The sequence below is a fragment of the Marivirga aurantiaca genome (assembly GCF_016679925.1).
Classification (GTDB): domain Bacteria; phylum Bacteroidota; class Bacteroidia; order Cytophagales; family Cyclobacteriaceae; genus Marivirga; species Marivirga aurantiaca.
Genome location: NZ_JAEQBW010000008.1, coordinates 115,344 through 197,028 on the forward strand (window position 1 = coordinate 115,344; position 81,685 = coordinate 197,028).

59 protein-coding genes (1 of these 59 running past the window's edge) are annotated in these 81,685 nt (G+C 37.1%); 27 read left to right on the forward strand and 32 right to left on the reverse strand.

Annotated elements, in window-relative coordinates:
• Both JKA74_RS15795 and JKA74_RS15800 read left to right on the forward strand, forming a co-directional pair.
• Positions 1-295, forward strand: the final stretch of a protein-coding gene (locus JKA74_RS15795; protein ID WP_201432189.1) for a PKD domain-containing protein. 5,342 nt of this gene lie to the left of the window's left edge; the window shows 295 of its 5,637 coding nt (coding positions 5,343-5,637); the start codon falls outside the window, past its left edge; the stop codon is at positions 293-295.
• Positions 295-1,698 carry a PorP/SprF family type IX secretion system membrane protein gene (locus JKA74_RS15800; RefSeq protein ID WP_201432190.1) on the forward strand — a complete coding sequence of 468 codons (1,404 nt, stop codon included), beginning with the start codon at positions 295-297 and terminating at the stop codon, positions 1,696-1,698. The genes JKA74_RS15795 and JKA74_RS15800 overlap by 1 nt, the downstream gene beginning before the upstream one ends.
• 27 nt (positions 1,699-1,725) lie before the next feature.
• On the opposite strand, the gene JKA74_RS15805 is transcribed toward JKA74_RS15800, so the two are convergent.
• Positions 1,726-2,490, reverse strand: a complete 765-nt coding sequence (locus JKA74_RS15805) for an FkbM family methyltransferase (RefSeq protein WP_201432191.1) — start codon at positions 2,488-2,490, stop codon at positions 1,726-1,728.
• A gap of 429 nt (positions 2,491-2,919) precedes the next feature.
• On the opposite strand from JKA74_RS15805, the gene JKA74_RS15810 reads away from it, so the two are divergent.
• From JKA74_RS15810 to JKA74_RS15820, 3 genes are all read left to right on the forward strand, one after another.
• Positions 2,920-4,041, forward strand: coding sequence for an acyltransferase family protein (locus tag JKA74_RS15810; RefSeq protein WP_201432192.1), 1,122 nt, complete (start codon positions 2,920-2,922; stop codon positions 4,039-4,041).
• Positions 4,042-4,327: 286 nt separating this feature from the next.
• Positions 4,328-13,732, forward strand: a complete 9,405-nt coding sequence (locus tag JKA74_RS15815; RefSeq protein ID WP_201432193.1) for a fibronectin type III domain-containing protein — start codon at positions 4,328-4,330, stop codon at positions 13,730-13,732.
• A 77-nt stretch (positions 13,733-13,809) separates the two neighbouring features.
• Positions 13,810-14,700, forward strand: coding sequence for a glycosyltransferase family A protein (locus tag JKA74_RS15820; RefSeq protein WP_201432194.1), 891 nt, complete (start codon positions 13,810-13,812; stop codon positions 14,698-14,700).
• An 8-nt stretch (positions 14,701-14,708) separates the two neighbouring features.
• Here the strand turns inward: JKA74_RS15820 and JKA74_RS15825 are convergent, their stop codons facing one another.
• The 5 genes from JKA74_RS15825 to JKA74_RS15845 form a co-directional block, all read right to left on the reverse strand.
• On the reverse strand, positions 14,709-15,629 hold the full coding sequence (locus JKA74_RS15825) for an ATP-grasp fold amidoligase family protein (RefSeq protein ID WP_201432195.1): 921 nt from the start codon (positions 15,627-15,629) through the stop codon (positions 14,709-14,711).
• Between the two features lie 85 nt (positions 15,630-15,714).
• Positions 15,715-16,311: an HAD-IB family hydrolase gene (locus JKA74_RS15830; RefSeq protein ID WP_201432196.1), complete on the reverse strand. Its 597-nt coding sequence runs from the start codon at positions 16,309-16,311 to the stop codon at positions 15,715-15,717.
• The gene (locus JKA74_RS15835; protein ID WP_201432197.1) at positions 16,308-17,063 is read right to left on the reverse strand and encodes an SDR family oxidoreductase; all 756 of its coding nucleotides are present in this window, start codon (positions 17,061-17,063) and stop codon (positions 16,308-16,310) included. The genes JKA74_RS15830 and JKA74_RS15835 overlap by 4 nt, the downstream gene beginning before the upstream one ends.
• Before the next feature lie 29 nt (positions 17,064-17,092).
• On the reverse strand, positions 17,093-18,433 hold the full coding sequence (locus tag JKA74_RS15840; protein WP_201432198.1) for an FAD-binding oxidoreductase: 1,341 nt from the start codon (positions 18,431-18,433) through the stop codon (positions 17,093-17,095).
• Complete coding sequence (locus JKA74_RS15845; RefSeq protein ID WP_201432199.1) at positions 18,433-19,326, reverse strand: decaprenyl-phosphate phosphoribosyltransferase; 894 nt, start codon at positions 19,324-19,326, stop codon at positions 18,433-18,435. The genes JKA74_RS15840 and JKA74_RS15845 overlap by 1 nt, the downstream gene beginning before the upstream one ends.
• Before the next feature lie 283 nt (positions 19,327-19,609).
• Between JKA74_RS15845 and JKA74_RS15850 the strand changes: the two genes are divergently transcribed.
• Positions 19,610-21,259 carry a hypothetical protein gene (locus tag JKA74_RS15850; protein ID WP_201432200.1) on the forward strand — a complete coding sequence of 550 codons (1,650 nt, stop codon included), beginning with the start codon at positions 19,610-19,612 and terminating at the stop codon, positions 21,257-21,259.
• A gap of 6 nt (positions 21,260-21,265) precedes the next feature.
• Here the strand turns inward: JKA74_RS15850 and JKA74_RS15855 are convergent, their stop codons facing one another.
• Positions 21,266-22,150, reverse strand: coding sequence for a glycosyltransferase family 2 protein (locus JKA74_RS15855; protein WP_201432201.1), 885 nt, complete (start codon positions 22,148-22,150; stop codon positions 21,266-21,268).
• 201 nt (positions 22,151-22,351) lie between these two features.
• Between JKA74_RS15855 and JKA74_RS15860 the strand changes: the two genes are divergently transcribed.
• Positions 22,352-23,248, forward strand: a complete 897-nt coding sequence (locus tag JKA74_RS15860; RefSeq protein ID WP_201432202.1) for a polysaccharide pyruvyl transferase family protein — start codon at positions 22,352-22,354, stop codon at positions 23,246-23,248.
• A gap of 69 nt (positions 23,249-23,317) precedes the next feature.
• Complete coding sequence (locus JKA74_RS15865; RefSeq protein WP_236587863.1) at positions 23,318-24,196, forward strand: NHL repeat-containing protein; 879 nt, start codon at positions 23,318-23,320, stop codon at positions 24,194-24,196.
• Between the two features lie 392 nt (positions 24,197-24,588).
• On the opposite strand, the gene JKA74_RS15870 is transcribed toward JKA74_RS15865, so the two are convergent.
• Together JKA74_RS15870 and JKA74_RS15875 are read right to left on the reverse strand one after the other, a co-directional pair.
• Positions 24,589-25,524, reverse strand: coding sequence for a sulfotransferase family protein (locus JKA74_RS15870; RefSeq protein WP_201432204.1), 936 nt, complete (start codon positions 25,522-25,524; stop codon positions 24,589-24,591).
• Positions 25,525-25,657: 133 nt separating this feature from the next.
• Entirely contained in the window at positions 25,658-26,413 is a 756-nt protein-coding gene (locus JKA74_RS15875) for a class I SAM-dependent methyltransferase (protein WP_201432205.1), read from the reverse strand.
• Positions 26,414-26,853: 440 nt separating this feature from the next.
• Between JKA74_RS15875 and JKA74_RS15880 the strand changes: the two genes are divergently transcribed.
• Positions 26,854-27,786, forward strand: coding sequence for a sulfotransferase family protein (locus tag JKA74_RS15880; RefSeq protein WP_201432206.1), 933 nt, complete (start codon positions 26,854-26,856; stop codon positions 27,784-27,786).
• 69 nt (positions 27,787-27,855) lie between these two features.
• On the forward strand, positions 27,856-29,322 hold the full coding sequence (locus tag JKA74_RS15885; RefSeq protein WP_201432207.1) for a right-handed parallel beta-helix repeat-containing protein: 1,467 nt from the start codon (positions 27,856-27,858) through the stop codon (positions 29,320-29,322).
• 1 nt (position 29,323) lies between these two features.
• Here JKA74_RS15885 and JKA74_RS15890 read toward each other — a convergent pair whose 3' ends face one another.
• The 5 genes from JKA74_RS15890 to JKA74_RS15910 form a co-directional block, all read right to left on the reverse strand.
• Positions 29,324-30,094: a glycosyltransferase gene (locus tag JKA74_RS15890; RefSeq protein WP_201432208.1), complete on the reverse strand. Its 771-nt coding sequence runs from the start codon at positions 30,092-30,094 to the stop codon at positions 29,324-29,326.
• 88 nt (positions 30,095-30,182) lie between these two features.
• On the reverse strand, positions 30,183-31,106 hold the full coding sequence (locus JKA74_RS15895; protein WP_201432209.1) for a glycosyltransferase family 2 protein: 924 nt from the start codon (positions 31,104-31,106) through the stop codon (positions 30,183-30,185).
• A gap of 82 nt (positions 31,107-31,188) precedes the next feature.
• Positions 31,189-32,385: a glycosyltransferase gene (locus JKA74_RS15900; RefSeq protein ID WP_201432210.1), complete on the reverse strand. Its 1,197-nt coding sequence runs from the start codon at positions 32,383-32,385 to the stop codon at positions 31,189-31,191.
• Positions 32,386-32,520: 135 nt separating this feature from the next.
• Positions 32,521-33,216 (reverse strand): TolC family protein, encoded by a 696-nt coding sequence (locus tag JKA74_RS15905; protein ID WP_201432211.1) that lies wholly within the window; start codon positions 33,214-33,216, stop codon positions 32,521-32,523.
• Positions 33,217-33,323: 107 nt separating this feature from the next.
• Positions 33,324-34,745, reverse strand: a complete 1,422-nt coding sequence (locus JKA74_RS15910) for an O-antigen ligase family protein (RefSeq protein WP_201432212.1) — start codon at positions 34,743-34,745, stop codon at positions 33,324-33,326.
• Positions 34,746-35,361: 616 nt separating this feature from the next.
• Here JKA74_RS15910 and JKA74_RS15915 point away from each other — a divergent pair.
• Positions 35,362-35,919: a hypothetical protein gene (locus JKA74_RS15915; RefSeq protein WP_201432213.1), complete on the forward strand. Its 558-nt coding sequence runs from the start codon at positions 35,362-35,364 to the stop codon at positions 35,917-35,919.
• Positions 35,920-36,332: 413 nt separating this feature from the next.
• Here the strand turns inward: JKA74_RS15915 and JKA74_RS15920 are convergent, their stop codons facing one another.
• The 5 genes from JKA74_RS15920 to JKA74_RS15940 all read right to left on the reverse strand — a co-directional run bounded on the left by JKA74_RS15920 (position 36,333) and on the right by JKA74_RS15940 (position 47,535).
• Positions 36,333-38,555, reverse strand: coding sequence for an exopolysaccharide transport family protein (locus JKA74_RS15920; protein WP_201432214.1), 2,223 nt, complete (start codon positions 38,553-38,555; stop codon positions 36,333-36,335).
• A 194-nt stretch (positions 38,556-38,749) separates the two neighbouring features.
• Entirely contained in the window at positions 38,750-39,829 is a 1,080-nt protein-coding gene (opgC, locus tag JKA74_RS15925; RefSeq protein WP_201432215.1) for an OpgC domain-containing protein, read from the reverse strand.
• Positions 39,830-40,092: 263 nt separating this feature from the next.
• Positions 40,093-41,397 carry a PD40 domain-containing protein gene (locus JKA74_RS15930; RefSeq protein WP_201432216.1) on the reverse strand — a complete coding sequence of 435 codons (1,305 nt, stop codon included), beginning with the start codon at positions 41,395-41,397 and terminating at the stop codon, positions 40,093-40,095.
• Positions 41,391-42,398: a PorP/SprF family type IX secretion system membrane protein gene (locus JKA74_RS15935; RefSeq protein ID WP_201432217.1), complete on the reverse strand. Its 1,008-nt coding sequence runs from the start codon at positions 42,396-42,398 to the stop codon at positions 41,391-41,393. The genes JKA74_RS15930 and JKA74_RS15935 overlap by 7 nt, the downstream gene beginning before the upstream one ends.
• Before the next feature lie 61 nt (positions 42,399-42,459).
• Positions 42,460-47,535, reverse strand: coding sequence for an MBG domain-containing protein (locus JKA74_RS15940; RefSeq protein ID WP_201432218.1), 5,076 nt, complete (start codon positions 47,533-47,535; stop codon positions 42,460-42,462).
• Positions 47,536-47,738: 203 nt separating this feature from the next.
• On the opposite strand from JKA74_RS15940, the gene JKA74_RS15945 reads away from it, so the two are divergent.
• Positions 47,739-48,923, forward strand: coding sequence for a glycosyltransferase family 2 protein (locus JKA74_RS15945; protein WP_201432219.1), 1,185 nt, complete (start codon positions 47,739-47,741; stop codon positions 48,921-48,923).
• Positions 48,924-48,956: 33 nt separating this feature from the next.
• On the opposite strand, the gene JKA74_RS15950 is transcribed toward JKA74_RS15945, so the two are convergent.
• The 8 genes from JKA74_RS15950 to JKA74_RS15985 form a co-directional block, all read right to left on the reverse strand.
• A complete protein-coding gene (locus JKA74_RS15950) occupies positions 48,957-51,218 on the reverse strand; it encodes a tetratricopeptide repeat protein (protein ID WP_201432220.1) in 2,262 nt (753 codons plus the stop codon).
• 194 nt (positions 51,219-51,412) lie between these two features.
• Positions 51,413-52,000: a dephospho-CoA kinase gene (gene coaE, locus JKA74_RS15955; RefSeq protein ID WP_201432221.1), complete on the reverse strand. Its 588-nt coding sequence runs from the start codon at positions 51,998-52,000 to the stop codon at positions 51,413-51,415.
• Positions 51,997-52,974 (reverse strand): YbbR-like domain-containing protein, encoded by a 978-nt coding sequence (locus JKA74_RS15960; protein WP_201432222.1) that lies wholly within the window; start codon positions 52,972-52,974, stop codon positions 51,997-51,999. The genes coaE and JKA74_RS15960 overlap by 4 nt, the downstream gene beginning before the upstream one ends.
• A gap of 15 nt (positions 52,975-52,989) precedes the next feature.
• Positions 52,990-53,310, reverse strand: a complete 321-nt coding sequence (gene yajC / locus JKA74_RS15965; protein ID WP_201432223.1) for a preprotein translocase subunit YajC — start codon at positions 53,308-53,310, stop codon at positions 52,990-52,992.
• A 10-nt stretch (positions 53,311-53,320) separates the two neighbouring features.
• Positions 53,321-53,899, reverse strand: a complete 579-nt coding sequence (locus tag JKA74_RS15970; protein ID WP_201432224.1) for a DUF1573 domain-containing protein — start codon at positions 53,897-53,899, stop codon at positions 53,321-53,323.
• Between the two features lie 48 nt (positions 53,900-53,947).
• Positions 53,948-54,253, reverse strand: a complete 306-nt coding sequence (locus JKA74_RS15975; protein ID WP_201432225.1) for a YtxH domain-containing protein — start codon at positions 54,251-54,253, stop codon at positions 53,948-53,950.
• A gap of 126 nt (positions 54,254-54,379) precedes the next feature.
• A complete protein-coding gene (gene nusB / locus JKA74_RS15980; protein WP_201432226.1) occupies positions 54,380-55,561 on the reverse strand; it encodes a transcription antitermination factor NusB in 1,182 nt (393 codons plus the stop codon).
• Between the two features lie 71 nt (positions 55,562-55,632).
• The gene (locus JKA74_RS15985) at positions 55,633-56,736 is read right to left on the reverse strand and encodes a Glu/Leu/Phe/Val family dehydrogenase (RefSeq protein ID WP_201432227.1); all 1,104 of its coding nucleotides are present in this window, start codon (positions 56,734-56,736) and stop codon (positions 55,633-55,635) included.
• Between the two features lie 624 nt (positions 56,737-57,360).
• Between JKA74_RS15985 and JKA74_RS15990 the strand changes: the two genes are divergently transcribed.
• Positions 57,361-59,145 (forward strand): ABC transporter ATP-binding protein, encoded by a 1,785-nt coding sequence (locus JKA74_RS15990; protein WP_201432228.1) that lies wholly within the window; start codon positions 57,361-57,363, stop codon positions 59,143-59,145.
• 117 nt (positions 59,146-59,262) lie between these two features.
• Here the strand turns inward: JKA74_RS15990 and JKA74_RS15995 are convergent, their stop codons facing one another.
• On the reverse strand, positions 59,263-60,327 hold the full coding sequence (locus JKA74_RS15995; protein WP_201432229.1) for a VOC family protein: 1,065 nt from the start codon (positions 60,325-60,327) through the stop codon (positions 59,263-59,265).
• Between the two features lie 296 nt (positions 60,328-60,623).
• Here JKA74_RS15995 and JKA74_RS16000 point away from each other — a divergent pair, with 296 nt between their 5' ends.
• The 10 genes from JKA74_RS16000 to JKA74_RS16040 all read left to right on the forward strand — a co-directional run bounded on the left by JKA74_RS16000 (position 60,624) and on the right by JKA74_RS16040 (position 72,483).
• Positions 60,624-61,043, forward strand: coding sequence for a transposase-like zinc-binding domain-containing protein (locus tag JKA74_RS16000; RefSeq protein WP_201432230.1), 420 nt, complete (start codon positions 60,624-60,626; stop codon positions 61,041-61,043).
• A gap of 110 nt (positions 61,044-61,153) precedes the next feature.
• On the forward strand, positions 61,154-62,512 hold the full coding sequence (locus tag JKA74_RS16005; RefSeq protein WP_201432231.1) for a porin: 1,359 nt from the start codon (positions 61,154-61,156) through the stop codon (positions 62,510-62,512).
• Between the two features lie 11 nt (positions 62,513-62,523).
• The gene (locus JKA74_RS16010) at positions 62,524-62,787 is read left to right on the forward strand and encodes a DUF4212 domain-containing protein (protein ID WP_201432232.1); all 264 of its coding nucleotides are present in this window, start codon (positions 62,524-62,526) and stop codon (positions 62,785-62,787) included.
• Between the two features lie 26 nt (positions 62,788-62,813).
• On the forward strand, positions 62,814-64,508 hold the full coding sequence (locus tag JKA74_RS16015) for a sodium:solute symporter family protein (RefSeq protein WP_201432233.1): 1,695 nt from the start codon (positions 62,814-62,816) through the stop codon (positions 64,506-64,508).
• Positions 64,509-64,788: 280 nt separating this feature from the next.
• Positions 64,789-67,572, forward strand: coding sequence for a sensor histidine kinase (locus tag JKA74_RS16020; RefSeq protein WP_201432234.1), 2,784 nt, complete (start codon positions 64,789-64,791; stop codon positions 67,570-67,572).
• Positions 67,550-67,909 (forward strand): response regulator transcription factor, encoded by a 360-nt coding sequence (locus tag JKA74_RS16025; RefSeq protein WP_201432235.1) that lies wholly within the window; start codon positions 67,550-67,552, stop codon positions 67,907-67,909. Before JKA74_RS16020 ends, JKA74_RS16025 begins: the two co-directional genes overlap by 23 nt.
• A gap of 16 nt (positions 67,910-67,925) precedes the next feature.
• On the forward strand, positions 67,926-69,824 hold the full coding sequence (acs, locus tag JKA74_RS16030; protein WP_201432236.1) for an acetate--CoA ligase: 1,899 nt from the start codon (positions 67,926-67,928) through the stop codon (positions 69,822-69,824).
• On the forward strand, positions 69,824-69,955 hold the full coding sequence (locus JKA74_RS20900) for a hypothetical protein (RefSeq protein ID WP_262895944.1): 132 nt from the start codon (positions 69,824-69,826) through the stop codon (positions 69,953-69,955). The genes acs and JKA74_RS20900 overlap by 1 nt, the downstream gene beginning before the upstream one ends.
• Complete coding sequence (locus JKA74_RS16035; RefSeq protein ID WP_201432237.1) at positions 69,948-71,858, forward strand: DUF294 nucleotidyltransferase-like domain-containing protein; 1,911 nt, start codon at positions 69,948-69,950, stop codon at positions 71,856-71,858. Before JKA74_RS20900 ends, JKA74_RS16035 begins: the two co-directional genes overlap by 8 nt.
• Before the next feature lie 4 nt (positions 71,859-71,862).
• Positions 71,863-72,483 carry a 3'-5' exonuclease gene (locus JKA74_RS16040; RefSeq protein WP_201432238.1) on the forward strand — a complete coding sequence of 207 codons (621 nt, stop codon included), beginning with the start codon at positions 71,863-71,865 and terminating at the stop codon, positions 72,481-72,483.
• 79 nt (positions 72,484-72,562) lie between these two features.
• Here JKA74_RS16040 and JKA74_RS16045 read toward each other — a convergent pair whose 3' ends face one another.
• Positions 72,563-73,693, reverse strand: a complete 1,131-nt coding sequence (locus JKA74_RS16045) for a PQQ-dependent sugar dehydrogenase (protein WP_201432239.1) — start codon at positions 73,691-73,693, stop codon at positions 72,563-72,565.
• Positions 73,694-74,133: 440 nt separating this feature from the next.
• On the opposite strand from JKA74_RS16045, the gene gcvT reads away from it, so the two are divergent.
• The 3 genes from gcvT to JKA74_RS16060 all read left to right on the forward strand — a co-directional run bounded on the left by gcvT (position 74,134) and on the right by JKA74_RS16060 (position 77,209).
• Positions 74,134-75,219 carry a glycine cleavage system aminomethyltransferase GcvT gene (gcvT, locus tag JKA74_RS16050; protein ID WP_201432240.1) on the forward strand — a complete coding sequence of 362 codons (1,086 nt, stop codon included), beginning with the start codon at positions 74,134-74,136 and terminating at the stop codon, positions 75,217-75,219.
• Between the two features lie 74 nt (positions 75,220-75,293).
• A complete protein-coding gene (locus tag JKA74_RS16055) occupies positions 75,294-76,025 on the forward strand; it encodes a 2-phosphosulfolactate phosphatase (RefSeq protein WP_201432241.1) in 732 nt (243 codons plus the stop codon).
• Positions 76,022-77,209, forward strand: a complete 1,188-nt coding sequence (locus tag JKA74_RS16060) for a class I SAM-dependent rRNA methyltransferase (RefSeq protein ID WP_201432242.1) — start codon at positions 76,022-76,024, stop codon at positions 77,207-77,209. Before JKA74_RS16055 ends, JKA74_RS16060 begins: the two co-directional genes overlap by 4 nt.
• Before the next feature lie 270 nt (positions 77,210-77,479).
• Here the strand turns inward: JKA74_RS16060 and JKA74_RS16065 are convergent, their stop codons facing one another.
• The 3 genes from JKA74_RS16065 to JKA74_RS16075 form a co-directional block, all read right to left on the reverse strand.
• A complete protein-coding gene (locus JKA74_RS16065; protein WP_201432243.1) occupies positions 77,480-77,932 on the reverse strand; it encodes an RrF2 family transcriptional regulator in 453 nt (150 codons plus the stop codon).
• 118 nt (positions 77,933-78,050) lie between these two features.
• Positions 78,051-78,482 carry a DUF5606 family protein gene (locus JKA74_RS16070; RefSeq protein WP_201432244.1) on the reverse strand — a complete coding sequence of 144 codons (432 nt, stop codon included), beginning with the start codon at positions 78,480-78,482 and terminating at the stop codon, positions 78,051-78,053.
• Positions 78,483-78,692: 210 nt separating this feature from the next.
• The gene (locus JKA74_RS16075) at positions 78,693-79,952 is read right to left on the reverse strand and encodes an aspartate kinase (RefSeq protein WP_201432245.1); all 1,260 of its coding nucleotides are present in this window, start codon (positions 79,950-79,952) and stop codon (positions 78,693-78,695) included.
• A 77-nt stretch (positions 79,953-80,029) separates the two neighbouring features.
• Here JKA74_RS16075 and fbp point away from each other — a divergent pair, with 77 nt between their 5' ends.
• On the forward strand, positions 80,030-81,013 hold the full coding sequence (fbp, locus tag JKA74_RS16080) for a class 1 fructose-bisphosphatase (protein ID WP_201432246.1): 984 nt from the start codon (positions 80,030-80,032) through the stop codon (positions 81,011-81,013).
• The last annotated feature ends 672 nt before the right edge of the window (positions 81,014-81,685 follow it).

An 81,685-nucleotide genomic window follows, 5' to 3' on the forward strand; every position in this document is an offset into this window, starting at 1 on the left:
AGTGGTTCCCTCATCGGGGGAATCTTCATTAACTGTTAGCATGACAAAACTTTTCACTCCAAATGGTGATGGTGTGAATGATCTGTGGGAATCAAATGCCCTCAATGAAATGGGGCCTTGTTCCATTCAAATATTCAACAGACTTGGTGTCAAAGTTTTTGCAAATAAGACATATGAAAATAATTGGAATGGAACGGATTCTAATGGGGTAGCCCTGGATGAAGGGGCGTATTTTTATATACTTTCATGTGATAATGGATTTCAGAGGAAAGGTGGAGTGAGAATTAAAAAATAATGCGCAAGATCAGTTTAATTTTAGGCTGTTTGACAGCCATTCTATACGGGGGTTTAAATAGGGTAGTAGCTCAGGATTTGCCTGTCTATAATCAATTTTATTTTAATCCTTTTCTGTACAATCCTGCTTTTCTGGGAATTAATGAAGGGACTGAAATTAATTCTGTGTATAGGCAACAATGGCTGGGCATTGAAGATGCACCTATAAATAGTTCCTTTACTTTACAGCATACAGGCAATTCAAACGTTAGCCTAGGTCTTACATTGCAATATGAAAGTGCGGTTTTATTACAAAAGAATGCATTTTTAATCACTTATGGCTATAAGTTGCCTTTAGGGCATGAGCATTCACTTAGCTTTGGTATTTCAGGAGGTATTGGCCGATATGGACTAGATCTTTCACAAATAGATACTTCTGACCCTGCTTTGCAAGGAGCAGGAAGCAACACTTATTATGCAGATGGGAATTTTGGTTTTTTATATGATAACAGGAGATGGCAGTTGAGCTTTGCTGTGAACAATATTTTTGATGCCAATCCATACTCTCAGGATAATCTGAGTAATCTTAAATTTTCTAACCTGAAAAGTCTGATGGGGTCAGTAAGCTATGAATTTCTATTCAATAACCCTTCAATTGTTTTTAAGCCATATTTACTTTATAGAACAGGAGGTAAGGATTTTCAGCAGGCTGAAGCAGCAGGTGTTTTTTATTATCAGGATAAAATATGGGCAGGAGGAGCCTATAGATATCAAAGTAATCCTGCATTATTTGTGGGATTTAATTTATTGGAAAATTTGAAACTAAGTTACAGTTATGAATTTCCTCCAGCTCAATTTGATGCTGTTCAGGCTGGTTCACACGAATTAATGTTTAGCTATCATATTGGAAGTAAAGTAAAGAGGCGCGAATTGGAAGAAAGAGTTGCAGAAAAACAGTTGGACAAGAAAGATGCAAAGAAATTTGCTAAGATAAGAGCAGCTCAAAAATTGGAGAAAGACCTAAAGAGGGAAATTGAATTTGAACAGAAGGGAGTAGTGGATTCAGTTGCTGAAGTTGATAAAGAGAGCGTAATTCCGAATGACACACTAATTGTTGGACTGGAAGAGAAAATGGTGGAAAAATCTAATGAACCGGATAGTTCTTTTAATGAAAACACTGTAGAGGTACTTTCTAAGGGGTATTATGTAGTAATAGCTGTATTTAATTACCAGCAGAATGCAGTACGGTTTCAAGCCAAAATGAAAAAGGAAGGCTTTCATTTTAAAATGGGTTTAAATCCGGCAAAACAATTTTTTTATGTTTATAAAATATCAACGGATGATCTGGAGGAAGCAAATAGAATAAAATTAACTTACTCAAAAATCAAACAGTTCTCGGATGTATGGATTTACAAGATGGAATAACCAAGGTGCTCACCCCGGCATAAATAATTAATTCTTTTCTGATAGCTCTTCGTAATGTTTTTTAGTCATGCAGTAGGTGTTAAGGTCGCCTGTTCCCGGTTCCAGCCCATTGGAATTAAAAGAATAGGCTGAGTAATCATATTGCTTCAGGAAATTATTTATTTTGTCTGTTAAGCTTTCAATAAGGAGGATAGGTTGATGTCTCTTAATGGTTTCCCTGGCTCCCATTAATACATTGAATTCAAATCCCTGTACATCTATTTTGATAAAATAAGGATTCAGGTGGTAGCCATCCAGCTTTTTCACTTTGCAAACCACCCTTTTTATACTAAGGTGTTTTTGCCTGAATTTCCATAATCTGGTTTGTAGCCAGCCTTCGGCATCATCATAATTGAAAGATGACAAACCATCAAACATCCACTTTCTATAAAATGGAACGAATAAAGTCAACTCTTCATTGGTTTTACCTAAGCCAATATTATGGACAGTAATCCGACCATTATTTTTGATGAAATAATTCTTTGATAATTTCTCGAAGATCAATGGATTAGGTTCGAAACCGATGATCTTATTCTCTAACCCTCTGTTCAATAACATGGATAAAATGGTAAGCCCCCGGTTAGCTCCAATGTCAACAAAAACCTGGTTTAAACCCGGTTTGAAGAATTTTATTGCTTTGAAGTCATTTTCAACAGGTTTTCTGCGGACCATTGTTTCCCATGATTTAACTGCAAACCTGTAATCTTGCAGGTATGGAAACAATGTTTGGATGGATCTGAATACTTCTCTCATGGTTGTAGTTTTTAGTGGTTGTTTTAGGTTGGTGGTGCTCTCATTGATATTATGTAAAGTTTAATTTCGAATTTTTATAATCTGCGGTTGTTGCTATGATCAACAACCTTGCCCTGTTTTTCCCTGTAACTGCCAGAGAGATTGTAGAAAATTGAGTATAAGTTGTAACAGTTCAACAGTCTAGGTCAATAATTTTTTGGATTTAACAGAAACAAACGAATAATTAACCGTTAAGAGTAAATATAAACAAAATATTATGAAATATACACTTACGCAAGATACTTTTGTAATAAAATAATAAGAGTTTAGTTTAGCTCTGATCTTGCCGGATTTTCTCGTTCTATTTTGGTTCGCTCTGAATGATATGAGCAGAAAAATAAATAAGGACTACCATTGTTTGTCACTTTGGTTTTTACGTGTTATTAAAATATGAAAGTATCCTATATCAAATCACTTGATGGCCTGAGAGGCATAGCAGTTCTATTAGTTATACTCTTCCATTTTTCTATGGTGCCTTTTGTTTCTTTTGGTTTTGAGGTAGGATGGGTTGGGGTGCAATTGTTTTTTGTGCTATCTGGTTTTTTAATCACGAGAATATTGATAGCGGAAAAGCGATCTTCATTTGGCTCATACATTAGGAAATTTTACTGGAGAAGGTCCCTGAGAATATTCCCTTTGTATTTTCTGTATGTAGGTGTATTGTATGCACTTTATTTAGTCATAAATGAGCCTGAAAACTTTCCGGCAGTTTCTCCATTTCTACTGACTTATACTTTTAATTATTATATTCTTTCACCTGAGTGGGAAGTGAGCCGCTTTTTTAGTCATTTATGGTCACTTTCGGTGGAAGAGCAATTTTACCTCATTTGGCCTTTTGTATTGTATTTTTTATCTGTGAGAAATTTTAAAAGGTTTACAATATTCCTGATTCTCCTGGTTCCGGTGCTGAGGTTGCTATTGGGTATATTGTTTTTGGAGAAATTTCAATCTGAGGAAATGAGTGGGATAGCAGTTTATTTCATGACCATTAGCCATTTCGATGCTTTTGCAATAGGGGGATTGGTTTCATTAATTGATGGGGAAACCCAGAGAAAATTCCTGAAATATTATTGGTATGTTGTGTCATTTGTTGTTTTGGCCGGGCTATTAAATCTCTATAATTATGTAGGGGAGATTAATATAAAAGACATCACTTCAATGGGATACCTTATCCATTCAATGGAAAATTACCAACATGTATGGTCATATTCATTGATCAACCTGTTGTGTGCTTTTATAATAATGAAACTGGCTCAAAAAGAGAGTAAATGGCTATGTTATGGACCTTTAGTTTATATTGGTAAGATCTCCTATGGAATGTATGTATTTCATATGTTGATAATAGGCATTTTTGCAAGTGTACTGGGCAAAGTGATTGTGAATGACTTCATTTCATTGCTCGTGATACTTATAGCTGTACTAGCCATTTCCTCTGCAAGCTATTATATGTTCGAAAGAAAATTTTTGTTACTAAAAAACTCCAGCGTCAGGAAGAAAAAATCATTTATTTAAACTGCTGTTCACCTACCCTCTTCCAATACTTCAACAGCTTGTCTCCTGAAAGATATATACAGCAAATATGTAAACAAAAGATACAAACTTTCGTATCAAAAAGCTATGAATAAAATGACAATTATGTAATTACATTACATAGTTTAATACCAGAGTATCTATAAGGGAAAGAAGAGTTGTAACAATCTGATCACGTTTATTATGATTGTTTTTTATAAAATATCACTTTTTAGAGGTTTTATTGTTTAGTTGTGTTCAGCGGGATAATCCATTTTTTTTGTTATTTATGATGAGATATTACATCTTTTTTTTGATCTTCTCCACACTCACTTATGTGGGTTTTGCTCAAGAGTTTGTCCCCTATCAACATGGTGATGTGTTGGGCTGGGATACCTCTCCCTACTTATCTTATAGCTACAGTTATAATAATAGTAACTCAAATAGAATTCCCTTTCGGATTATGTACCCGCCTTCCTATGATCAAAATGGAAGTGAGAAATATCCCCTCATTTTGTTTTTCCATGGTGCAGGAGAATCCGGTACCAATAATGAAATTCAGTTGGTTCATGGCGGTCAAAAAACAAGAGATAATATTAATAATGGGAATTTCCCCGGCATTGCACTCTATCCTCAACACAATGCCGGGAATACCTGGGGTTCGTGGATTGACAGGGTTAAGCTTTTAGTAGATAAATTAATTGAAGACTATAATGTAGATCCCAACAGGATTTATATACACGGATTGTCTTCCGGTGGAATTGCGGTATGGAATTTTGCTGACACTTACCCCGAGCTTGTTACCGCCATGCATCCTATGTCTGCTGTTCCGGGCTTTAGTGATGAAGTTCCGGGCACACATTTTATTCCTATATGGCTTGCACAAGGCGGAAAAGATAATAATCCTACTGCAAAAAACGGGAATGATACTGTAGACAAATTACGTGACCAATTTGGGGCCAGTATCCGGTATAGTTATTATCCTAATGGTGGACATGCCATATGGAATCAACAGTATAATAAATCAGATTTTTTTTCCTGGTTTCTGGAAAAAAATAAAACTGATATTATAGTAAAATATGGACAAAGTTCTTTTTGTGAAGGAGACGATATTGATATTATTGCAGGAGTTTCTCCCGGCTTTTCGGCCTATCAATGGGTAGAGGGAGATACAACAAGTACCAGCTATATAGATGCAGGAACAGAGCCTAACACTATTAATATCACTAGCCCGGGCACTTATTATGTGCGGTTCCAAAGAGGCACCACCTGGTCCAAATGGTCAAAGCCGCTGATAGTGGACAGAAATCTGGATGGAGCACCTCAACCCAATACTGAAATTGGCAATCAAAGCGTAAACCTGCCCACCTTATCGGGGCAGCAGTCCGTAGTAATTAGCGGGCCTGAAGACGCGGCTTTCTATCAGTGGTTTAGAAATTCCGCTGAAATTAGTGGAGCTACTTCTCCATCTTACTCAGCTTCCGGTAGTGGAAGTTATAGTGTAAGTGTAAGGCCGGAACAAGCGCCTGCTTATGAGCCTGATGGAGTGACACCTACTGAGTTCCGTCCTGATCCACAACCTTGTTTTAGTGAACTCTCGGAGCCTGTCATTGTCACCACTCAGAATGGATTAAATGTACCGGCAAAACCCACTAATTTTTCTGCCAATGTGCTCTCAGATAATAGTATTAAAATTAACTGGGATGATAATGCTGACAATGAATTGGCTTTTGAATTATATAGAAGTACCCAAAGCGGCACAGCCTACAGTTTGATCGAAAGAATTCCTGCTACTTCAGCTTCTAATCCTATAGCCTATATAGATGAGCCAGTGAGTGCCAACACTACCTATTATTATAGAATGAGAGCTGTCAATAATGACGGAGGATCTGCTTATACTCCTGAAGTGAGTACTTCAACTGCTGTAGATACTGAAGATCCTAATGCGCCAATTTTGTCCCTGGCAGGTTCCTCGAGTAATAGTATCAGTTTAAGCTGGACTGAGCCGGAAGATAATGTGGGAGTGACAGAATATGATGTGTATAGAAACAGTAATTTAATAGCCACTGTTTCAGAAACTGAATATATCAACTCAGGACTTCCCTCCAATCAAACATTTAGTTATACAATAAGAGCTAAAGATGCCAGCGGCAATATATCGGTGCCAAGTAATCAGATTACAGCAAGAACCATTAATACAGGACTATCCTATGCTTATTATCATCATAGTAATTTCACTTCTGTCAATCAAATTGAATCCAGTGGCACACTTATCAGAACAGGCAATGTGAATAATTTCGACATCTCTATCCGTGATCAGGACGACCGCTTTGCTTTTATTTTTCAGGGATATGTGCTGATTCCTGCAGATGGTAACTACACTTTCTATACAAGTTCTGATGATGGATCCCGCTTGTTTATCAACAATAATGAAATAGTTAACAATGATGGCACCCATGGTTGTCAGGAAAGAAATGGTACAGTTAATCTAACGGAAGGGTTTGCCCAAATTAGGGTTTTAATGTTTGAAAATGCCGGAGGGGAGTGTTTGCAGGTAAGGTGGAATGGCCCCGGGTTATCAAAACAATTAATTCCTGATGGAGTACTTTTTGAAAACGAATTTGTGCCTTCCAACATCCCGGCCATTCCTTCCGACCTTGAAGCGCTGGCAGTCTCCAATACCCAAGTTGATCTGAGCTGGACAGATAATAGTAATAATGAAAATAATTTTGAAATCTATAGGTCCCAAAACCAAAGCTCGGGCTACGAAATTGTACACCTTGCTGATGAAAATGCAGGAAGCTGGAGTGATACAGGATTAGAAGGAAACACTACCTATTATTACAAAATAAAAGCCATCAATTTTAACGGAGGGTCTGATTTCGCAGGTCCGGTATCCGTAACTACAGTCGCAAATCCTGCTCCACCGCAAGCACCTTCAGACCTTTCATTGTCTTTGGGAACCGGGAATAATGTGCAAATTAGTTGGGTAGATAATTCTTCGTCAGAACTGGGTTTTGAAATTTACAGATCTACTTCCAACCAGGAAGCTAGTTTTACATTAATACAGACTACTTCTCCTGATGTAGAAACTTATACAGATACCCAAACTACAGGGAATAGTACATATTATTACAGGATAAGAGCCAAAGGAGAAGGGGATTTTTCAGCTTTTACTGCTATTACCAGTATTTCAACGCCTAATAATGCTCCTGTGATCGAACCTGTGATTGACAGGTCGGTAAAATACGGCACCACTCTCATCTTGGATGTAACAGTCGATGACCCAGATGGAGATCCCATTAGCTTTACTTTTACCGATCCGCTACCGGAATTTTTTAGTTTTGCCAGTAACGGTTATGGTCAGGGTCAATTTACCATATCCCCAGAAATTGAGGATGAGGGCCAATATACAATTGAATTTACTGTGGATGATGGCTCGGGGCTTACAGATATGGAAAATTTTACTATTACAGTAAGTGATAATGATAATCCTGTAATAGGTGGAATAGCCAATTTGACAATTATGGAGGGTTTTTCGGATACACTAAATGTGAGTGTTTCAGATGAAACTCTTGGGACTTTAACCTTGCAGGCTTCCAATTTCCCTCCTTTTGTTATTTTCAATGATAATGGAAATGGAGAGGGTGATTTTATAATAAATCCTGATATTGGCCAGGCTGGGGTTTACAACAATATTAAGTTGTTAGCAGATGATGGAGAAGGTGGCTTTTCAGAAGCTACTTTTAACATAATTGTAGAAGAAGTAAACAGGAATTATTCTGTATTGATAAATTTTGGAGGAATTAGTGCATCATCTCCCTGGAATAATATTAATACCGGAGGAACATATAATTTGACTTCCAATGATGGTGTGTCCCAGGATGTTGTATTTCATGTGCCAGGCCAATGGTTTAATGGGACAGCTACCTCTGGTTTGGAATCCGATCTTTACATTGATGAAGTAACTCAGTCTTTCAAAACAAAACCAGGAGGAAACGCCAATGTGGTATTGCAAAACCTGAACCCCGGTCTTTCTTACGACTTAACTATGTTCGCAGGGGTTGCAACAGAAGATGCAAGCCTCTATGCGCAAACCAGGTTTACTATCAATAGTACTATTAAGGATTTAAATCCGGTCAATAATACCAGTGAAACAGTTACTTATTCCAATATTAAACCCAATAGCAATGGGCAGATTGATATAGGGATTACCAGAAATGGTAATGGTACTTCCTATATTCTTAATTCCATGGTGGTGGATGTCTATTTTGAAGATGGATTGCCTCCTTCTGCCCCTTCCAATTTATCTCTGACAGCCATTTCGAATTCAGAAGTGGAAATTGGCTGGCAGGATAACTCTAACAATGAGCAACGTTTTGAAATATACAGATCGGAAGTAGCTGAAACCGGACCTTTTGATTTGGCAGGTACGGCCTTATTGAACCAAACCAGCTTTACAGACCAAAACCTGCAAGGAAGCACCTTGTATTATTATAAAGTGAGAGCTGTTAATTCCACCGGAAATAGTGAAACACAGGTGGGTTTGGTTAATACTTTAAACAGTGCGCCTGAATTGGCAGCAATAGATAATGTAGTGATGAATGCAGGGGAGACATTATCAATAGCTGTTTCAGCTACTGATGAGGAGGGAAATCCTATTACATTAACCGGTATTAAATTACCGGACTTCGCACAATTGATTGACAATGGTGATGGTACAGGGGAAATACTTCTGGAGCCTTTATCCAATAATGTGGGTTTCTATGGAACCAATACTATTGAAGCCAAAGACAACTTTGGCTCCGGAAACACAGCACAATTCAATTTGCATATAACAGATCCGGTTTATGAAAACAATGTTTTTATCAATTTAGGAGCGGCTACCATTACATCCACTCCCTGGACTAACATCAACTCCAATCCGGCCAATCCCGGAACCTTTACCAACTTTAATGATGCACAGGGAAACCCTACTAACATTGGGCTGTCTGTTGATTCGGGATGGACCGCCCAGGCAAATGATGGCTTATCGAGTGGGGACAACAGTTTGGTTTTGGAAGATTTTGTGTTGCAAAGCTATTGGTATTCACAAAACCCAAATGCTTTTTTAACCTTAACAGGTTTAGAGGCTGGAAAATATTATAATATAGATCTTTTGGCATCCATTAATCAGTGGCTTGATTCCGAAGCTACTTATACAGTTGAAGGTGTTTCAGAAATATTTAGTGCCACTTTTAATGAAGATAATTTATTGACCTTTAGCGGAGTTCAGGCAAATGCTTCAGGAGAAATCAGTATTTCTTTGAATGCCATGACCAATACTGTGTCCATGTATTTAAATGCGATCATTATAAAACCTATTGATGAGCAGCTTCTGGAGGGTCCTATTGCACCTACCAAATTTAATGCAAGTGGAATTTCCAATTCGGCTATCAGGCTCAGCTGGCAGGATAATGCCTATAGTGAAACCGGATTTGAAATATATACTACAGACGAAATAGGAAAAGCTTTCACACTTCTCACTACTGTAGGGCCTGATGTAGAAACTTATACCCATACCGGTCTTCAACCCAATCAGGCAGTTATTTATAAAGTGAGGGCAATAGGAAGTGAAGCCAATTCTGCTTATACACAGGAGGTGACAGCTATTACAATTGACAAAAGAATTCTGGTGAACATCAATGTGAATGATCCTACTTACTTACAAGCTCCGGCACCCTGGAACAACACCAATACCTATCCTGCAACAGGGGAAGAATTTACAGGTTTAATAGATGAAAATAGTAATCCTGCGGACATCAGTATTGTGATAGAAGACATTGGAGATGGATATCCCAACAATACTGGAAATGTAACAGGAGATAATTCCGGGATTTATCCTGATGAGGTATTACAGGGGTATTATTATTTCAACCCTAATGCACAGCCGGGCAAATTCCGCATTAATAACTTAGATCCTGACTGGGAATATGACCTGACATTTTTTGGTAGTGAAAATGGAGCTTTTACTACAACTGAAACCCCAGGTATTTCTGATTTCACTGTAGGGAACAATACAGAGACTTTATATACTTATAAAAATACAGACAAAACTGTTAGTATTAATAACATCGCTCCGGATGAGCAAAATTCCATTTTATTCGAGGTAGATGCTTCCAATGAGAACAATGCACAATTTGGCTTTTTCAATGCAATGGTAATTAGTGTGCATCGGCCAGTAGATGTTGCCCTGGATGTTATTGCTCCAACTACCCCGCAAAACCTCTTTGCACAGAATATCACTGACAGTAGTTTAACATTGCTATGGGAAGCATCAACAGACAATATTGCCGTAAAGGAGTACGAGATCTTCCAAAATGGAGAAATAATTGACACTACTATTTCCACTTCATTGGATGTTACTGGTTTATCTCCTGATTTTAATTATGTTTTTACTGTGCGTGCTGTAGATCGAAACAACAACAAGTCAACATTTTCTGATGATCTGCCAGTTAAAACCGCACCACCATCTGAAGATATAATTCCCTATTATTCCCTCGCTTCCGGGGATTTAGTGGATATAACTTCATGGAACTCTTCGGTAGATGGTACAGGAAACAGTCCTTCAAATTTCGATGCAGATTACCAATTATTTGTATTGAACAGAGATGCCACACTTTCCCAGGCATGGACAATTAGCGGTACCGGCTCTAAGCTTGTAGTTGATGACAATAATGAATTAAGCCTTGATGCTATTTACACGGGTGTTATCGATGCCGGTCAAAACGTTGTGGTAAATGTGAATGTAAGTGAGCCACCGGTTCTGGGTGATTTGGATCCTACATCGCACATCATTTTTAATGCGGACAATAATATCATTCCTGCTGCCAGATATGGGGATCTCACCATGGAGAAACTAAACTCATCAAAGGAATTCCGTTTTGGAAATATTACTGTGGAGGGGGATTTAAATGTAGCTAATGGAGTTTCTATGAAAGGAAAGGATCCTAATGGTTCAGCTATAATAGCCAAAGGAAATGTCTCCTTCTATGGTATAGGAACCAATGTGCCTGAAGCGGAAATGCTCTCAATGGTCTTTGCAGCTGAAGGGGAACAAACGATTTCTAACATGGGTGGAAATGTAAATTTATTTTCAATGCATGTGAAGCAAGGGGCACAATTATTATTTGATGAACAGTCTGTCGAACTTAACATTTCTGTGGGCAACAATACAGGAGGAGGGTTAAAAATAGATGATGGAGCTACCCTGGATATTGGTCAGCACAGTTTAGTAGTTAATGGTCGGGGCACTATCAATTCAGAAAATCAAACAGGAAAAATTATTAGCAGCAAGGGGAAAATTGAAATTAATTCTACTTCTCATCTGGATTCTTACCTTTATTTTGAGAAAGGAAAGGATACACTTTCACGTCTCCATGCCAATTTGGCTAATTCCGGAAATATTTTGGTATTAGACACTGTTTATATATCCGAATTGTTGGAGATTACAGATGGTACTGTTACCTCTGATAACACCATTGTATTGGCTTCAACAATTGATGGTACTGCATTTATTCCTGAAATAAAGAACAGGGGCAAAATAGAAGGAGCTATTATCGCACAAAGGTATATGGCACCACCTACCAATAGGATATACCGGTATATGGGTAGCATGATTAGCAATGCCACAGTGGCTGACTGGCAAGAAGAAATTGAAATAACAGGTAATTTTTCCGGAGCATCTACCGGGCCTGGCCTTGGAAGCGACCCTTCTGTTTTCTATTATGATGAACCAAGCCCTGCCAAGTGGATTGCTTATCCCACTACAAACAATCAGGAAATAATGGAGGTTGGTAGAGGCTATGCAGTATACGTTAGGGACTTGAATAGTCCGATTACGCTTCAATTGACAGGAGAACCCATTCAGGGTGATTTTGCTTTCAACCTCACTGATGGAACGGGGGATCCGGAAGCCAACGATGGTGAGGGGGATGGATGGAATTTATTGGCCAATCCTTATCAGTCGCCCATTCAATGGGGAGAAGAGGGATGGCAGAGATCGAATGTAGGAAATACTGTTTCCATCTGGGATGCTGATTATCCGGGAGGAGGCAAATTCCTCTATTATGATGGAGTGGTTAACGATCCTGAGTTTGCCGGAGAAATTGCCAGTGGACAGGGTTTTTGGGTGCAGGCAAACAGCAGTAGTCCGGCATTGACTATTTCGGAATCAGCCAAAATTAATCAACTGAGCACCGAATTTTACAGGTTGCGGGAGCAAAATCCTGTGATGATGGTAGTAAAGCTTTCGAGGAATGGTTGGGAGGATAAAGCTTTTATCCGCTATAGTGAGAATGGATCAAAAACATACGATCCTGCTATACATGGAAGAAAACGACCTAACGAAGTTTTTAATTTATCCTCGGCAACTGAGGATGGTATTAGTTTGGCTATTAATCATTTGCCTCAGGAATTCTGTAAGGATAGCATTGCTTTAATAACTGAGGATTTAACAGAGGGGACCTATTCCTTGAGTTTTGATCAGTTAGAATCTTTCCGGGAGGGAGAAACATTTACTTTATTAGATGATTATTTAAATACCGCCACCGAGATTTTTCCTGAGACGACCTATACTTTTGAAGTAACAGGAGGGTCAGGAACCTTTGCTTCCAATCGTTTTTCCTTAATCATTGAAAAGCCTGAAATAGATAAATCCTTAATTGTTATCAATTCTGCTTCAGTATTATGTGAAACCGAGGATTTTCCATCAGTTTCAATTCAAGGTACTCAAACCGGAGCCGGTTACAAAGTGTTGGTCAATGGTACGGATCATGGAATTGAGGGAGTGGGAAATGGTGGTGATTTAACACTTCAGCTGAACGAAGGTAGTCTGGAGTATGGCCAGAATACTATCAGCCTTCAAGCTGCCTTTGGAAATTGTACCCCTGTCAATTTGAATGACTCACTCAGTATAGATTTTATCAAACTTCCTGAAGCGGAAGCTGTGGAACCATTGAGTGTATGTAATGGGGCTAGTGCAGTAATTACTGTTAATTCTACCGGGGAAGATCATTCTTTCAGGTGGTACGAAGAAGAGTCTGGAGGAGAGCCTTTTTACGAATCAGAGGAGCCAATATTTGAAACAGCTGTTTTGGAAGATTCTACCACTTATTATTACACCATAGTGAATGCCAATGGATGTGAGAGTGCTGAAAGAGTACCGGTGGTTATTGCTGTTGAGAATATGGACCAACCTGAAATTACTCAAGAGGGTGACGTGCTCGTGTCCAGTTACGCAACGGGCAATCAATGGTACAAAGATGATGAAATAATAGAAGGAGCGACAGATGATACACTTTCTTTACACGAAATGGGAGGATATAGTGTGAAGGTTGCCCAAGGCCCATGTGAGGAATTTTCTGATGTTTTCCAGTATACTGTCAATGCAACAGGCCCTGAACAGGAGGAGTTGGATGTGATCTTAGTTCCTAACCCGGCTTCTAACATTGTCAACCTTAAGTTTAACAAGGCACTTACGGAAAAAGTGGAATTTAACATTATCGACCTAACGGGAAGACCCGTATATAAAGGGTATATAGAAATGGGAACATCGGACAGATCTATTGAAATTGGTCAACTTTCGTCCGGGACTTACATGATTCAACTTATTTATAAGGAACAAGCCTTAATGAATCGATTGGTAGTGAAATAATTAAATTTCCGACTTAAAACTATTTTTAACACAGGGGGATTTCAGAGCTTTGCTCCTGTATATTATTTAACTTTTTTATGTCAAAAGCAACCTTATTTCTCAGTAAATTTATACCACATTCACTGGAAAGAAGAATCAGAACCTTTCGGGATATTTATTTCAGAAACTATAAAATAGAGCCGTTGCCTCAGGAAATATATAGCAGTGAACTGCACCAACACTCTATTTCCTTTTGTACCAATTGTATGAACAGGCTGTACCATTTACGACATACAATGGAAGAAAACATCAATGCGAATAGTGATTATGGCGCTGTGGAGTTTGTCCTGGTCAATTATAATTCCCGGGATGGGATGCACGAATGGGCACGGAAGCACCTAAGCAAGTATATTGATCAGGGTATACTTAATTATTATCACACTAAAGACCCTCAATATTTCCACATGTCAAAGGCCAAAAACCTGGCTCATAAATTAGCCGGGAATGAGATTGTATGTAACCTGGATGGAGATAATTATACCGGAAAAGATTTTGCTTTTTACATCAATTACTTATTTAATGAATATGGTTTGGATAATATATTTCATTTTAAAAAAGCTCCTTATTGGGGAACGGAGGGTAGAATAGTATTAAGCCGGAAGAATTTTGTAAGGCTTGGCGGCTATGATGAGTCCTTTCATCCGGCAGGTCATCAGGACCATGATCTGATATTCAGGGGCCAAAAATTAGGACTGGACTATAAAGTAATTGAGGTTGAGAATTTCTTAAGGTATTTAAGTAATAGCACCAAAGAAAAGTCAACCGGGCTTGCCAAAGGGAAAGTGAATTATTACGAATTGAGGGATCAAAATATAGAGAAATCCAATAAGAATCTATCTGATGGAAAGTTGGTGGCTAATATGGATAAAGGCTGGGGTAAATCAGTGGTGTATAAAAACTTTAGCCCCAAACCCATTATATTGGATTAATTCTTTGACTACTGCTCAATAGGTAAAGTTAATTTCTCACCTAACATCCTGTCACGTTCAAACGGATAAAACCTCCTGAAACCTGAGCCCGGATGAAAAGTAAGTTCTCCAAAATAAACATTGCCATTTACCTCATACAGATCCACCCGCACATAACAAAAATGTTTGGCCAGCTTCTGTGCTATTGACTTCATTAATTCTAAATTTTTAGGTGGGGCAATAGGGGTGCCTTTCTCTCGGTGTGTGATGAAATCCTGTACGTTCCAGTTTTTATCGTAGAGTAATTTTTTATGGGAGAAATGGCGGTTCTCATGTACTTCGAAAATTTCCACTTCGCCATGAAAGCAATGTATTTTAAAATCAAAAGGAATAAGGCCATTTTCATCTTGGAGTAATTGTTCCACTATAATTGCAGGAGGGATGTTTTTATACTGCCATTCTCTTAAACAGTAATAAAAATTTTCATTGAGCCATTTTCTCGCTTTCTTTCTTATCCCGGACCAGTCAGCAATGTTTTTGTCTTTGACAATATGATTTCTTCCGCTACTATGAGTGGCCTTAATGATGAACGATTTCTCCTGGAAATTTTCAGGCCTTAAATCTGAAGGATTGTTAGTATATAAAATAAGAGGAATAAGATGTTGTGCTCCAATTTCTTTAGCTATAAAATCCCTGACTGCATATTTGTCAGCACAAGTAGTATGTAAGGGGGTTCTGTCATGGATTTTTAGCCATTGAATTTTCTGATTGTAGGTTTCAGGCTTTTCCAAATCCAGCTTATACCCCAGCTCATATTTAAACCTGGATTTCAAGAATACTTCATCACTCAGGATTTTGTATCTATAGAAATCATAAACAGATTTTGGGAGTTGGAGCAATGCACCCCCAATCTTCGAGTTATTGTAAAATTTTTTTAGTACCTCACGCATGTGTAGTTAAACGGAAAATACTAATGTATAGATTGTGTTTTTAGGATAGAAATTCAGAATTTCAAGCAATTATTCTAGGCCGTTTTTATTTCTTAAACTTTCGATAGACCGGGTGAGATGATATTTCCAACATTTCCTTGTCTCCCTTCGAGTCTCCATACGCATAAATGGATTCATAATCTTCAACCTTTAGCAATTCCAGGATCCTTTTCACCTTTTCAGCACCGTTACAATTTTTGCCCGCTATCCTGCCGGTAAGTTTCCCAGCTTTTTTTTCCAGCTTTGTCGCCAGCGTTTCTAAACCATTGGCATCGCACCATGGACGGAGCCAGTCTTCTGCTGATGCGGATATCACAATTACCCGGTCTCCTTCTTTCTGATGTTTCTTTATTTGTGCCAGAGCATCCATGCGAACCAATTGTGGAAGTACATGAAAAGAAAAATCAATGGCTTGCTCTTTAAATATTTTCACTGGTTCACCTTTGAAGAAATAGGTCAATATTTTTTCTTTCACCAAAGCATTGGCTACTATTCCCATTTTCATTGCCACAAGCAAATGAGAATGGGAAAGAAAGCCTAGGATGGTTTTCTTCTTTCCAAAATAGAATTTAAGAAATTCAATCAGCGAATCTTTTTTGGTGATAGTGCCATCAAAATCAAATAGTGCCAGGTTTTTTTTCAAAGCTTTAGTTTTTTGAAAATTGCTTCAGGAATGTTCTTGATTATCAACATAATAAATCTCCAGACAAATAATATATAAATAGTATTCCTTTTTTTATCAATACCCTTTACGATTCCTTTTGCTATTTGGTGAGGATTTGCCGTTATGGCTTTGGGTAAGTCCAACCCATAAGTCATTTTGGTTGCTGCAAAGCCTGGTTTCACGGTCATCACATGTACTCCGCTTTTATAAAGCCTGTTTCTGAGTCCTCCCAGGTAAGTTGTTAATGCAGCTTTGGCACTTCCATATATATAATTGCTTTGCCTGCCGCGGTCACCGGCTACTGAAGAAACGCCCACAATAGTACCTTGTTTCCTTTTCTCCATATCCTCAGCTACTATGTTGAGTATGGATACCATTCCGGAATAATTGCTATCAATTATTTTATGGGATTCAGCCCAATCCTGTTGTGCCAGGTTTTGATCACCAAGATAACCGAAGAAGCTGATTACCCAATCCGGCCGATGGGATAGTCCTTTATAAAAATCCTGATGTGAGGCAAAATCCGTTGCGTCAAATTCAATCAGTTCCGGTTTAATCTCACGCCTGATGGTTAAATCCGCGGCAAAGGCTTCCAGTCTTTTAATATTCCTTGAAGCTAAAAAAAGTTGGTATCCTTTCCTGGCCAACAATTCTGCCAACGCCTTTGCCATATCAGAGGTAGCGCCTAATATCAATACATTTATTTGTTTGTGAATAATAGCTTCGGTCATTTCATTTTAAGATCATTTCTGTTCAAGACTTAGTCCAACAATCCCAGGCGTTTTGAAAGATAAGATTCAAATTGGGTTCCAGGATTGTATTTCTTAATTATACGCTGGAATTCCTCAGCATTTTGGTATGTCTTCAAATAAGTTTCTCTGTTCATTCTTGCATCTTTGGATAAATAAATTCTTCCACCATGGTCTATCACAATAACATCCAGCTCATTTAGAAATTCGAAAATTCCTTTTCGAATGGGAAAATCCAGTGCCAATGTTAAGCCTTCCATCGGAAATGAAATCAGACTTTTCTGCTTACCAAATAGTTTTAGTACAGCCAGGAATGAACCCCAGCCTTTTTCACTTATCTTGTTTAAAATTTTCTTTAATCCTTCAGAACCATCAGATATGGGTAAAACAAACTGGTATTGGATAAACCCGCTTTTCCCATACATTTTGTTCCAATGTAAAATACTATCTAAAGGAAAGAAGAAGGAGTCATAATCAATAATGGCATTTTGTTTAGTCCGATGCATGCCATAATACATGGAATTAAATAATTTTACTGATGACTGGTTAAGTACAAATGCAGGTAGGTTAAAGGGGACTGACAGCGATTTTCTACTATGTATTTGTAAAGGTCGTTTTTGCTGGGAGACTGTTAATTCTTCAATTTTTGTATGTTCACCTGCAAACATTACGCTTCTGCCTTGTTTGTGGCCTTGTTGGAGACAGTCTATCCAGGCCATGGTATAAGTGAAGTTTTTGTATTCCTCAAATAGTTCAATTACCTCATCAAGGTTTTTGGTCCGGATTTGTTTTTGTGATATATAGGCAGTTTTTATTTTTTTCAAACGGAACTTTACAGACAAAATGAGTCCGCTTAGCCCCATTCCACCCACAGTGGCAAAAAACAAATCAGTATTTTGGTGCTTGCTTACAGTAAAAATTTCCTGATCAGCAGTCATCAGTTTCAACTCCAGAATATGTTCAGAAAAGGAACCTTCCTTATGATGGTTTTTTCCGTGTACATCGGAAGCCACTGCACCTCCCAGCGTTATAAATTTTGTGCCCGGGGTAACAGGCAGAAACCAACCTCCTGGAATCAGAAAATCTATTAAATCCTTAAATAAAATACCTGATTCACATTCAATGATTCCATTTTCCTTATCAAAGAAAAGTATATGATGGTATTTTAGAGTGCTGATCACATTTTCCGATAAAGAAGCATCACCATAGCACCTGCCGTTCCCTCTGGCTATCATGGATTTAGCAGGTTCTAAAAGGAAGGGAAGTTCCTCAGAATAGTCAAAGCTAAATTCATTTGCAGGAACAACGGGGTAATTATTCCAATTGGCTATATTTTTCTTTGCAGGGATCATTAAAAATAGAGGATGTAAACAAAGCTAAGTGCCCACAAGATAATAGTAATGATGATGAAAAGATCTTTATAAAGTACTCTCGTGGGAGACCATCCTTTTCGTTCTACCAATAAAATTTGTAAGTACCTTAATATTCCTGCAATCACAAAGATGCTGGTCAAATATATGTTATCACTATGTGCGCCACCCATCACATCATCCGACATGGAATACATGATATAGCACACAATCATAATCCCTGCCAACATGGTAATGCCTGAATTGATATAAGGGATATTATATTTCCCCACATTTTTAGTGCTGATGATACCCGTTTTCGTTTCCATTAGCAAATCATCAAGTCTTTTAGCAAGTGCCAGAAATAATGCCAATAGGAAAATCATTAGAATCAGCCATTTGGATACGGTTACATCAGCGATAATTCCGCCCCCTATTGTGCGGAAAACAAAACCACTGGCAACAATCATAATATCGAGAATAGCCACATGCTTTAATCCCAGGGAATAAAAAACATTGAAAATAATATAAAAAGAGATGACCCATAAAAATTGAGCAGGCAGTAGAAGTGAAATACCAAATGAAGCAAGGATTAACAGGGCCATCATCAGATAAGCTGTTGTAACAGATATTTTGCCTGATGCAATAGGCCTGTGTTTTTTGGCCGGGTGCAATAGGTCATTTTCTAAATCACTGATATCATTAAAAATATAAATAGCACTGGCGGCACAGCAAAAGGCAACAAAACCAATTGATAAATGAACAAATATGTTAAGGTCGGTGAAAATACCGGCAAAAAAAGACGGAATAAAAATAAATAAGTTTTTTACCCATTGATGTGGCCTTATGAGCCGTATCCATGTAGGGAGCTTACTTTGTGTGATGGTTAAAAACATTCAATCCAGGCATTTAGAATTATCTTAGATTAAGCAAATGATAGTGAGCTGAATCCATGATTTAGGTTAATTTTTTGTATCTGTATAATAAGTGTTATGAGTATCAATTTGTAATGTGTTTTTATATAGAATAATAAAATTTTTCGGCCTGAACAGCCTTTTTCTCGTACTTTATGAAACGTATAGAAATCTTTTTTGAACCAACTTTTTTAAGAAAATAATTTAATTATTGTCTCCGAAAACAGTTTTTAATGAGTTTATTTTTACTTCAACCTTCATTTAAATGCTTACATCTTTAGAACTAAAAAACAAACACCTGAAGTGGCTCAGCTTTGGTGTTATCTTACTATTTTCTTTTTTACCTCTGTTATTAAAATTTCCCTACAGGGTAAATATATATGTTGCCTGGGAGGGAGCTTATAGAATGTACCTGGGACAAATCCCTTTTAAGGATTTTGGCATTCCATTAGGCTATGGATTTTGGCTTATCCCTTTCCTTTTTTTTAAGATTTTTGGGCCTGCTATGTTTACACTTATTAAAGCCCAGGCTTTCATTAACCTCTTCAGCTTACTCACTTTCAGGGGGATCCTAAGATTATTCAAATTGAAAGAGGCGACTGTTTTCTTTTCAGTGCTGGTAATGTGTCTTTCATTTACCCTTATTAATTTCTGGCCATGGTATAATCATACTGTTTTCTTTTTCGAAATTATTGCGGTGTATTTTGCACTTTATTATATCATCCGCAAAAAGCGGATTTATTTCCTGGTTCTGAGCACTCTTTTCATATGGCTTGCACTACTTACCAAACAGGATGGCGGGGCACTGACTTTCCTGGTGGTTTTCAGCCTTTTAATAATTGATTTTTTCTATATGAAACAGTGGAAGCCTTTATTGATTGCTATCGGATCTTTTATTGGATTCTATTTGGTGCTGATACTTCCTTTTTTACAGTATGAATTTGGGTATTGGTTTAACTATGGACAAAGCCCTCATTATTCCAGGGTGAGTAGTTATAACTTTATTAATGATATTTTCACCCAATCTAATTGGATAAAGGGATACTTTTTAGCAGTAGTACTTATCGTACTCTATAGGTATAACAGTAAAGGCTTTTCTCAGCTGTGGAAAGATAAAAGCTTTGTTCTTTTTACCCTATTTACTATTGGGATACTTATTCAAGCTGCTTTAATTCAGGTAACAAGTTTTAGTCCTCCTACTGTAAACCTTTATTTCCATAGTTTTGCATTTGCCTATATCTTATTTAATATTCAGGAGAGGATAAATTTTAATAGAGCGCTTGTTTTTGGAGTAGTACTCCTGTTTGTGTTATTCTGGAAATCAGATAACTACTGGAAATACTCTCAGCCATTGTTTACGAAAATTGCTCCTTCTTTATTTACACCTCCTCCACCGGATGTGGTTTCCAAGGGAAACTGGGCAGCAAAAAAGGATACCGTGGTTAAAAGAGAACCCGTGAGATGGGTAGAATCCGGGTTAAAGACTTTAAATAGGATTAAATTACCCAAAAATACTGTAGAGGGAATCAAGTCCATACAAGAGTTGGAGGTGGTTAAAACAAAAGAGGAAAACATAAAGGTGTTAAATATGTCCAATCTAACCTTTTTGGCAGCCGAACTTAATTATGAACCAGAAACTGGAAAGGATTTTCCTTTATGGTATCACCGTGGAGTGGCGTTGTTCGATAGGGAAGTGGATATGCTTTGTGAAAAGTTGAATAAAGCCGAATATGATCTTGTTTTATTTGAAGACATGCCTAATGTAGATAATTTTTTCCCATACGAAGTAATTGAATGTGCGCAGAATAAATATCAAAGAGTAGATAAATTCCTGTCACCTACCGGCTATATTTCAGATTCAGTGGAAGTGTATGTATTGAAAGGAGCACAGGATGACGGTAATATTAATAATTAAACTTGCTTAATAGATTTCCGGCTGTTCAGAAAAATTTTTATATAATTTAAATTTTTTCATGCCTCCGGGGTTGGCCTTTAGCTGTCCTTTGCTAATATTATCGTTGGAAATTTTCCGGTTGGTATTCTCTAGCTGATAGTAGCTCGTTTTGCCATCCGCACAATTTTCGGCTTTCTCTTTTTCCGTGTTGCTTAAGTACTTCAGGAAATTTTCAATCTGGATATTATGGTAAGCAAGTCCTGAAGCTTTTGCCCTGTTTATTAAGTCATGGTCTTCATGTCCAATGGGCAAAAGCGCTTCATCATAACCACCGATTTTTAAAAAATTCTCCTTTGTGAGAACAATCCGTCCTTCGGTGCCCCAAAATGGTTTCTTGGTAAACTGAAGAAGTATATCATCTGTATATTGATTGAATAAATAATTAATATAAAAGGCAAAATCCTTTCCGGTAAAGTTGTCCCCATCCAGGTTGCAAACTATTTTTCCCCGGGCCACCCTGTGCGATAGGTTTTTAGCGATTGAGGCATGGAACGATTCAGGCTCGTCAGTTCTATAATAATTTAATAAGCCCTGGTCTATATATTTCTGCATGTTTTTTCTCATCCAGTCATCCAGCTTGTCTTTTGAGTTATAGTTTACAACAGTAAATTCAACATTTTTATAGGATTGGTTGTCAAGAATATTCTTCTCCAGCGTATTTCTCAAATGAAAAAGCCTGTTCATGCAAGTAATACAGAAAGAGATTGAATGAAAATCCTGCTTTTCTGAATAAATGGCTTTGGGCAATTTTTCAATTTTATATTTTCTGAAATAATTGTCCCTTATTTCCCTTAAAACTCGTTCAAACCTTTGAGGTATTATTTTTTTTATGAATAAATTCCTGATGGGCATATTTTTTTACATTTGAACAACTCTTTATGAATCCAATTTTCTCTAATTACTTTGATTTCTGATGTATATGGTTATGTTCTTAAAAGGATTCATATCAAGAATTATTTGGATAAAATTAGCTTTAAAATTCTCTAAAACATAATAACATTTACTTAATTTTATTTGAGCGTTAGTTTACTTTTTTATAAACCGAAAGATTAAATGATTTTAAATTTTTACCAGTCAAAAAACTTTGGTGACGCATTAAACCCTTATATTTTCAAACATTTTTTACCGAATTTTTTTGATAAAGAAAGCGATTTCTCCTTTGTGGGAATTGGCTCTATACTGGGTCTCCGGCAAGTACAGGAAGCAAAAAGAAAAATTATTTTTAGTAGTGGATTTGCATACGGTTCTATTCCAAAAATAGATAGCTCCTACGATATATTTTGTGTCAGGGGCCCAATGACTTGCGATGTATTAAATATCCATAAAAAATATGCTATTTCAGATGGAGCTATTCTTTTACAATTTATGGAAAAGGCCCATGCGGAAAAAAAGTATCCATTTTCTTTTATGCCTCATTGGGAGAGCGCATTAAAATTTGATTGGAAAGGAATTTGCCATGAGGCTGGAATTCACTACATAAGCCCCACTGATAATTATTCGGAAGTGATTGACCAAATAAAGCAATCAGAAGTTGTAATTGCCGAGGCAATGCATGCAGCAATTGTGGCGGATGCTTTAAGAGTGCCATGGATTCCCGTTAAAGCATATGGCGGGATCAATAGCTTTAAATGGCAGGATTGGACACAATCTTTAAATTTGGCCTACAAACCTCAGAAGATCAGGCCACTTTTCAACAATACTGGTTTTACACGGAAAGTGATTAAAGATAAAACCGGCTACCCATTTTCGTTAAGAACCCTTTCTCCATTAATTGATATTTACCAATTGTACCAGAGTGCTTTTGTGAAAAAAAAGGTAGTAGCCGAGCTTTTACAATTGAAATTAACGGCACCCTACTTAAGCAGTGATTCAGTGTTGAAGTCCAAAGGAGAACAACTCGTGGAAAAATTGGAGGACGTAAAAACCAAGTATACTAACAGTATATTATAATGTGCTTGAAAATTTCATTCCTTGCAGGAAGAGGAAGTGAATTAATTTTATAAAATTATGAAAATGTCGATGTCAGGATTTTGTTTAGGTTTTTATTTTCTGTTCTTATGCGGAGCAGTAAATGCTCAATCGTTAGAGGAACTAGCTGGCCTGCCTCCTGTTTTGAAAGGTAGTTCCGGGCTTGAATTTTCAAAAGCTGGAAATATCTGGACTATTAACGATCATGGAAATCCCGTACTTTTTCAATTGAGCATGGATTCTTTCAAAATTACCAAAACTGTACATTTAAGGAATAAAATAAAAGATTGGGAAGATCTCAGTTCGGATGTGGAAGGGAATTTTTATGTAGGAGACTTTGGCAATAACAGGAATAACCGGAAAGATTTAAAAATTTATAAAATTCCTAACCCGGATAGCATTACTACCACTACTTATAACCCTGAAGTTATCAGGTTCGAACTTTCTGACCAGAGTCTTTTCCCTCCGCCAAAAGGAAAGCATGAATTTGATATAGAGGCCATGGTTCACTACAATGGCAACCTTTATTTGTTCTCAAAGAGCAGAGGGGAACCTTTTAAAGGAAAGGTTAAACTTTATAAATTAAGCGACCAGCCAGGAGAACAAACGGCAGTTTTGATAGATAGCACCTTTACGGGGGAAGGTTTGATGCTGGAGAACTGGATTACAGGAGCCACTTTGATCAGTGATAAAAATATTTTAGCACTTTTGTCGCACAATAAAATTTTCTTCTATAGTTGTTTTGAAGGAGATCAGTTTTTCAAAGGTAAACTTACCATATTTGATTTAGGCCATTTTAGCCAAAAAGAAGCCATTGATTTTGATGTGGAATCCGGTCAATTCTTTATTACAGATGAATTGACAAGAGGGCTTATCGGAGGCAAAATATATAAGCTTGCTTTGCCAAAGGGCCTTGACAACTGTAATTAGGGTACTCTTGATAAATGCTTCAATGTTCGAAAACCAAATAAACTTTGCTCGAGAAAGTGGGTGGGAGGACAAAAAGGCGGGGAGCGCGTTGGATTGCAGCGTGGAAGCATCTTTTTGTCTTGATTTTTTCTATCTTTTGTATCAAGACAAAAGATTAAGAATAAAATTTGGTTTAAAAAATATTTGAAACTTAAGTTAAACCTCAATATTAAATGAAATTCCTGTTTTCTGAGGTTTTGTACTTTGATTGAAATTTAAAGAAACACTGATAAAAGCAAGGATACCCAGTTTATATGTGAAATTTATTTTTCATGAGGGTCTAATTAGACGTGAAAATTTCCTCAGCGAGTTCTCATTAAAGGAAAGGAAGAATCAGTTTCTCACTAAATGAATTAATCTTTATACCAATGACTTAAGTCTTTTCCAGTCACTTTCTCCAATAGCTTAATGTCATCCAAATAGATATTGTTAGTGATTTGCTTTTTCAATTCCTTTTCCAATTTTGGTTTATGTAAATTCTTTGACCGTATGGTTTGAAGGTTCTTTTGTACAGTTACATTTTTTCTTAACAGATGAATTAACTTATTGGGTAATAGTGTTTTTGCTGTTTTATTTATCAGTCCATTACTTCCAAAGACAGAATCAAATTTCTTGTTCTTAATAAATCCTGACTGATTATACTCAACGGAAAAATCTAGTTCGAAAGAGGAGTCAACTCCTAGAAAATCAAAGATTTCAGCCATCATTTTCTCAGGCCCATTTTTTAATTCTTCAAAAATAAAAACCTTGATTTGGCTTTTGTCAAAACGCTTATAGTATTTGCTAAGATATTTCCCATAAAAGCCTTCTTTTATCAGGTCATTTCTGGTCCACCAGACAGTATTTTTATCCAGGCAGTCAGAAAAATTTTCAGTAGGCAACCTGTTTTCCCTGGCCAAGTGTAGGAATCTCGAATATAGCCTTTCTGCCGGCTGCCTTAAAATAGCTATTAATTTTACCTTGGGGATATGATGTAAAATCCTGTCAGGGGCAGCTTCATGATACATATAAGTGTTGGAAGTCTCACCCTTTAGTTGGTTTTCCCGGGCAGGCTCGAATAATTGCAGGTACTGATTTAAGTCTGTAATAGAGTTATTATAGTGATTAAGTTGTGGCATTCCCTTAAAATCTTCAGCTGTGTTCAGTTCGTAACCAAAAAAGTTAGGTTCTTTTCTACTACTGATGAAAATTGAGGGATGTTGCTTCAGGTAATTGTCTACTGAGGTAGTTCCTGATTTTCCCGCGCCTATAATAAGGAAATCCGGTAGTAGGGAATGTTTTTTTTGCATATGTAAAAAGCTAATTACTCAATTAATTGAATCTTTGATAATTTTCCCGATCAAAAATGAATGGTTACAAATATATACGTTATAAAAGGAAATCAAGAGGTTCATTACTTTCCGGATTATTCTTCACTGTATCTCAATTATTCTTTACAGCATAAGCCAGGGAGGTTTCCTTAATATGTGTGACAGGAGAATCAATTTTAGCATCCTTAATGGCTTTCCTGACAGATTTCCAGGTGTAATCATGCCAAACAATCATTCCTCCGGGGGACAAGCAATTCCAGGCAGTGAGGGTGTCTTTTTTTGCCATGTCATAGGCATGGCAACCATCTACAAAGAAAAAATCAATATTGGCGTGGAAGGGACTAAAGTCCATCATAGAAGAATCTGCGTAGAGCTGCTGGATTTTGTTTTTACCTTTATATAGAGGGAGCAATACCCCGACTGATCTATCAATATCTTCTTTACTCATCATATGAAAACCTGAATTATTAGTTTGGTTGTAATACTTGGCAGCTATTTCTGCTGAAGAAAATTCAGGAGGTAAATCAAGTGTGAATATTTGAGTTTCCTCTGTAGCATTTTCTGCCAAAGCCAGACAGGTAAGTCCTCGGAAAGTACCTATTTCAAACACCCTTTTAGGTTGTTGGGTTTTAATGAGAGCACCAAGTGCCACTCTTTCCAGAACAGATGCTGCAGCACGTTCCAAATCATCATGTACTTTCCCTTTGAGATCATTTGGTAAGGTACTTATAATAATGCCATTATTGCCAGAGTTGTTTCCGGATGTATATAGTAGTTGGTTTATTGTTTGATAGGAATCTGCTTCAACCGTTTGGTTGGTAAACAGTTTCTTAAATTTCCTTAAAAAGTTTTTGAGTGATGACTTCATGATGGTTTGTTCTTTAGCGCTTAAAGGTTGTATGGTTTTAAATTAAAATGATCTCTTATCTTACATACGATGTAATCTCATACGGAAATTTAGATTGTTAGTCGAAATTATTAATAACTTTATACTTTATTGTTACATAGGTATACTATTTTTCTTTTGCGGAAGTTACTAGATGATAAAAGGAAAAAAGGTAATAAGCGGAGTGAGAAGCTTAAATGTCAAAGGAATACGCGTTTGATACAGATTGTTTTAAAATTGCAATAGAAGAGTGCAATACCTTTTTGTGGATAACTATGAAGGAAAAATATCTTCTTAATGAGAATGTTAACGTATTGGATGAAATAAGGAATTGTTTTAATAATAAAGTAAAGCAGTATATCCTTTAAAAGAGATTAAAAATTGAATATAATCGTTAAATTTTAAAAATTGATTGAACAATAGTGAATACATTCTCCAAAAACAACCAAAACCATCTCCCTAATTTATTAGTTGCAGGAGTAGCAAAATCAGGAACTTCCTCTTTACATCAATATCTATCCCAGCACTCCGAGATTTTTATGAGCAAGCGAAAGGAGCCTCGCTTCATCACCAGCCAGGTGATGGACTTTCCTATGGGAGGCCCTAAGGACCGTAAAGTGGAAAGCTGGTATATCAAGGATTTTGAATCCTATAAAAACCTTTTCTCAGAAGCGAAAGATGAAAGTATAAGAGGGGAGTCTAGTGCGGATACCTTTTATTTCTATGAAAAAACCATACCTGTTATCAAGCAATACCTGGGAGATCCAAAAATCATCATTATTTTACGAAATCCGGTAAGCAGGGCATTTTCAGCCTACCAGCATTTGAGACGTGACGAAAGGGAACACCTTTCTTTTGAGGAGGCACTAGAAGTAGAATACCAGCGAATAAGAGATAATTACGAATTAATTTACCATTATAAGGCGGTGAGCATGTACGCTGATGCGCTGACGGCTTTTCTGGATAATTTCAGTCATGTGAAAGTGGTGATTAACGAGGAACTTTCTGATAATCCACATGAGAATTTAAAAGAGATTTTTAATTTTTTAGGAGTGGAAAGCGAAGTTGAAGTAAATACTGCCACCCGATACAACCTGTCGGGTATCCCGCGTTTCCGGTACCTACATGAAATGCTTTTTGAAGGGAAAAAATTCATGGATTATACAAGGCCGGTTGCCAGGTTTTTCTTTTCTGCAAAAACACGGAAGAAAATCTCCAGGACACTTATGGAAAAAAATTTACAAAGAACCCACATTAATGAGCATACTAAAATTGAACTGATCGAATATTTTCGTGAAGACATTCAACGAACCGAAAAAATATTGAACCGGAACTTAAGCCATTGGCTTTCTTGAACCAAAAAAAAACTACTCAACTTCATATAAAAAAGGAAAATCAATTTTTTTAACCATAATTTTTTTAATATGAAAACAGTAATTTTAGGAATACTCTTCCTCTCCTCATTCATTTATACAGGATGTTCTCAAGATATTGAGGCTGCGAATGAAATTAAATTGTCTGATATTTTTGCAGTAAACGGTTGCACCAGCCCTTTATCAGATAATTACGATCCTAATGCCACAGAAAATGATGGTACTTGTGCCCCTACTGATTGTTCCAAATGCGATTTTTTTGTAGCTGTGTCCAATGAAAGCTTTGGTTTTGATGGTGAAGAACTGGGAGTAAAGCCCGGGGATATTATTTGCCTGGATGGATCCAGAACTTATACCAGGCCTATTGCTTTTAAAAACATACAAGGAACTGCTGAGAATCCTGTACTGATTACTAACTGCAACGGACAAGCTAAAGTAGATTTGCCGGGACGCGCATATGCCATTTCAACCAATAATTGTCAGTTTTTCAGGATAACAGGCGCTGGCGATCCGGATGTAGAATATGGTATCAGTATTTCAAATGTCAGCTCAAAAGGACTTGATCTTAATAACTTGTCCAGTAATTTTGAGATAGATAGGCTGGAAATATCTAAAATTGGGTTTGCAGGCATTATGGCCAAAACAGACCCCACATGTGATGATGCTACTACCAGAGGTAATTTCACAATGCGTGATGTTTCCATTCATCATAATTATGTACATGATACTGATGGTGAGGGTTTTTATATAGGCAACTCCTTCTATGCCAATGGTAGAAATCTGGAATGTGGAAAAAGATTGCCCCATGACATCGTGGACATCAAAGTATATAGCAACATCTTTAGAAATACAGGATGGGAAGCCCTGCAAGTGGGTTGCGCTATCCAAGGTGCAGAAATTTATAATAATGATATTGAGAACTTTGGAATGGCCAATAAAAACGGGCAAAGAAATGGTATCCAGATTGGAGAAGGTACCGGTGGGCTCTGTTATAATAACAGAATAGTAAATGGCAATGGCAATGGCATGAATGTGTTGGGATATGGCGACAATATTATCTTTAATAATTTGATTGTAGACGCCAAACGAAATGGTGTTTTTTGCGATGAAAGATATTCTCCGGGAGATGGTTTTAAGTTTTACAACAATACCATTGTTAATCCGGGAATTGATGGGATCAAGATTTTATCCAAGAATTTATCGAATAAAATTTATAATAACATCATCGTAAATCCAGGCTTTTTTGATGAGTATGAGAATGACAATAAATCCACAGAAGGAGAGGATGCCTATGTTAATCACAGACCTAATACGGAGGTGAAGAGTAATTACTTTACCAGAAACATTGAAGATTTAAAATTTATCAATGCCAATCAAAAAAACTTCGATTTGTCTGCACAATCCCCTGCTATTGATTCCGGTAGAAATATCACTTCCTATGATATTATATATGATTTATTGGGCCGGAACAGGTCTTCAGGAGATGGTATCGATATAGGAGCCTTTGAATCCCAATAATTTAATAATGATAATTTCTGAATAAATAGTCAGTATTGAATTTGATATGACGGTAAAAAAACCTTGCTGTGGCAATGGCAGGGTTTTTACTTCTTCTCCATCCTCTTTCCATCGTACTGGGCTCATCTTCGGTATTTCCATGGTCGAATAGCTCCTTATAATTATTATAGAACAAGCCTTTCCCTTTTTTCTGCAGGAATGACATCATCATTCTGTATTCAGTTTGTTCCGGATTTTCATTTTCAGCATAACGGCCGAATTTCTCGAGAAATGAGGAACGTCTCAAATGAGGATGGTCACTGTAGTAATAAAACTTCCCATATCCCTTTAATCGTAAATTGAAGTGCATCAGAGAAAAGCCTTTGGCAAAAGGAGTTAGGTGAGGATAAGCCCCATAGGCATAGAGTCGGACAATGTCCAGGTGATCATCTTCCTGCATAAACTGATGGGCATTGGTGAGAGCTTCTTTCAGTCCGTTTTTTGGAGAGAAATCCTCTTGCACATACAATGTATAGGGAAGGGTGACGGCATCCTGGCCTTTATTGATGTTATTGCCCAAGCCTTTGTTTTGTACGGTTTTTACCAATGTAAAATTATGAAGAGCTTGTAAATTTTCAAGATGGTTCAGGTGCTCGGTTTTGCTTCCGTCATCCGATACTACTATTTCACCAAACTGAATGTCCAATGCCTGGAAATTCTTTAAGAGCCTTTCCAATGAGGCACTTCTGTTATAATGAGTAATAAGCAAGGAGGTATTGTTGAACTGGTTCATTGGTTTGATTTTAGCTTTGGTTATTTTAAATAGAGACAAGAGACAATTGCCTTGTTAAGTTGATGGTTTTTAAAGTGTAAAGTTCATTCTACTTTTTGTTCATTTTTAATTTAGATTTTATCGTCTTTTTGTATTCTTCAGAACTCTTTTCAGTGTTTTCAGATGTTTTTGTATCATGTGGTTCCGGGGTGGAGAAATAGTTTCTCATTCTTAACAGCTCTCTTAAAACCCTTTTCTGAATGGCTTTCATTATACTGCCATCTTTCTCCAGGTTTCTGTCGCTTGTCCATACACGTGCTTTTTTGCTACGAACAAGTTTCACTTTACCATATTTCATGAGATCAAAGCACATCCGGCCATCTTCTCCACGGATGTTTTTGGTAACAAATCCTTCTTTTAGGCCATGCGTCCTCCTGAAGCCCATGCTCATACCATAGGTGTTCAGGTAAGGTCTTTTAATATTTCTTAGTTCAATAATAAAATCTTTACCTAGCTCGTAAAGGAAATATTGCCAACGTTTGATGTTTTTATTTCCCAGGAAAGAATGCCGGCTATACACTACAGCCACATTATCTTTCATCAATGATTGATACATTTTATCAAGCCAGTTTCTCGGGTAGTAGCAATCTGCATCAGCAAGTAATATATATTCTCCCTTTGCTTTTTCTTGCGCCAGTTGCCTGCTCACTCCGCACCCCTGAACAGCCTGGAAATAATTGGTCACCCCCAATTCATCAAGAATTTGTTGGGTTTTATCTGTTGAGTTATTATTGACAACTATCACTTCAAAAGGAATATTTGTTACAGATCTGCTCAATGAATCCAGGCATCTTATGATATTCAACTCTTCATTCCATGCAGATATACAAACAGAAACCTTGGGTTCGTTGCTTGTACTATCATGAATCCTTCTTTTCAGTTCGTTAATAAACTGGTAAGAAACGTCAGATACTTTATGTGCTTTTAGGAGATCAGCGTTAATCCATTTCGGATTATTGAGTGTAAACACCATTGATTAAATTATAAATTAAATAAATCAGATTCTTTATTGACCCTTTACCTTAAAGGAGCTTATGGAATATTCTACGGATGCTTTAGCCAATAGGAGGAGTGTATGGCGAAATAATTTCCCAAAACTGCTTGATCCTGTTAGGCCATGTGTTTTTTTTAGCCATATGGATTCTCTTTCCCACTTTAGTAGCACTGTTGCCTGCGATTTCTTTCTCTATCATTTCATTGAATTCATCATATTGTGTGGCTAAGGAAATGACCTCATTAAAACCCAGGATATCTTTTGAAAAAATGGTAGAGACAACTGGGATTCCCATAGCCAAATATTCATTTATTTTGAGGGGATAGATATTTTTGGTTAAGTCATTACATCTAAAGGGAATAATGGCACAATCAGAATGTTGCAAGTATGCCGGCAATTGCTCTATTGGCTTGGGATCAACAAATTGTATATTTTCATATTCATTCAGTTTAGCCAATACTTCTTCTTTTAATGATACCGGGCCAATAATCACAAGGGTTCTATTGCTATGGCTTTTCAGGATGGACTTTACCAATTCGATATCTGTTCGCTTATCCAGATGTCCGGTAAAAAGGATTATCTCAGTAGTGATACTGACTAATTCCTTTGGTTTTTCATATTGTTTTTCATGGTCAAATATTTCCAGGTTTACAGCATTGGGCAAATAGAAAATATTTTGCGCGTGTTTTTCATTCTGTTTCTTCAACCTCAATGAAGTAGCCAGCGTTAAATCCATCCCAGACATGATTTCCGGCTCCAGCCAAACCCCATGCTTCCTTATATAAGCTGATTCCGCAATATTGTCTACCGTGTAATAAATCGAGAGGATTGGATGGAGGTATTTACTATGATCAAAAAATGGATTAAAGGAGTTGATATATATATAATTGTCAATACCCGTGGCTTTTATGATCTTTTGTAATGAACTAAAAACAATTCTTTCATTAATGGCCTTAATGAAACGATAGAGCTTTCCTTTTGGAAGAAAATTCATGGGAATGACAGGTGGAAGATAAGCCGCAGTTAAGTTTTTATTTATCAGTACCGTATTTTCCCTTGAGGTACTTCTTCTTATTTTATCCCTTAAACTTTTGTTGTTGAAATTAAAGATCAAATCTTTCCAGGTCATGGGAGGATCTACATAGAGTACTTTGTTTTCCTTACTAAATTCTTCAGCCAGTGAAAAGGTTGTGGAAGAATAAGTACCATTCCACTTAGCCAAAGCGAATATAATGATATTGCCTTTATTGATTTTCAAAAGTTAAATGTATTAAAAGGTTTCTGTTTGGCAGCTTATTGTATGCCTTATTACCATTAAATTAGCCATTCCCAATCATTTCATGTTGGTTATTGTTGCTAAAATGTTAGTTGATGATGTACGCGATTTTTTGCTTTAATTCACATCTTCCAAAGGTATACCTATCATTTCTTCCAGTACTAATTTAGAGTTTTTCAAATCCCTTTCTGCTTGTAAAATGGTAATCCTCTTTTGGTTTAAATCGCTAAAACTGTTATTGTACCTTTCATAGGTTTCCTCGCCTTGTTCAAAATTTTCTTCAATAATAGTATGATTGGTTTCTGCATTGTCCATCGCCAACCGCTGTATTTTATAAACTTCTTCCAGCATTACATAGGTATTATAGGCCTGCAGTACATCTCTTCTTACCATTAACTTGAGAGAATTAACGGCATTTTCTGACATGTCTACACGGATTCTATATTGTTTGTTTCGTAAGGGATCGTTAAACAGTTCGCCTAATGCAAATGAAACACTAAAGTTGTATCGTGGCAAAAACTGTGATCTGTTTCGAATGTCCCTTGAGGGATCCACATTAAATTCATTTAAATTACCCGACATGCGGAAATTTTCTATCCAGTTTCTTTTGGATAATTTGTAGTCAATTCTTGCGATTTCCACATCTTCCTTCACATTTTCATTAGAAGGATGATTGTTCCAGGCTAATTGTACCAGCTTTTCAGCAAACTCAATATCACGAGTATTATCTGGTAGTATAACCTTATTGTAATCAACATTTTGTGCAAAAGATAGGGAGCAGGCTGTTAGAGAGAAAAATAGTAAAAGTTTCATTTGGTTCATTTTTTGGTTAAGTAAAAATTATCATCCTTTCAGGATTTATAATGTTTTATCATTAATAGATTGTTTTAAAAGTATTTTTTTTTGGTTTCACATTATTGCTATGTCTCTTCCATTTCATCTATATCTTGTAATTTTATCATCAGTGCATAGGTAGCAATTACCAGGATGTTAATAGGTTTTTGGAATAAAGCATCTTGTGCATAATGTGCCACAGACAAGCCAAGAAATGGAACGATGTACATTATTGAATAGGTTTTCAGTAGAGAATCTTTTAAGTTAAAATAGTTTTTAATTCCTTTGATCACAATTGCCAGGTTTAGGCTCATTGCGATAAGAAGGCCAATCCATCCCATCTCTAATGCTGTACGTAAATACCCGCTGTCCGGGTCATAATTTCCTGCTAAAGGATGTCCTCTCGAAAGTGCTAAACCGGAATTTCCTGCGGTATTCAATCCTCCGCCAATGGGATGGGTTTTCACATAGGCTTGCAACCTGATCCTTTTAGCATCCCTTACTGCCATGGAAGCATCCCCTTCAAATTCAAAGGTAGATCTCATTCGTTTAATAGGGCCACTATAGAACGGCCCCACCATTAAAATTATAAAAATCAGTACCAGCACGGAACTTCCTGCCAGAATTTTGGGATTTCGCAGATTGGCCACAATAAATAAAACAATACCTACTGCTACCATGGCATAAGCAGTTCTTGTGCCTGAAAATGACATGGCATAGAACATAAACATGGTCATTCCAAAATATAATGACTTTCTGGCGATAGAAAAAGGCCCAAAGCCCATCATCAAAGTAGCTAGTCCACAGAATCCGAGAAAAAGTCCATAGGCAGATGGATCGGAAAGAAAAGAGAACACCCTCATGTGGCCCCAAACATAATATAATCCCAATCTATTAGGGTCGGCTCTAAGCCATTTCCACTCGAAATCACGCAAGCCAAAATACTCTTGAAACAAACCATAGGAGGCCACCAACATAGCTATGCTCATCCAGAGCACATTGAAATAAGCTACTCGCTTCTTGTTTTCAAAGAAGTGTATAAATACATAAAACAATAAGAAAAGTGTCATGAAACGGGCAGAGGTGACCCATGCGGCTATACTTACTGCGTTCGGATTGGCTATTTGTAAAATAAAATAAGCATAGAATATAAATTGGATGATCACAATCGGCTCATTTGTTTTCCACTGAAAACCCTTTTTGTTTCGGGCATTTACCAGGGTGGACAAGAAAGTTAGTAAAATGATAAGGTCATATGCAATTCCATAGGGGATGTGAACATTAATGATTTTACCCAGCACAAACATGCTGCAACCATAGATAAAAAGCAGGTATACGCCAAATTGAAAGTTTGCTAAAGTAAGCCCAACCACAAATATTGAGAGCACCGTCAGAATGATAAAGGGAGCCACCATATAGGTAGTTTGCACCATTATAAAGGGAATGGCAACTGATACCATTAATAAAAAAAGGAGTAGAAGAATCTTTTTACGATCGAGCGAAATCATTTTTTATTAAGGAATGAGGCTAATTTTTAAAAAAATGACCAGATATACCAGAACTACATAAAGGATACAAAGGAATATATTGATATTCTTCACTGTATTGTTTTCCCGGGTTTCCTCATGCTTTAAATTATCTTTGGATTTTTTAATCATAATATAAAATCAGCTTTTTTCTCCATATTTAAATATCTAATAAACTATCAATGTCGTTTAGTTAAGACAGTACTCCTTCTCTCCTCGGAGAAGGATGGAAGGTTGAGGTATCAATAAAAGCTTCACTAAACGACATTTAATAAGCTATTCTAATTAAGGCCTTGGTTACAATCTTTACGTTACTAATGAAATGATGTATCCAGTTTTGGCTTTAAATTTCTTATACGGAATTTTTCTTCACGCAAATACCTTTTAGTTAAATATTACGATTCCAATTATGAATAAGTTTTTTGTGATTTTTCCTGAATAAGTAGGATCAAGCGTTTTTATTGATTTTTTAAGCTTAAAGTTAACATTCAAAAAGGGTAAATATTTTCAACTGGCTTGGTGAAGTATTTGTTAGCTGGCAAATTGATTTCACTAAGCATTCGGATTTATTTCAAAAAAATAATTGAACTTTGAAAAAATGAAGAAGTATCCATTAATAATTATCATTGTTTTCCTTCTGCTCTCATCAGCAGTTTTTTATGGATATAATTATGTCTATCCAAGAGTGGTAGCCCATGCCATTGTATCTAAACAATATGTGGGGTTGCTGCCGGAAAAATTTAAAGACAGAATTGAATTGATAAGCGATACCGTGAATCAAAGGGTTTCCCGCATGTTTGAAATTACTGAGGACAATGGAGTGACTATGGATGATTTGCTAAATGCAATAGACGAAATTGAAGAACAGGAAGTCAGGAATGCTTTGGCTGAATTATATGAAACTGATATCCAATCGGTGGAACAAGTATATGAGATTGGTGTCAAGCATATCAAAATACAGAGTTTTGATCCGCAGGTTCTAAGAGCACCTTTTATTGAGCACGTTAAACTGCATCATGTGAAAAAGGGCCTGAAATATATTAAACGTCATGACTTGCAAAATCAGATGAGCAGCAAAAGTGCCCGGTCAATTGCAAAGCAAATTCTCATTCAAAAGAAAGAGAAAATCCAAAGTAAAGCAGATATCAAAGATTAGATGGAGTTGTCTCAACCCAGAACGTACCAAATCATAATGGCTAATAATTTTAGATGAGCAAAAGCTCTATTTGGGCCAAAATATTATGCAATAAAAATTTCAGGAAGACTTAATGGTGTTTTGTCTTATCTATTATTTATTTCACTCCTACGGAGCTTGCTGTAATTCTGTTGGCATTTTCTATTAAGGATTTACCCCTATGGGGCAAATCAGCCTGGGTACTATAACTAAATGCAAACAATTCTACAAGGCTAATTACTGCACATTATACAAAGGAAAACAGGTAAAACTTCGATTTAGACATTTAGGAAATATTGTTGTAAAGCATTCAACCCAGCTCCAGAGGAGCCTGATCATCATAGCTAGCAATTACAGATGAACCAAAGCTCCGGAGGAGTGACATAATTCTTCAGTTAAACATTGAGGTTTTTAGGGTTTACCATATTTAATATGGCCCCCGATAATTTCCCGTTTAACGATTGCAAAAACTCTATTGAATCTTTGTCCATTTGCTTGATTGATGAGTCTGCTGAAAAGACAGGAATTACTTTATCTACATACTTGATCAATTCTTTAGAATCTGAAAATTCATTTAATGAGGGGCCCTCCAAAAGGATGTAGTCAAAATTATGCGCTAAACCCTCAATTAATTTGTTAAAATCCTTGTTGTGGAATATTTCTTCCGGTGATTCATACCCACCAGAGTTTCCTATAATAGAAATATTCTTGTATTTGGTGGATACTATGAAGTCAGAGTCGGTATTTTTAGTCTCTTTTATTTCTGGTTCATCCTCTCTTTCAAATATTTTTAATTCTCCCGAACCCCTTGATTTTTGATCAAGGTATTTCATGTTTTTCTTAGGAACTATGAGCCATTTAGTAAGAGAATTATTTTTGAAATTGGTGTCGATTATTAATATTTTCTTCTTAACCAGGCTTAATACATAAGCCAATGCAAAGGTGATAAAAGTTTTGCCTTCCCCTTCTTTTGGGCTGGTAATCAAGAAAGTTTTGGCGTTGGAGTTTTCTACTTCGAACCTGATTTTTCTGAGGAAGTGTTTAAAAAGTTCAAGATCCCTGTTTTCATTCTTTTTACTGAACAATGCAGGGAAGTTTAATTTTCTGGTATCTACTTTAATTAGGGTGCCTGCAAGAGGCAAACCTACTAACCTTTGGTACTGGTCAGAAGTTTTAATGCTGGCATCGGCTACTTCAATAACAATGATAGCAAATAGTGTTAAACCAAAAGTGGCAATACCTGCAAGAGCTATAATCAGTATTCTTTTGGAAGGTTCCGGACTTGCCGGTGGAGAAGCTCTATACACTTGCCTGATGGTTCCTGAGGAAGCTAATAGTTTATTCTCAGCTTCATTATATTTGTTTACTGCGGATAAATATTCATCTGAGGCCACTTTTACATCGCGTTCCAGCGTATTTAATATGGCTTCGTTTTTAGCATAACCGGAAAGATTGCCTCTTAAGCTGGCAAGTTTTTCATTTACCCTGTTTAATCGGGATTCTTCCACTCGCATGTCAATTTGGGCATTTTTAATGGCTTCGTTTAATTGTGCGGTGGTCATTCCGGTGGCTTGTATGTTGTTTCCCCCTTTTTCCATCATACTCAATTCCATTCTGTATTGTTGTCTGAGCAGATTTAAAGAATCCAACAAGTTGGCATCATTAGTTCCTGAACTGATAAAGCGATCGTTCATGATGTCAATCTTTTTCTTTAGGTCAATAATACGTTGGTTTGAGGTAACTCCCTTTGATCCACTACCAGTTCTCTCAGCCAGGGAATTTCTCAGGCTTTCTATTCTGAGCCTCAACCCGTAAATGGTATTATTAATTTGATCACGTTGTTCTTCCAGATCATATACCTGAGAAGTTTTGGTTTCTCCCTGAGGCTGGCTGCTTACCATATTATTATTGGCTTTAAAAGCTTGCAGTGCTTCTGTTTTAGCATCCAGCTCCTCTTTCTTTCTTGCTACCAGTTCTTTAATGAAAGTCACAGATTCACTGGATGATTCTCTTTTGGACGAAACATAGTACCGGAGAAATTCTTCACAGTACACATTTACCGCATCAGCAGATAGTTGTGGGTTGGGAGAACTAAATGCTACTTCAATATAATCAGTGTTAGGTACCCTGTTTATTTCAAAACCACTGTTAAATGTGCCAAACGTATAATCAGTCGATTGTAAAATATCTCTTAATAAATCTGCATGTTGGTCATTAATGCTTAAGGTTTTTTGCTCTGCCAACTTTCTTTTTAAGAGCTTTTTAGCCTGTTGAATTTCCTGAGGAGTGAATTTACTGAGTTCATTAATTTCTGACTCATTAAGAGAATCAAGTTTGTTTAAGGCCATTCGATAGGTCACCATGTTGATGATAGTGCCTGATTTCATAGTAGTTAATAAATTACTGAATTTGACATCTACTCCTCTTAAATTAAACTTTTCGTCAGTAATGCTAACTCCTTCATTGGTGGTAAAGCCTGTAGCTATTTGCGTGCTTGCCTTATAGGTAGGTTTTAAATTTTGGGTGAAGATAAATGCAGCTATTATGGATACAATGGGAACCAAAATAATGATCCATTTTTTTCTCCATAATACGCGTAAAAGATAAATGATATCCATTCTTACTAATAATTTATTTATATTTTTTTACTTATTTAAGCTAGTCATAAAACTATAACGATAGTTCTATTAAAGTAGTCATTTTCATTCTAACAGTTTTTCAAATGAACAAATTACAAAGCTACAACCCAATATTAAAATTTTATTGCATTTGGATTTAAAAGCCCTTTGAATCCCTGACTAAAATGAAGCTTTTATGTATTATATGCCCCTGTTTTCAACTCTTTACGAGATTCAAATTTTTCATAGAAAAATAAAATAATGTATACAAAAAAGATAAATAGCAGGGGAGCAAACAAATTGAAAGAATAATCCTCAATTCTTTTAAAAATTAAATTGAGAATAATATTGCCAATAGTGAAAGCACTTAAGGAATTTCTTCCAAACACCATCAAATATCTTGTCCATGGTTTTAGTTTGATACCCAACGGAATAACAGAAGAAAAAAACAATACATGGATTACCGCAAGAGATAAGGCTACCAGATAATATATTGGGTGATTGTTGTTACGATAAGTATTAGTGAAATAATTGTTTAGTAGTTCATCCCAGGGAGTTGTGTAGATCACAACAGCAATTAAACTTAGCAATATGAGCAAAAGGTAGAAATTAATCCTTTGAAACTTCCATTTGTGTTCAAAATCAATAAAACTGGCAGATAGCATTCCAATAGAGACTATAGAAAGAGAGTGAAATACACTAGGTCCACCACTACCGCCTATGCCAAATATGGAGGACATGAAAATAGCTATATTTCCATGCTGTATTTCCATTTGACTTGTAAAAGGATACGTTAGCCAGTAGGAACAACATAGCACTACAATGAACCATATCCCATATTTATTTCTCAGCAGCAGAAGAGGGATAGCCAAAAGTATCATTACACAATAAATTTTGAGGATATTCCCATAATGATTGTTCACTGCAAAGAAAGTAGTTCCTATTGCTCCTTTTATAGTAAGGTAGCCACCTATTAAACCTGCTAGTGAGGTGAGGATAAACCCTAAATAACATTGAAAGCTTCTTTTATATAGTTTGGGTTTAATGGAGGGCAACCCTACTTTTCTTAACCTTTTAAGATAAACCAGCTCCAGCATCATCCCAAACAAAAACAGGAAAGTAGGAGTAGCTGAGGTAGTAAAAAGTTTTACTACGGCATATTGTTCAAAACTATAGTTTGCCCAAATATTAAAATCATTCAGGGAGTGATCAAAAAGTGCCAGAAAAATGGCATAGCTTCGTACAAAATCAACAAAATATACTCTTTCTTTCATGTGTATATGTTATATTTCCATTAGTCACATGGAATTCAATAAATTTTATTCATCCTTGGTTGGTATGTTAAGGATTCTAAAATTTACGCTCATTTCATGTGTATATAATTTCATGTGTGTATAATTTGTTTTTGATTATCATATGCCCCAAAGGGATCCCTTCGGGAGAATTCGCGATAAATATTCATCTGGCGGTTGGTCACCCCGATAGCTATCGGGGCTATCGGGATTCTCCCTCGAATATTTATGCTCATTTCATGCTTTTATTTAAAAAATGAGAACTGTACTTGAAAAGCTAGTTCATTTGTTTGATTCATATTTCCAATCGATACACCATCGTACTGTATTCTGTTACCTTCAATCCCCAATTTCTCCATTTCTGAGGCAATATATTTTGCTATTCGTGAAGACTCAATGACCATCTTTTCGGAAGTCATATCTTTTAGTACAAATACCTTGATAGTAAGCTTTACATCTGGATTGGCTTTGAATTTATTGACAAAGTGCCAAATAAGCTCTCCGGCCATTGGATTATCCTGAATGGATTCGTCTTGGCTTAATTCAATAGATGGAATAACATGGTATCCGAAGATCTCCTTTACTGTTTCTTGTGACAGATAATTTCTTCCGGATACTTCACTTCCACTTGCTACCCGCATAATGTTGTTGCTCCCGGATATTACAGGTTTCTCCATTCTCACTTCAAAAATATCTGCCAAATCTCCCTCACGATTACTACTGAAAAAGGCAATGCTGTCACCATATTGGCTATAGTAGGCATCAAAGGCTTCAGAATTTATTTCTTTGCCCAAATTTTCGGGCTTTGACCAAACATTCCAACTATTGTAGAGCCGTTTAGCCATAAATATATCCATATCTCCAAAACCACCATGCCCCTGGCTTGCAAAGTATAAGGTGTTTTTGTCCAAAGACAAAAAAGGTGATATTTCAGAACTACTCGTGTTAATGGACGAGCCGAGGTTAATTGGGTTTCCCCATTTGCCCTTTTCATCTTTCAAAATAACATATAGATCCTCCTCTCCTAAACTGTTTTTACCTTGCATTGAAACTATCATTGCTTCATAATCCGGGGAGACGAACAAACCCTGGTAGCCACTGGAAGGAAGTCCCTCTACGGGGATGGTTTCAGGATTTGTCCATTTGTTATAGGCATATTTTACAAATTGAATACCTTTTTCAGGGCTTTTAGGATGGTTGAGGTAGATGATGGAACTATTCCAGCTGGTTCCTACAATAAAATTATTTCTTTTGTCATTCCATCCCCGGAGATTATTTGACGGTGCACCCCACTCCATTTTGGAATGATTAAATGTGCTGTACCAAATATCGGATCCACTGTACACGCCTCCTTCATTATCTGGGTAGAAAACCCTGGCGAAAAATAACGTGTCACCTGTACTACTTAGCAATGGCATTATTTCTTCTGCATTTGAGTTAAGCTTATCAGATAGGCGCGTAACAGACTTAATAGTAGTTTGTGCAAAGGATGGCACATTTACCCACAGAAACAATTGACATACAAATAAAAGTGAAATATTCTTTACCATGTAAAAGGTGTACTAGCATTTTTATTATTGAAAAGATAGCTTAAGCTAACTTCGTGTACTCCATTAGCGAACTCCCGGATAAAACCTGTATAGTAATCATACGAGTAGTGTAGAAATACATTGCCCGGAATATTGACTCCCAATAAAGCTGAATATTTTAGATCATAATGCAAACCTGCACCTAAATAAATCAGCTCTTTATATTTAAACCTTAAGGCTCCTTTATATTGCATGCCATAGGTGGAAAAATAATTTATTTCAGCATTGGGCATAAGCGAAAAATCCGGATGAATGATCCATTTATAGCCGGCCAGAAAACTATAGGAAGTACAATCTTTCAAATATTCCAATACTTCATTGTTTTGCAGTTCGGTTATAAAAAGGGATTTTGCCGTAAAGGTGAAGTAATATTCCGGATTGTATAGTGCAGCCCCAATATCAAATTGTAAATTAGATTGTTTTCCTGCTGAAGAATTGATTATTTGTTGATAAAAATCGTCATTTACTTCATCCCTTACAGTCAAATTTTCAAAGCCAATCATGTTTTGCTGCAATTTCAAACTGCTACCGAGGCTAACTGTGAAATTGTAGGATACAGGCAAATGATAGGCATAAAATGCCTTCACCTCTTTTCTGTCTAGCGGACCCAATTTAATGGCATTGAGTTGCATTCCTATTCCTTGTTTTCTGCGCGCTTTTGTGGAGCGGTACAACGCCCTGGCCTTGGCTGGATTACTAATTTTAAAACCAGATCTTTCGGCCATATTCCCCCGGCCTTTTTTAATCGGATAAAACAATCCTGCCTGATAATAGCCTGATTCTTTTCCATAACTGTTCAAAGCTTGCCTGTACATTAGATCGGCAGAGATTTTGTCCTGTACACCTGCCATGGCCGGGTGTTGCCACTCAATAGCATGGAATATTTGCGTACGGGAAAGCAAATCCTGCCCCTGGAGGGCAAAACTCAAAGTGATCAATAAAAAAAGTATTACTATTTTCATTTTATTATTCTTTTTCTTTTTATCAAATGGTACCTGTGAAAATTCGATTGTCCTGTTTATATTATTTTAAAATAGTAACAGTACCCTCATATTTACGTCTTCCATTGTTTAAATCAATTAAATAGAAATAAGTACCTGCCGGTAATAATTCACCTTTGTAGGTGCCGTCCCATTCACATTCCCTGGAGGAGCAGTTGTACAGGAGCATACCGTTATTGTTGAAAACTGATATTTTCACCTGTTCAAATAATTCCAGGTTAACGAAATCCCAGGTATCATTTACACCATTCCCATCAGGGGTAAATGCATTTACTATATCCAATTCCGGTAGCACATTGATTATTTGTAATTCCCTGCTTACCGGCTCGCTATGTAATAGGCCATCGGATACTTTGATGCTGAGGCTTTTAATAGCTTCATCAGAAGTCAGAGGATTTACGTTCTCGTAGGTTACTTGTCTTAAAGCAGTTTCATAGGCAGATTTGGTAGCCTTTCCTGTCAATAGGTACACTCCACTTTCCCTATCAAAACTACCACTAATTACCTGCTCGCTCTCTTCTGTCATGGAGATTCGGTCTTCCTCAGGATTATAATTTTCTGTAATTTGAACAAAGGCACTATCAATAAATTGGTCGTCAACATCTGTTACGGTAATAGTTTCAGTTAATTTGATGGGATCCGACCCCTGGATATAATCAATAATACTGGTTTCAATATTGGAAAGCACGGGCGCATCATTTACTGAATCTATTTTGATAAAGATATCAGCCTCTTCCGAAAATTGATAGCCATCACTGGCAGACCACTGTAGCGTTATTTCTCCAAAGAAATTGGAAGGAGGAATATATTGAATGGAGGGGTCTGTTGAAAAGTCTATTTCCTGGCCAGGCTCAATATTTTGTCCGTTGCTTTGAATGGTCCCTCTGCTCCAGTTGAACTTGATGGTTTCTAAATTGTCATCATCAGCATCATAAAAGGATTGCTTCAATTCTGAAATACCAAATTCATAAGGGCTGTCCTCTTGCATAGTAATATAGATATCATCCACAGTTGGGGCCTGGTTCATTCTAAGACGATAATTTTGTTCAGCAAATTCGCCTTGTGAATCAGTGATTCGTAAAGCAATATCTTCATCACTGGCATCTACCGGCACCTGCCCCTCCAAAATAGCTGTGCCATTACCATTATCAGTAAAGTTAAGCCATGACGGGGCTGACAAAGCTTCAATAACAAGCACATCGTTAGGATCTGCATCCCTGCCTGTGATCTCATAGGAATAATTGGTTCCAGCTAATGCTCTTTCCACAGGATCTGATGTGAATTCAGGAGCATCATTAACAGCTGAGACTGTCACTTTGAAAGTCTCTTCTGTGAAATTTATATCTTCAGGCCCATCATCTTGCAGATGCACAGTCACAGTAGCAATACCAAAAGAATCAGGCATTATGGTATATTTCAGGACTCCATTTGACCCAGGAGATGTATAGTCTACCGAAAGGGACTCAAAGAGCCCGGGGAAATCAGTGCTTGCGGTGATACTTATCTGTTGATTGCTTTCTCCTCCAGTACTAATACCTGTTAACGGGATGGTAAATTCATCAGGAGTATCCTCCATGATTGGGTCAGTATCTGGAATAGGGTCAATAGTTGGAGGTAGATTTTCATTGCGCACAGTAATTTCAAATGATTGATTATCACTGGCTCCTTCTGAATCTTCCGCTATGAGTTCTACCATGAAAGGGCTGTTTTCCACATCAGCGACACTTGGAGTCCCACTCAACGTAAAATTACCATCAAAATTAAGCCATTCAGGTTTTTGAATTACGCTGATGGTTATCTCATCATCTTCATCAGGGTCTTCCACAGTGATGACATATTCATATAAGATATTTTGAATGGCCGAAGTAGCCGGCTCCGAGGTGATTATTGGTGGATCATTTACGTTTTCAACAGTGATCGTGAAATTTTGGGTAACTTTTAGCCCCAAGAAATCTTCTGCCTCCAAAACGACAGTATAGCTTCCCACATCCTGGTTAGTTGGAATTCCTGAAAGAGAAGCGGTGTTCCCCTCAGTTTCAAATGTAAGCCAGTCAGGAGCTGCCAGTAGGTTTATACTTACCTCATCATCATCAGGATCGGTTACCGTTATTTCATACAGATATTCCTGATCTTGCGTGGCAGAAGTAACAGGGGTGGAGGTAAATTCCGGTGCCCTATTGGGAAAATCTACTTCAATAGTAAAGGATTGCTCCGCACTTGCCCCTTCAAGATCTTCAGCCAATATCCTCACAGAGCGGGATGCTGCCCTATCACTATTTCGCGGAGTTCCCTGTAGTCGGCCACTGCCATTTTCCAAATCTGTAAAGTTTAACCAGGAAGGTTTCTCTAGAATTGTGAGGGAAACTTCATCGTTTTGGTCAATATCATTGGTAGTTATATGATAAGTATATTGAACATTTACAGTTGCCTGGGTGACAGGTGTACTGGTGAAAACAGGAGGGTCATTGACATCAATTACCTCAATATCAAAAAATTGTTCATCGGTATTGTTTTTATCATCGCTTACCTTCAAGGCAATCCCATAGCTGCCCACTTGGTTATTGCCTGGTGTTCCGGAAAGCAGGGCCGTTCCATCGCCATTGTCAGTGAGGTTTAGCCATGTCGGCAAGGAAATAATATTTGTGATTGTCAGTATATCTCCCTCATCATAATCTATAGCCTCTATTTCATAACTATATAGCTCATCTTGTAAAACCTCAGTTACAGGTTCACTGGTAAATATCGGGGGATCCTGTACTGGAGTAATAATTAGGCTGAATGTTTCGTTCGTAAACATTCCATTACTATCCGTTGCTCTTACAGTAATGTTAGATGTGCCACTTATATTGGGTTCAACGCTTAAGGTGAGTAGACTTCCTGTCAATGAAAACTCGCTAAACAATTCAGGTGCAGTATTTGAAATTATTTCAAATACTAGTTCACTATCTTCATCTTCGGTATCACTAAAATAATCAAGGAAATCAATTTGTATTGGATCGCTATCTTCCGGGAATTCTAGATCTTCTATTCCTGAGCTTACAGGTGCACTATTAATGATTAATATAGCGGTTTTAGTACCTGTATAATTGGTTTCGTTTATATTGACCTCTACTTGATATTCTCCACTTGCAGAAGGTGCCTGAGTACTTCCATCATAAGTGGTAGTATAAGAGAGTCCTTCAGGAGAAGTGGAAACTGTTACTTCCTTGGGAGAGCCATCATAATTCTGTAGAAGCCCTGTAATGGTGATGCTTACTTCCGCTTTGTGAACGGTGAATGATCTTTCTACCACAGGCGCGGCATGATAATTCTCATTGCCGGGTTGGGAAGCTTTCACTGTTACATTCCCAGCTCCGCTAATGGTCAGGGTATTTCCCGAAATGGAAGCATTCCCGGATACAATAGAGAAGCTTACCGGCAAACCACTAGTGGCGCTTGCAGATAAAGTGAATGGTTCATCCCCATAGGTTTTGTCACTAATGGCATTAAAAGTAATAGTTTGATTGGCTTTTTCTATAGTTAAAGTAGCGTTCACATAATTGAAGGTATAGTTTTCATCGTTCCCCCCACTTAATGTAATGGGGTAGGTTCCCGCTTCACTATCGGTAGTGGCCTGCGTACTAATGGTAGGTGCCGTATCCAAATCGCTTTCATCATCTTCATTAAGAAATCCTGAATAAGTAAAAGTAAGAGTGGGAATAGCAGTACCATAGGGAATGGTTTTATTATCAGCTGTTACTGTCAAAGGGGCTTTGGCAACGTTAAATGTTTGCTCGGCAGAAGCCGGGCTATAGTTTTCATTTCCTTCTTGAGAGGCTTGAACAGTTATATCGCCTGCCCCGGTAATAGTTAATGTATTTCCTGATATGCTGGCATTACCTGAAATCACAGAATAGGTGATGGGTAGCCCTGTGTTGGCACTGGCAGAAAGGGTAAATGCCGGATCCCCATAGGTTTTGTCATTGATGGGATCAAAAGTGATATTTTGATTGACTTTTTCTATAGTTAATGTAGCATGCTCATAATTGAAACTGTAATTATTGTCGTTACCTCCTGAAAGTGTAATTGGGTAATCCCCAATATTACTATCCTGAGTAGCTGTAGTACTGGCAGTAGGGGCTGTATCCAGATGACTGGCATCTTCATTATTGACAAAGCCAGAGTAAGTAAATGTAAGTGTGGGAATGGGGTCACCATATGTAATTGTTTTGTCATCTGCTGATACAGTAAGTGGAGCCCTGGCTACGTTAAAAGTTTGTTCCTTTGGTGAGGCAGGATTATAATTCTCATTTCCTTCCTGAGAGGCTTGAACAGTCATATCCCCGGTGCCTGTAATAGATAATGTATTTCCTGAAATAGTGGCGTTCCCTGAAATCACGGAGAAGCTTACCGGCAGCCCGCTACTTGCACTTGCTGATAACTCAAAAGGAGCATCGCCATAGGTTTTATCGTTAATGGCATCAAAAGTGATTTCCTGATCAATTTTTTCTATAGTTAATGTAGCATCAACATAGTTGAATGTATAGTTGTCGTCAGCACCACCTGAGAGAGTGATAGGATATTCCCCTGCGTCACTTTCTGCGCTGGCGGTAGTACTTGCTGTTGGAGGTGTATCCAGATCGGTTTCAGTGTCATCATTCACAAATCCTGAATAGCTAAAAGTTAGCGTGGGGATAGCTTCTCCATAAGATATGTTTTTATTATCAGCAGTTACTGTTAAAATAGCTTTGGAAACAGTAATGGTAAAGCTTTGCGTACTGAAGCTTGATGGGTCGAATAATTCCCTCACTCTCAATGTAATAGGGAAATCTCCTGTTTCTGTAGGGATTCCTGAAATACTTGCTGAACTAAAGAATGAATCGAATGAAACTCCATCAGGTAGCGGACCCGAATCCAGGCTCACCTGTAAAATATCTCCTTCCTCATCGTCTACTTCAATATTATATTCGTAAGTAGTTCCATAGGTAGATTCAGTGAAAGGAGTGCTTGTAAATACTGGAGCTGTTTGAGCGAATGAGCTATGAGCTGCCTGACATACTAGAAAAAGTGGCAACAAAAGCACAAAAAGTGATTTGTTCTTTAATAGCAAAAATGACATAGTTTATTGTTGCATTGCCTGACGGAAAAAAGTAATAAATTAGTTTTTACATCTTATTTTTTAAATAAATCCTGTAGAATATTACATGATGATATAAAGCTAATGTATTCCCTCTTTGTGTCAGAAAATATGGTTCAATAATTCTTACGTGCTTTTTAGGATATTGAATACAATTTTTAGGAAAAAAATAAAAAATTAAATAAATGGAAGTAATTTTTTGGTTAGGAATTGCAGTAATAACTTACACGTATATTGGTTATCCTCTCTTATTGTTTTTGTTGGTTAAATTAAAGAGAATGATACGGCCTTCTGTTTCACTGCTTTTTAAAGAAAATGAACTCCCTTATGTAAGCCTGATAATAGCCTGCTATAATGAGGGAGAAGTCCTAAGAGAAAAAATCCAAAACACCCTATCTCTCGATTACCCTGCTGATAAATTGAATATCTGTTTTGTTACAGATGGTACTTCCGATGGTAGTGAAAGAATGGTGGCAGAAGATGAACGTCTTACGTTATTTCATTCGCATGAAAGAAAAGGTAAAAATGCAGCGATTAACAGGGTTTTACCTCTGCTAGATTCCCCTATCCTGATTTTCTGCGATGCCAATACCTTTCTCAACAAAGAGGCTATTTTTAAGATTGTACGGCATTATAAAAACGAGAATGTAGGGGCTGTTGCTGGTGAAAAACGAGTGGAGTCTATTGGTGAATTGGATAGGGCAGGAGAAGGGGAAGGTGCTTATTGGAAATATGAATCCGCCTTAAAGAAGTGGGATGCGGAATTAAAAACAGTAGTTGGTGCAGCCGGGGAATTATTCTCTGTTCGGAAGGAATTAATGGAAAAAGTGCCTGATGGTATCTTGATTGAAGATTTTTATGTTTCAGTTAAAGTAGCACAAAAAGGCTATAAAGTTGTTTACGAGCCTGATGCCTATGCAGTGGAAGGAGGATCGGCTTCCATCTCAGAAGAAAGGAAGAGAAAAGTAAGGATATCGGCAGGAGGATTGCAGGCAGTCTGGCTTTTCATGCCGTTATTAAATATTTTTAAATATGGCTGGCTTAGCTTCCAGTATGTTTCCCATAGGGTGTTACGCTGGACTTTAGCTCCAATGTTTCTGGTGATAGTTCTTTTATCAAATATTTATTTAGCGATTGACCAACAGGGGTTATATATTTATTTATTGGTGGCACAGAGCCTTTTTTACGCTTTTGCATTAATGGGAAAGTTCACTGAAAATATGGAGAGGTCACCTAAGGTTTTCTTCATTCCCTTCTATTTCGTATTTATGAACCTCTCTGTATTTCAGGGTTTTTTTAGGTTGGTCAGTGGAAGGCAATCTGCTGTTTGGGAGAAAGCGGAAAGGGCAAAAGCTACTGGATCGATATAAGTTTTAACATTTATATCAAAACAAAAAACAGGTTTAAATCCTAATTCCCAAAACCAAAACATCATCTGTTTGTGGTTTAGTCCCCCTCCATTGTTGAAAGGTTCTTTCCAGCTTGTCTTCTTGCTCTTCAGGGGGAAGGTGGTATATGGACTTCAGGAAATTATAAAAGTTAGGTTTCATAAATTTTCTATCATGAGGTCCTCCGAATTGATCCTGATACCCGTCTGTACTCATATAGATCATGCTTTCCTTTTCAATCTTAAGTTGTTTTTTGGTAAAAGCCTTATTGCTTTGCTGGATACTCCCAACAGAATTTCTGTCTGGCTTTATGGTTTGTAACTGTCCATTGCTCACAATATAAAGAGGTATTTTTGCCCCTGTGAATTCTATGGTGTTTTTCCCTAAATCTAAAAAAAGCAAGCCTATGTCCAGACCATCTGTACTTAGGCTTCCGAATTGTTGCTGGTGGAGGCTTTGCTGAATTTTCTGATCCAGGAGAGAGACCACTAAATCGGGGGAGGAAATGCCTGTTTCCACTATAATCTGATTCAATAATGAATTGGCCAAAACAGTCATAAATGCACCGGGAACTCCATGTCCGGTACAGTCTACTACTGCAACAGCTATTTTATTCTCTACTCTTGCATTCCAATAGAAATCCCCACTTACTATATCTTTTGGTTTGTAATAGACAAAAGATTTTGGGAATTCATGTTTAATCAACTTTGTAGAAGGCAACAATGACTCCTGAATTTGACGCGCATAAATGATGCTGTCGGTAATCTGTTTGTTTTTATCTTCTAAAATTTCACTTTTTTCTCCCAATTCTTCTTTTTGCGATTCTATTTCAGCCTTCTGTTTCTGAATAGCTTCATTTTGTATTTGTAATGCTTTATTGGTTCTGGTTTTTAGCTTATTTCTGCTGTAGAGAATAATGATGAGAATTAGGAGTAAGAAAGATCCAAAACTAAGGGCAATCAGAAAAAACTTTCTTTGTTCTGCCTGAAGCTGTTTGATGTCATTTTCTTTTTTTAACAAATCTATCTCTTTTTCTTTCTTGTCAATATTGTAGAGTGTTTCTATTTCAGCTATGGATTTGATGTTTTCTTTACGATATTTCTTTTCTGATTCCAGCATGTATAACCGCATATAAACCAGTGCATTATCCTTGTCTCCTACTTTGTCATAGTACTTGGCCAGCTTTTGATAACAATCTTTTAAAGTGCCTTCCGAATTTATTCTTTGAGCAATGGCCAAACTGTTTTTTAATTCAGTAATAGCTTTTTTGAAATCTTCAATATCAGTGTAAATATCCCCGAGTTCCAATCCTATTCGGGCGGTTAATTCCGGCATAGACTGCTCAGTTGCCAAGGTTTGTGCTTTCGATAAGTAGGTTTCAGCTATTTTAATCTCATTTTGTTGACGGTATACTTTTGCAATATCAAAGTAGGAATAGGCCAGCCCACTGGAATCTCCTGATACGGAATCAATACTCATAGCTTTTTTAAAATGGCTCAAAGCAGAATCATTTTGGTTATTGGACAAATAGTAGTTGCCAATATTGCTATAGGTGGTAGCGATATTGTAGGGTTCCCCGTTGTGCCGTGCCATTTCCAGGGCATTGAAAAGGTACTCTTTTGCTTTTTGATGTGTGCCCAGCCCCTGATAAATATTGCCCATCGTATTGAGGGTAATTTCAGTACCTTTTTTAATGTCGAGCCCCTCTTTTATCCGAAGAGATTGAATGCAATATTGAATAGCCTGATTATAACTCTCCATATAGGTATAAATATCACAGATGAGCGCCAGGATGTTCGCTTGCTGTAAGAGATTCTCTGTATTATAATAACTATCCAGGGCGGTTTTGGCGAAATTCAATGACGACCGGTACCTGTCTCTATAAAAGTAAATATTAGCTAAAGAATAAGCCGACTCAGCAATTCCGGCATCATTTTTCAAATTGTTGAATACTTTAAAAGCTGTTAAATAATACGATTCTGTGAGTTGAAAATCATCATAGATAAAATAAAATTCGCCCATGAAATAATTTCCCCAGGCATATGAAATACTGGTAATATCGTTGTCGGTAAGCTTCATGAGCTTATCTGCATAGTATTTCATTACCTCAGGATCATTATTCCTATTGAACCGGCAAATTTTAACCAGGATGTCAGTTCTTTCCGTTTCATTTTCTGTGCCTTCAAGTAAATGAAGCAAGCTGTCTGTGGGATCATTTATCGCCTTAGCAAAGGGGATATTTATTAGTAGGAATATGTAAAATATCCATTTTTTCATGGGTATGCTAATGTGAAGAGAGAATATAAAAATAAACTAAACCCTTCCTAAAATGAAAATATAAAGTCATTTTGATCTTGAATTATATTGCAATCTATTAAAATTATTTATCAATGGTTAATGGAATATTTATTTCTCATTCATAAATGATCACATGGTAAAGGAAAGCTCTTCTTAAATCTGAAAGGAGTGATTTAAATGGATAGTTTTTGATTTAATTCTACCACCTGCTTTATGACAGATTGGCTGTCATCATTAAAGATAACATAATCGGCCATTCTTAACCTTTCCTCATCACTCATTTGCTTTTTCATGATGGATAGCACCTCCTCTTCTTTTCGTTGAGGGTCACGGGCCAAAGTGCGATCGAGCCGAATCTCCTGACTGGCATGTACATTGATGGTAGCGTCCAATTGTTTATAGGAGCCTGTTTCAAAAAGCAATGCAGCTTCTTTTAGCATGTAGGGTTTGTCTGAGTGTTGGATGCACCAGTTATAAAAATCATTGGCTACAGCAGGGTGTACCAGCTTGTTAAGTATTCTGAGTTTCTCGTCATTTCCAAAAACTATTTTGCTTATATAGCTCCTGTTGAGCGTTCCCTCCGGAGAATAACTTTCAGCTCCGAAGTGTTGTTTGATTTGACTAACCAGTTTAGGATCATTTTCCTGAAGCCATTTGGCCCTGGCATCAGCGGGATAATTGGGAATACCTAAAAGTTCAAATATTTTACATATGAGGCTTTTACCTGCACCTATGCCTCCGGTAATACCAATCTTTTTCATTGTCTCTGGTAGTAATATTCCACTGAATCCACTTCAATAGTTTTATTTCTAAGGAGTTGAGGCAAAGCTTTTATCTCAGGTAATACTAAGGAATCACTTTTGCTCATTTTCCTGTAATCAATTTCCAGTTGAATGCTGTCTAAGTCAAACTTACCTGCAAGCTTTTCTTCTATATTGAAATTTAAATAAACCAGGGTGTCATCAAAAACATAATTGGCAGAATCTAATGGTGCATTGGTCAATTGGAAAGGTATCATCAATTCCTGATTAATAAACCTTTCCACTGTAAAGCTTATTTCTACTTCAACAGGCCTTCTATTCACCAGGCTGGAGCCAAAAGTAGGAAGTTCTTTTTCTTTTTTATAGTCCCTGCTGATTTCGGTCTCGTTGATTTTTAGCAGGATTACATCAGGAATGGTTTTTATAAAACGTTCGGGGCCAGTAAATTCGGCCGAATCAACGGAAGTGTTGATAACAGAAGTAATTCTAAAGTTCTCTTTGAGGTCAATTTCCAGGCTGTCCACTTCAATTTTGGCTTTTTTGGTTTTAATGGAATCTATTTCAATTGGAAGCCGATCCGTTTCAATAAAATTGAGTTGTAATTCTGTTATCTGGTCAGAAATCAGTGGGTAAAGGGAAGATCCTAAAATGAAACTATTTCCGGCCGGATCTGATAGTTGAACTTCCACCGGATCATTGGTAAACCACAATGTTTTTCTAAGCAGGTTCCAACCTCCTCCTGTTACATTAATTTGAACCTCCTCCGGTAATTCCTCTACAGCAACATATACTGAATCAGGATAAGTAAATTTGATGGGGTAGTTTATACTGGTAGTATAGCTGTCGTTAAGGGCATTAAAAAACCAAAAAGTGGTAGCTGTGACAATGCACAAAACTACCACTTTTAAAGTTTCATTTGAGTTGGGCAGAAAGGTATTACTCAGCCCATCCAATATTTTATCTATAATTTTCAAATATTCTTACAAATCTTATTTGCCCTGTAGTTTTTTACTTTGTTCTAACGAAATGGAAGATTTCTCAAAAGTAAGCTTGATTCCTTTATCAACCTCCAAAGTGATTTTATCATCATCAACACTGAAGATTTTTCCGTGCATTCCTCCAATTGTTACTACATTATCACCTTTTTTAATGTCTTCCACAAACTTTTTGTGATCTTTCTGTTTTTTCTGTTGTGGTCGGATCATAAAGAAGTAAAAAATCAATATAATTCCACCAAAAAGGAGGAGCTGACTCATCCATGCATTACCACCACCATCAGTTGTAGCTTGAGCAAAAATTAATTCTATCATGTATCTGTTTTTATTGTTTTACCGGTCCTGCTTCTGTAGCTTCAGCTTTAGGCTCTACAAAAGCTTTGATTGTTAAGTTGTTGGTAGCAGGCCAGGTATTGGCTGTAATTCTTACTACTTTGCTGTCCTGGTTTTTCTTTCCACGAGAATTGTATTTTACTTCAATTTCTCCTGATTCACCCGGAGCAATTGGCTTATCTTTCGGATAGGAAGGTACAGTACAACCGCATGAAGAAGAAGCATTTGAAATTAATAAAGGAGCTTCTCCTGTGTTTTTGAATGTAAATACTTTAGTAACTACATCGCCTTCTTTGATATTACCAAAATCATGAGTTTTTTCAGTAAAAGTCATGGCAGGTAGAGGTCCTTCCGGTTTCTCTTGTGGAACATTGGCATGCTCTGCTTCATCCGAATGTGCGTCATTAATGTTGATTGGTTGAGCATTATTTGCTGTGGAGTTGCCATTACCCTCTAATGCAGCTATTCTTCTTTCTAAATCTGTAACTCTTTTCTCCAAGTCTCCATTTGAGCAAGCGCTTAGGTATAAGCCACCTGCAACAAATAAAATTGCATAAACTATTTTCTTCATTTTTATACTGTTTAATTTAAGATACTTCTTGTTTAATATTCAATTTAATTATTCAGATTCCTTTTGTTTGATCTGGCCAAGTAGTTCATCTACATCTGTTAAAAGTTGTTCGGCCTTTAACTTGGCAGAGCTAATCACTTTTTCACCATCACTTCTGGCTACACTTAAGCCAAGCTCCTTGCCGTCTGATATGTCATTCAATAAATCTTCAAGCATTTCCTTATATTTCCCCAGCCTGTAAGAGAGTTTATCCCTGGTATTGATGCCCTTGTCTGGTGCATACAAAATTCCAATTGCGGCACCAACTGTAGCCCCTGCTATAAACATTAATAAATTACTACCTCCTTTGCTCATAATGATTGAATTTTAATTTTGTAAATATATGAGTGTCTTAAGAATGTTACAAACTAAGTACCTGATAATAGTATACAATAAGTAAAACTTTTTAATTCCCTTATTTTGAATCAGGGTATCATTTTATTATTTATTATCGATTAAGCCTCTTCCGCTTTTCCGGATTTTCCCCTGGCTTTCCAGTTCTTCGGAGATTTTATCCAGCATCCCATTCACAAATATTTTACTCTTTTGCGTACTGTAATTTTTTGAAAGATCAATATACTCATTAATTGACACTTTTACAGGGATACTGCTGAAATTCATCATTTCACAAACTGCCATTTTTAGAATAATCATGTCTATTGAAGCTATTCTTTCTGTGGCCCAGTTCTTTGTATATTTTGAAACCAACTCTTCATATTCTTCATTGTTTTCCAGGGTTAGATCAAATAGCTTTTTGAAAAAATCACTATCATCTTCCCAGTTGGCCGATAGCTCTATTAGTTCCACATGCTCAGAACCTTCTTTCAATGATTTTAGCGTTTTCTTTAGCATGGATTTAAGTGCTGATTTGTTCTCTGCCCAGTACAAATCCTTTTCCTCCATATACTTGGCAAGTGTTTCATTCTTAAATACTACCTGCTTTATAATTTGGTCAATAACGGCTACATCTTCCTCAAAAGTAGGGTGGTTCTTCATGAGGTACTCCTGATAGAAGTCTTCCTTTCTAAGGATGTCCCTATACCATTGGCGGACATTGACTTTTTCATCTTCCCATGAGGTGCCATGTCTCACATATTCCCTGTGTAAATCCTCATTCTCCTTAAAAATTTGAATGGCCTGGTTTTTATATAAATTCAATTCACTTTCAAATACCTGTTTGCCTGTTTCAGCCATTCTTTTTTTACGAAGTTCAATTTCTTCTTTGGCCAATTCAGCAAATTCTGTGGTTAATTTGATGATCAAGTAATAATTTTCAAGTAGAGTATCTACGGCATCCACCATATTTTTCTTAATAAAAACATGGTCTTTTTTCACCATATTTTGATAATAGTCAATGGCCTGGCTAACCGCTTTTCTTATTTCAGGGGAGCTGTCGGTTTCCTCCTTTATGTGATTGTGTTGGTAGTTATTCTTGAAAATCGTTTTGGCAACTTTGGCATTACTGCTTAATTGCTCTTTATTTTGCACCTCCATTGAATTCAAATCGGGGGCAAAATAATCTTCAATAAAAGATTTGGCCAATTCGTAATCCGCTTCTTCACATTTTTGAACTGCATACAAGGATTGCATGGCTTTTATTCTTAAAGATCTTCTGTTTAGCATAAGTCAGTAATAAAAAGAACGTAAGTAGAAGGAATATCACTATTCCTTCTGTAAAATTAATGTTTTTGAAATTAGTAAGCCAATTTTACTTTCCCCATATCAGCAATTCGCTTATCGGCAATTTCCAAAGCCGCCTGATGGGGAGTGATGTTTTCTTTTTCAGCTTTGTTTAAAATCTCTGTGCATTTGTCATAGATTTTTTCTGTTTGCTCCAAAGCGAGCTCTTTATTATAATTTCCCATTAATTCCGGGAAGATATTGATGATTCCACCTGCATTTACCAGGAAGTCAGGAGCATAATAAATGCCTTTCTTGGCTAATAGGTTCCCGTGTTTCACCTCATCTTTCAATTGGTTGTTAGCGGCTCCTACTATCACATTCGCTTTTATTCTGGTTATTGTGTCATCATTTAATGTGGCGCCCATTGCACAAGGTGCATATATGTCAGCATCTACATCATATATCATTTCAGGATTCACAACTGTTACATCATGTTTGTCAGTTACCCTTTTGATATTGCTTTCGTTGATATCAGTAATAGTAACCAGGGCTCCTTCTTTTATCAAATAATCTACCAGGTAATGTCCTACCTGTCCAACACCCTGCACTGATATTTTCTTTCCTTGTAAACTGTCAATGCCGTAAGCTTTGTTTACCGTAGCTTTCATTCCCATATAAACCCCATAAGCTGTTACAGGAGAAGGGTCACCACTACCGTTCATTGATTCAGGAAGCCCCATTACATGATCAGTTTCATAAGATAAGTGAACCATGTCAGAGGTGTTCATATTCATATCCTCAGCTGTAATGTATCTGCCACTTAAACTATCCACAAAACGGCCGAATCTTCTCAGGAAAGCTTCGTTTTTTAGTTTTTTCGAATCACCAATAATGACTGCTTTACCACCACCAAGATTTAATCCTGAAATAGCTGCTTTATAAGTCATTCCGCGTGATAAACGAAGTACATCAATTAATGCTTCCTGATCAGAAGCATAGCTCCACATGCGGGTGCCACCTAAGGCGGGGCCTAATACGGTGTTGTGAATGGCAATAATGGCTTTTAAGCCTGTAGGTTCGTCATAGCAGTAAACCACTTGCTCATGACCCATTTTTGTAATTTCATTAAAAGAAGAAAATACTTCGGTATTTTGTGCTTCATTAACTTCTACCATTGCTTAGAGGGTTTAAATATGTCGTTTTTACTTGAGTAAATCTTTTATCTCACTCAAAAGTAATGCAAAAATAGTTTATTTTTCTTAGTTAATCAATCATAGTGGAAATTGTAGAATTCCAATACTAATGGGGTATGTATGCTTTATTTTGGAATAAAAAATTGGTCATTTCTACTATTTAAAAAATAATCTTTCGGGTATTGCAGGTATTGAAGAAGTAAACCTTCCGGAAGATTTTTAACTATTCGATGAAAGATTTTAGCTTGATTTAATGGGGAATTGCCCGGAATGCGAATTTTTTAGCAGGATACTACTATTTTAATAAGTATTGCAATTTATTGGGACAAGGCTAAAACAACCAATTAAATTGTCAGGACTTCATATGTAATAAGTGAGTGATTTATGATAAAAGCAGTCATTGTTGGACAAAAGTTGCATTGCTACTATTTCATATGAATCAAGCATTGTACATTTGTGTAAGCAAGAGAGCATTACTCACTAGTTTCACTAAACTATAGTATGAATTGGGCGTTGTACTTGAGATTATTCAGAGAGATTTACTAATATCGCCTAATTTAATCTTAAAATGCGGATCTTCGGAAAACAAAACCTACAAATGATTAAATGAAGGATTTAAAATATTTAAATAAATACCTTTTCAAATATAAATATCACCTTCTGTTAGGCACTCTTTTTATGATAGTGTCGAACTTTTTTGCTGTGCTCCCGGCTCAGGTGGTACGTTATGCGTTCAATTTGGTGAAGGAAAATATTGAAATGTATCGCCTGTATGAGGGGTTTTCTCTGCAGGAAAACTTCTATGATATTTTTGCCTCGGCTATTTTTATTTATGGTGGATTTATCATTTTGCTGGCTTTGGGGAGAGGTGTATTTCTGTTCCTGGTACGTCAGACCATCATTGTAATGTCGCGTTTGATAGAGTATGACCTGAAAAATGAAATCTACAATCATTATCAGAAGCTTCCTTTAAGCTTTTACAGGCGGAATAATACCGGTGATATTATGAACCGTATTTCCGAAGATGTAAGTAAGGTTCGGATGTATTTGGGACCGGCCATTATGTATTCCATTAATTTGGTAACGCTATTTTGTATTGTAATTCCTATTATGTTTTCGGTGAATGCCACCCTTACCTGGTATTCTTTGATTCCTTTGCCTTTTCTTTCCATCAGCATCTATTTTGTCAATAATTTAATGAACAAAAGATCTGAAAAAATCCAGCAAAGCCAATCCCAACTCTCTACTTTGGTGCAGGAAGCATTTTCAGGAATCCGGGTATTGAAATCATTTGTGAGGGAAGATGATTCGTTGCAGAATTTCACCAAAGAGGCAAATAATTATAAAAACCGTTCTTTAAAACTCACTTTTGTGGAAGCGCTCTTCTTTCCTCTGATCATGGGAATGGTAGGGCTAAGTATTATTTTGGTAGTTTATATTGGTGGGGTAGAGGTGATGAATGGTTCCGTGACAGCTGGTAATATTGCAGAGTTTATTATTTATGTGAATTTATTGACCTGGCCGGTGACTTCTGTTGGATGGGTTACAAGTATTATTCAGCGAGCGGCCGCTTCTCAAAAGCGAGTGAATGAGTTTTTGAATACCACTACTGAAATTGTTTCCACTAAAAATTTCGAAAAGGAAATTGATGGTGATATTGTTTTTGAGAATGTCAGCTTTACTTATCCCGATTCAGGTATTAAAGCATTGAAGAAAGTAAGCTTTTCAGTGAAAAAAGGGGAGACTTTAGCTGTAATTGGTACTACAGGGTCTGGCAAGAGTACAATTGCCAGCTTAATTAGCCGAATGTATGATCCCACTGAAGGAAAAATCACCATTGATAGTATTCCTATAGAGGAGTATAGCGTGGAAAACCTGAGAGGACAAATTGGCTATGTACCGCAGGATGTCTTTTTGTTTTCAGATTCTATTAAGAGAAATATTGCTTTTGGAGCCAATGATCTTACTGAAGAGCAGATATTGCAAGCTTCAAAGGATGCCGATTTGCATAACAATATCATGGACTTTCCTTTAAAGTACGATACGCAGTTGGGGGAAAGAGGGATTACCTTGTCCGGAGGGCAAAAACAAAGAGTGTCCATTGCCAGGGCCATTGCACGTGATCCAAAAATTATGATCATGGATGATGCACTTTCAGCTGTTGATACCAAAACAGAAAATGCTATTCTGAATGCATTGAAATCCATCATGGAGCAACGTACCAGCGTAATTATTTCGCACAGGGTAAGCTCTGCTAAATTGGCCAATTATATAATCGTGCTGGATGATGGCACTATAGTGGAACAAGGTACTGAGCAGGAACTCATGGAAAAAGGGGGAGTATATGCTGAGCTTTATCAGAAACAGCTACAAGGTGAAGCTGTGGAGTAGTTAGGGCACTCTTGAAAAATACTACTATGTTAGAAAAACCTAAAGCCGTGGTTCGTGTCTCACACCAAGCAAAAAAGCCGTGGTTCGTGTCTCACGAACCACTTGATTCAATTGCACCTAATCCTTCACCTCACTCAAGCCCATAGCTTTTAGCATAAATCTTGGCAATGGCTTTTTTGGATCACGTTTTTGTAGATTTAAATACCAACCGATTTTTTTCATAATAGGTACTTTATGAGTCTCCACAAATTCTACTAAAGTACCGTCAGGGTCTTCCACATAGGTGAAATGCCCGGCTGCTTCTCCCATATCAAAGCTGTTGGCACTATCAACTGTAAAGGGAAATCCTTTAGCTTCGCAATTCGCTTTAAGCGCTGGCATGCCATTAATGTCATAGCACAAATGGATGTATCCTAAATCTCCCCAGAATCTATCTTCAAATATTTTCTTAGGGGTTCTGTTGGAGGCTACCACTAATTCTATTTCACTGGCTCCCAAAAGCGGACTGAATGCACCTTCTCGCGGTTTGCTATGTCTTAATAAAATCCGCTTCACTTTTTTGTCCCCACCAGGCAAAGCTTTTAAATCATCAAATACACCTTCTTCTTCATAAATAACCTCATCATAGCCTAAAATGTCAGAATATAATGTCCTTGCATTTTCAATATCTGTTACGCCAATAATGGCTCCATTGGGTCCACCGGGAAGGGCGGTTTTTCTTTTCTGAAACCAGGAAGTACTTGATACTATCTGGAAAATATTATCCCATGGATCTTTGACAAAAAAAGTGAATTTCCCATTTGGATCTTTTTCCAATCCTCCTAAAACATTTAAACCTCTTCTATTAAAAAGATCAAAAGTAGCTTCCACATCCTTGCTTTTCATCTTAGCGATATTGATGCCCAGATCACCTAGTTGGGGGATAAATTTTGGGGCTTCCGGTGTACGGGAAGTATATTGCCAAATTTCGAAACCACCACCACCTTGCATATTGATGGCCAGGATGGCATGGCGGCTTCTGGGCTCCCCACCAGTGTAAGGCAACATCAATGCAGCTTCAGCAGCTTCTTCAAATACCGGTACACTCATACCGAAATTTTGCCTGTACCATGTAAAGGCTGCTTGTACATCTGAAACGCCAATTCCTATTTGCTGAATGCCACTGATGATTGTCTTGTCCATATTGCTCAAATTTTCCAGCGACTAAATAAGCGATTTATACTTTTACTGGCAACTAATCCTTTTAAACAATTTTCATCTACTGAATTGATGATTTTCGAATTAAGTAAAGAAACCTTATAAAATGTAAATGATGAATCGTTGATTTTAAGTATCACGTGTTGCTTAATAGGGTATAGTCAGTATAAAATTTTAGTAATGATGATGAAGTAAGTATAAAATATTGCTAAATTAGTATATATATGCTAAATTGATATATATTGATATTATTTTAACTTTATTACATCTTCTTTTACATTATGAAATTAACTATATGTCCTAAATGTCAGTCCGAGGAAATTGTGAAAAGTGGTATAATTAAAAACAGACAAAGATTCAAGTGCAAGGGTTGTAATTATAATTTCACAGTAAGTAAAGTAGGTAAGGAAATAGATTCTTATTATGTAGTGAAGGCACTTCAACTGTATGTAGAAGGAATTTCAATGAGGGAAATTGAACGGGTACTAGGAGTAAGCCATGTTTCTGTAAGCAATTGGGTAAAGAAATATAACATAAAATCACCTGAGAAATATGAGTATCATCCCACTTATAAAGTGTTGTCACATAATGAATTAATCCGTTTTGTACAAGAGGAAAACAATTTAAGCGAAGCAGGTTTGATGATCACTTCCTTAGGAGATAAATATATGGTGATTAGGTGGGAGCGATTCAGACAATAGCTATACTATTAGCAAAAGTATATATAAAAGAATGTAATTAAGTTTTTAGCAGATCATTTTTATGGTGCAAAGCATTGGTTTTGTGAATGTTCACCATAAAAATTTCACCCATGAAAAAACTTATATTACTTACTGTAGTAGTTTTCAGTTTTGCTTACTTTTCGCTAGCCGCTGAAAATGATACAACAAAGAATAATGTAACGAAAACGAAAGAGAGGATTTGGGATAACATTGCTCAACAGGAAGTTGATCATTCCTATAAACCTCTTACTTTAAAGCTCTCCGATGACGGCACCAAATATGTGCGGTTTATCCTATGGCACCAGCAGTGGTTGCAAACAAACAATCTGGCAATTGATGATGCTCCATTAAGATTAAATTCATTGATCAGAAGATCCAGAATACTGGCATTCGCCCAAATTTCACCTCGATTTCTTATCTTAACTCACTTCGGGTTAAATAATTTAACTACAGGAAACATGAATGCACTGGGTAATCAGGGAGACGGGCCTCAGATGTTTTTACATGATGCCTGGACGGAATTTAAAGTCACGGAAAACTCTGATGCGCTTTATATTGGAGGAGGATTACATTATTGGAAAGGCCTTACAAGATTGGCTAACCAAAGTACACTCAATTTTATGACTATGGACAACACCCGTCCATTTGTTCAATGGCATTCTTTAGGAATTACCGATCAGTTTGCAAGGCATATAGGGTTTTATGCAAAAGGACAGATAGGTAAATTTGACTACAGAATTGCAGCCAATAACCCCATGACTCCTGCTAATGCATTGGGTGCTGGTGCCGATTTAATCAATTCTGCTAATGGTGGGGTGGATAGCGATCTGACTTACACGGGAAGTATTGAGCCTAATGCAGATGGCGATCCTGTTGGAAATGCAATTGTAGAAGGCTATTTCCGCTATAACTTCTTAGATACGGAATCCATTAAACTACCTTATCAGGTAGGTACGTATATGGGTAATAAAAAAGTATTAGGTGTAGGTTTAGGCTTCTTTGCTCATCCTAATGGGATGTATAACAATGCAACTGATGAACATGAAAATGTGACTCATTTGGCAGCTGATATATTTTATGATGCGCCACTCGGTTCTTCCGGAAATGCTATTAATGCTTATGCATCTGTGATCAATTTCAACTATGGCGAAAATTACATGTCGCGCTGGGCAGGTACAGGAACCAATATTTATGGCCAATTGGGCTACTATATAGGGAAAGCAAAATTGATGCCTTATGTGGCTTTTCAATCAGGCAATTATGAGGCTTACAACGATAACCTGAATGCTTTTGATGCTGGGGTCAATTATTTTGTAAACGGCCATAATGCTAAAATCACCCTGGAGTACCATACTATTTCCAACAATCCACTGGAAGGTGGGCTGGATGTAAACGGTAACCCCAACGGAGTACAACAACTCAGATTACAACTTCACATATTCTTATAAAACCAACAATTATGACTGAAAAACAAGCAAGTATGAAAGCCTATTGGAAGAGAAATCTTCGGTATTTACTCATTCTACTCATCATCTGGTTTATAGTGTCCTATGGCTTTGGGATTTTACTGGTTGAACCATTGAACACCATTAAAATAGCGGGATTTCCTCTCGGTTTTTGGTTCGCCCAGCAAGGGTCAATCTATGTTTTTGTAATTCTGATATTCGTGTACGTTCGTCTGATGAACAAGCTGGATAAGGAGTTTGATGTAGATGAAAAATAATTTTTAACACTCTAAAATCTTTAACGATGGATGTACAAATATGGACATATTTATTAGTGGGAGTCACTTTCGCTATTTATATAGGAATTGCTATCTGGTCAAGGGCCGGATCAACAAAAGAGTTTTATGTCGCAGGAGGAGGAGTTTCTCCTTTGGCTAACGGAATGGCAACGGCAGCCGATTGGATGTCAGCGGCTTCTTTCATTTCAATGGCAGGTATTATTTCTTTTGCCGGCTATGATGGTGCTGTTTACTTAATGGGCTGGACTGGTGGTTACGTATTGTTAGCCTTATTGCTTGCTCCTTATCTCAGGAAATTCGGAAAATTCACAGTGCCTGATTTTATTGGTGACAGATACTATTCCAATACGGCCAGAACTGTTGCGGTAATCTGTGCACTTTTTGTATCGTTCACTTATGTGGCGGGGCAAATGAGAGGTGTTGGTGTTGTATTTAGTCGCTTTCTGGAGGTTGATATCAATACCGGAGTTTACATAGGAATGGCTATTGTTTTCTTCTATGCAGTTTTAGGTGGCATGAAAGGAATTACTTATACGCAGGTGGCGCAGTATGTGATCCTTATTTTTGCATTTATGGTTCCTGCCATTTTTATATCTATACAGCTGACTGGCAATCCCATTCCTCAGTTGGGTTTTGGTTCAACTGTTACAGGTAGCGAAACCTATTTACTTGATAAATTGAATGGATTGCATGTGGAATTAGGTTTTGCCGAATATACCAGTGGATCTAAATCAATGATTGACGTTTTCTTTATTACTGCTGCATTAATGGTAGGTACAGCCGGTTTACCCCACGTAATCGTACGTTTTTTTACAGTGCCGAAAGTAAAAGATGCCCGTCTTTCTGCAGGCTATGCTTTAGTATTTATAGCTATTCTTTATACCAGTGCTCCTGCAGTGGCTGCTTTTGCAAGGACCAACCTCATTGAAACAGTAAGTAATAATAGTTACTCCAGCATGCCAGAATGGTTTAGAAATTGGGAGAAAACGGGACTACTTACTTTTAAAGATAAAAATAATGATGGAGTTATTCAATATGTGGCAAATGATGAAAGAAATGAATTGACCATAGACAGAGACATTATGGTGTTAGCTAATCCTGAAATTGCACAACTGCCTAACTGGGTGGTGGCACTGGTAGCAGCAGGAGGCCTTGCAGCGGCTCTTTCTACAGCAGCAGGTTTGCTTTTGGTGATTTCAACTTCTGTATCGCACGATTTGGTGAAAAAGCAGATTGCTCCTAATATTACCGATAGTGTGGAACTGTGGATTGCCAGGGGATCTGCTATTGTTGCAGTGGTTATAGCTGGCTACTTTGGTATTAATCCTCCGGGCTTTGTTGCCGCAGTGGTAGCACTTGCTTTCGGTTTGGCAGCAGCATCCTTTTTCCCTGCTATTATAATGGGTATATTCTACCAACGAATGAACAAGCAGGGAGCCATTGCGGGTATGATTTCAGGCTTATCCATCACGCTATTTTACATGATAGCATTTAAGTTTAATGCCTTTGGGGAAACCACTTCTGCTGATTGGTGGTTTGGGATTTCTCCGGAAGGATTTGGAACTGTAGGTATGGTCGTAAACTTTCTTGTATCATTTATAGTAAGTTCCATGACTCCACCTCCACCACAACATGTTATGGACATTGTGGATGATATCAGGTTTCCACGAGGAGCAGGAGTTGCACCTGACACTCATTAATAATTGTTAGATGGATTGCTAAAGAGAACAGTAAGTCTTTACTGTTCTCTTTATTTTTAGTAGATTGAATTACCATGGTATTAAGAGATACAGCAAAGAGATTGGCATTTATCAGTGTACTATTTATTATACTGTTCAATTTTCCATTTATTGCTGTTTTCAATACTTTTCAAAGCTATTTAGGGGTGCCTGTTTTATACCTGTACATGTTTATTGTATGGGTTTTATTCATTATTGTTCTCATTGTATTTATGAGAAAAAATATAAATAGCAACAGAAAATGATCAGCAATTGGGTAGTCATATTAATTTCTGTAGGTTACCTGATTTTATTGTTTCTGGTAGCCTATTTTGGTGAATACCGGGCGAAAAAAGGAAAAAGTTTATTAAAAAACCCTTACATCTACGCCTTAAGTCTGGCTGTTTACTGTACCGCCTGGACCTATTATGGATCAGTGGGAAATGCTGCTGAGTCGGGCTTGAACTTCCTGGCTACTTACATTGGGCCTACACTACTGGCCCCCATCTGGTGGTTGATCTTTAAAAAAATCATCAGAATAAGCAAAGTCTACAGAATTACCACTATTGCGGATCTTATTTCAACACGGTATGGTAAATCAGTTGCGCTGGGTAGACTTGTGGCTATATTCTGTGTGTTAGGAATTATTCCTTATATCTCTATTCAGTTGAAAGCGATCTCTTCCAGCTTTCAAATGGTATCTGGTTCAAATTTGGTAAGCAGTTCGGATGCTGCAATTTCCGGTCATATTTTTAATGATTATACGCTTTATATCACCATAGGCCTTGCATTTTTCACCATCCTATTTGGCACCAGAAATATAGATGCCACAGTAAAACAGGAAGGGATGGTAACCGCCATTGCTTTTGAGTCAATTTTAAAACTGGTAGCTTTCTTAGTAGTCGGCTTTTTTATCACTTTCGTGGTTTTTGATGGCTTTAGTGATATTTTCTCTCATGTAGAGAATGATCCATCACTTAGCGGTTTAACTACTTTAGATTCCAATGGCGGTTATTCAGAGTGGTTTTGGCTCAACATGTTGTCAATGATGGCATTTATGTTTTTACCGAGGCAATTCCATGTTTCCATTAAAGAAAATACGAGTGAAAAACACCTGGATAAAGCTATATGGCTGTTTCCTCTCTACCTTTTGGTGATCAATATTTTTGTAATACCTATTGCTTTTGCAGGGAAAGTAATGTTTTCCGGGCAGAGTGAAGTTTTATCAGATACTTTTGTCCTAGCCATTCCTATTTTACTCTCTCAGGATTTTCTTGCCATATTTGTTTATTTAGGAGGTTTTGCTGCCGGTACCAGTATGGTTATAGTTTCTACAATTGCCCTCAGTATCATGATCAGTAACAACCTGATTTTTCCTTATTTGGTGAGTAATAAACAATTCACCAGATTTAATAAAGGCAATTTTAGCAGGTTTTTATTGAATATCCGCAGGGCAAGCATACTTCTGGTTTTACTATTAAGCTATGCGTACTACAGTTTAATAAGTTTTCGTTTTTCAATTGTTTCCATTGGTTTAATTTCATTTGTAGCGGTAGCGCAATTTGCTCCTGCGGTAATTGGAGGTATTTTCTGGAAAGAAGGAAATAAAAAGGGGGCAATAAGCGGTTTGGTTGCGGGCTTTACTATTTGGTTTCTATTCCTGGTATTGCCTACTATTGACCAGACGGGATTTATTTCTTTCCTTATTCAAAATGATAAACTTTTTAATTTTATTCCTTTAGCAGATGGACAGGCTTTTGGTTTGCCAATGAATAAAATTCCGGCTTCACTTTTTTGGAGTTTGCTAATCAATACTTCATTGTATGTTTTCCTATCTCTCAGGTTTATGCAAAGCTCTAAAGAGAGAAATCAGGCAGAGGTATTTGTAGATGTATTCAAATATTCCAAAGAGTTTGAATCAACTATGGTCTGGAAGGGAACAGCTTATGTTCAGGACATTGAAGAATTGCTAACTCATTTTGTGGGTGTTCGAAAAACCAAAGAAATTCTGAAAGAGTATGAGTATAAGTATAATTTAAGCCTGAAAAAGGAAGACAGGGCAGATTCTAAATTGGTAAACTCAGTAGAAAGAACTTTAGCCGGTCTGATTGGCTCTTCTTCTGCCCGGCTTTTAATTAGTACCACCCTAAAAGAGGAGGAGATATCCACCAAAGAAGTGCTTGATATTTTGAAAGAAACACAGCAGATTGTGATTGTAAATAAACAATTGAAAGAAAAGTCACAGGCGCTGGAAGAGGTTACAAAGGAATTATTTAGCAGTAATGAGAAGCTGAGGAAAATGGATCATACAAAAGATGAATTTATCAGTACAATAACGCACGAAATGAGAACTCCGATAACTTCTATTAGAGCCTTTTCAGAGATTTTGCATGACAATAGTGATATTTCTTTAGGTGATAAACAACAGTTTCTGAATACCATCATAAAGGAAACAGAGCGAATGGACAGGCTTATTTCCCAGGTATTGGATCTGGAAAAGTTTAATAGCGGCAAACAGGAATTTCATTTGGAATATTTAAAAATTAATGAATTAATACTAGAGGCCATTCAATCCGTTCAAACATTATTAGAACAAAGAGGTATTGAATTAACTACTAAGCTGGAAGAAAGCAGTGAATATATCTATGGGGATAATGACAGGTTAATTCAGGTTTTGCTTAATTTAATTTCTAATGCGATTAAATTTTGCGATGCTAAAGCTGGAAAAATACAAATAGTTAGTAAGCAGGTAGAGGGTAATTTTGTGGTGGAAGTAATAGATAATGGGAAGGGAATTATGAAGGAAATTCAACATTCCATTTTTGACGTATTTTATCAGGCACCGGATCAAACACGAAAGAAGCCAAAAGGAAGTGGTTTAGGTTTAAGTATTTGTAAGAAAATTATTGAATACCATCATGGGAAAATTTGGGTGGAAAGCAATGAACAGCATGGTTCGAAATTTATTTTCACACTCCCCGCAAAATTAAATAAAAGTTTAACAGAGCAGCAAAGTTATTTGAATGAAGAAAATTTTAATAGTTGACGATGAACCTAATATTTTATTGTCCCTTGAGTTCCTTATGAAAAAGGAAGGGTATGAAGTTTTTATTGCCCGAAATGGAAGAGAAGCCATTGAAATTGTGAAAAAGGAACTACCTGATGCATTAATCCTTGACATTATGATGCCAGAAGTGGATGGTTTTGAGGTATGCGAGTTTATTAAAAAAAATAACAAGACAGCCCACATTAAAGTGGTGTTTCTTACAGCAAAAGCAAAAGATTCAGATATTCAAAAAGGCCTTTCAGTAGGAGCTGATCTGTACCTGAAAAAGCCTTTTTCAACCAAAGAATTAGTAAAAAAAGTAAATGAGATTTTTTAATTAAAATATAAAAATTATGAGCGATAAAATTCACACCTTAAGCGGCTATATTCATGAGTATCAGAGAAGTGTGCAGGATCCGGAAGGCTTTTGGGCACGTATTGCAGACTCCTTTCACTGGCAGAAGAGATGGGATAAGGTATTGGACTGGAATTTTGATGGCCCGGATGTTAAGTGGTTTGTAAATGGCAAGTTGAATATTACTGAAAACATTTTCGAGAAAAACCTTTATACTTTGGGAGATAACCCGGCTATTATCTGGGAACCTAATGATCCCAAAGAAAACAATCGCACTTTAACCTACAAAGAACTTTTTCATAAAGTCAATCAATTCGCCAATACTTTAAAAGCAAACGGAGTAAAAAAAGGTGATAGAGTAATTATTTATATGCCCATGGTGCCTGAAGCCGCAATTGCCATGCTTGCATGTGCCCGTATTGGAGCAGTTCATTCGGTAGTATTTGCAGGTTTTTCTGCCAATGCTTTGGCTGATCGTATCATTGATTGTCATGCTAAAATGATATTGACTTCCGATGGCAATTACAGAGGCGCGAAATCAATTCCTGTAAAAGCTGTGGTAGATGAAGCCATTGAGAAAACCTCGGGGATTGTTGAAAGTGTTATCGTTTATAAGCGAACCGGTGATGAAGTAGAAATGAAAGCAGGCCGTGATATCTGGTGGCATGAGGCTATCAAAGGGCAATCGGAAGAAAATAAGGCAGAAGTTATGGACGCTGAGGACATGCTTTTTATCCTTTATACCTCTGGTTCAACAGGCAAACCTAAAGGAGTGGTGCATACTACTGGCGGCTACATGGTTTACACAAAATACTCATTCGAAAACGTATTTCAATATCAGCCCGGAGATATATATTGGTGCACAGCCGATGTGGGATGGATTACCGGACATTCTTATATTGTTTATGGTCCATTGTTGGCAGGTGCCACCACCTTAATGTTTGAAGGAGTACCCACTTACCCTGATGCAGGAAGGTTTTGGGAAATTGTAGCTAAATATAAAGTAAATCAATTTTATACCGCACCAACAGCCATCCGGGCACTGCAAGCTTTTGGAACTGAACCTACCGAAAAACATGATTTGAGTTCTTTGAAAGTAATTGGCTCAGTGGGAGAACCCATTAATGAAGAGGCCTGGCATTGGTATCACTCGCACATAGGGAAAATGAAATGTCCGGTAGTAGATACATGGTGGCAAACAGAAACTGGTGGAATTATGATTTCACCTATTGCAGGAGTAACACCCACTAAACCTTCTTACGCTACATTGCCATTGCCCGGTGTTCAATTGATGATAGTAGATCAGGAGGGAAAGGAGTTGAAAGGAAATAGTGTGCAAGGAAACCTTTGTATAAAATTTCCATGGCCAAGTATTTTAAGAACCACTTACGGAGATCATGAAAGATGTAAACAGACATATTTTTCTACTTATAAAGGCATGTATTTCACAGGAGATGGAGTAAAACGGGATGAAGATGGCTATTATAGAATATTAGGAAGAGTTGATGATGTAATTAATGTTTCAGGCCACAGAATGGGTACCGCTGAAGTAGAAAATGCCATTAATGAGCACCCTAAAGTGATAGAGTCTGCTGTGGTAGGTTATCCACATGAAGTAAAAGGGCAGGGAATATATGCTTATGTGATTTGTGATTTGGAAAACAGAACAGAAGCCAACCTGGTGAATGAAATCAGTGAGACAGTTAGAAATATCATTGGGCCGATTGCTAAGCCTGATAAAATTCAAATTGTTTCTGGATTGCCTAAAACCCGTTCCGGTAAGATCATGAGAAGGATTTTGAGGAAAATTGCAGAGGGTGATACCAGCAACTTAGGCGATACATCCACTTTGCTTAACCCGGAAGTTGTAGAAGAAATAAAAAAAGGCGCCAAATAATGTCTGGAGTATTCATCTCCAAATGCCTGGCGGTAAGGAGTTTTGCGGTAGTGCTGTTTTTACTATGGATATGTAAATACTTAAATGACGAAAAACTCAGAGATCATAAAAAGATGAAGGCAGATGGCTAATATTATTTCTTCTAAAATAGCTGATTTTATTGTACGATTTCCTCCTTTTGATAGCTTAAAGACTGATGAAATAAGCAGCTTAAGCGAAGAGGCCGAGGTACTCTATTTTAAAAAAGGAGAATCAGTTTTTAAGCATAAGGAAAAAGCCAGGCCCTTTATTTATTTCCTGAAAGAAGGCCAGGTGCTGTTACGTGAAACTGTTGATGCTCAAAAAAAACTGATAGATATCTGTGATGAGGGCGAGTTGTTTGGTGTAAGAGCCATGCTGACTGGCAATCCTTATGTTTTCGAAGCATTTTGTCAGGAAGAATCTCTGGTGTATGCTTTTCCTCTTTCTGTTTTCAAGCCAATAGTGGAGTCAAACAATAATGTAAGTTTGTTTTTTGCTTCAGGATTGGCTTCCGGTCAAAAACCTACCGGACTTAATACCCTCTACAGACAAAGCGATCCAGATAAGGTTTCTGATTTCTTAAGCTGGCAAAAACCATTGGAAGAGTTAAGCGAGCCACTTCTGCTTGTGAAATCCAATACTACTATAAAATCAGCTGCACTTGAAATGACAGCTAAAGCATCCAATGGTATAGTAGTAACCAATGAGGAAGGGAAAGCTGTTGGAATTGTTACTGACACTGATTTTAGGGCAAAAGTAGCCGGAGGGACATTTTCCATTGAGGATCCTGTTTCCACAATAATGTCTACTAATTTAATTGCGAAGCAGTTGGGGCTTCCCCTGGCTGAATACCTGATAAGCATGCTGAAGCATAATATTAAACATTTGCTTATTACTAAAGAGGAAGAGGTGGTAGGTGTTTTCAGTCAGCAAACTTTATTTTCACATCTGCAATTCAATCCATTTTCTATTTTATATAATATCGAGTCTGCTGAAAATGTAGAAAAATTATGCTTTCATAGAAATAATGTAGATCATTTCTTAAGATATTATCTTGAGCAAAATATCAAAACAGCTGTTATTTCTCAACTCATTACCACGATTAACGATGCACTCATTAAAAAAGCTATTCAATTCTCTTTAGCTGCACTGGATGAAGAGAAATATTATAGACCTGATGTTCCTTTTGCCTGGATTTCTTTAGGGAGTGAAGGAAGAGAAGAGCAATTGTTACGGACAGATCAGGATAATGCACTCATTTTTGGGAATGTAAATGCTGCGCAGTTAAATTATACACGAGAATACTTTATTCAGTTGGCCAGGCGAGTAAATGGTATTCTTTTTCAGGCAGGATTTGCTTATTGCCCTGCCAACATGATGGCCAGAAATCCTGATTGGTGTCTGAGCATTTCTGAATGGAAAAATCGCTTTGAAGGGTGGATTCACTCCCCCGAAAAAGAAGCACTTTTGCTATCTACTATTTTTTTCGATTACAGATATATTTATGGTGAAGAGGAGTTGGTTCAAATGTTGAATAGTTTCCTTAAAAACGAAGTGCAATCCCATAAAATTTTTCTGAATTTTCTGGCAAAAAATGCCACAAAAAATCCCGCACCACTAAGCTTCTTTAAAAATTTTGTAGTGGAAAGATCAGGTGTGCACAAAGAAGAATTTGATTTGAAAGCCAGGGCTTTAATGCCCCTGACTGATATTGCACGGGTTTTATGCCTTGAGGCAGGAAATGTCACCATTAAAAACACAGTTGAGCGATATCGCTTTTTAGCTGAGCAAGACAAATCACGCAAAGAGCTATACCTGCAAGCAGCGCAAGCCTATGAATTCCTGATGCATTTCCGGGCTTCAGAAGGAATCAGAAACAATGATTCGGGTCGTTTTATTCTTATAAAACAAATTTCAAAGTTCGATAGGCAGGTTTTAAGGAACTCCTTTGAACCTATTAATGAGCTACAGCAAATGATTGAATTAAGGTTTCAACTAAATTATTTTTCCTGAAAAAATGAAATTTAACTTTTGGAGAAATAGTAAGAAAACCAATTATCCGGAAGAAATAACCAATTATTTCGCAGTCAACAAACCCGGAGTTGAAGCAGATACCTCTTATGTAGTGTTTGATACTGAGTCTTCCTCGCTCACTATATCTAGTGCGCAATTATTGTCAATTGGAGCTGTAAAAGTAAAGGATAACAGCATTGCATTGAGGGAGACTTTTGAATGTTTTATTCATACTGGAAAATCAGGAGTTAAGGGAAATGTGCACATTCATGAAATTATGGCTACAGGAAAAGAGGAGAAAAAGGAAGTTAAGGAAGCACTTCTTGAATTCCTGGATTTCATTGGAAATGCTGTTTTAGTAGCACACCATGCAAAACATGATGTTGGTTTAATTAACAGATATTTATCCGAAAATTTTCCTGGAGTTCGCTTGGTCAATCAAGTGATAGATACTGCTAATCTTGCTATTGAAAATGATCGTAAGAAAGATACTTCAATTAAAATAGAGCCCGAAAACTACTCTTTAGATGCACTTTTGAAGCGATATAGCATAGAAGCTTTAGAAAGGCACACAGCCCTTGGGGATGCTTTTTCCACTGCTTTGCTTTTTCTTAAAATGAAATAACACCTACGCTAATAGTTTTTCAGAGCTTTTCTAAAGTTTTGAACTTTGAAAAGTTCCACTGCTTAGAGTGGAGTACGTACTATTTTATGTAACTTATCCTATACACCATACCACCAGAATCATCAGTAATAAACAACGAACCATCAGGATGTTGAGCCACGCCAACAGGTCTGCCAAATTGACTTTTATTATTTTCAGCCAGGAAACCACTTAAGAAATCTTCAAATTCCCGTGGCTGGCCATCTTTAAATTTAATCCTTACCACTTTGTAACCCACAGGTGTCTCCCGGTTCCAGGAGCCATGCAAGGCAAGAAAAGCATCATTCTGATACCCTTTAGGAAACATATCTCCTTCATAAAATATCATATCCATGGGCGCTGAATGCGCAGTAAGAAATAATAATGGTTCAGTGGATTTAGCAGCATACTCCTCGTATGACATATTGGGAGGTTCGTCTGCGGGGTTGAATTGGCTGTCATCATAAATATAGGGCCATCCGTAGTCATTGTCTTTTTCGATTTTATTAAGCTCTTCCTTTTGGTCATCATCTCCCAGCCAGTCTATACCGTGATCCATGCCATATAATTCACCTGTTTCGGGATGCCAATCAAAGCCTATTGTGTTCCTTAAACCTTTTGTAAATATTTCAAGCTTCGATCCGTCCTTATTGGCTCTTAATATTGTCGCATTTTTATCACTGGTTTCATCACAGGCATTGCATGTACTGCCCACTGAAATATACAACTTATCATCAGGCCCAATGGCAAGTGTTCTGTTCGGGTGCTGTCCACCTTCCGGGAGGCCCTCAATAATTATTTCCGGTTCATCTATAGTTCCATCTTCTTTGATATTAGCTACATAAACAGTGGCTACAGTTATTAAAAACATTCGATTGCCGTCAATGGCAATGCCATGTAATTGATCTTTGTTCCATATAGGTTGTTGGCTATCAGCTTTTCCGTCCCCGTTCGTGTCCCTCAACATCATCAGGTCATTATCCTCTCGCCTGGTGATGTATATTGTTCCATCATCCGATATTTTAATAATCCTGGGTTTATTTAAAGATTCTGCAAACACATTTATTTGAAAACCTTTAGGCAATTTCAGATTAGAAATATTTTCATTTGTAGGCTTAAGTGCAGTGGGTTTAAAAATATGGCCGTCAATTTTTTTATCTACGGGTTTAATTTCCTGTTGGCCGTAACTCATAAAGCAGGTTAGGATGGAAGGGAGGAAGAATAGTAAGAGGAAACTCTGCGAAAAGGCTTTTATTATTTTAAAAAAATGGCGATTGTGGATATATGCTGTCATAAAAAATAGTTTAAGGTTGATAGCTGATTTTTTAAGGGTTCTTATATTTTTAGATACGATGGTATGATTTGGAATGTTGAAGTTTTGGAGCTTTAGTTTTTGGTATCTGTAGTTGTTTTTCCATACTATAATTGAGTAATTGAATCGCTCCTGCTGCCCACTTACTGATAAAATCCTAGTCATGCTGTAGTATCACCTTTTCCAAAAGTTTAATCTCCCCCAATCCCCTTCCAAAATCGGTTTATTTCCATACTTTTGCAGTCTGAAAGTGTTAATAGTAAAGCAGTCAGGTTGTAATCATCCGGCTGGTTTTAAAATCCAATAAATATCATCATACTATGGAATTGAAAAAAGTAGCTTTAAACGATGTACACGAACAATTAGGGGCTAAAATGGTGCCCTTTGCAGGTTATAATATGCCGGTTTCCTACTCAGGATTGATAGAGGAACACAAGACAGTTCGTGAGGCTGTCGGTATTTTTGATGTTTCTCATATGGGGGAATTCCTTGTGAAAGGTCCAAAAGCATTAGAGTTGGTTCAAAAAGTCTGTAGTAATGATGCCTCAAAACTTACAGAAGGAAAAGCACAATATGCTTACCTCCCTAATGATAAAGGTGGAATTGTAGATGATTTATTGGTTTATTATATCAGGGAAAATGAATATTTGTTAGTAGTAAATGCTTCTAACATTGAAAAGGACTGGAACTGGATTTCTAAGCAGAATGAGTCCATTGGAGCAGAGATGAGAAATATTTCTGATGACTTTTCCCTTTTTGCTGTGCAAGGTCCTAAAGCTACTGAAGCACTACAAAAGCTTACTTCTGTTAACTTATCTGAGATCAAATTTTATACTTTTGAGGTAGGTGATTTTGCAGGAGCAGAATACGCTATCATTTCGGCCACCGGTTATACAGGCGCAGGTGGTTTCGAGATTTACGTGCATAATAAAGACGCAGTTTCCATCTGGAATAAAATAATGGAAGCTGGTAAAGAATTTGGTATTAAGCCGATTGGGTTAGGAGCAAGGGATACTTTAAGAATGGAAATGGGCTATTGCTTATATGGAAATGACATTGATGATACCACTTCTCCTTTAGAGGCAGGCTTGGGCTGGGTCACTAAATTCACTAAGGATTTTGTGAACAGTGAAAACCTTAAAAAACAAAAAGAAGAAGGCGTTAAACGTAAATTAGTGGGCTTCCACATGATCGATAGGGGTATTCCACGCCACGGATATGAAATTTTGGATGCTGAAGGTAATACGATCGGACATGTAACTTCCGGGACACAGTCTCCCAACCTGGGCCATGGAATAGGGCTGGGTTATGTGGAAAAAGAATTTGCCGCTCCCGAAACAGAAATTTATATAGCCGTAAGAAAGAATAAAATTAAGGCGGTAGTGAAGAAATTGCCTTTGATTTAATAGCTGATTATAAATATTATCAATATTTTTTGAAAACCGGCTAAATATCCGGTTTTCAGCTTTATATACCAATTATGACTCAAGACGTACACCACACCAAATCCATTGATGTTTGCCTTACTCCGGAATTGTTACATCAATATAGTTTGGATAATAAAATTGCAGTGATTGTTGATATCCTCCGAGCTACATCCTGCATGGTAACAGGCCTGGCCCATGGAGTAAAAGAGATAGTACCTGTTTCTACGCTGGAGGAATGCCTGGCATTACAAAGCCAAGGCTATTTAGCCGCTGCGGAACGTGATGGCTCAAGGGCGGAAGGTTTTGATATGGGCAATTCTCCTTTTGAGTATATGAAGGAAAGAGTGGTGGGCAAAAAAGTAGCTGTGACTACTACCAATGGCACTTTGACCTTGAATAAAAGTTTAGATGCGAAAGAAATATTGATAGGTGCATTTTTAAATATTGCTGCCCTTACAGAATACCTCAAATTGCAAGAGGAGGATATAATTATAGTTTGTGCAGGCTGGAAAGGGAAGTTTAATCTGGAGGACACCTTATTTGCTGGAGCTTTATGCCATGCATTGAAAAATGATTTTGAATTTGCTTGCGATGCGCCATTGGCAGCGGAAGCCATGTACCTGACTGCCAAAAATGATATGGCTTCTTATATGAAGAATTCCGCACATGCAAAAAGGCTGGGCAAATTGAATGTAATTGATGACATTGAGTTCTGTATTCAGGAAAGTATTTATGATGTTATTCCCGTATTATATGGTGAATCTTTAGTTCCTTTGCGCCAATGAACTACCCAACTATTATCCTTAAAAAAGGAAAAGAAAAATCTTTAGAACGTTTCCATCCCTGGATTTTCTCCGGAGCCATACAAGAGCTGCCGGAAAATTTGGCTGAAGGTGACTTTGTTCAGGTGAGAAACCATTCTAAAAAACTAATAGGAGTGGGCTATTATCAGGCAGGGTCCATCAGTGTGAGAATGCTAAGCTTTAAAGAGGAAGAAATCAATGAGGCTTTCTGGGAAAGAAAATTACTACAGGCTATTGAGTTACGTAAAGTGGCCGGTCTTTGGAAGAATGAGGAAACAAATGTTTTCCGCTTGATCAATGGAGAAGGGGACGGATTTCCTTCACTAATAGTTGATTATTATGATGGTTGTGTAGTCTTTCAAGCCCATACTGTCGGCATGTACCGCATAAAAGATGTCTTTGTAAAAATACTACAAAAGGTTTTAAGCGATCAATTGAAAGCGGTGTATGATAAAAGTGGGCACACATTGGCATTTGATTCAGGAATTACACATCAGGATGCTTTCCTTTTTGGGGAAGAAAAAGAAGAATGGAGGGTTAAGGAATACGGGAATGAATACAATATAAATGTAGTAACAGGACAGAAAACCGGTTTTTTTGTTGACCAGCGTGAAAACAGAAAGCTTCTTGAAACCTACAGCCGAGGCAAAAAAGTGCTAAATACTTTCTGTTATTCAGGAGGGTTTTCAGTAGCGGCACTTAAAGCAGGTGCTGAATTAGTTCATAGTGTGGATAGCTCTAAAACAGCCATTGAGCTGACTGATGAAAATATCAAATTGAATTTTGATGAGAATGCTTCGCATGAATCGTTTTGCAAAGATGTATTTTCATTTCTGAATGAAATGCCCGAGCAGTATGATGTGATTGTTTTAGATCCTCCTGCTTTTGCCAAACACAGGCGTGTGTTGAACAATGGTTTAAAAGGCTATCGGAACATCAACGAAAAAGCTTTCAGAAATATTAAAGAAGGCGGAGTGCTGTTTACCTTCAGTTGCTCTCAGGTTGTTACCAATGAGTTATTCCGAATAGCTGTATTTTCTGCAGCAGCAAGTGCAGGCAGGGAAGTACAGATTATCCATCAGTTGCATCAGCCAGCCGACCATCCGGTAAGTATTTACCACCCTGAGGGCGAGTATTTGAAAGGCCTGGTTTTAAGGGTATGGTGATTGACGAGTAATAGAATTGACAATAGATAAAAATTCCAGTTGACAAAGAGGGGAAGAACCGCCACAGATTGATGCGCCAGTGGTGAGTGGACACACTCACCACAGAATTAGTGGCTAAAAGATAACAAATTAATGTCATCCTGAACTTAATTCAGGCTCTTGGTCTTAGAGTTCCAGAATAAAAGGAACGTACTCCGATTAACTGGGTGCCGGATCAAGTCCGGCATGACAAAAAAAATGGAATTATAACCTTCAATTAAGGTTCGAAACTCAATCGTTTTTCTTCGACTGAATTCTCTCGTTTTTCTCTTCAGTTCTTACAATAGAAGCCAGAGTGGCTCCTTTCAGGCGTTTGACGGTCTCATTTCTAATGTCTAAAAACACTTCACGGATACCGCAGGTTTCCTCATCAGTACATTCATCGCACCTCTCATAGTATTTGTAAGTAACGCAGGGGAGCAAAGCTACAGCACCATCAAATAAGCGCATAATCTCAGCCATATGAACCTTTTCAGGAGCTTTATTCAAAGAATAACCTCCATATTTGCCTTTCTTGCTAATTAATATTTCAGCTTTTTTAAGCTCAAGAAGAATGGCTTCCAGAAATTTGTGAGGAATGTTCTGTTCTTTCGCAATTTGGCCAATAGCTATAGGGGCATCTTTGGAATTTTTCACCAAATAGACTAGTGCGTTAATGGCGTATTTTGCTTTTTTTGATAACATCAATAGAATCTTTAATTAAGTCCTGAATAACTTTATTGAAGTAAATGAAGTTCAGGACCTTAATTAAATAGCTGTTTTAATTTATAATTTTAAGGAGCATTTTAAATAAAATCAAATACTATTTTTCACCCTTCTTGTCTTCTTGTTTGCTTTTCTTTTCCAGCACTTCAGGAGCTTCTCTACGGATAATCTCATACCAACCAATGATTTTCTTTACATCGGATGGATATACCTGATTTTCATCATAATTGGGCAAAATATGTTTTAAAAACGCCATGATTTCTTCCTTGGAGGCATTATTATCTATCCCGGTATCATCACCGAATTCCTTATTGATAGTAATTAGTACATCCTGCAAAGGAACATTTCCTTCTGCATCAGTGGTGTAAACCGATATTTCATCTAAAATAGAAACCCTGTCATGCGCATGGGCAATTAATTTCTTCTTCTGATTATCCAAAGATTCTAATATTACTCCCGTTCTGGAAGGTTTTACTACTTTGTATAATCCGCTTTTTCCTGTAACTGATGCAATTTCGTTTAACTCCATATCCTGTTTAGCTGTTTTTCAAAAACGAATTTAGCTGTTTACTATCCATTTATACAAATTAGTAGGGATGTTTATGGTTGAAATTCTTCATAATGTGAGTTGGATTAATAGATAATGGCGGCCCCACACAAGCAGGAACATTTTAATTGGGTTTTAGCGTAAATTTAAATCGAACTGAGGTGGAATGTAAGATTTGAAATCAAGTTATCTCTATTTAGGCTTCACCACCATCTGGAAATTCTTCCTGGTCTTTTGCTCCAGGTAAATTTTTCTCTCGTGTTTGATGTCGCTAATCAAGCTTTCTTCATAGTTTTTAATGGTAATTAGCTCCAGTTCTTTATTATATAATATATCAAAATCGTTTTCCAGATGTTTTAGGAGCTTTTCTAATTTGTACCAATCATCATTCACACAAATTGAGAATGAGATGGCAGAGTTTTGCATCATATTGATTTTGATATTGAATTGATCAAGAGAAGTGAAAATTCTGGATAGGTTGTTCTCATTGATGAAAGTAAAATCTGTTACCTGGAAAGTGATAAGACATTGTTTCTCTTTAATAATGATACAGGGAATATGATTCTGAATTTGGCAATCGTAGATGATGGTACCGCTTCTGTCAGGATCCTGGAATGAGCGTACATATAATGGGATATTTTTATTTGCCAGAGGTTTAATGGTTTTGGGATGGATCACCGAAGCTCCATAATAAGTCATCTCAGCAGCTTCTTTATAGGAAAGTTCCTCATATAATTTTGCATCGGCTATTTTCTTTGGATCAGCATTTAATATACCGGGTACATCTTTCCAGATTGTGACGGATTTAGTGTTCAGGCAGTAAGCAAAAATAGCTGCCGTAAAATCAGAACCTTCCCTTCCCAGTGTGGTAATATCGCTGTTTTTGTTTGACCCAATAAACCCCTGAGTGATGACAATGTCTTTTTCTTTAAAAGCTTTATTTACTTCGGAAAAGATTTTTCTTTCTGAAGTAGCCCAATCAATAGAGGCATCCCTAAAAGTACTATCAGTTTTGATCCATTCATTAGCATCATATTTTTTGGCTAAAAAATTTTCCTGTTGAAGGAATGCCTCAATGATTATTGAGGAAATAAACTCTCCATTTGAAATCACCCTGTCGTAAGAAGCATCATAATTTTGATTATTTGTTCCTGACAAATTCTCATGAAGTATAGCTAATTGGTTTTTTAGCTTATCAACAATCACTACCGACTCAATGAATAAATCCTGAATGATTGTATGATGATACTGATAAAAATCATTTAAAAGTACTGCAGTGCTCTTTTTATCGAGATGTGCATGCAGGATTGCTTCCAGGGCATTGGTCGATTTTCCCATTGCAGATACTACTACTACTAATTTTTCTTTCGGGAAACGTTTCAGAATATGAGCCATATTACGTACTGCACTTGCATCCTTTATGGATGCCCCTCCAAATTTAAAAACCTGCATAAAATTTCTTTTCTGTCTTGAATCAGCAAATTAAGTCGCAATTTTTATAATTTAGCGCAATAGTAAAAATTTATACCATGCAAAACAGAATTGCTACTCCTGTAGGCATCACATTAGATCGATTTATCAAGAAAAAGCAAAACGATTTCGCCTTTGCAACAGGTGAATTATCTCAATTATTGAGAGATATTGCCCTGGCTGGGAAAATTATCCACAGAGAGGTAAATCGAGCTGGCTTATTGAGTATTAGCGGGGCATATGGCACCGAAAATGTTCAAGGAGAGGAACAACAGAAGTTGGATGTGATTGCTAATATCCGTTTTATTCGTGCCTTGAAAAATGGAGGGGAAGTTTGTGCGATTGTTTCTGAGGAAGATGAGGAAATATTGGATGTTCAAAATCCGAATGGGAGGTATATAGTGGCAATGGATCCTTTAGATGGTTCTTCGAATATAGATGTAAACGTCTCAATAGGTACAATTTTCTCCATTTTCAGGAGAGTATCTCCTGTGGGTGGTCCCGTTAGCCAGGAGGATGTACTACAAAAAGGCTCGGAACAAGTAGCCGCAGGTTATTTGCTATATGGCTCTTCTACAATGATGGTGTATACTACAGGAAGGGGAGTGAATGGCTTTACTTATGATCCTTCCCTGGGCGAATTCTTCCTCTCCCATGCCAATATCCGTATCCCAAAAGACGGAAATATTTATTCCATTAATGAGGGTAGCTATGAAAGCTTCGAACCTCATGTGATAAAATATATCAAGTTTTGCAAGAAGCAAAATTATACCGCAAGATACATTGGTTCGTTAGTGGCAGATTTTCATCGTAATTTGCTAAAAGGAGGAATTTATATTTACCCGGCTAATAAAAAATCTGTTAATGGAAAACTTAGGTTGAATTATGAATGCAATGCTTTAGCTTTCATATGTGAACAAGCAGGAGGCAAGGCAACAGATGGTAAACAGCGTATCCTGGACATTCAACCTAAATCCTTGCACCAGAGAGTTCCTTTTTATGTTGGTTCTACCAACATGGTAGATGCTGCTACAGCTGACTAGATACAGGAATTTCCTCATATCTGTAAGTTTTTTTACTGTTTTGAGTAGGTGTATTAGTATGAATATTGCCTTCGTCTTAAAACTTGCGACCTAATTTTTCTTTCGGCAGATTCTCACAACCAGCTGGGACTATACTCTCTTTTAGCTACTCGATGAATGCTAATTTTAACTGTGCTTTGGTGTAAAAGTAATCTTTACCCTTCTTACTTAGCCCTCTTTTTAAAAACGGTTGTTTTCTCGTTTAAAAATTGAATTATTCTAATAATCATTATTCTTTTGCCCTCTCTTCCTTTTTATTAATATTTTTTTAAAAAATATAGACTTTTGTAAATACTTATAAATCAGGTTTTTATATTTTTTTAATGAAAAAATGTATTAATCAATTAGTAAGTGGCGCTATTTTTTCGATGAATTTTGTAAAGCGCCCGATAAAAAAAATTGCTTTATGAATTTTAAATATTAATTTGGTGCAACAATATTCTATTATAATCATAAAAATTAATTTTTTTTAAACTAAAAAGAAGACTATGAAGAAACTAGTAATGCTTTTTGCTGGAATTCTGATGGCATCGGGACCTGTATTTGCCCAGAGCGAGAGCTCGGGGGAAAGTAGTTCCGGAGGCGCAGGTTCCGGTGATTTGCTCATCGAATTAACAGGTTCCCCCTTTAATA

Bases quoted from the DNA above. Each gene is read 5' to 3' on its own strand.
- JKA74_RS15800 (WP_201432190.1), top strand. From the start codon at position 295: ATGCGCAAGATCAGTTTAATTTTAGGCTGTTTGACAGCCATTCTATAC.
- JKA74_RS15805 (WP_201432191.1), bottom strand. From the start codon at position 2,490: ATGAGAGAAGTATTCAGATCCATCCAAACATTGTTTCCATACCTGCAA.
- JKA74_RS15810 (WP_201432192.1), top strand. From the start codon at position 2,920: ATGAAAGTATCCTATATCAAATCACTTGATGGCCTGAGAGGCATAGCA.
- JKA74_RS15815 (WP_201432193.1), top strand. From the start codon at position 4,328: ATGATGAGATATTACATCTTTTTTTTGATCTTCTCCACACTCACTTAT.
- JKA74_RS15820 (WP_201432194.1), top strand. From the start codon at position 13,810: ATGTCAAAAGCAACCTTATTTCTCAGTAAATTTATACCACATTCACTG.
- JKA74_RS15825 (WP_201432195.1), bottom strand. From the start codon at position 15,629: ATGCGTGAGGTACTAAAAAAATTTTACAATAACTCGAAGATTGGGGGT.
- JKA74_RS15835 (WP_201432197.1), bottom strand. From the start codon at position 17,063: ATGACCGAAGCTATTATTCACAAACAAATAAATGTATTGATATTAGGC.
- JKA74_RS15840 (WP_201432198.1), bottom strand. From the start codon at position 18,433: ATGATCCCTGCAAAGAAAAATATAGCCAATTGGAATAATTACCCCGTT.
- JKA74_RS15845 (WP_201432199.1), bottom strand. From the start codon at position 19,326: ATGTTTTTAACCATCACACAAAGTAAGCTCCCTACATGGATACGGCTC.
- JKA74_RS15850 (WP_201432200.1), top strand. From the start codon at position 19,610: ATGCTTACATCTTTAGAACTAAAAAACAAACACCTGAAGTGGCTCAGC.
- JKA74_RS15855 (WP_201432201.1), bottom strand. From the start codon at position 22,150: ATGCCCATCAGGAATTTATTCATAAAAAAAATAATACCTCAAAGGTTT.
- JKA74_RS15860 (WP_201432202.1), top strand. From the start codon at position 22,352: ATGATTTTAAATTTTTACCAGTCAAAAAACTTTGGTGACGCATTAAAC.
- JKA74_RS15865 (WP_236587863.1), top strand. From the start codon at position 23,318: ATGTCAGGATTTTGTTTAGGTTTTTATTTTCTGTTCTTATGCGGAGCA.
- JKA74_RS15870 (WP_201432204.1), bottom strand. From the start codon at position 25,524: ATGCAAAAAAAACATTCCCTACTACCGGATTTCCTTATTATAGGCGCG.
- JKA74_RS15875 (WP_201432205.1), bottom strand. From the start codon at position 26,413: ATGAAGTCATCACTCAAAAACTTTTTAAGGAAATTTAAGAAACTGTTT.
- JKA74_RS15885 (WP_201432207.1), top strand. From the start codon at position 27,856: ATGAAAACAGTAATTTTAGGAATACTCTTCCTCTCCTCATTCATTTAT.
- JKA74_RS15890 (WP_201432208.1), bottom strand. From the start codon at position 30,094: ATGAACCAGTTCAACAATACCTCCTTGCTTATTACTCATTATAACAGA.
- JKA74_RS15895 (WP_201432209.1), bottom strand. From the start codon at position 31,106: ATGGTGTTTACACTCAATAATCCGAAATGGATTAACGCTGATCTCCTA.
- JKA74_RS15905 (WP_201432211.1), bottom strand. From the start codon at position 33,216: ATGAAACTTTTACTATTTTTCTCTCTAACAGCCTGCTCCCTATCTTTT.
- JKA74_RS15910 (WP_201432212.1), bottom strand. From the start codon at position 34,745: ATGATTTCGCTCGATCGTAAAAAGATTCTTCTACTCCTTTTTTTATTA.
- JKA74_RS15915 (WP_201432213.1), top strand. From the start codon at position 35,362: ATGAAGAAGTATCCATTAATAATTATCATTGTTTTCCTTCTGCTCTCA.
- JKA74_RS15920 (WP_201432214.1), bottom strand. From the start codon at position 38,555: ATGGATATCATTTATCTTTTACGCGTATTATGGAGAAAAAAATGGATC.
- opgC (WP_201432215.1), bottom strand. From the start codon at position 39,829: ATGAAAGAAAGAGTATATTTTGTTGATTTTGTACGAAGCTATGCCATT.
- JKA74_RS15930 (WP_201432216.1), bottom strand. From the start codon at position 41,397: ATGGTAAAGAATATTTCACTTTTATTTGTATGTCAATTGTTTCTGTGG.
- JKA74_RS15935 (WP_201432217.1), bottom strand. From the start codon at position 42,398: ATGAAAATAGTAATACTTTTTTTATTGATCACTTTGAGTTTTGCCCTC.
- JKA74_RS15940 (WP_201432218.1), bottom strand. From the start codon at position 47,535: ATGTCATTTTTGCTATTAAAGAACAAATCACTTTTTGTGCTTTTGTTG.
- JKA74_RS15945 (WP_201432219.1), top strand. From the start codon at position 47,739: ATGGAAGTAATTTTTTGGTTAGGAATTGCAGTAATAACTTACACGTAT.
- JKA74_RS15950 (WP_201432220.1), bottom strand. From the start codon at position 51,218: ATGAAAAAATGGATATTTTACATATTCCTACTAATAAATATCCCCTTT.
- coaE (WP_201432221.1), bottom strand. From the start codon at position 52,000: ATGAAAAAGATTGGTATTACCGGAGGCATAGGTGCAGGTAAAAGCCTC.
- yajC (WP_201432223.1), bottom strand. From the start codon at position 53,310: ATGATAGAATTAATTTTTGCTCAAGCTACAACTGATGGTGGTGGTAAT.
- JKA74_RS15970 (WP_201432224.1), bottom strand. From the start codon at position 53,899: ATGAAGAAAATAGTTTATGCAATTTTATTTGTTGCAGGTGGCTTATAC.
- JKA74_RS15975 (WP_201432225.1), bottom strand. From the start codon at position 54,253: ATGAGCAAAGGAGGTAGTAATTTATTAATGTTTATAGCAGGGGCTACA.
- nusB (WP_201432226.1), bottom strand. From the start codon at position 55,561: ATGCTAAACAGAAGATCTTTAAGAATAAAAGCCATGCAATCCTTGTAT.
- JKA74_RS15985 (WP_201432227.1), bottom strand. From the start codon at position 56,736: ATGGTAGAAGTTAATGAAGCACAAAATACCGAAGTATTTTCTTCTTTT.
- JKA74_RS15990 (WP_201432228.1), top strand. From the start codon at position 57,361: ATGAAGGATTTAAAATATTTAAATAAATACCTTTTCAAATATAAATAT.
- JKA74_RS15995 (WP_201432229.1), bottom strand. From the start codon at position 60,327: ATGGACAAGACAATCATCAGTGGCATTCAGCAAATAGGAATTGGCGTT.
- JKA74_RS16000 (WP_201432230.1), top strand. From the start codon at position 60,624: ATGAAATTAACTATATGTCCTAAATGTCAGTCCGAGGAAATTGTGAAA.
- JKA74_RS16005 (WP_201432231.1), top strand. From the start codon at position 61,154: ATGAAAAAACTTATATTACTTACTGTAGTAGTTTTCAGTTTTGCTTAC.
- JKA74_RS16010 (WP_201432232.1), top strand. From the start codon at position 62,524: ATGACTGAAAAACAAGCAAGTATGAAAGCCTATTGGAAGAGAAATCTT.
- JKA74_RS16015 (WP_201432233.1), top strand. From the start codon at position 62,814: ATGGATGTACAAATATGGACATATTTATTAGTGGGAGTCACTTTCGCT.
- JKA74_RS16020 (WP_201432234.1), top strand. From the start codon at position 64,789: ATGATCAGCAATTGGGTAGTCATATTAATTTCTGTAGGTTACCTGATT.
- JKA74_RS16025 (WP_201432235.1), top strand. From the start codon at position 67,550: ATGAAGAAAATTTTAATAGTTGACGATGAACCTAATATTTTATTGTCC.
- acs (WP_201432236.1), top strand. From the start codon at position 67,926: ATGAGCGATAAAATTCACACCTTAAGCGGCTATATTCATGAGTATCAG.
- JKA74_RS20900 (WP_262895944.1), top strand. From the start codon at position 69,824: ATGTCTGGAGTATTCATCTCCAAATGCCTGGCGGTAAGGAGTTTTGCG.
- JKA74_RS16035 (WP_201432237.1), top strand. From the start codon at position 69,948: ATGGCTAATATTATTTCTTCTAAAATAGCTGATTTTATTGTACGATTT.
- JKA74_RS16040 (WP_201432238.1), top strand. From the start codon at position 71,863: ATGAAATTTAACTTTTGGAGAAATAGTAAGAAAACCAATTATCCGGAA.
- JKA74_RS16045 (WP_201432239.1), bottom strand. From the start codon at position 73,693: ATGAGTTACGGCCAACAGGAAATTAAACCCGTAGATAAAAAAATTGAC.
- gcvT (WP_201432240.1), top strand. From the start codon at position 74,134: ATGGAATTGAAAAAAGTAGCTTTAAACGATGTACACGAACAATTAGGG.
- JKA74_RS16055 (WP_201432241.1), top strand. From the start codon at position 75,294: ATGACTCAAGACGTACACCACACCAAATCCATTGATGTTTGCCTTACT.
- JKA74_RS16060 (WP_201432242.1), top strand. From the start codon at position 76,022: ATGAACTACCCAACTATTATCCTTAAAAAAGGAAAAGAAAAATCTTTA.
- JKA74_RS16065 (WP_201432243.1), bottom strand. From the start codon at position 77,932: ATGTTATCAAAAAAAGCAAAATACGCCATTAACGCACTAGTCTATTTG.
- JKA74_RS16070 (WP_201432244.1), bottom strand. From the start codon at position 78,482: ATGGAGTTAAACGAAATTGCATCAGTTACAGGAAAAAGCGGATTATAC.
- JKA74_RS16075 (WP_201432245.1), bottom strand. From the start codon at position 79,952: ATGCAGGTTTTTAAATTTGGAGGGGCATCCATAAAGGATGCAAGTGCA.
- fbp (WP_201432246.1), top strand. From the start codon at position 80,030: ATGCAAAACAGAATTGCTACTCCTGTAGGCATCACATTAGATCGATTT.